Genomic DNA, 111,259 nt, shown 5'->3' on the forward strand with positions numbered 1-111,259 from the left:
AAGTCAGCGTGTAATCGCGTTGACTGCGTTTTGCGCCCGAATCCATTGCACCCTCCTGATAAGAAGCCAGAAGGTGTAAACCTTATTCAGGACGAGACAACGCCCACAAAAAAGCCCCGCTTTTGAGGGCGGGGCCTTTTTCTAAAGAAGCTACAAGTTAGATAACTTGTACTTCTTCAGCTTGCATGCCTTTCTGACCGCGGGTAGCGATGAAAGAAACCTGTTGGCCTTCTTTCAGGCTTTTGAAGCCGTCGGATTGGATAGCTTTGAAGTGAACGAACAGGTCGTCACCGGATTGTGGGGTGATGAAGCCGAAGCCTTTTTCATCGTTGAACCACTTAACGGTACCGGTTTGGCGATTAGACATGGTGTAACTCCTTGAACAAAGATAACTGCGACTCAGGAAGAACCCTGGCCGAGACTGAGTGCAAAGAGCAGGAAAAATTCTTGTAGATGGTTGGATCGAAATTCAACATATCGTGTAGAGATTCTCAGTGACACAAGCAGCACAGTGGCGCCACCTTAACCCTTTTTCCGGAACGTGCCAATGCTTCTTGCGAAGGTTTCTCTGTTTTAGGGATCGACGGTGTGACGGTTCGTCGCCAGGCCGCGTAATTCCTGCACGTTCGCCGAGATTTGCAGCGCGGACTTTGAACCCGGCGGCGCGCCCGGTAAGATGCCGGACAGATTTTTTCCACCTCGCTATTCAGGACACCCGCCATGAGCATCAAATCGGACAAGTGGATTCGCCGCATGGCGCAGGAACACGGCATGATCGAGCCGTTCGTCGAGCGCCAGGTACGTGGCAGCGACGACAGCCGTGTGATCTCCTACGGTGTGTCGAGCTACGGCTACGATGTGCGTTGCACCAATCATTTCAAGGTGTTCACCAACATCAATTCGGCCATCGTCGATCCGAAAAACTTCGACGCCGGCAGTTTTGTCGACGTCCACAGCGATGTCTGCATCATTCCGCCGAACTCCTTCGCCCTGGCCACGACCGTTGAATACTTCCGTATTCCACGCAACGTCCTGACCATCTGCCTGGGCAAGAGCACTTACGCCCGTTGCGGCATCATCGTCAACGTCACCCCGCTCGAGCCCGAGTGGGAAGGCCAGGTGACCCTGGAGTTCTCCAACACTACCAACCTGCCGGCGAAGATCTACGCCAACGAAGGCGTGGCGCAGATGCTGTTCCTCGAATCCGACGAGGAATGCGAAGTCTCCTACAAGGATCGCGCCGGCAAGTACCAGGGCCAGCGTGGCGTGACCCTGCCGCGTACCTGATCCGTCCATCCGGCAGTTACCGGGAATTCTTCGGCGGGTAGACACTCTATGAGGTGTACTGCCCGTTTCGCGAACAGCGGGACGGGCCTTCGCCGAGGAGTGCTCCATGAAGATCGATCCGCAAATCACTGCCGAACTGGCAAGGCTCGAGCCCAATCAGGTTGGCGTAATGGCCTGGTCGTTGCTGGCACACCCACCCATCACCACGGCCGGCGGAATCCCTCACCAGCCCGATCCCGATACCCCCAACGAAGAACCGACCGAGCCCGGCGAACCGACGTTGCCGGACAAACCGCCACCCGCGCCCGTCGCTTGATTGAATGCATGGCCCGTCGGCTGAATCCTGAACAGGACTTCAGCCGACGGGCCATATTTCGTTGTCGCCAATGACAAAGATCCGACAGCTGTCTTCCTTCTCCACCGGGTAACCTCCGGTAAAGGCGCCGAAGGCCGGCAGCAGGCTGATGCGTTCTCCTAGCCTGAAACACGCCAGCCGCAAACGCTGACGCCCCTTGCCGATCAATCGATAAACCGGGTGTACGTGCCCTGCGAGGACGTGCCGCTCAGGGTGCGGATCCGGCTCGTGTTGCAACGCGAAGGGCCCTAGCAGCAACGGCTCTGGCACCACCCGGATGTTCAGCGCTAGCGGCGGATCGCCCGCCCGCTTGTCGTGATTGCCGCGAATCAGCGTCATCGGCAGGTCGGCATGACGCGCCCGCCACTGCGCCAAAGCCTGCAACGTGTCGGGGGCGTGGGAGCCAGGTCCGTGCAGAAAGTCCCCCAGAAAGATCAGTTGCCGACACGGCAGCTTCGCCAGCAATTGCTCGATCACTGCGATATTGCTCGTCGTAGTGCCCTGCGGCACCGGTTGGCCAAGTCGACGATAAGCGGCCGCCTTGCCGAAATGCACGTCGGCAATCAGCAGCGCCTGTTGCGCCGGCCAGTACAGCGCCTTTTCCGGCAGCAACCAGAGTTCTTCGCCTGCCAGACGCACGGGGTAGGGCGCGTTCATCAGGATCGGCCTGTGTCGGCGGTTTTCTCCAGATCGCCGACCATGCGCCGGATCCGGTCGGCAAGTTTTTCCGAACTCATGCTTTCGCGCATGCGCTCCACCAGCAATGGAAAGCCGAGCGGTGTCGGACGTTTGATCAGGTGCATGTCCAGTTTCATCCGGTTGATTCGCTCCAGTGTCTGTTCCAGTCGTCGTATATCCAGTTCTTCCCGCAGGACTTCTTCCCCGGCCTGGGCCAGTAGCAGGTTGTCGGCGTCGTATTGTTTGAACACTTCAAAAAACAGCCCACTGGAGGCCTGCACCTGACGGGTGCTTTTCGGCGCACCGGGGTAGCCGGCGAACACCAGGCCGGCAATCCGCGCAATTTCCCGAAACCTGCGCAGCGCCAGTTCGCCCGCGTTGAGGCTGGCGAGTACATCGCGCAATAAATCCTCGGGACTGAGCAGGGCATCATCCAGCTGTACAGACCAGTCAACGGGCGTGGCGCTGAGCAGTTCCAGTCCGTAATCGTTGACCGCAATCGAGAAGGTCACAGGCAAGCGCTGACTGACCCGCCACGCCAGCAGGCTGGCCAGCCCCAGATGCACCTGGCGTCCGGCAAACGGGTAGAGGAAAAGGTGCCAGCCTTCGCGGGATTTCAGCACTTCGGCCAGTAGGTTGTTGTCTGTCGGCAGGCCCGACCAGCGCATCTGTGTTTCCAGCAGCGGGCGCAAGGCGTGCATTTCCGGGCCGGCAAACTCACCGTGTGCCGCCGCGCTGAAGCGGCTGACCACGGCTTCGGCCAATTCATTGGAGAGCGGCATGCGCCCGCCATTCCAGCGCGGTACGGCGGCTTTTTTTGCGGTGCTGCGTTTGACGTAGGCGGTCATGTTTTCCACCCGCACCAGTTCCAGCAAGCGCCCGGCGAACAGAAAACCATCACCGGGTTTCAGGCGTGCGATGAAGCTTTCTTCCACGCTGCCCAGTTGTTTGCCGCCACCGCCCTTGCTCCAGAATTTCAGGTGAATGCTGGCATCGCTGACGATGGTGCCGATGCTCATCCGATGGCGGCGCGCCAGTCGCGCATCGGGAACGCGCCAGATCCCGTGCTCATCCGGCTCGACCCGGCGGTAATCCGGGTACGCCGTCAGCGACATCCCGCCGTGGCGTACGAACGCCAGCGCCCAGGCCCAGTCTGCTGGTGTCAGGTCGCGATAGGCCCAGGCACCACGGACTTCTTCGTACAGCTCATCGGGAACAAAGCCACCGCCCAGGGCCATGCTGACCAGATGCTGCACCAGCACATCCAGCGGTTTGTGCGGGGACAGTCGCGGTTCGATCCGCCGCTGTGCCACGGCATCGCCAGCGGCCGCAGCTTCGATCAGCTCCAGGCTGTGGGTCGGCACCAGGGTGACCCGCGACGTTCTACCGGGCGCATGGCCCGAACGCCCGGCACGCTGCATCAGTCGTGCCACGCCTTTGGCCGAGCCGATCTGCAGTACACGCTCCACCGGGAGGAAATCCACCCCCAGATCCAGGCTTGAGGTGCAGACCACAGCTTTGAGTTGACCGTTCTTCAGCGCCTGCTCGACCCAGTCGCGGGTGTCGCGGGACAGAGAGCTGTGGTGCAGGGCAATCAAACCGGCCCAGTCCGGCCGCGCTTCCAGCAAGGCCTGATACCAGATTTCCGATTGCGCCCGGGTGTTGGTGAACACCAGGCTGCTGGCGCAGACGTCCAGTTCGGCGACCACCTGCGGCAACATCTTCAAGCCGATATGCCCGGCCCAGGGAAATCGTTCGATGGCCGGTGGGAGCAGGGTATCGACCTTGAGCGACTTTTCGCTTTGCCCCTGAATACTCACGCCGCCGCCCTGTGGGATCAGCACCTGTTCGGCGTGGGACTGATTGCCGAGCGTCGCGGAAACGCCCCAGACGATCAGCCCCGGCTGCCAGCGCCGTAGCCGGGCGAGGGCCAGTTGCAATTGCACGCCGCGCTTGTTGCCGAGCAATTCGTGCCACTCATCCACCACGACCATACGCAGCGTCGACAGCGCCGTTTGCGCGTCGGCCCGGGCGAGCATCAGGGTCAGGCTTTCCGGGGTGGTGATCAGCGTGGTGGGCAGGCGCCGGTTCTGCCGGGCGCGTTCGCTGCTGCCGGTGTCGCCAGTGCGCAGGCCGACGCTCCAGGGAATCTGCAGATCGTCCAGCGGCGCTTGCAGGGCGCGCGCGGTGTCGGCAGCCAGCGCGCGCATGGGGGTGATCCACAAGACTGTCAGCGGTTCGGCGGGCGGTTTGCGTTTACGGGTGGTTTCAGCAACAGACCTGGAGCGGGCAAACCGATTGAGCGCGGCAAACCACACCGCGTAGGTTTTACCGGCGCCGGTGCTGGCGTGCAGCAGGCCGGATTCGCCACGCTTTACCGCGGCCCACACCTGTTTTTGAAAGGCGAAAGGCTTCCAGTCGCGGGCGCTGAACCAGTATTTGGCGAAGTCGGTGGAAGTGCCCATGCCGGCGACGTGTGCTCTGAAGGTGTTCCTTCAATGACCGCGCCGGCCGGGCAATAGTTTTACTTGAGATTGCCGCTGAGGAATTGCTTCAGGCGTTCGCTTTTCGGATTGCCCAGCACTTCTTCGGGTACGCCTTCTTCTTCCACCAGCCCCTGATGCAGGAACAGCACCTGGCTCGAGACCTTTCGCGCAAAGCTCATTTCATGGGTGACCATGATCATGGTCCGGCCTTCTTCGGCCAGGCCCTGAATCACCTTGAGCACTTCGCCGACCAGCTCCGGGTCGAGTGCCGACGTCGGTTCGTCGAACAGCATGACTTCCGGCTCCATCGCCAACGCGCGGGCAATCGCCACCCGCTGTTGCTGGCCGCCGGAGAGAAACGCCGGGTACTGATCGGCCACCCGTGCCGGCAGGCCGACCTTTTCCAGATAACGCCGGGCGCGGTCGTCGGCTTCCTGTTTGCTGCAGCCCAGCACCCGGCGCGGGGCCATGGTGATGTTTTCCAGCACGGTCATGTGGCTCCACAGGTTGAAATGCTGGAACACCATCGCCAGCCGGGTGCGCAGGCGTTGCAGTTCATTGGGGTCGGCGACGTGCATGCCGTGGCGGTCGGTGACCATGCGGATCGCCTGGCCGTCGAGGCTCATTGCGCCGTCGTTGGGTTGTTCGAGAAAGTTGATGCAGCGCAAAAAGGTGCTTTTGCCCGAGCCGCTGGCGCCGATCAGGCTGATCACGTCACCGGTCCTGGCCTTGAGCGAGACGCCTTTGAGCACCTGATGGTCGCCATAGCTTTTGTGCAGGCCTTCAACGGTCAATTTGTACATGGGACAGGCATCCTCAAGGCGAAAGTAAATAGCCGCTGCGATAGGCTTCGGCGCCCGCGACGTGGGCGATCACCATCCCGGCGGTGGCCATGCGCCGCAACGAGCGGGCATAGAGCAGACCGGAAGCGGTGCAATGGACTGGTGTGACCCGGTCGCTGATCGGGTCGATGATTTCGGCGATTTTCTGCCCGGCTTCCAGAAGCTGGCCGGGTGTGGCGGTGTAGACGAGCAGGCCGCCGACGGGAGTGGCCACCGGTTCTACGCCGGCCAAAGGTGTGGCGGGATGTGGCAGGGCCGGCAAGGCTTTGGGCTCGCCGACGATGGCGCCGAAATGAATCAGGTAATCGATCAGCGCCTGGCAATCGCGACTGGCCAGCGGATGGGTGACATCCCCCTGGCCACGCAACTCGACGGTGACCGAGAAACTGCCGAGCGGAATCTCGAAGTGTTCGCCGAAGCGCTCCTTCAATTGCCACCACAGCAGGGTGAAGCACTCATCGAACGACTGGCCGCCGGAGTCGGTGGCCAACAGGCTCGCCTGGGATTCGATGTAGCGCGCCAGCGGCTCGACCTGCGGCCAGGCCTCGGGCGTTGTGTAGAGGTGAACCACGGATTCGAAATCGCAATGCAGGTCGAGCACCATGTCCGCATCGCAGGCCAGCCGTTGCAGGGTCAGGCGCTGGGATTGCAGTTGGGTGCTGGCGGTCTGGCGGGCGAGGGCATTGCGCAGGCTGGCGCGGATCAGCTCAAGGTTGCGCTGCGGGTCGTCGCACAGCTGTGTTTCGATCTCGTTGCCGATTTCCTCGCTGAGGTCGACAAACCAGCGGTTGAAGTTCTGCCCGCTCTCCAATTCGTAGCGGCCCAGCGGCACATCCATCAGCACCTGTTCGAGGCCGACCGGGTTGGCCACCGGCACCAGCACGATTTCGCTGCGCAGGCGGCCGGCGGCTTCCAGCTCCGCCAGGCGCTGCTTGAGGTGCCAGGCCACGAGCATGCCGGGCAGTTCGTCGGCGTGCAGCGAAGACTGGATGTAGATCTTGCCTCGGGCCTTGTCCGGGCCAAAGTGAAAACTGTGGATCTGTCGTGCGGTCCCCGGCAGCGGGGCCAGCAGGTCGTGTATCTGATGACGCATCTCTAATGGGTCCTAGTGGGTCGGGCCGAGGAAGGCCAGCCATCGGCGTTCGGCAAGGCGGAACAGGCCGACCAGCGCAAAGGTGATGGTCAGGTAGATCAGCGCGGCGATGCCGAACGACTGAAAGGTCAGGAAGGTCGCCGAGTTGGCGTCCCGCGCGACTTTCAGGATGTCGGGGATGGTCGCGGTGAAGGCCACGGTGGTCGAGTGCAGCATCAGGATCACTTCGTTGCTGTAGTACGGCAACGAACGGCGCAGCGCCGACGGCATGATCACGTAGGCATACAGCTTCCAGCCGGTCAGCCCGTAGGCCTTGGCCGCTTCGACTTCACCGTGGTTCATGCTGCGGATCGCCCCGGCGAAAATCTCCGTGGTGTAGGCGCAAGTGTTGAGGGCGAAGGCCAGGATCGTGCAGTTCATCGCATCGCGAAAGAAACTGTCGAGCAGCGGCTGCGCGCGCACGGCGGCCAGGCTGTAGATCCCGGTGTAGCAGATCAGCAGCTGGATATAGAGCGGCGTGCCACGGAACAGGTAGGTGTAGAACTGCACCGGCCAGCGAATGTAGAAGTGCGGCGAGACCCGGGCGATCGACAGCGGAATCGACACGATGAAGCCGAAGAAGATCGAGGCGCTGAGCAGCCACATCGTCATCGCAAGACCAGTGATGTTCTGACCGTCGGTATAAAGGAAGGCTTTCCAGTATTCCTGCAGGAGTTCGATCATCGTACGGCCTCCCTTGCACCGGCGGCGTAGCGGCGTTCGAGCCAGCGCAGGATGAAGTTCGAGGCACTGGTGATGAGCAGGTAAATCAACGCGGCGAGCACCAGGAAGTAAAACAGCTGATAGGTGCTCTTGCCGGCGTCCTGTGCGGCCTTGACCAGATCGGCCAGGCCGATGATCGAAACCAGCGCGGTGGCCTTGAGCATCACCATCCAGTTGTTGCCGATGCCCGGCAGGGCGAAGCGCATCATTTGCGGGAACACCACGAAGCGAAAGCGCTGGCCGCGCTTGAGACCATAGGCGGTGGCGGCTTCGACCTGGCCGCGCGGCACGGCAAGAATCGCCCCGCGAAAGGTTTCAGTGAAGTACGCGCCGTAAATGAAGCCCAGGGTCAGGACCCCGGCGCTGAACGGGTCGATCTCGATGTATTCCCATTCCAGGTAATCGGTGAGCGTCGTCAGCCAGGTTTGCAGGCTGTAGAAGATCAGCAGCATCAGCACCAGGTCCGGCACCCCGCGAATCAGCGTGGTGTAGAGCTGGGCGGGCAGGCGCAGCAGTTTGACTTTTGACAGCTTGGCACTGGCGCCGAGCAGGCCGAGCAACACGGCCACCAGCAGCGACAACGCCGACAATTTGATGGTCATCCAGGTGCCTTCCAACAGCAACAGGCCAAAGCCCTTGAGGCTGAAGGCGGAGAGCCCCAGATGTTGTAAGAGGGTTTCGAACATAAATCAGCAACCTGACTGAATGAAAAAGGCGCCCATCGAGGATGGGCGCCGGGGCATTATTTGCCGCTGTACAGATTCAGATCGCCAAAGTGTTTCTTTTGAATCTCGGCGTATTTGCCGTCATCGTGTAACGCTTTGATACCTTTATCCAAAAGCGCTTTCAGCTCGGTGTTACCTTTCTTAATACCGACAGCGGTCTTGGCTGGCAGCAAGTGGTTGTCGACCGGCTTGCTGACTTCATAATCAGCGCCTTGCGGCGACTTCAGAAAGCCCAGTTCGGCCTGCAACATGTCCTGAATGCCCGCATCGAGACGGCCCGAGGTCAGGTCGGAATACACCTGGTCCTGATTTTGATAGGCCTGGGTTTTCACGCCGGCCTTGTCCAGCACGGCTTTGGCATAGGCTTCCTGGATGGTGCCTTGCTCGTAGCCGACGGTTTTGCCTTTCAGGGAAGCGACGTCGTCGGTGATGCCCGAACCTTTTTTCGACACGTAGGCCGTCGGGCCGGAGAACAGCTCGCTGGAGAAGTCGATGACTTTTTCGCGGGCTTCGGTAACGGTCATCGACGAGATCACACCGTCGAATTTATTGGCCTTGAGGCCCGGAATCATGCCGTCGAAGTCACTTTCAACCCATTTGCACTTGACCTTCAGCTCGGCGCAGATCGCGTTGCCCAGATCGATGTCGAAGCCAACCAGGCTGCCGTCTGCCGCTTTCGACTCGAACGGTGCGTAGGAAGGGTCAACGCCAAACCGCAGTTCTTTGTATTCCTTGGCCAGCGCGGAGCCGGCGGCCATGCACAACGCCAGTGCAGAAAGGGTCAGCAATGCTTTTTTCATTATTCAATCCCTAAGAACCAATATGAGCGCTTGTGGCGCGGAATGATTGTTACTGGAGCGCTTACGACTTATAGAAAGTAGCAATTTCCGAACCAGAGTCCCGAACAAGTGTTTTAAAAGGTGCAGCAAGTGCATGCCGGGGCCGGTCAGTGCACGAAAACGGGCGCACCGCAAAAGCTGCACCAGGATGGTTCAGGGGATCGTTCCCACGCTCTGCGTGGGAATGCAGCCCGGGACGCTCCGCGTCCCAAAGCGGACGCGGAGCGTCCATTGAGGCGTTCCCACGCGGAGCGTGGGAACGATCGGGGTGAGGGGGAGTATCGGGGGAAGGAGTCAGACCAACAGGTTTTGCAGGGTCGCCAGGCTGTCGGCCTCGTCAACGGTTTTGTCCTGACGCCAGCGCAACATGCGCGGGAAGCGCACGGCGATGCCGCTCTTGTGCCGACGGGAGAGGGCGATGCCTTCGAAGCCCAGTTCGAACACCAGGCTCGGTTTCACACTGCTGACCGGGCCGAATTTTTCCACGGTGGTCTTGCGCACGATGCTGTCGACTTCGCGCATTTCCGCGTCGGTCAGCCCGGAATAGGCCTTGGCGAAGGGCACCAGCGCCCGCGCACTGGCACCGGGCGGGCCGTCCCACACCGCAAAGGTGTAATCGCTGTAAAGGCTGGCGCGGCGACCGTGACCGCGCTGGGCGTAAATCAACACCGCGTCGACGCTGAACGGATCGACCTTCCATTTCCACCACACGCCCATGTCCTTGGTGCGGCCGACGCCGTACATCGCGTCCCGTGCCTTGAGCATCATGCCTTCGACTCCCAGGCGCCTGGAGGCCTCGCGCTGACGGGCGAGGTCAAACCAGTCATCTCCCGTCAGGATCGGCGAGGGTAGCAGCACCGGGTTGTTGCAGCGGGCGATGACCTGCTCCAGTTGCTCACGACGCTTGGCCTGAGGCTGATTGCGCCAGTCTTCGCCTTCCCATTCGAGCAAGTCGTAGGCGAGTACCACCACCGGCGCGTCTTCGAGGATTTTGCGGTCCAACGACTTGCGGCCGATCCGCTGCTGCAACAGCGCGAAGGGTTGCACCGCCGGGGCCTCTGTCGACTGCGGATCGAAAGCGTCTTCGGTGACCGGGCGCTGGTTTTTCCAGACCACGATTTCGCCGTCGATCACCGTGCCATCGGGCAATCCGTGCAGCAGCGTGTCGAATTCGGGAAAACGCTCGGTGACCAACTCCTCGCCGCGCGACCAGACCCACAATTTTCCGTCACGCTTGACCACCTGCGCCCGAATGCCGTCCCACTTCCATTCCACCTGCCAGTTGCTCGGCGGCCCGAGCAGGGCCTCGAAGGTTTCCACCGGTTGCGCCAGCGCGTGGGCGAGGAAGAACGGGTAGGGCTGGCCGCCGCGTTGGGCGTGCTCTTCGCTGGATTCGGGGGCGATCAGTTTCAGGTAAGCGGCAGCGTTCGGCCGGTTGGACAGGTCGGTATAACCCACCAGTCTTTGTGCCACGCGTTTGCTGTCCAGCCCGGCCATGGAGGCAAGGGCGCGGGTCACCAGCAGTTTGGATACGCCGACCCGGAAACTGCCGGTGATAAATTTGATGCACAGCATCAGGCTCGGCCGATCCAGTTGCGCCCACAGAGCGGGCAATTGGTGGGCGAGGTATTCCGGGGTTTCACCGCGCAGGGGCAGCAGTTTGTCTTCGATCCATTCGGCGAGGCCGGCCTCGGAGGTGTATGGATGTTCCGGCAACACCAGCGAGATGGTTTCCGCCAGATCGCCGACCGCTTGATAGCTCTCCTCGAACAGCCATGGCGCCAACCCGGACATTTCGACCGCGAGATCGCGCAGGATCCGCACCGGCACCAGTTGCCGCGGCCGCCCGCCGGACAAGAAGTACACCGCCCAAGCGGCATCCTGCGGTTGCGCCTGGGCGAAGTAGGTCTGCATGGCCGCCAGTTTGGCGTTGCTGGAGGTGGTGGCGTCGAGTTCGGCGTACAACCCGGCGAAGTCTTTCATGGTTGTACCTCGGCAACGGCGGGCGTGGCGGCAGGAAGCTCTTCCTCATCGTCACCGTATTCGGTGTTGAACCCTTGTGCGTCCAGCCCTTTTTCGCGCAGATGGCGCACCAGGACGCCAATCGAGCCGTGGGTGACCATCACCCGCTCGGCGCCGGTCTGTTCGATGGCCCACAGCAGGCCGGGCCAGTCGGCGTGATCCGAGAGCACGAAACCGCGATCGACCCCGCGCCGCCGACGGGGGCCGCGCAAGCGCATCCAGCCGCTGGCGAAGCTGTCGCTGTAATCGCCGAAGCGGCGCATCCAGCTGCTGCCGCCGGCCGAAGGCGGGGCGATGACCAGCGCCTGGCGCATCATCGGGTCGTTCTTTTTCACCTCGCCGGCGTAGATCGTTGGTGGCAGGTAGACGCCGGCCTCGCGGTACACGCGGTTCAGCGGCTCGACCGCTCCGTGGCTGAGGATCGGCCCGAGGGTCTCATCGATGCCGTGGAGAATCCGCTGGGCCTTGCCGAACGAATAGCAGAACAGCACGCTGGCCTTGCCGGCCTCGATGTTGGCCTGCCACCACTGATTGATCTCGGCGAATACCTGCGCCTGCGGCTGCCAGCGGTAGATCGGCAGGCCGAAGGTCGATTCGGTGATGAAGGTGTGGCAGCGCACCGGTTCGAACGGCGCGCAGGTGCCGTCGGGTTCGATCTTGTAGTCGCCGGACGCGACCCAGACTTCGCCGCCGTACTCCAGCCGCACCTGAGCCGAGCCGAGCACATGACCGGCGGGATGAAAACTCAAGGTGACGCCGTGGTGGGTCAGGCGCTGGCCGTAGTCGAGGGTTTGCAGGTTGATGTCCTGGCCCAGACGCGCGCGCAGAATCCCTTCGCCGGCGCTGGTGGCCAGGTAATGCTGGTTGCCACCACGGGCATGATCGCCATGGGCATGAGTGATGACCGAGCGCTCGACGGGTCGCCACGGGTCAATATAGAAATCCCCGGCGGGGCAGTACAAACCTTCGGGGCGGGCGATAACAAGGTCCATGGCGTTACCGGAACGGAAGACTTGTTAGCTATGAGGTTGGCGCGAAGTCAGAAGTTCTATTGTTTTTCTGAACTGTCGCATGATCGTTCCCACGCTCTGCGTGGGAATGCCTCAAGGGACGCTCTGCGTCCAGTGACGCGGAGCGTCACGGGCTGCATTCCCACGCGGACGGTTCGACGCCTCGACGTGGGAACGATCAGGTGGGGATTTACTTGCCGGGGGTAAGCGTCAACCGCGTCTTGCCATACACCCGGTCAAAGTTCTGCGGCTGCATCGGCAAGCCGATGTACTGCCCCTTGAGCCACGGATCGATGCCGTTCAGGTAGTTCGGGCTTACCGGATTTCCGGATTGCCCCGTCCCGTTCTGCCCCATCAGCGGTTCGCTCTGACCGAAGTCGACGATAAAGCGCATCGACGGCGCACGGGTGGTGTTGAAGTCCTGGCCCCAGGCAAATGCCGCCGTGTTCAGGGTGGTATGGTCACCGCCCGCTGCGATTGGCCCGCGAACGGTCTGGCCGTTGGCATTCTTCCACTCGTAACGGTGCAGTTTGCCCCACTGCCAGGCTCTGCGATCACCGCCCAACTGACTGTCGCCGGCGCTGATCGCTGCCGCCAGACTGCGGGCGAGGATCGCCGGTTTGTCTTCTTTTTGCGGGGTGCGGGCGTCGTCCCAGAACGGACTGTCTTCGCGGCCCAGCAAGTGATCGGCCTGGGCGGCGTAGGACAGGTCGCCATTGGCGATAAACGCTTTCCACGCCGGGCTGCCTTGCGGGCCTAGCTCGTCGAGGAAGATCTGCTTCATGCTTTCCTGCAGGAACAACTCGTAGATCGCCGCGTCGGCGGAGGTCGGGCTGAGCTTGCCATCGAACGCCATCAAGCGGGTATAGGCTTCGCGGGCCTTGCTGCGCTCGGCTTCCGGCAGGGCGTCGATCGCCTGTTTCAGCGGCTGCGCCATGCCCGGTGCCTCGAACATTTTCTTCAGTTTGGCGGCGAAGGTGGTGGTCTGGTCGTACTGCATGGCGATCACACTGCGACCGTCATGCTTGCCGCTGCCGGCCAGTTCGGCCAGGCGCTCGCCACGTTCCGGCGCCGCCCAGGAATTGGACAGTTGCATGCCGTAGCCATGGGGAATGACCCGCTGGTTGGCGGTGCCGAGCCAGCCCTGGGCCGGATCCTGATCGTACGGGTGCAGCATCGGGTCGGCGTAACCGTCCCAGTCGTAGCGACCTTCCCAGCCCGGCGACGGCAGCAGGCCTTCACCTTCCCGACGGTTCGGGAACCGCCCGGTGACTTGCCAGCCAATGTTGCTGGCGTCGGCGAACACCAGATTCAGCGCGATGGCGCGGATTTCCCGGCTGGCGTCCGAGGCGCGCTCAACGTTCTGGGCGCGGCTCAGATCAAAAAACGCATCGAGCGATTTGTCGTCGGTGAAGCTCGGCGTCTGCAAGGCCAGGCCAAAGCCTGCGCCCTGAGCGGCAGCCTGGGTGCTGTTGAGCAGCGCGCCATGGCGGGTTTCGTACACCGCTTCGCGAATCGGCCGCTGGCCTTTGACGAAGTAGGTTTCGTTGCGCACCGCAACCGGTTGCCACTTGCCGTTGACCTCGTAGGACAACGTGCTGCCCTGACGACGGATTTTTTCCAGGAACAGGTCCTGGTTATCGCCGAGCACGCTGGTCAGGCTCCACGCCACTTTGCCGTTGAAACCGCCGAGTACCATCGGCAGACCGGCCACGGTCACGCCGGCGGCCTGGTATTTCGGCGCGCGAATCTGCACGAAACTCCACAGCGACGGCGCGGCCAGCGGGCCATGGCTGTCGCTGGCCAGCAGGCTCTTGCCGCTGCGGCTGCGCTGCGGGGCGATGGCCCAGTTGTTCGACGACTGAGTGCCCAGCAGGTTGAGGGCGGCCAATTGTTCGCTGGCGTTGCTCAGCTCTGTGAGCCCCGGAATCTGCCCGTTGAGCTTGATGCCTTGCAGCTTGTCGGCCTCGGCCAGCGGCAGGTTTTCGTCGGGAGCGGACGGGGTCAGCCACGCCAGTTTGTCGTTGGTCACGGTCTGCGCCAACACCAGCGAAGCGATTTCTTCCGGCAGGTTGGCCGACTGGCTGAAGTTCAGCAGGCAGAAAATCAGCGCCGAATCTTCCGGTTTCCAGTATTCAGGCTTGTAGCCGCTGGAAGCCAGATCCCCCGGCAGTTTGTCGGCGTAGCGGAACAGGTAGGCGTTGACGCCCCGGGCATAGACTTCGAAGAAACGCTTGAGCCGTGGCGACGAAGCCTTGTACAGCTCGCCGGCGCTTTTCTTCAGGTTGACGGCGCGCATGTAGCGGTCGGCGTCGAGCATCGACGAACCGGACATTTCCGCGAGACGGCCCTGAGCCAACAGGCGCAGGGTGACCATCTGATTGATCCGGTCGCTGGCGTGCACGTAACCGAGGGCGAACAGTGCGTCGTGGAAGCTGTTGCTTTCGATCAGCGGCATGCCCATGGCATTGCGGCGCACCGAAACGTTCTGCGCCAGGCCCTTGAGCGGCTGCACACCGGAAGTCGGCGGGAGGGTGTCCTGGGCGTTCCAGGTCTGACAACCGGTCAGGCTCAGAACACCGGCCACTGCTGCGGCAACGCCGAACCGGGGAAGAAAATGTGAAAGGGCTGGCGAGGCCATGGCAAAGCTCCTGCGGGGTGTAGAGGCTGGGGGCGCAATAAAGCCGCTACGTTAGTGAGCAGGAGGGGGCCGCGCAAGCGGGGCGAGCGGTTATTTCTTACCGCTCACGCAGATCGTTCCCACGCTATGCGTGGGAATGCAGCCCGGGTCGCTCTGCGGCCCAATTCCACGCGGACGGTTCGACGCCTCTACATGGGAACGATCAAGGCAGGTCAGGACTTCGGCGGATTGATCTTCTGCACCAGCGCGTAGGCCTTCACGGTCGCCGGGCGATCCTTGATGTGGTTGAACCAGCGCTGCACGTTCGGGAAGTCTTCGAGGTTCTGGCTCTGCCATTTGTGCGAGACGATCCACGGGTAGATCGCCATGTCGGCGATGCTGTATTCGCTGCCAGCGACGAACTCATTGTTGGCCAGTTGCTTGTCCAGCACCCCGTACAAACGGGCGGTTTCATCGACGTAGCGCTTGATCGCGTAGGGGATTTTTTCCGGCGCGAACTGGCTGAAATGATGGTTCTGCCCGGCCATCGGCCCCAGCCCGCCCATTTGCCAGAACAGCCATTGCAGCGACACCTGGCGGCCACGCAGATCCTTGGGCAGGAACTTGCCGGTCTTTTCCGCGAGGTACAGCAGGATCGCCCCGGACTCAAACAGCGACAACGGCTCGCCGCCATCGGCCGGCTCATGATCGACGATGGCCGGGATGCGGTTGTTCGGGGCGATTTTCAGAAAGTGCGGCTGGAACTGCTCGCCTTGGCTGATATTGATCGGGTGCACGTCGTAACGCAGGCCCGCTTCTTCGAGGAACAGGGAAATCTTGTGGCCGTTGGGCGTGGTCCAGTAATACAGGTCGATCATGGAAAGCTCCAAATCAGGAAAATGGCTTACGTGCGGACAGCAAACGCCGGCTTCAGGTTGTCCTGTGTGCGTTCGATAGCTTGCTTAGTCACAGGAGGTGATGCTCAAGTACGGGAAATTCAATGACCCCGCGTGAGAAAAATCGCCATGGAGCTTCAGGCCAACGCTGCACTGATCATCATCGACAAGCAAAAAGGCATCCTGCAGCCGCGTCTGGGTCGACGGAATAATCCGTTGGCCGAAGAACGAATCCTCGACTTGCTGAACTTCTGGCGGCGCAGCGGTCGGCCGGTGATCCACGTGCAGCACTTGTCGCGCTCACCGGATTCGGTGTTCTGGCCCGAGCAGTCAGGCGTGGATTTTCAGGAAAGGTTTCTGCCGCAGGACGACGAGTGGCTGATTCAGAAACAGGTGCCGGATGCGTTTTGTGCGACGGGGCTTGAGGCGAAGTTGCGTGAGGCGGGGATCGGGCAGTTGATCATTGTCGGCGTGGCGACGAACAACTCGGTGGAATCCACGGCGCGCACGGCGGGCAATCTGGGGTTTGACGCGTGGGTGGCGGAGGATGCGTGCTTTACCTTCGACAAGGCCGACTATTTCGGCACGTTGCGTTCGGCTGAGGAGGTACATGCGATGTCGCTGGGGAATTTGCACGGGGAGTATGCGACGGTGATCAGCAGTGCCGGGATTCTTGAGGCAGTCTGATACTGATCGGGGAGTGCGCCGGCCTCATCGCTGGCAAGCCAGCTCCCACATTCGACCGAGTTGCTCCTGATGGAGCGCGATCCTTGTGGGAGCGGGCTTGCTCGCGAAGGCGGTGTCTCAGGCGAAGATGCTCTTCGCCCAAGGCATCAAGCGCCGTGGCACTTCTTGAATTTCTTGCCGTTGCCGCATGGGCAAGGGTCGTTGCGGCCAACGTCTTTCAGGGCGTTGCGCACCGGTTCCTGGTGGGCGTGGCCGCAGTTCGGGCCGTGGACATGGCCATGGTCGTGATCATGGTGATGGTCATGATCGTGGTTGCAGTCTGGGCCATGGACATGAGGTTGCTGGGTCATCGGGGTCACTCCGTAATCAAATCGGCGGGGATTATCACGCCATTGCGCGCCAGGTGCACGTAGTGCGCGATGAATAAACCGGTTTCCATCTCGCCCTCCAGTCGATAGGGAATCTGCTGGTTCGGGTTTTTCAGCATTTTCACCACCTCTTTGACCTTCGGCCACAGGTTGGTACGGATCGGCACCTTGTAAAACGCGCTGCTTTTGGGGTTCACCGTGATCCAGTGTTCGTGCTCGCCTTCGGCCAGCAGCATGTCGGCCAGGTGTATGCGGTATTCCAGACCGCGCACGGTCAGGTCGCTGTCGTTGGGGTTGTCGATGCGAAAGTGCAGAATGAATTTCTGTTCCAGCAACTTGGCGCGCACCACTTCGACTTTCACCAGGTGCACGGCGGGGGCGCGGGTGTCGTCGGTAAACCATGACGCACAGCCGCCGAGCCCCGAGAAGCTGATCCCCAAGAGCATGAGCAGTGAGAAAGCCTGAAATGTGCGCCAATGACCGAGCATGGTTTAACTCCCTTTGCTGCCCAGTCTAGCTTCAGCTGCCGAAATACCCCGCGCAGCATTTCTTGAACTTCTGACCGCTGGCGCACGGGCAGGCGTCGTTGCGGCCCAGCTTCAGTTGCACGGTCGGGTCGATGAAGTACCAGCGCCCGCTGTTCTGCACGAACGACGAGCGTTCGCGGTGGCTGTGTTCGCCCTGACCGTCATGCCAGCGTGCGGTGAAGGTGACGAACGCGTGTTCCGGCTGGCCGCCGAGCACTTCCGAGCTTTCCACGTCCAGACCGAGCCAGGTGCTCCGGGCGCTCCAGTCGCTGATCGACTGGCGATCCAGCCCCGCTTGCTGGGCGGGCAGGGTGGTCGCCACCAGATAATCGATCAGGCCCAGCACGTAGGCGCTGTAGCGCGAACGCATCAGGGCTTCGGCGCACGGGGCCGGGTGGCCGGCGTGATAGTGACCGCAGCAGGCATCCAGCAGGTTGCCGCTGCCGCAGGGGCAAATGGCTGTACTCATTGCATTACCACCAGTATTTCCCGAAGTTTTCCGGATTGGCCCAGAACCGTGAGTTGAGCCAGTCGGGGACTTGTTTGTAGTCAAGCAGATCGTAGGTGAAGAGTGTCAGTACCTGCTCGTCGCGGGCGAAGCGTTCGCTGGCCTGCAGGGCCAGTGAGTAAAAATCGGTCTCCTGCCAGCCGCTGGCCGGCAGATCCGCCAGCACGGCGATGCGGCTGGCGTTGAGGTTGCGGATCCCGCCCAACAGATTCAGGCCGTCACGCTTGGGCAAATGTTCCAGGCAATCGACCACCAGCGCCAGGTCGAAACGCCGGGCCGCCAGTTCCGCCGGCAACGCACCGGGCGCGGCGTGCGCGACGCAGGTGTCCGGGTGCGCTTCCTTGAAGGCAGCCAGCGCCGGGAACTCGCTGGCGCCGATCAGCAGCAGACGTGCCGGGGCGTAGCGGTCGAGCAGGGCGGCCAATGCCTGCTGTGGCGTGCGGGAAGAAATGGCGACGTTCATCGAAGCTCCTCAATCAGAGCGCCAAGACTAGCCTGCCCGGACGCCAAGGCCTAGATCTCTGTCCTGCGGGTTTGCGGCAAATTCGTCGAAGTCCCGTGAACAGGCGCACAAACAGCAATGGCCTATTGCTGGCGGAGATTAAAACTCCGGTCTTTACTCCCTGAATCGGTTCTAAGCCGATCCCTCAGGAGAAAACTAGATGAGCATAGTTCGGACAGCATTACCCTTGGTTCTGCTAACCAGTGTGTTGACTGGTTGCGCAGGTTTGCAGAAAACCGACTGGCCGACCTGTGCGGCAGTCGGTGGTGTCGTCGGTGCGGGTCTCGGCGCGACCGAAAGCTCCGCATGGGCGGGGTATGGCGCGTTACTCGTCGGCGGTACGGCAGCAGCCTATTGCTGGGTTCACGGTGATGGCGACGAAGACGGCGATGGTGTGCCGGACAGTCGCGACAAGTGCCCGGGCACGCCTAAAGGCGTACAGGTCGATGCTGACGGCTGCCCTCCACCAGCCCCTGCGCCAGTGGTCGAAGAAGCTGTAGTGGTCAAGGAAGAAACCATTGTCATCCGCGATGTTCACTTCCAGTTCGACAAGGCCACGCTGACCCCGGCTGACAAGCTGGTCCTGGATAAAGTCGCTTCGCGCCTGAAACAGGAATCCAGCACGGCGCAACTGACCGTGACCGGCCACACCGACAGCGTCGGCAGCGATGCCTACAACCAGAAACTGTCGGATCGCCGCGCGCACTCGGTGGTCAAGTACCTGGTCGAAAGCGGCGTACCGCAAAGCAGCTTCGTGTCGGTGACCGGTGCCGGTGAAAGCCAGCCGGTGGCAGACAACAAAACTGCCGACGGTCGCGCGCTGAACCGTCGTACCGAAATCAAAATCAACCGCTAGCCCCCTCGCATCCGCGGCTTGTGCAGTCGCGGATGCGGGTCTTTACTCCTGTGTAACCGGTATGGGCCGGTGACACAGGAGCTTTAACGATGAGTGTTCTTACAAGGTCCGTCTTGCCGGTTCTGCTGCTGGGCAGCCTGTTGACCGGTTGCGCCACCCACAGCGATGGCACCGCTCCCCTCAATCAACGTACCTGGCCGATCTGCAGCCTTATTGGCGGACTGGTCGGCGGCGGTCTCGGCGCGCTCGAAAGCAGCGGTTGGGCCGGCGGTGGCGCTGCGCTGGGGATCCTCACCGGCGGATTGATCTGCTATGCCCAGGATGGCGATGAAGACGACGACGGCGTGTTCGATCGCCGCGACCGTTGCCCCGATACCCCGGCCAACACCCCGGTCGACCACCGTGGCTGTCCGCTGCCGCAATACCCGGTCACCGAGAAACCCGCCGAACCGGCCCCGCAAACCGAAGTCATCACCCTCAACGATGCCGGCAACGTGCTGTTCGACTTCGACAAGTCCGATCTGAAACCGGCCGCTAAAAGCCAGCTGGACACGCTGATGGACAAACTGCGCAATGCCGACGTGGTGAGCATCAAAGTCATCGGTCACACCGACAGCAAGGGTTCGGATGCTTATAACCAGGCACTTTCGGAGCGCCGCGCCAGCAGTGTGGCGGAGTATTTGCTGAGCCAGGGCCTGGCGCCGGACAAACTCACCAGTGAAGGGCGTGGCGAGAGCGAACCGGTCGCCGATAACAACACGGACGAGGGGCGTGCGCAAAACCGTCGGGTGGAACTGCACATCAATCGTTAGGATGCGTCTGTAGTCCGCAGGCTAGAGCTGTCGGTCGATGAACATCGTCGAACCGGCAGCCATCCGGCGGTGGATCGGTTTTTTTCATTTTTCCCTCTGGCTTATCCCCTGCAGAAGCCGTTACTGTGCGCCCAAAGAATAATTCGCAACACGGGGGAGCGTATGAAGGTGTTCTTTGGGCTGGGGCGATTGTTGACCCTGCTGTTCTGCTGCGTGGTGCTGGCCAATCAGCTGGTGCCGTTTGTTCATCCGCTGCACCTGCTGGTCAATCTGGCCGGCGGTCTGCTGCTGGCGATCCATGTGCTCGAAGTGCTGCTGTGCAATCGCAGCCTCAAGGGCCGTCCGCACCCTTGGCGTGATCGCGGCCGCATCCTGTTGTTCGGCGTTTTCCACCTGCAAACCATCCCGGCCCCGGCCGCTCCGGAGGCTTCCCATGCGTAAACTCTGCCTGCTCGCTGCATTCATCAGTCCATTGGCCTGCGCCCAGGTGGTCAGCGTCGAAACCAATTCCCTGATGCGTCTGCCCAACACCGCCAGCACCTTGCAACTGGAGAAACTGGTGGTCGCCGATTACGGCACCTTGCTGATTCCCTCGAACGTGACCGAGCTGAGTGTCGGCGAATTGCGACTGGGCCATGAGGCGCGCATTGCCATTGTGCCAAGCGAACAGGCGCTGGATATGAAAGTCATCCGCGCTGAGCTCGCCGAGGGCAGCCAGATCACCGCCCGTGGTGCCCCGGGCACCTACGAAAAAGCCGCCCGCGCCGGGCGCAATCTGAATCTGCAATTCAAGGCGTTGAATGCGCCGAAACTGGTGGTCGATGCCCGTGGCGGCACCGGTGCGCCGGGGTTTGTCGGTCTTGATGGCGCTAACGGTCAAGAGCCGGGATGCACCTGGGGTCAGGCGGGGCACGGTTTTGATGGCAGCAACGGCAGCGACGGTCAGCCGGGTGCACCGGGCGCACTGGTGCGTCTTGAAGTACCGCGCGAGTTTCCGGCCGAGTTGATCAAGGTCGAAGTTGCCGGCGGTGCCGGTGGCCCGGCCGGTCCTGGCGGCAAACCGGGGGCGGGTGGCAAGTCCAAGGGCTGCCTGGTCTATCGCGCCGATGGCGGCAAGAGCGGCAAACCGGGGGCCGACGGGCAGCCGGGGCCTGCGGGTGCGGCGGGGTCTGTCACCGTACAGCGCTTGTAATCGATTGCACCTACCCTCTACGTTGATCGTTCCCACGCTCCGCGTGGGAATGCCTCAAGGGACGCTCCGCGTCCAGTGACGCGGAGCGTCACGGGCTGCATTCCCACGCAGAGCGTGGGAACGATCAGGTAAAACGCGCTTGTCAGAACGAGGGCCGCGCAGCCGCCACCGCCACCAGCACGACCCCGACCAGCAGATTGAACCCCACCACCTTGCGAATCCGCCCCAGCACTGCCGCACCGGCCGGCCAGTCCTTCGCCTGCACCGCCGTGCGCAGTTCCGGCAGCATCAAGGCCTGAATCCGGATGAACAGCGCGGTCATCACCACATACAACCCCATCATCACCTGTACATAGCGCGGCGCGTTATCGAAGGCGATGTGTTGCAGGTGCAGCATGCCCACTCCGGTCACCGGCAGCAGAATCACCGCCCCCCACACCCAACGAAAAAAACCTTGAAACACTTCCACCCAGAGCGTCAGGCGCCCGGGGCCGTCCAGGGCCTTCATCGCTGCAGGGCGCAGCACCATCCAGGCGAAAAACATGCCGCCGACCCACACCAGCGCGGCCAGTACATGGATGGGGTAAACGAGGCTAAAAGGTGTCATTGGGGTACTCCGATCTGCGCAGGATTGATTCGCGGGGTATGATAGCCCCCCATCCGAACCACTGAAAATTTATCCAGCGTTTTTTGCGCCCGACACTCAATGATCAGCACTGAACTCAAAACCACGATCCAGGGCGCCTACTCGCGTTTTCTAGAGGCCAAGAGCCTCAAACCGCGTTATGGCCAGCGCCTGATGATCGCTGAAGTTGCCAAGGTCCTCGGGGATATCGACACCGACGACGAAGGCCGGCGCAGTGGCGACCCCGCGATTGTCGCGGTGGAAGCCGGCACCGGTACCGGCAAAACCGTGGCCTATAGCCTGGCGGCGATCCCGACGGCGAAACTGGCCGGCAAACGCCTGGTGATCGCCACCGCCACCGTCGCCCTGCAAGAGCAGATCGTCTACAAGGACTTGCCCGACCTGATGCGCAACAGCGGGCTGAATTTCAGCTTCGCCCTGGCCAAGGGCCGTGGCCGCTACATGTGCCTGTCCAAGCTCGACATGCTGTTGCAGGAAGGCCATGCGCAGACCGCCACAGCCCAGCTTTTCGAAGAAGAAGGCTTCAAGATCGAGGTCGATGAGGCCAGCCAGAAGCTGTTCACCAGCATGATCGAGAAGCTTGCCGGCAATAAATGGGACGGCGACCGCGACAGTTGGCCCAACGCGCTGGAAGACGCAGACTGGGCGCGCCTGACCACCGATCACAGCCAGTGCACCAACCGTCATTGCCCGAACTTCGGTCAGTGCGCCTTCTACAAGGCCCGCGAAGGCATGGGCAAGGTCGACGTGATCGTCACCAACCACGACATGGTGCTGGCCGATCTGGCGCTGGGCGGCGGGGCAGTCTTGCCCGATCCGCGCGACACCATCTATGTGTTCGACGAAGGCCATCACCTGCCGGACAAGGCCATCGGTCACTTCGCCCACTACACGCGCCTGCGTTCCACCGCCGACTGGCTGGAAACCACCGCCAAGAACCTCACCAAGCTGCTGGCCCAGCACCCGCTGCCGGGCGACCTCGGCAAGCTGATCGAGCAGGTGCCGGAGCTGGCGCGGGAGATCAAGACCCAGCAGCAGTTCATGTTCACTGCCTGCGAACAGATCGCCGATTTCAAGCCCGGTGAAGACGTCGAAGGCCGCGAACGTCCGCGTCATCGCTTCATCGGCGGGGTGATTCCGGAACACATGCGCGAGATGGGCATCGAGCTGAAAAAAGGCTTTGCCCGCCTCAACGACCTGTTCACCCGCCTGACCGATCTGCTCAAGGAAGGCATGGACGGCGAGGTCAACATCGGCATCGCCAGCAATCAGGCCGAAGAATGGTACCCACTGTTCGGCAGCCTGTTGTCCCGTGCCTCCGGCAACTGGGAGCTGTGGACCGCGTTCACCGCCGAAGACCCGGAAGACAACCCACCGATGGCCCGCTGGCTGACCCTGGCCGAAAGCGGTTCGCTGTTCGACATCGAGGTCAACGCCAGCCCGATCCTCGCCGCGGAAACTCTGCGCCGCAGCCTGTGGAACGTGGCCTACGGCTGTCTGGTGACTTCGGCGACCTTGACCGCACTCGGCACGTTCGACCGTTTCCGCATGCGCGCCGGTCTGCCGAAAAAAGCTGTCACCGCCGTGGTGCCGAGCCCGTTCCATCACGCCGACGCCGGCGTGTTGCGGGTGCCGGACCTGAAGGCCGACCCGCGCGATGCCGCCGCCCACACCGCCGCGATCATCCGCGACCTGCCGGAACTGGTCGAAGGCTCGTGCGGCAGTCTGGTGCTGTTCTCGTCGCGCAAACAGATGCAGGACGTGTTCGACGGCCTCGACCGCGACTGGCGCAAGCAAGTGTTCATTCAAGGCAACCTGTCGAAACAGGAAACCCTGAACAAGCACAAGGCGCGGGTTGATGGCGGCGATTCCAGCGTACTGTTCGGCCTCGCCAGTTTTGCCGAGGGCGTGGACTTGCCGGGCGCCTACTGCGAACACGTGGTGATCGCCAAGATCCCGTTCTCGGTGCCGGACGATCCGGTCGAAGCCGCACTGTCGGAATGGATCGAAGCCCGGGGCGGCAATCCGTTCATGGAAATCTCCGTGCCCGACGCCTCGCTGAAGCTGGTTCAGGCCTGCGGTCGTCTGCTGCGCACCGAAGAAGACCGCGGCACCATCACCTTGCTGGATCGGCGGCTGGTCACCCAGCGCTACGGCAAGGCGATCCTCAATGCGTTGCCTCCTTTCCGTCGTGAAATATCCTGAGACATCGGTGGGCAGTTTTGCCCGCCGCGCTGTCTATCTCTCTGTCACTGCTTTTCCATTGGCCCTTGCGGGTCGTTAGGGAGAATTCCGTTCTCATGATTCGTCGTTCGTTGCCTGCCGTTTTTGCCCTGGTTTTCGCTGGCCCCTTGCTGGCGGCACCTGCTGGCCAGCAGACCCTGTTCAACTTTGTCCGCCCCGCCGATGTGGTGAAAGTGGCGACCGAAAACGCCGACCTGCCGCAAGCCAACGCCGAGCAGACCCCCGAAGGCGAAGTGCTGCGGCGGGTGACGTTCAATCCGACGGCCCGCCCGACCTTGCGTCTGTCCCCGCAGACCGGTGCCTGGGACTGGTCGCAGTCCGGGATGATGAGCCTGCGCATCCAGAGCGCGATGAACTGGGCGGTGACCGTCTACGTACAAATCCAGAGCAATGACGGCAAGACCCTGGTCAGCCGCGTTGACCTGCCGGCCGGCTCGGCGCAGACCTTGCTCGTGCCGTTGACCGCGACCTCGCCACTGAGTCAGGGCATGAAAGCCGGGCCGGTGATGCCGATGATGATCGACGGGCAGCGCATCCTGCTGGCGAGCAGCAGCGGTGAGCTGGATCGCAGCCAGGTGGTGTCGGTCAGCCTGTCGATGGATCAGCCGAAAGCCGCGCAAAGTCTGCTGCTCGAGCGCTTTGGCGTGCAGGACGAAGGCGAGGTGATCAAATCCGCCTACGGCAATCTGGTGGACGCCTATGGCCAATCGACTCGCGGCAAGTGGCCGGAGAAAGTCGCCAATGACGAACAACTGAAATCCGCCGCCGCCAAAGAACAGCAACAACTGAGCACCTGGCTGGCCGAGCGCGAAAAGTCCTCGCTGGACAAGTTCGGTGGCTGGAGCAAAGGCCCGGCGTTCAAGGCCAGCGGTTTCTTCCGCACTGAGAAACGTGACGGCCGCTGGTATCTGGTGACGCCCGAGGGCCATCCGTTCTATTCCCTGGGCGTGAACACCGTCAGCCCCGAGGTCAACCAGACCTACGTGGCCGGCCGCGAGTACATGTTCGAATCCCTGCCAAAACCGGAAGAGCCGCTGGCCAGCCACTTCGGCGAGGGTGATAACCGTGGCGGCAACGGCGCCGATCAGGGCCGTGGCTACAACTTCGGGCGTTGGTACGACTTCTACGGCGCCAACCTTCAGCGCCTTTATGGCGAGCCATGCATCCCGGATAGCGGCAACAAGGCCGGTGTCGCCGAAGCCGCCAAGGCTGGCGCCGCCGAAGAGGCGGCAACCAACGCCAGTGCACCGGTAGCCGCCTCCGAACAGCCGAAAGCCGGGGTCGCCGAGTCGGCAGCCACCAGCGGGCAAAGTGTCGCGACGCCGTGCAAAAACACCGTCGACGAGCAAAAGTGGGCCAGCCACACCCTTGATCGCCTGCAAGCCTGGGGCTTCAACACCGTCGGTAACTGGAGCGCCCCCGTCCTCGGTAACGCGGAGCGCATGCCGTACACCTTGCCGCTGTCGATCGTCGGCGATTACACCAGCATCAGCACCGGTACCGACTGGTGGGGCGGCATGCCTGATCCGTTCGATCCGCGTTTTGCCATGGCCACCGAGCGTGCCGTGGCCATTGCCGCCCGCGATCATCGTGATGATCCGTGGCTGATCGGCTACTTCGCCGACAACGAACTGGCCTGGGCCGGCCCCGGCGATGATCCGAAATCCCGTTACGCGCTGGCCTACGGCACCTTGAAAATGACCACCGACGTTCCGGCCAAACGCGCATTCCTCAAGCAGTTGCGCGACAAGTACCGCAATCAGGCGGGGCTGTCGAAGGCCTGGGGCATTGATCTGCCGGCATGGGAATTGATGGAAGACCCGGGTTTCGAGGCGCCGCTGCCGAATCCTGAGCATCCGGAAATCGAAGCCGACTTCAAATACTTCCAGAAGGTCTTCGCCGACACTTACTTCAAGACCATTTCCGACTCGCTGAAATGGCACGCGCCGAACCAGTTGCTGCTCGGCGGCCGTTTCGCCACCAGCACCCCGGAAGCCGTGGCGTCCTGCGCCCAGTATTGCGACGTGCTGAGCTTCAACATGTACACCCTGCAACCGCAGGACGGTTATGACTTCGCCGCGCTGCGCAACCTCGACAAACCGGTGCTGATCACCGAATTCAACTTCGGCTCCACCGACCGTGGCCCGTTCTGGGGCGGCGTGACCCCGTTAAGCAAGGAAGAAGATCGCGGCCCGGCCTACGCCAACTTCCTCAAACAGGCGCTGAGCGAACCGTCGATTGTTGGCGTGCACTGGTTCCAGTATCTGGACCAACCGGTGACCGGGCGCCTGCTCGATGGCGAGAACGGTCACTTTGGTCTGGTCGGAGTCACTGATCTGCCGTTTCAGGGCTTTGTCGAAGCGGTGCGCAAAAGCAACCTGGCGACCGTCGATCAGTTGAGCAAAGAGGCGCAGAAAGCGGCTGCCGCAGCGGACAAGGCCGGCCACGAAACCGAAGGCGGCCGCAAGGCTGACGCCGGCAAAGGCCCGGGGCAGGGCGCAGGCCATGCAGGCGGGCATTCCGGCAACGGTCACTGATCATTCAAAACCTGAAGACCGCCCGGCCCGCAGCGGTTCCCAAAAGCCTCTTGGGCTGGAACAATGCGGGCCACTTTGTAGAGCGTTTTCGCGGGGGAGTTGCGGGTGCAGATTCAGGGACATTACGAGCTTCAATTCGAAGCGGTGCGCGAAGCCTTCGCCGCACTATTCGACGATCCCCAGGAACGCGGCGCCGCGTTGTGCATCCGGGTCGGCGGTGAAACCGTCCTCGACCTCTGGTCCGGTACCGCCGACAAGGACGGCGCCGAGGCCTGGCACAGCGACACCATCGCCAACCTGTTCTCCTGCACCAAGACCTTCACCGCCGTCACCGCGCTGCAACTGGTTGCCGAAGGCAAGTTGCAGCTCGATGCGCCGGTCGCCCGTTACTGGCCGGAATTCGCCGCCGCCGGCAAGGAGTCCGTCACCCTGCGCCAACTGCTTTGCCATCAGGCCGGTCTGCCGGCCCTGCGCGAGCTGTTGGCGCCTGAAGCGCTGTACGACTGGCAAACCATGGTCGACGCCCTCGCCGCCGAAGCACCGTGGTGGACGCCGGGCACCGGTCACGGTTATGCCGCGATCACCTACGGTTGGCTGATCGGCGAATTGCTGCGGCGTGCCGACGGTCGCGGGCCGGGGGAGTCCATTGTGGCGCGGGTCGCCAAACCGCTGGGGCTGGATTTCCATGTCGGTCTGGCCGACGAAGAATTCCATCGTGTGGCGCACATCGCTCGCGGCAAGGGCAACACTGGCGACGCTGCCGCCCAACGCTTGCTGCAAGTGACCATGCGCGAGCCAACGGCCATGACCACCCGGGCCTTCACCAATCCGCCGTCGGTGCTCACCAGCACCAACAAACCGGAATGGCGACGCATGCAGCAACCGGCGGCCAACGGCCACGGCAATGCCCGCAGCCTCGCCGGGTTCTACGCCGGTCTGCTCGACGGCAGCCTGCTGGAAAGCGAAATGCTCGACGAACTGACCCGCGAACACAGCCTCGGCGAGGACAAGACCTTGCTGACCCGCACCCGTTTCGGTCTCGGTTGCATGCTCGATCAACCCGACGTGCCGAACGCCACCTACGGCCTCGGCCCGCGTGCATTCGGCCATCCGGGGGCGGGCGGTTCCATCGGTTTTGCTGATCCGGAGCACGATGTGGCCTTCGGATTTGTGACAAATACCCTGGGGCCGTACGTCTTGATGGATCCGCGCGCGCAGAAGCTGGCGCGGGTACTTGCCACTTGTCTGTAAAGCATCGTCCGAGGTTCCAGGGCCGGAACCTCATGGCGATTTTCGTTTCAAAGCGTCTGTTTATCCGGGCGAAAGTCCTCTGATTGTTCACTAATTCTTTTTGTGGGTTTCCAATGTCGTCCAAACAAACTCTCGCCCTGGCCCTGTGTTTCGCAATCACCGGTTGTGCACAGACTCCGAAGAACGACGCCGATGGCGGCAGCTGGTGGCCGTTCGGTTCTTCCGACAAAGTTGCAGCCAAGGAGCCGGCTCCGGCGCCTGCCCCATTGAAACCGGCCGCCACCGCGCCTGTGGCCAAGGCCGAGAGCAGCAATCCGTGGTACTGGCCGTTTGGCTCGGACGACTCGGCGGCAGCCAAGCCAGAAGTGAAAGCTGAAGCCAAGCCCGAAGCAAAACCGGTCGAAGTCGCCAAGGCAGAGGCCGACAAGGGTGGCAAATGGTGGTGGCCGTTTGGTGGCAAGGAGCAGGACACTGCCAAAGTCGTGCCGATGCCCGATCCGAAAGTGACCCAAGCGTGGCTGGATGACTACGAACCGCGCCTGCGCACCGCGATCAAGGACAGCAACCTGCAACTCGAACGCCGTGAAAACGTGCTGGTCGTGACCGCGCCGGTGGAAGGCTCGTTCAACCCGGATCGTCCGGCGATGCTGCTGCCAGTGACCCTCGGCCCGTTCACCCGCGTGGCGAAAATCCTTGAAGCCGACCCGAAAACCGCCGTACTGGTGCTCGGTCACAGTGACACCACCGGTGCCGCTCCGGCCAACATCAAGTTGAGCCAGGAACGCGCCCAGGCCGTGGCGGCAATTTTCCGTCTCAGTGGTCTGCAGCGTGACCGCCTGATGCTGCGCGGCATGGGCTCCGAAGCACCGCGTGCTGCCAACGACAGCGTTGAAGGCCGTGCCCTGAACCGCCGCGTCGAACTGCTGGTGACGCCGCAAAACACCATGGTCGCGCTACTGAGCAAATACAACATGCCAGCACCTAAGCCAGTGACGATGGTCGCCGCCCAGGACGTCAAGCCTGCCGCCAAACCGGTGACTCCGGCGCCGGCTGCGAAGAAGGCTGCCGTACCGGCCACCAAAAAGGCTCCGGCCAAGAAAGCTGCTGCCAAGGCTCCAGCGAAAAAGGCCCCGGCCAAGGCTCCGGCGAAAAAGACCGCGCCCGCCAAAGCCGCCGCAACCGACAAGAAAGTCGCTGCGACCGATACCACTAAAAAGTGATCCGCTAACGAAAAGGAATGCGCCGTGACCCAGTCTCTGGCAGATATGCGTCGTGATTACACCCGGGATGGCCTGACCGAGGCGCAAGCCCCGGCGGAGCCCTTTGCGTTGTTTCACCAGTGGTTTGCCGAAGCGGTGAAAACCGAACAGGCGCCAGTGGAAGCCAACGCCATGACCCTGGCCACGGTGGATGCGAATGGCCGTCCGCATTGCCGCATTCTGCTGCTCAAGGGGCTGGACGAGCAGGGCTTCACCTTCTTCACCAACTACGAAAGTGCCAAGGGCCAGCATCTGGCGGCGAACCCGTTTGCTGCCATGACATTCTTCTGGCCGACTTTGGAGCGCCAGGTGCGGATCGAAGGGCGGGTGGTGAAGGTCACGCCTGAAGAGTCGGATGCGTACTATCAGGTGCGACCGCTGGGGAGCCGACTCGGCGCCTGGGCTTCACCGCAGAGCCGGGTGATCAACGGCCGGGGTGAGCTGGAAGATTTGCTCAAGGCGACCGAGCAACGCTTCACCGACACTCAGCCTCACTGCCCGGAACACTGGGGTGGCTACCGCTTGCTCCCCGAGCGCATGGAGTTCTGGCAGGGCCGCGCGAGCCGCCTGCACGATCGCCTCAACTACCGTGTGCAGGGCGCCGACTGGATTCTTGAACGTCTGGCACCCTGAGCAGTCTACCGAGCGGGATAGTCTGCCGCAGCGGCTTGGAGCCACTTCGGCAGGTCCCGGCGCTTGATCTTCTGCGCCTGAGCCTGCTCCAGCCGTTCGAGCATGAACGCGCGTTTGCCTTCATCCTTGCCGGCCAGTGACAATGCCAGATCGCGATACATCCAGCGTTTGATCCGCACATACAGCCACCAATGGAAGTACAGGCCGGCGGCTGTGGTGACGACAATGATGAAGTAATCCATGGAAATCCTTGGGTCGGCGGCGCAGGAAATGGAATTTGGCGCTACTGTTGGGGAGTTCGCGGGTGCCTGTACCGGGCCTGAATGAAAGCAACTTTATCCGGGCGACGCCGTGACAGGCGTCAAGCTGCGGAGTTTAATGAATACCTGTCCTTTGGAGTTGATGCTATGCGTAAGTCTGTTCTGCTGGTTGCTTCCTTTTCCACGATGGCGATGTTGCTGACCGGCTGCCAGTCGAGCCTGACCGGTGACTCCTACTCCCGTGACGAAGCGCGTCGCGTGCAGACGATTCGCATGGGCACCATCGAATCCCTGCGTCCGGTGAAAATCGAAGGCACCAAAACCCCGATCGGTGGTGCTGCCGGTGCAGTGGTTGGCGGTGTTGGCGGCAGTGCCATCGGCGGCGGCAAAGGCAGCATCGTTGCAGCCGTTATCGGTGCCGTGGCCGGCGGCCTGATCGGTTCGGCCACTGAAGAAGGCCTGACCCGCACTCAAGGTGTTGAAATCACCGTACGTGAAGACGACGGCAGCATGCGCGCCTACGTGCAGCAAGTGCAGGAGAATGAAGTGTTCCGCGTGGGTGAGCGGGTACGGATTTCCACCGTTGGCGGGACCAGCCGCGTTTCGCACTAATCGCGAACGAGCGGTAAAAGAAAACCCCGATCAGGTGACTGGTCGGGGTTTTTTTATTGGTTGTTTACGAGCCCGCCCGAGTGCCAATGAAATATTCCAGGCCTTTCGGAAAGTCGACTTTCAAAAGCTCTGACGCCTGCCTGACCTGACTTTCAGTCATCTCCAGCTCTCCTGGTTCAACTTCCTCAAGAGTTTTGGATTCAGTGATTTGCGCTAATGCTTGGCTCAGTTCGTAATCTTTTACCTTGAGCTCGAATTGCAATGAGTCATCCTGCTTCTCATCCGGGAAAAATCCGGTGATCGATAAATAGCGCATCTTTCTCTCTTCAGTGAGTTATCTGGGAGTCGTTCTGCCTGGCTTTGCTTTTTTTGTTCGCTCTCCCGTCAAATGATTGAATTCTCCCAAATGAATTCCCAGCTTGTCGTACAGCTCTATAGCGCCGGTTTTGGAGTCCCATTCATATATCCGGCCTTTTCCATCAAGCCAGCGGGCTCTCTTTTTTCCACCACCTCGCACTGAGGCCTTTGACTTCACCCTTTGAGTGTCGGGGAACGCAGGAAGCGTTTCGGGATCATCGTAGTACTTATGGTCTCCAGGTTTGCTGACAACAATGTACAGCGGCCGAACCCCGGACTCCGCCGGAAACACCAATATGAAATCCCGATACTCCGGTGGATAAACCGGATTCACCAGAATCCCGTCCGCCGCTTTCGTCGGCGGATACACCCAGATATGCGGCGCCTGCGGAGCAGCCTCCAGTGCAGGAATACCGAGGATGTCGGAACCGTCCACAGCAGGCGTCCAGACCAGCTCAACACCTTCACCAAGGTCTGCAACAAACCGGCTATCGCGTGCCGCGAACTGCACGACATCAACCATCTCCCAGTCGCGATTCTTGCCGGTATAGAAGCCGTAACCCTTAAGGCTGCCATCGGCCTGCTGTTCAACACGCAAGCGCACGCGGGTTCGGGCCTGTTTGAGGGCGAGTAACTGGTCTTCGGTATAGAGCGCGCTATCGCCCAGGTTCGAGGGCATGAACATCGCCACCAGCCCGAGCAACGGGCTGATGACGGCTGCAGAGGCCATCGCGGGCAATCCCTTGACCGCCTCACTGGCAAGGGCAAAAGTGCCCAGCCCCGCAGGAATGGCAGTGCCGCTGATTTTCTTGAGTTCAACCCCACCGCTGTCATTGGCCTCACGGCCACCGAGCAAAATCAGCTCGCCGTAATCCTTCAGGCTGTCAGTCGGCACCATCCCCGCAGGATTCGAGTAATCGATGATCGCGTCCGGCAGCTTGCAAGACTTGGCGAATACGCAGCCCGCGCGCACCGGCTCAGGCTTGTTCACCGCGACCTCACGGCTGCGCTCGAAGGCGTCCTGTCTCGCCAGCATGGCGTCGTACTTGTCTTGTCGGTCTTGCTGATCGGCCAGTTCGGTAGCCGTCATATAGCGGTAGGAGACGTGATGCCCGTCGCCCGCCGGTGGGTTGGGAACCCGGGGAATGACCTTTTGAACAGCCACTGATTGTCCTTTCGTTCATGCATCGGCAGCCCCTCGAAAGGGGCTGCACGAAGTTAACGAAGCAGGAAAATCGTGGCTGTAGGACGTATCTCTAAAGACGTGGGGATTGTTCGCTACGGCTATCGCAACGCGGTGTTCGTTCTGCTCGCCGCCAACGTCACCGCATAACCGATCAATGCCGCAAACACCGACCCGGTGAGAATGCCCATCCGGTCCATCCCGGCGTATTCACTGGAGCCCGGCACGAAGGCGAGTGAGCCGACAAACAGGCTCATGGTGAAGCCGATCCCGCAGAGGATCGCCACGCCCAGCACCTGGCCCCAATTGGCGCCCTGAGGCAGGGCGGCGATGCCGATTTTTACGGCGAGCCAGGTCAGGCCGAACACGCCGAGGGTCTTGCCCAGCAGCAGGCCGACGGCGATGCCCATCGGCACGTGGTGGGTGAAGCTCTCGACAGTCACGCCGCTCAGCGACAGACCCGCGTTGGCGAAGGCGAACAGCGGCAGAATGCCGTAGGCCACCCACGGGTGCAGCGCGTGTTCGAGGGTCAGCAGCGGCGAAGGCTCGGCATTCCTGGTGCGCAGCGGGATGCAGAACGCCAGGGTTACGCCGGCCAGCGTCGCGTGGACACCGCTCTTCAGTACGCAGACCCAGAGGATCAAACCAATGATCATGTACGGCCCGAGTTTGACCACGCCGAGCCGGTTCATCGCTACCAGCGCCGCGATGCACGCGGCCGCGAGGCCCAGCGACAGGGTCGAGAGCTCGCCGGAATAGAAAATCGCGATGATCACGATCGCGCCAAGGTCATCGATGATCGCCAGGGTCATCAGGAACAGCTTCAGCGACACCGGCACCCGCTTGCCGAGCAAGGCCAGCACGCCAAGGGCGAAGGCGATGTCGGTGGCGGTCGGAATCGCCCAGCCGTCGAGGGCTGCCGGGTTGTCACGGTTGAGGAACCAGTAGATCAGCGCCGGCACCAGCATGCCGCCAATTGCGGCCGCACCGGGCAGGACGATCTGCGACGGTTTAGACAACTGACCGTCGAGCACTTCGCGCTTCACTTCCAGGCCGATCAGCAGGAAGAACAGCGCCATCAGGCCGTCGTTGATCCACAGCAGCAGGGGTTTGGCGATTTTCAACGCGCCGATCTGCGCCACCACCGGCGTGTCGAGCAGGCCGTTGTACAACCACGACAGCGGCGAGTTGTTGATGATTAGAGCCAGGATGGCTGCGGCGATCAGTAACAGACCGCTGGCAGCTTCCAACTGAAAGAAACGCGTGAAAGTGCTACGCAGAGGCAAGGTCGCTCTCCATCGATAAAGTCAAAAGGTGGCACACCCTAACCCGTACCGTTAGTTGTTAAAACAAAAGTTATATTCTTTTTTGTTATATATGGTTACAGGGCGCCGGCCAACGTGCAGGAGAGCCTAGCAGTTGCCCAAGGTATTGAAGTTCAGCTGTATCTGTCGGTGCTGTAGGTTTTTTCCTAAGCTTGGGGCTGAGCCTGTGAAGGCATTTTTGCCCGATTCAACGAGAACAACAGCCATGAGCGACAACCGACAGTGGGCCCGCGAAGCCATCCGGATCATCGAAGCGGACTTCCAGCGCAGCGCCGACACCCACCTGATCCCCTTGCCGTTGCCGGGCTTTCCGGGCATCGAGTTGTACTTCAAGGACGAGTCCAGCCACCCGACCGGCAGCCTCAAGCATCGGCTCGCCCGCTCGCTGTTTCTCTACGCCTTGTGTAATGGCTGGCTCAAACCCGGCGCGCCGGTGATCGAGGCGTCCAGCGGTTCGACGGCTATTTCCGAAGCGTACTTCGCACGCATGCTCGGCCTGCCGTTCATTGCGGTGATGCCGGCGAACACCTCCAGAGAGAAGATTGCGCAGATTGCGTTCTACGGTGGCCAGAGTCATCTGGTGGACGATCCGACCCAGATCTACGCCGAATCCGAACGCCTGGCCCGCGAGCACGACGGTCACTTCATCGACCAGTTCACCTACGCCGAGCGCGCCACCGACTGGCGGGCGAACAACAACATCGCCGAATCGATCTTCCAGCAAATGCGCTACGAACAGCATCCATGCCCGGCCTGGCTGATCTCCAGCCCCGGCACCGGCGGCACCACCGCGACCCTCGGGCGTTACGTGCGTTACCGCCAGCACTGTACCCGCGTACTGTGCGCCGATGCCGAGCGTTCGGTGTTCTTCGACTTTTACCAGACCGGCGATGCCAGCCTGCGTCTGGACCACGGTTCGCGGATCGAAGGGATCGGTCGGCCGCGGGTAGAAGCGTCGTTCCTGCCGAAGGTAATCGATGCGATGGTCAAGGTGCCGGACGCCTTGTCGCTGGCGGCCATGCATTACCTCGCGCAGCGTCTGGGCCGGCATGTGGGTGGGTCAAGTGGCACCAACCTGATCGGCGCGCTGATGGCGGCGCAGCAGATGAAAGCAGCGGGGGAGTCAGGCTCGATCGTGGCGATCCTGTGCGATGGCGGCGAGCGCTATGCGGACACGTATTACGATCAGGCGTGGCTCAAGGCGCAGGGCTATGAGCTGGAGGGATTGATGGCGGCCGTAGCGGCGAGTGCCGAGCAGGGTGAGGCGCTGCCGGCTTCAGTGTTGCGCGCAAATATTTGAGTCACCGGTAACCAATGTGGGAGCTGGCTTGCCAGCGATAGCGGAGTGTCAGTCAACATTAAATGTGAATCTGAGTCCGTCATCGCTGGCAAGCCAGCTCCCACAGTTTTTGCAGTGTTTCAGGCGGTGCAGGTCAGTCTTTCAGACCGAGAATGTCACGCGCCACGGCTTCAGCAATCCGAATCCCGTCAACACCCGCCGACAGAATCCCGCCCGCATAACCCGCGCCTTCACCGGCCGGGAACAGACCCTTCACGTTCATGCTCTGCAGCGATTCATTTCGGGTGATGCGCAGCGGCGACGAGGTGCGGGTCTCGATCCCGGTCAGCACCGCATCGTGCAGCGAATAACCGCGAATCTGCTTCTCGAACGCCGGCAGTGCTTCGCGGATCGCTTCGATGGCGAAGTCCGGCAGGGCCAGGGCCAGATCGCCCAGCGAGACGCCCGGTTTGTACGACGGCTCGACTTCGCCCAGCGCGGTGGATGGTGTGCCGGCGATGAAGTCGCCGACCAGTTGCGCCGGCGCCTTGTAATCGCTGCCGCCGAGGATGAAGGCGTGGGATTCCAGACGTTCCTGCAACTCGATCCCGGCCAGCGGGCCGCCCGGATAATCGACTTCCGGGGTGATGCCGACGACGATGCCGGAGTTGGCATTGCGCTCGTTACGCGAGTACTGGCTCATGCCGTTGGTGACCACGCGGTTCGGCTCGGAAGTCGCCGCCACCACGGTACCGCCCGGGCACATGCAGAAGCTGTAGACCGAACGGCCGTTCTTGGCGTGGTGCACCAGTTTGTAGTCGGCGGCGCCCAATTTAGGGTGGCCGGCATACTTGCCAAGACGTGCGCGGTCGATCAGCGATTGCGGGTGCTCGATACGGAAACCCACCGAGAACGGCTTGGCTTCCATGAACACGCCACGGCTGTGGAGCATGCGGAAGGTATCGCGGGCACTGTGGCCCAGCGCCAGGATCACGTGTCTGGAGTGCAGGGTTTCGCCGCTGGCCAGCTCGACGCCGACCAGTTGACCGTCCTCGATCAGCACGTCGGTGACGCGTTCCTGGAAGCGCACTTCACCGCCCAGAGCGCGGATCTCTTCGCGCATGGTCTCGACCATGCCGGTCAGGCGGAACGTACCGATGTGCGGTTTGCTGACGTAGAGGATTTCTTCCGGCGCGCCGGCCTTGACGAATTCGTGCAGCACCTTGCGGCCGAGGAATTTCGGATCCTTGATCTGGCTGTACAGCTTGCCGTCGGAGAACGTGCCCGCGCCGCCTTCGCCAAACTGCACGTTGGACTCGGGGTTGAGCACGCTTTTGCGCCACAGGCCCCAGGTGTCCTTGGTGCGCTGGCGCACTTCGGTGCCGCGTTCGAGGATGATCGGCTTGAAGCCCATCTGCGCCAGCAGCAGGCCGGCGAAGATCCCGCACGGGCCGAAACCGACCACGATCGGGCGCTGGCTCAGGTCGCTTGGCGCCTGGCCGACGAATTTGTAGCTGACATCCGGCGCCACGTTGACGTTACGGTCGTCGGCGAACTTGCCCAACACTTTGGCCTCGTCGCGCACTTCGAGGTCGATGGTGTAGATGAAGCACAGTTCGGAAGACTTTTTGCGCGCATCGTAGCTGCGCTTGAACAAGGTGAAATCGAGCAGGTCATCGCTGGCAATGCCCAGGCGTTGCACGATGGCAGCGCGCAGGTCTTCGTCGGGATGGTCGATCGGCAGCTTGAGTTCGGTGATTCGTAACATGACAGGATCCGGTTCGCGGGGCGCACAACTGCGCCAGGGCGTTTGAAGGCGGCGATTATAAGCCGCATCCGCCGGATCCCGTGAGGGTAAAACGATCAGTCGTTACGCGAACCGCCGAAATACCCGCAACCGCGCTGTACCTGGCCGTCGATACGCAACTCGGCGCTCATGTGCTGCACGCTGCCGGTGCTGGTGTCGACGCAACGCTGCGGCGCGACCCACAACTCGATGCGCTGGTTGTTGGCTTCGCTGCTGAGATTGAAACGGCCATCGCCCAATTGCTCTTCGACGTAAGGCACGGCGAGCGGTGGCTGGCCTTCGCGGTCGATGACCAGGCCCTTGCCGCTGACCTTGACGTTCCATTCCGGGCCATGGCCGGCGGCGCGCAGGATCAGCTGTTTGAAGTTGGGATCGTCGCAGGCAGTGCCGGAGCGTTCGACGCGATAGAGCTGGGTCAGGTCGAGGCGGTCGCCGGCGATCTTCCCGCGCACGTCGGCGAACAGCTTGCCCTGCTGATCGGCCAGGGTGGCGGCCTCTTGCAGGACGCTGGTGCCGCCGATGTCATTGACCACGTACTGACGCTGCTCGCCGCAGGCCTGAAACACCAGTTTGCCGTCGGCAGCGGTCAGTTGCCCCTGCATCCGCGTCTGGCCGACGTGGGAGGCGCTTTCCCGCGCACCATCGAACAACTGGCACGCGGCAAACAACGGGAGCAGGGCAACAACGATCAGGGAACGGGCAACACGCATCTTTGGCTCTCCAGACAAGTGCCGCCACGTTACGCAGGCTGGCCGCTGATCACAACCATGAGTTGGACCTGCCATGTACCGGAAACATTTGGCTTAACTTTGGAAGTCGGGGCGAAAGGTATTTGGCAGTACCTTGTCCGCCTTTTGGATGCGCGAGGTTTTGTATGAAAGGATCAGGCAGGGTGCTATTGGCAGTACTGGCATTGATGGCTTCATTTCCGTCGGTGGCGGCAGAAATTGCTTTTTCATCAGCGGCGGATTTCTCCGAAATGAGCCTCGAGCTCAAACGAATCGATGATCCGAATCCGCAAACGGTCGAGCTCAATGTCACCTTGAGCCCGGATGCACAGCGTCGCCTGGAGCGGGCGACGACTGAGGGAATGCACAAGCTCCTGCAGGTATCCATCAATGGCATTCAAGTGTCGAGCGCGATGGTTGGATCGGTGGTCCGCGGGCCGGGCCTGAGGATAGGCGTGCCGCGTGAGGTCGCCAGAAATCTGGTGCCGACGCTGCTGGAGCCTTTGACACCTTGATGCGACGCTGACCCAGCGTCGCAAGCCGAAGTTTTTCAACCCACGTGAAACGTCTGACCTGTCTGCAAGCCTTCGACACTTTTGGCGTAGGCCAACGCCACATCCGCCGCAGGAACCGGCTTGTAGCCACGGAAGTACGGGGCGTAGCTGCCCATGGCTTCGACCAGCACGGTCGGGCTGATCGAGTTCACGCGCAGACCGCGCGGCAGCTCGATGGCGGCGGCGCGGACGAAGCTGTCCAGCGCGCCGTTGACCAGTGCAGCAGAGGCGCCGCTGCGGATCGGGTCGTGGCTGAGCACGCCGGTGGTGAAGGTGAACGATGCGCCGTCGTTGGCGAATTCGCGGCCGATCAGCAGCAGATTGACCTGGCCCATCAACTTGTCTTTCAGGCCGAGGGCGAAGCTGTCTTCGGTCATTTCACCCAGCGGGGCGAAGGTCACGTTGCCGGCGGCGCAGACCAGCGCGTCAAACTTGCCGGTCTGTTCGAACAGCTTGCGGATCGATGCGCTGTCGCTGATATCCACCTGGAAATCGCCGCTGCTGCGACCGATACGAATGACTTCATGACGCTGCGACAGTTCTTTGTCCACGGCCGAACCGATGGTGCCGCCCGCGCCGATCAACAGAATTTTCATCGTGATTGCCTCAATTGATTGAACGAGGTTTCAGTCTAGAGTGGTTTTTTCTGCGGATAAGCGCACTAATGGGCAACCTTTGGTTTTCAAATGGAAACAATCCATGAGCGAAATGGATGATCTGGCGGCGTTCGCGGTGTTGATCGAGGCGGGGAGTTTTACCCTGGCGGCGCAGCAATTGGGGTGCAGCAAGGGGCAATTGTCCAAGCGCATCAGTCAGTTGGAGGCGCGGTTTTCCGTGGTGTTGCTGCAACGCACCACGCGTCGGCTGAGCCTGACGGCGGCCGGTGCGGCGTTGTTGCCGCAGGCTCAGGCGCTGGTAGTCCAGGTGGAGCGAGCGCGTCAGGCATTGGCGCGATTGAAGGACGACATGGCTGGCCCGGTGCGTATGACCGTTCCGGTGTCGCTGGGGGAAACCTTCTTCGACGGTTTGCTGCTGGATTTCTCGCAGAAATACCCCGAGGTACAGATCGAACTGGAGCTGAACAACAGCTACCGCGAGCTGTCCCGCGACGGTTTCGATCTGGCGATCCGCACCGAGGTGGCCAATGACGAGCGACTGGTGGCCAAGCCGCTGCTGGCCTGGCAGGAAATGACCTGCGCCAGCCCTGAATATCTGGAGCGCTTTGGCGAACCGCTGACGCCGCAGGCGCTGGCTGAACACCGTTGCCTGCTCAACAGTCACTACAGCGGTCGCGAGGAATGGCTCTATCACCAGCAGCACGAACTGCTGCGGGTGCGGGTGTCGGGGCCGTTCGCCAGCAATCACTACAACCTGTTGAAGAAAGCCGCACTGGCCGGCGCCGGCATTGCTCGCCTGCCGTCCTACCTGTTGCAGGCAGAATTGGCTGACGGCCGATTGCGCTGGCTCCTGCGTGATTTTCAGACCCGACGCATGCCGATGTATCTGGTGCACCCGTATCAGGGCGGTCTACCGAAACGCACCCAGGTACTGGCGGATTACCTGATCGGCTGGTTCAAGCTCAGCGGCGAGGCGCTGGACCGGTTGTAGTGCCTGGCGATCAGGTGATCGATCGACAGTTTGCCCGGCCCGGTTGCCATCAAGTACAGCAACACCGCCATCCAGGTGCCGTGGGTCGGGTACGCATCCGGGTACACGAACAGCTGAATGGTCAGGGTCATGCCCAGCAAGGCCAGCGCCGAAAAACGCGTGGCGAAGCCAATCAGGATCAGGATCGGGAAGAAGTGTTCGGCAAACGCCGCCAGATGCGCGGCGATTTCCGGCGCCAGCAGCGGCACGTGGTATTCGCTCTTGAACAGTGGAATCGTCGAGTCCGCCAGACGCGGCCAGCCGAACTCGAAGGTGCCATCGATCAGGTCGACGGCCAGCCCTTCGACCTTGGTCTGCCCGGATTTCCAGAACACGGCTGCGATGGAAAAACGCGCGATGAAGGCGATCAGGCTGTGAGGGATTTTTTCCAGCAGCGCGATGGCGCGGGCAATGAGGCTGTTCATGACGACACCTTTGGGTGGAAATGAGTGATGAGCTGGCGGCTGATGAGCAGGGCGAGGGTCTGGCTGAGGTCGAAGGCCTCGGCGGATTCCAGCGCCTGCGTAAGTGACAGGCCGGCCTTGAGCTGGTGAATGAACTGGCTGGCGCCGCGATCCACAGCGAACACCTCGACTTCCAGTCCATTGCGCAGGATCAACGCGTGTTGGGCGTGATGCAGATTGATCCCGGCCAGCGTCGCGTCGTGCTGATGCGCCGCCCAGATGTCCACCACGGCGAAGCTTGAATCGAGCAGATGCAGCGAAGGGTGCAGGCCGATGCGCAGTTCATTCAGCGCATCGGCATCTGCAAACACAGCAGCGATCCGCTCCTGACTCAGAGGCAAAGCATCGGCCGCGTGGTAGGCCTGCGTGCGCAAGCGCTCCAGCCGCGCGACATCGGCCAGATAGGGAACACTCGCAGCAGGTTCGAAGCCGCTGATGAAGTCCGCCAGCTCACCGCCGTAGTCACTCATCAACGGACTGTGTGGTGGATGGCTTTGTACGAAAACTCCGGCCATGGCCCGGAAGAATTCGTCCCCCACCAACTGCACCACCACGGGATAACTGTCGGCCAGTGCGTTGATCAACGAGCTCTGAACATTGTTGCGGTACACCGCGAAACGGCTGGCGGGGTCGGCACCGTTGGCGCTGCACAAACCGTCGGGGCAGGGCAGGTCCATATCGAGCAACGCTGCGCTGAATGCGGCTTGAGTGCTCATGGCCGACCTCCCGCGCACAGCAACAGCTCATCGGCCTGATGCGCTTCGGCCAACAGCACGTTGAAGGCCGGCACCTGATTGTCCCGTTCGATCAGCGTCGCCACCGGGCCGACACGTTCCAGCGCTTTCCGGTACAGCGACCAGACGGCTTGATCGATAGGCGCGCCGTGATCGTCAATCAGCAAGCGATCACCGAGGCTGTCGGAATCTTCAGCAAAACCTGCCAGATGAATTTCGCCCACCGCGTGCAGTGGCAGTGCATCGAGGTAAGCCAGGGGATCGCGTTGATGGTTGATGCACGAGACGTAGACATTGTTCACGTCCAGCAACAGCCCGCAGCCAGTGCGCCGGATGACTTCACGGATGAAATCCGCTTCGTCGATGGTCGAGCGCTGGAACGCCAGATAGGTCGCCGGGTTCTCCAGCAGCATCTGGCGCTTGAGGGTGTGCTGTACCTGATCGATGTGGTCGCAGACGCGGTTCAGCGTCGGCCTGTCGTAGGCCAGGGGCAACAAGTCATTGAGGAACACCGGGCCGTGGCTCGACCAGGCCAGGTGTTCGGAAAAGGAGTGGGGTTGATAGCGCTCGATCAGCGCCGCCAGGCGTTTGAGGTGCTGAACATCCAGCGGGCCTTCGGCCCCGATGGACAGCCCGACGCCATGCAGCGACAGCGGATACGCCTCGCGAATCAAGCCCAGAAAATGATGAAACGGTCCGCCGGCCACCATGTAGTTTTCGGCGTGGACTTCGAAGAAACCGATGTCCGGACGTGAAGCGAGCACTTCGCTGAAGTGCTCGCTCTTGAGCCCCAGCCCGGCACGGGACGGGAGCCCGGTGAGGGCTGCCCGAGTGCGGCGCAAGGCATGGTCGCAGGATGTGCTCATGATCGACACTCGGGCGGCTCCCGGATCAGGACTTGGCTTTGAACGCTTCGAGCTGACCGAAACCGGTCGGCGAGGTTTTGCTTTCGGTGGTGGTGCAGGTGCCTTTCGGAACCAGTTTCCAGGCGTTGGCCTGATGATCCATTTTCGCGGTGCCGGCACAGGTGGTGCCCGCGCCTGCGGCGCAATCGTTCTTGCCTTTCATGGCCACGCCGAAGCATTTTTCCATGTTGTCGTCAGCGGCGTGGGCGGTGGAGACGGCAGCGATGCTCAGAGCGGAACCGAGGGCCAGAACCAGGGCGGTGGCGGACAGGGTGCGGGTGGTAGCAGTCATGATGTTTCTCCGGTTTGAACTTGGGTTTGAACAAGCGATTGCGCTTGCTTGCCCTACTAGAGAAACGACTTGGGGATGCGTTACAGCGATCAATAAAAGATTTTTTGCCGGGCACAAAAAAACGGCCCGAAGGCCGTTTTCTGTTTGAAGCGATCCATCAACCGCCGAGGTACGCCTCGCGTACTTTCGGGTCGGTCAGCAGCGCTTCACCGGTGCCTTGCATCACCACCCGGCCGTTCTCCAGAACGTACGCACGGTCAGCGATTTTCAGCGCCTGGTTGGCGTTCTGTTCGACCAGGAACACCGTCACACCGTCCTTGCGCAGTTGTTCGATGATGTCGAAGATCTGCTGGATGATGATCGGTGCCAGGCCCAGCGACGGCTCGTCGAGCAACAGCAGTTTGGGCTTGCTCATCAGCGCACGGCCGATGGCGAGCATTTGCTGTTCGCCGCCGGACATGGTGCCGCCGCGCTGGTTGAAGCGTTCTTTCAGGCGTGGGAAAAGTCCGAGAACCTTGTCCATCTGTTCCTGATAGTCGCCCTTGTCGGTGAAGAATCCGCCCATGGACAGATTTTCTTCGACGGTCAGACGGGCAAACACCCGACGCCCTTCCGGCACCACGGCGATGCTCTTGCGCATGATCTGCGACGAGTCCTGGCCGACCAGTTCCTCACCCATGTAGCGGATGCTGCCGCTGTGGGCCTGCGGCGAACCGCACAGCGTCATCAGCAGGGTGGACTTGCCGGCACCGTTGGCGCCGATCAGGGTCACGATCTCGCCCTGGCGGACTTCGACGTTGACGCTGTGCAGGGCCTGGATCTTGCCGTAGAAGGTGGAAACGTTTTCGAACTGCAGCATTTACGCTTCCCCCAGGTAGGCTTTGATCACTTCAGGATTGTCGCGGATCTGTTCCGGCGTACCGTCGGCCAGGGGCGTGCCCTGGTTGATCACGACGATGTGGTCGGAAATGCTCATGACCAGTTTCATGTCGTGTTCGATCAGCAGCACGGTCACGTTGTGCTCTTCACGCAGCACGCTGATCAGCGCCTTGAGGTCTTCGGTTTCTTTCGGGTTCAGGCCGGCGGCCGGTTCGTCGAGCATGAGGATCCGCGGACGGGTCATCATGCAGCGGGCGATTTCCAGGCGACGCTGCTGACCGTAGGCCAGGGTGCCGGCGGGGCGGTTGGCGAACTCTTTCAGGTTGACCTTTTCCAGCCAGTATTCGGCGAACTCCATGGCCTCGCGCTCGCTCTTGCGAAACGCCGGGGTCTTGAACAGGCCGGACAGGAAGTTGGTGTTCAGGTGACGGTGCTGGGCGATCAACAGGTTCTCGACCGCCGTCATGTCCTTGAACAACCGCACGTTCTGGAAGGTGCGCACTACGCCCTTGAGGGCGATCTTGTGGCCCGGCAGGCCGTGGATCGGCTCGCCGTCCAGCAGGATGCTGCCGCCCGACGGCTGGTAGAAACCGGTCAGGCAGTTGAACACGGTGGTCTTGCCGGCGCCGTTCGGCCCGATCAGTGCCACCACCTGTTTTTCCTTCACGGTCAGGGCCACGCCGTTGACCGCCAGCAGGCCGCCGAAGCGCATGCTCAGATTTTCGACTTTCAGGATCTCGCGGCTCATTTGCGCAGCTCCATGTGAGGACGTTGCATGGGCAGCAGACCTTGAGGTCGCCAGATCATCATCAGCACCATCAGGGCGCCGAACATCAACATGCGGTACTCACTGAACTCACGCATCATTTCCGGCAGCAGGATCATCACTACGGCCGCGAGAATCACGCCCAGCTGCGAGCCCATGCCACCCAGCACCACGATGGCGAGGATGATGGCGGACTCGATGAAGGTGAACGACTCCGGCGTCACCAGACCCTGACGGGCGGCGAAGAAGCTGCCGGCGAAACCGGCGAAGCTCGCGCCCAAGGTGAACGCCGACAGCTTGATCACGGTCGGGTTGAGACCCAGCGCGCGGCAGGCGATCTCATCTTCACGCAGCGCTTCCCACGCACGGCCGATCGGCATGCGCAGCAGGCGGTTGATGATGAACAGCGCAGCCAGCGCCAGCAGCAGGGCAACCAGGTACAGGAAGATCACCTTGTTGATCGAGTTGTATTCCAGGCCGAAATACTCGTGGAAGGTTTGCAGGCCTTCCGCAGCCTTGCGTTCGAAGGTCAGGCCGAAGAACGTCGGTTTCTCGATGTTGCTGATGCCGTTCGGGCCGCCGGTGATGTCGGTCAGGTTACGCAGGAACAGGCGGATGATTTCCCCGAAGCCGAGGGTCACGATCGCCAGGTAGTCACCGCGCAGACGCAACACCGGGAAGCCGAGCAGGAAGCCGAACGTCGCCGCCATCAGGCCGGCAATCGGCAGGCAGATCCAGAAGCTCAGGCCGTAGTAGTGCGACAGCAGCGCGTAGCTGTAGGCGCCGACGGCATAGAAGCCGACGTAACCCAGGTCGAGCAGACCGGCCAGACCGACCACGATGTTCAGGCCCAGGCCGAGCATCACGTAGATCAGGATCAGCGTCGCGATATCCACTGCGCCGCGGGAGCCGAAGAACGGCCACACCAGCGCACCGATGATCAGCGCGATGATGAAGTAACGCTGGGTGGTCGGCAGGGTCAGGAAGTTGCTGGCCTTGGCCGGGATCAGCGGCATGCCCGGCGACGAACGCCACGCCTTGCTGATCTGCTGGTTGAACAGCACCCGCAGGAACATCAGCACCGAGCAGATCGCGATGGTCGCCAGAATGGCCGGGCTGGTGTTGTGCACTTCCAGGTTGATACCGACGATGGTCAGTTTCAGACCCAGTACCGGATAGGCCACGGCCCAGACCAGCAAGGCGCTGAACAGCGCCTGTTTAAGATTCCTAGTCATACTTTCTCAACCTCCGGACGGCCCAGAATGCCGGTCGGACGGAACAACAGCACCAGAACCAACAAGCCGAACGCCACGACGTCCTTGTACTGGTCGCCGAAGATATCGGCGCCAAAGGCTTCCGCCACCCCGAGCACCAGCCCGCCGAGCATGGCGCCGGGGATGCTGCCGATTCCGCCCAGTACCGCGGCGGTGAAGGCCTTGAGGCCGACCAGGAAACCGGCGTTCGGGTTGATCACGCCGTATTGCATGCTCAGCAGCACGGCCGCGACGGCCGCCAGCGCAGCACCGATGACGAAGGTCAGGGCGATGATGTTGTTGGTGTTGATGCCCAGCAGGTTGGCCATCTTGATGTCTTCGGCGCAGGCGCGGCAGGCGCGGCCCAGGCGAGAGCGGGAGATGAACAGCGTGAGGCCGAGCATGGCGATCAGGGTCACCACGAACACCACGATTTGCATGTAGGAAATCAGCACTTCATGTGCGCCACCCGGGCCGAAGGCGAAGTTGCCCGGAATCAGGTTGGGGATTGCTTTGTCCTTGGAGTCTTGCGCCAGCAGAACCGTGTTCTGCAGGAAGATCGACATACCGATCGCGGAAATCAGCGGGATCAGACGGTTGCTGCCGCGCAACGGGCGGTAGGCAATGCGTTCGATGCTGTAACCGTAGGAACTGGTGACAACGATGCTGGCGATGAACGCCACGGTCATCAACAGCGGGACGCTTTCGAGTCCCATCATGGTCAGCCCGGCGATGGCGATGAACGCCACGTAGGAACCGATCATGTACACCTCGCCGTGGGCGAAGTTGATCATTCCAATGATGCCGTAGACCATCGTGTAGCCGATGGCGATCAGGGCATACATGCTGCCAACGTTCAAGCCGTTAACCAGCTGTTGGAAGAAGTGATAGATGTCAGGCATTACAGCGCTCCTAAAAACCTGATACGCATTTCACTGGTGGAGTCATTTTCCCGCCCGGTCCCGTGGATCTTTATCCACTTCGAATCCGGGTTTTGCCAGCGAACCGCTGATGACGGTTTTGAGATTTTCAGGTGGGGAGACTGGCGGATCACGCCAGCGCGGCCCAATACATTCGTAAAACAAAGCCCACGGCACGCCGTGGGCTTTATTGGCAGTCAGTCAGGCAGCGCCTTACTGAGGCGACACTTCGGTTTTAGGTTTGCCGTTGTGCCACTCGTAGACCACGAATTTGAAGTCCTTCAGGTCGCCCTTGGCGTCGAAGCTCAGGTCGCCGGTCGGGGTCTTGAAGGTGCCGGCGTGGATGGCTTCAGCCACTTTGGCAGGGTCTTCGGACTTGGCCGCAGCGATACCGCCGACAATCACTTCAACTGCCGAGTAGGACGGGAACACGAACGGACCGCTCGGGTCTTCTTTCTTGGCCTTGAATGCATCGGCCAGGGCCACGTTGGCCGGATCCTGGTCGAAGGACTTCGGCAGGGTCACCAGCAGGCCTTCGGACGCGTCCTTGGCGATCTGGGTGATCGAGTCGTTACCCACGCCTTCCGGACCCATGAACTTGGCCTTCAGGCCTTTTTCCTGGGCTTGACGCAGGATCAGGCCCAGCTCCGGGTGGTAGCCGCCGTAGTAGACGAAATCGACGTTGGCTTGCTTGAGCTTGGCGATGATCGCGGAGAAGTCCTTGTCGCCGGCGTTGACGCCTTCGAACACGGCAACCTTGGTGCCTTTCTTCTCAAGGGTGGATTTGACGGCGGTGGCGATGCCTTCACCGTACTGCTGCTTGTCGTGCAGCACGCCGACGATTTTCGGCTTCACGTGATCGGCGATGTAGTTACCGGCGGCAGGGCCTTGGGCGCTGTCCAGACCGATGGTGCGGAACACCATTTTGTAACCACGGTTGGTGATGTCCGGGCTGGTGGCAGCCGGGGTGATCATGATCACGCCTTCGTCTTCGTAGATGTCCGAAGCAGGCTGGGTAGAGCTGGAGCACAGGTGACCGACCACGAACTTGACGCCGTCGTTGACGACCTTGTTCGCAACCGCTACCGCTTGTTTCGGATCGCAGGCGTCATCGTATTCAACGGCTTCGAGCTTCTTGCCGTCGACGCCGCCCTTGGCGTTGATCTGTTCGATGGCCATTTTCGCGCCACTGAACTGCATGTCGCCGTACTGGGCTACTGGACCGGTTTTAGGGCCGGCGATACCGATCTTGATGGTGTCAGCTGCGAACGAATGGCTGGCAACCCCGGCCAGAACCATAGCGGCAAACAGTTTGGAAATCTGCTTAGTAGCCTTAGTCATAGTGCTCCACTCTTACTGTTGTATTTTTTTAGAGTCCTGACGCCGTAGCAGCAGAACCGGGACAGATATCTAGGCGATACCCTCCGGAAAAGCCCCCGGCAACTGTACCGGTACAGTGTAGAGCGCCGGTTGTTGGCCTGGGAAGCTGGCGCCAGGGGGCAAAACCTGAGGGTGTCGCTTTAATGAAAGAAAAAGACAGAATTGCGGCGGGACGTTCAGAGGGCTTATGCCCAATCATCAGCATTCCTTGGCGTTCCTGCTCTTTTCGTTCGGTACGACCTTTTGCAACCGGGTTTTTCTGCCGAACCACCGACGTTATCATTCGCGCCGATTTCTTTTCCGGACAGCCCCATGAATCAAGAACCTAGCACCCTCTATGCCAAGCTGCTTGGTGAAACCGCATCTATTACCTGGAAAGAGCTGGAGCGCTTCTACGCCCAGGGTGCCCTATTGTGGGTCGACCCCGGTCTGGATTTGATCGCGGTCGCCGAGGCCGTGGCGTCGGATCAGGGCGAGAAAGTCGCCGCCTGGCTGGCCGAAGACAAGGTCGCCAAGCTGTCTGAAACGCGGGCGCTGGATATTTTCGAGCGTGATCCCGAGATGTGGGCGGTGGTGGTCCGGCCATGGATCCTGGTCCAGGAAAGGGCAGCGGCCTGACGGGTTGCACCTTGTTGGTGCGAGTGCATGTCGGCAAAAAGTGTGTAGCGGAGTAGCGTGATGGCACGTTGCCGTAGAGAAATGCCACAAGCATGGGTGGCATAACGGTGACGTAAACGTAACGGGCACAGTTTAGTAAGCAGCCTAACGGCTGCTTAATTGTTTCGGGATGTTGGAAAGGCTGAAATCTTCAGTGAATTTCGGGGCCTCATCGCTGGCAAGTCGAATCGTCGCACCGCAGCTCCCACAGGGTTCAAGTGAACACGAATATTGTGGACACCACGAAAACTGTGGGAGCTCTCTTGCCAGCGATGGGGGCGACCCGGTCTTCGATCAGACCGAGTAAGACTTGCCAGTATGGTTATTGAGGGAAATAACCTTGGTCTTGCCTATCCGGTGACGGTAGATCTCGCGCAGGTACTTGATCGACTTCTTCACGCAATCGCGCGACAGGCGAATGTCATTGATCGAGACAAACTTCTCTTTGTCGTTGATCAGTTCGCGGTACTTCTTCTCGTACATCGGCTTGATCGCGTACCAGTTGGTATCGAGGATCTTCGCCGGGTTCTCGAATTCGTTGAGCAGGTCGTCGATGCGGTCTTCGTCGAACTCTTCCTGGATGATGAAATCGAGGATCGAGTTGTCCAGGGTCTCGTCAAAACGGTATGGGGTTTTGGCGAAGCAACGCTTGATGAACGCCACGATCAGCGTCAGGAAGTCGTCCGACAGGCACGGGCTCTTGGCGATCAGGGTGGTCAGCGACAAGTTGGCGGACGCACCGATCACCAGCGCGTAGCGCTTGAGCGTGGTGTTGGGGAACAGGCTGTTGAGGTGGGTCTTCAACCGGTTCAGGTCCATGTATGACAGCTTGTAGTCTTTCGGCAGCGAAACGATCGAGACCACCGACGAGCAGTTCTTGAAGAAGTGCAGGTCATGCAGCGCGGCCGCGTCGTAACCGGAATTCTTGTACTGCTCGAGCGACGCGCGATAGCGCTTGGACTCGATCGGCAGCAGGCTGATGCCTTCGATGGCCTGGGTCACTTTGTTGAAGTGCGGCAGGTCGATCGAGCGGAAGAACAGGTCGTCGATGTTCAGACGCTGCGGCTCTTTGTCGAACACCTTGAACTTGTCGCTGCTTGGCGGCGGGGTTTCCGGCACTACCGATTCTGCATAGGCAATCGCCACCGGGCCGGCCAGGCTCATGAACAGGTCGTTGGCGTCCAGGCGAATGGTCTCGCCGATGTCGATCCCGGCGCGACGGAAATAGTTCTGGTCGTAGTCGGTCGTAACCGCCTGGGCCGTCAGAATGTTGAAGATCTGCTGCGAGATGTACTGGTTGGCGTGCTTCTCCATCGCGTTGACATCAATGTTCTGGATGTTGCCGTCATCGCTCTCTTCGGCGTAACGCATGATGTCGTTGGAGATCAGCATCATCGCGTTCCATGGGCGAATACGGCCCATGACGCTGGCTTCGCTGCTGTCTTCATTGGCGAAGTTGTACGAGAAATCCCATTCTTCCGAGAGGTATTTGCACAGCAGGCGACCGGCGTTGATGTGCAGCGCCTCGGACATTTCGCTGCGGTGGTCGGAAATGTTCGGCAGCACGCAGATGCCGCTGGTGAAGATCGGCTCGAACACGAACGAATGACCGCTCTTGCCGTCGTGCTCGTCCATCGGCTTGGTGTCGAACGTCTTGTTCATGTACGAGTGCTGCTGGGCCAGGCCGAATTCCGAGGCCATGCCCGAACCGGTACCGCCGCCGGCACTGAAGATCGAGAAATACAGGCGCGACTGGTTGGCCTTGATGCCGCAGCTGTCGATCAGGTACGAGTGGATCATTTTCCAGTCAGGGCTGGAGAAGCGCTGGGTGTCCTTGTTCAGGATGATCTTCGCCAGATACTGGCCGAGAATAGGTGCGTTACCGGCACCACCGGCGTGGACTTCCGACAAGTCCATGATCTTCATCTTGCTGTAGTCGCGCAGGAAACCGCTCTTTTCGCCCTTGCGCGAGAAGCGGATACGCCCGGCAATGTCCTTGTCCAGGTCGCCGAGCATCACCAGCGGTTCTACCAGGAACACCGGTTTGGTCGACTTGTTCGGGCCGATCCGCAGATTCTGCTTGATCCACTGGGCCGGGCTGTAGCCTTTGTCGGAGGCCAGGCGACGGTCAGCCGCGCGATCCTCGTTGTTGAATTCGTTGAGGTAGAACTTGCGCGCGTTGTACACCAGCTCCGCCACGTCGAGGGCGATGTTGGAGCCGCAGCGACCGAGGCCGATCAGGCACACCGACGGGAATTCCTGATCGTTGTGCTGTTCGTTGTCGCCTTCCAGGTGCGGCGGGCGCGGGAACACCAGGTCACGCAAGCCATCGAGGTTGTCGAGGATGCGGTCGGTGTTGGTTTCGGTGAAGTACAGGTATTGCTGGGTGCCCAGCGGGCGCGAGGGGGGCAATGGCTTCATCGGGGCAGGGCTGTTCGCCGCAGGGCTCAGAGTCAGATCGGATACCGCAGTGGCCGGATTGTTTTTAGAAGTCATTGAGCGCCATCTACCTGGACTGGTTGGTTCAACGACCGCTGTCGTCGAACCTCACGGAATGGGAATCTCGCGTCTTTTTTCTGCGCGTATTTGGCCCGTGCGTCAGGGGTATGGCCTGAGTGCCGCGCGGGGGAATCCTTTCCTGATTGATGATGGATCGGCCATTATTCGGCGATCTTTAATCAAAAGGAGGCTAAATGATGTCAACGCGACCTTCGTTGGGTTTTGCCGGAATCGGCCTGATGGGCCTGCCGATGTGCCGCCGTCTGCTGGCCGCCGGTTACCCGCTGACCGTGTGGAACCGCAACCCGGCCAAGTGCGCGCCGCTGGTCGAGGCCGGCGCCCGGCAGGTGGCGACCCCCGCTGAACTCTGTGCACAGGCTGACGTGGTGATGCTGTGCCTGGCGGACACGGCGGTGGTGCGCGAGGTGGTGTTCGGTCCGGCCGGCGTGGCCGAAGGGGCGAAACCCGGTCAGTTGCTGGTGGATTTTTCCAGCCTCGAACCTACGGCGACCCGTGAGATGGCGGCTGAACTGGCCGACAAGACAGGCATGGCCTGGCTCGATTCGCCGGTGTCCGGCGGAGTGGTCGGGGCCGAGGCCGGCAGTCTGGCGATCATGGTGGGCGGTGATGCAGCGGATCTTGATCGCGTGCGACCGGTATTGCTCGAACTCGGGCAGCGCGTCACGCACATGGGCGGCGTCGGCGCCGGTCAGGTGACCAAGGCCTGCAATCAGATGATCGTCGCCTGCAACGCCCTGGTGATCGCCGAAGTGGTGGCGCTGGCCGAGCAGGCCGGGGTTGATGCCAGCCTGATCGCCGAGGCGCTGGCCGGTGGCTTTGCCGATTCCAGACCGCTGCAGATCCTCGCCCCACAAATGGCCGAAAGCCGTTTCGAGCCGGTGAAGTGGCACGTGCGCACGCTGCTGAAAGATCTGGATACCGCAGTGAAGTTTTCCCGGGAAACCGGCTCGGCCACGCCAATCAGCGGATTGGCCGCACAACTGATGCGCCTGCATGGGGCACAAGGTTTTTTGCAGAAGGATCCAGCGACACTGGTGCAAATGTACCGCGAGCCAGACTCAGCGGATTGACCGTGTGCGCGTGTTTGCGCTGGTTGATTTCCTCCAGCACCGGGCGCAGTTCGGCCAGTGGCACCGGGCGGCTGAGCAGGTAACCCTGAATGAAGTCGCAGCCCGAGCGCTCGAGGAATTCGTATTGCTCCAGGCTTTCGACGCCTTCGGTGACCACCTGCAAGTGCAGGGTGTGCGCCATGACGATGATCGCCTGGACGATCTCCATGTCGGCGGTGGCCTTGGGAATGTCGAGGATGAACGAGCGGTCGACCTTGAGTGTGTTGAGCGGCAGGCGCTTGAGGTAGGCCAGCGACGAATAGCCGGTGCCGAAGTCGTCGATCGACAGTGACACGCCGAGGGCGCGGATCTGTCGCAACAACACCAGGGTGTTGGCGATGTTGCCCATCAAGGCGTTTTCGGTGACTTCCAGTTCCAGCCGTTCAGGCGCGACCCCGGCGCTGCGCAAGGCATGCTCGATTTCATTGGCCAGTTCTTCCCGGGCCAGATTCAGCGGTGAGCAGTTCCAGGCAATCTTCAGCTCTTCACAGCCATGGCGCGACAGCTCGCCAAGGTCCTCACAGGCCTTGCGCAGGACCCAGTTGTCGAGCTCGGCAATCAGCCCGTTGTTTTCGGCGATGGCGATGAATCGATCCGGGGTGAGCAGGCCGTGCACCGGGTGCTGCCAGCGGATCAGCGCTTCGAGCTTGGTGACCTTGCCGGTCTTGAGTTCGAAGATCGGCTGGTAATACAGCAACAGACCGTTCTCCTGACGCAGAGCGTGGCGCAGTTCTTCTTCCAGTTGCAGTTCGAGGCTGGCGCGGTTCTTCAGGTTGGAATCGAAAAAATGCACGCCGTTGCGCCCGGCGCCCTTGGACTGATACAGCGCCAGATCCGCGTGCTTGAGCAGTTCATCGCAGGTGGAGCCGTCCTCGGGAAACAGGCTGATGCCGATGCTGGTGGTCATCACCATGCGTCGTCCGGCGAGTTCGATCGGCTCTTTCATCTTGAGCATGATGCGCTGGGCCAGGTTGCGCGCCTCTTCACGGTCGCGCAGACCGATCAGGATACAGAACTCGTCGCCGCCGAACCGCGCCACCACATCTTCATGGCTGCGCACCGAGCCCTTGATGTGCTGGGCAATGACTTTGAGCAGTTCGTCGCCGGCGTCATGGCCGAGGCTGTCGTTGATGCGTTTGAAGTGGTCGATGTCGAGAAACATCACTGCCAGCATCCCGCCTTCGCTGGTTTTCTGGCTGAGTTTTTCAGCGAAGATCTGATTGAAGCCACGCCGGTTGATCAGGTTGGTCAGAGCATCGTAGTTGGCCACGTGCTGCAGCGACATGCGTGCCTGATCGAGCTGACTGAGCAGGGCGTTGACCCGGCGCAGATCGTGCTCCTTGTTCTGCAGCTTCTTGTCGGCCAATGCGGCGCTGATGGCGCTGCCAAGAATCAGCAAGGTGATCAGCGCGACGGTCAGGCCCAACTGCAAATGGCTGGTTTGCGACGCCAGCGTCGGCAGTTGCCCTTCGGGCAGCACCAGTTGCAGCGCCGCCATGCCGGTGAAATGCATGCTGAGGATGCCCGCACCGAGAATCAGCGCCGCCACGTATTTGAGCATCTGGATGTGCAGGCCACTGCCTTCGCGCAGATAACCGGCCACCCACAGTGCGGCGAAGCTGGCGCCGATCGCGATCACGATCGAGGCCAGAAACAGAGTGGGGTCGTAGTAAGCCGAGGCGGCGGATTCGATGGCGGCCATGCCGACGTAGTGCATGCCGGCGATGCCCAGACCAATGACGATGGCGGTCTTGAGGTACTGCAGCAGGCTCGGCTGGGGCGTGCTCAGGGTATGCATCGCCAGCCAGGACGCCAGTAGCGCGATCACCAGGGAAAACAGGGTCACGGGCAGGTCGTACTGAATGCCGATCGGCGCCTGGAACGCCAGCATGCTGATGAAGTGCATGGCCCAGATGCCGCCGGCCAGACAGGTGGCACCGATCCAGCGCCATATCCGCTGCGAGCCGGGCTCTTCAGCGTGGGCGACCCGTTCGGCCATGTCGAGGGTGGCGAAACTCGCGGCGCAGGCGACCAGGTAGGCCACCAGCACCAGCAGGGGATTGTGTGTGCAATTGAGGATGACCTGCCCGCTCTCCGGCTGCTCGGCAACAAACTGCAAACCAAGCCACTCCATAGCATGCCCCGTTTCTGAGTGCGTCCTTACTGCGTCATCAACGCAGGCGAATGTTTGCAGTATAGAGGCGGTTTTTAGCGTGCAAGCGGTAGTGGCACATTGGTGCTAATGATTTTGGCATTAGTGTCATAGCGTTTGGCGCTAAGCGTTGAAACATCTGAACTCAGGCGACTTCGTTCCAGTGCGGTTGCAGCGGCGGCAGGCCGAAACGGGCACGGGCCTTGTCGCAGTCGGTGTTCTGTTCGCCGTTTTCCCACGAGGCTTCAAATTCGCGGCAGGGGCTGGAACGCTTGTCGTAGATCGTGCAGCTCACGGCTTTTCCGACTTCGCCCTCCAGCGCGGTACAGCGCGGCGCCTTGCGGTCGGTACCGATCATCGCGACCCGGCTGGGCGTGATCTGAGTGACCAGTTCATCGGGCACGGTCCCGCCGGAGGATGCGCATTCACCCCAGAAAAAAGAAACACGAAAATGGGAACAGCAGGCACCGCAATTCAGACACGGACTGACTTCGGACATGGGCGGGGGTATCAAAGGGATTGATCGGCAGGATCCGGACGGATCCGGCGGCCATTCTAGGCTTTGCCACGGCGTTGGGAAGGGGGGCGAGAAAGTATTTTTTCATTGCCGGATTTTTCCGCAAAACCCCCGGTTTTCGGGGGATTCGAAGCATTTCAAGGGCTTACGTTTCGTTACACGGCCATGGCCCGTCATCAGGCTTGCGAATGATCACAGACAGCCCCGACGAGCGTGACTAGATTGCAGGTTCCGGGCTCGGATGCGTTGGCAGTGAAGCCCCAATAACAATAAAGAGACGGACCCATGCAGAACTCGACCCAAGCGGCGAATGCCTGGCGCATTCTGTTCCTGCTGTTCCTTGCCAACCTGTTCAACTTCTTCGATCGCACCATCCCGGCGATCATCATCGAGCCGATCCGCATGGAATGGCACCTCAGCGACTTTCAGCTGGGGATCGTCGGCACTGCGTTCACTCTGGTCTACGCAATTGCCGGGCTACCACTGGGGCGCATGGCTGACACCGGTTCGCGCAGCAAACTGATGGGCTGGGGCCTGGCGACCTGGAGCGCGCTGACGGCGGTCAACGGTCTGGTCGGCAGTTTCTGGAGTTTTCTGCTGGTGCGCATGGGCATCGGCATCGGTGAAGCCAGTTACGCGCCCGCCGCCAACTCGCTGATCGGCGACCTGTTCCCGGCCCATCGCCGGGCCCGGGCCATGGGCATTTTCATGCTCGGCCTGCCGCTGGGGCTGCTGCTGGCCTTCTTCACCATCGGCTGGATGGTCAAGGCGTTCGACAGCTGGCGCGCGCCGTTCTTCATCGCCGCCGTGCCGGGGCTGGTGCTGGCGGTGTTCATGTTCTTCATCAAGGAACCCAAGCGCGGCGCGGCGGAAACCGTGCAGGTGTCCCAGGAGAAAGTCGACAGGCCGATTCGCCGCGTCCTCGCCATTCCGACCTTCCTGTGGCTGGTGATGGCCGGATTGTGCTTCAACTTTGCGACCTACGCCTGCAACTCGTTCCTGGTGCCGATGCTGCAGCGTTATTTCCTGATGCCGTTGCAGGAAGCGGCGGTGGCGACCGGGGTAATCGTCGGTGTGACCGGGCTGATCGGCCTGACCCTCGGCGGCTGGATAGCCGACAAGATTCACCAACGGGTGGCCAACGGGCGACTGCTGTTTGCCGCGTTCAGCCTGATCATCTCGACCCTGTGCACGGCGTGGGCGCTGCATGCCGGGCGCATCGAGATCGGGGTGTTTGTCGCAGTGTTCAGCGTTGGCTGGCTGTTCGCCTACAACTTCTACACCTGCGTGTATACGGCGATTCAGGACGTGGTCGAGCCACGCCTGCGGGCCACGGCGATGGCGCTGTTCTTTGCCGGGTTGTATTTGCTCGGCGGTGGTCTGGGGCCGGTGGTGGTCGGCGGTTTGTCGGATCACTTCGCCAAGTCGGCGATGGCCTCGGCGGGCGCCGAGCAGATGACCGAGGCGTTCAAGGCCGTCGGTCTGCATGATGCGATGTACCTGATCCCGGTGGCGCTGTTCCTGACCATGGTGTTCCTGTTCCTCGCCTCGCGCTGTTTTGTGCGGGATGCGAAGCGGATGAAGGACGGGCTGGTGGCGGTGGTTGAGCCGCAGAGTCAGGCCGTTACCGCTTGATGACCTGCATCGCCTGATCGTTCCCACGCTCTGCGTGGGAATGCAGCCCGGGACGCTCTGCGTCCCATTCGAGAGCTGGAACGCGGAGCGTCCCTTGAGGCATTCCCACGCGGAGCGTGGGAACGATCGGCGGGGGGACAGGCAAACAAAAAGGCCCGCATCACTGCGGGCCTTTTCGTTTTTGGCGATGGAGCAGGACGGTCTAACCCGCCACCAGCACCCGGATCGCTTCCAGTCGCAGCGCTGCCTTGTTGAGCATTGCCAGACCTTGTTCGCGCTGCTTGCGCAGGGCATCCAGTTCGCTGTCGCGTACGGTCGGGTTGATCGCCTGCAACGCGGTCAGGCGTGCCAGTTCTTCGTCGGTGTCGGCTGCCAGACGGCGGCGGGCCTCGGCCACACGCTCGGCGTGACGCGGAGTGACCTTGTCTTCACCGGCGTTGATCCGTGGCGTCAGCTGATCGCGCTGGGCCTGGATGAACTTGTTGGCGCTGGCGCGCGGCACGCTTTCCAGTTGATCGTTGAGGGTTTCGAACGCCACGCGCGACGACAGGTCGTTGCCGTTGGCGTCGAGCAGGCAGCGCAGTGCGGCCGGCGGCAGGTAGCGGCCCAATTGCAGCGAACGCGGGGCAACCACTTCGCTGACGTAGAGCAATTCCAGCAAAACAGTGCCTGGCTTGAGCGCCTTGTTCTTGATCAGCGCAACGGCGGTGTTGCCCATCGAACCGGACAGCACCAGGTCCATGCCGCCCTGCACCATCGGGTGTTCCCAGGTGATGAACTGCATGTCTTCGCGCGACAGCGCCTGGTTACGGTCGTAGGTGATGGTCACACCTTCGTCGTCGCCCAGCGGGAAGCTGGCGTCGAGCATCTTCTCGCTCGGCTTGAGGATCAGGGCGTTTTCCGAATGGTCTTCGCTGTCGATGCCGAAGGCGTCGAACAGGGTTTCCATGTAGATCGGCAGGGCGAACTGGTCGTCCTGCTCGAGGATGGCCTCGACCAGCGCCTCACCTTCGCCGGCGCCGCCGGAGTTGAGCTCCAGCAGACGGTCGCGACCGGTGTGCAGCTCGGCTTCCAGACGTTCGCGCTCGGTGCGCGCCTCGTCGATCAGCGCTTGCCACTCGCCATCGTCGGCTTCTTCAAGCAGCGGCAGCAGGCGCGGGCCGAACTGATGCTGCAAGGCGTTGCCGGTCGGGCAGGTGTTGAGGAACGCGTTCAGCGCTTCGTGGTACCACTGGAACAGGCGCTCTTGCGGGCTGGTTTCCAGGTACGGCACGTGCAGTTCGATGATGTGCTTCTGGCCGATCCGGTCGAGACGACCGATCCGCTGTTCCAGCAGGTCCGGGTGCGACGGCAGATCGAACAGCACCAGGTGGTGGGCGAACTGGAAGTTGCGACCTTCACTGCCGATTTCCGAGCAGATCAGCACCTGCGCGCCGAACTCTTCGTCGGCGAAGTAGGCGGCGGCGCGGTCACGCTCGAGGATGTTCATGCCTTCGTGGAACACCGTGGCCGGGATGCCGGAGCGCACGCGCAGGGCGTCTTCCAGGTCCATCGCGGTTTCGGCGTGGGCGCAGATCACCAGCACTTTGGTGCGCTTGAGCATTTTCAGCTGGTCGATCAGCCACTCGACGCGCGGGTCGAATTTCCACCAGCGTTCTTCTTCGCTGGCGTCCGGCTGGGCCTGGAAGCTGACTTCCGGGTACAGCTCGGCGTGTTCGCCCAGCGGCAGTTCGAGGTATTCGTCCGGGCACGGCAGCGGGTACGGGTGCAGCTTGCGCTCCGGGAAGCCCTGCACGGCGGCGCGGGTATTACGGAACAGCACGCGGCCGGTGCCGTGGCGGTCGAGCAGTTCACGCACGAGGCGGGCGCTGGCTTCGGTGTCGCCATCGTTGACGGCGGTGAGCAGGGCTTCACCTTCGTTGCCGAGGAAACCGTGGATGGTCTTGTGCGCGGCCGGCGACAGGCGCCCCTTGTCCAGCAGCTCCTGAACGGCTTCGGCCACCGGGCGATAGTTTTCGCTCTCGGCGCGGAAGGCGGCCAGGTCATGGAAACGGTTCGGGTCGAGCAGGCGCAGACGGGCGAAGTGGCTGTCCTGACCGAGTTGTTCCGGGGTGGCGGTGAGCAGCAGCACGCCGGGAATGACCTCGGCCAGCTGTTCAACCAGCGAATATTCCGGGCTGACTTTGTCTTCGTGCCACACCAAGTGGTGGGCTTCGTCGACCACCATCAGGTCCCAACCGGCAGCGAACAGGGCGTCCTGCGCCTTTTCATCGTCGACCAGCCACTCCAGTGCCACCAGGGCCAGTTGGGTGTCTTCGAACGGGTTGGTGGCATCGCTTTCGATGAAGCGTTCTTCGTCGAACAGCGCGACCTGCAGGTTGAAGCGGCGGCGCATTTCCACCAGCCATTGGTGCTGGAGGTTTTCCGGCACCAGGATCAGCACGCGGTTGGCGCGGCCCGACAGCAGCTGGCGATGGATCACCAGACCGGCTTCGATGGTCTTGCCCAGACCCACTTCGTCTGCCAGCAATACGCGCGGCGCGATGCGGTCGGCGACTTCACGGGCAATGTGCAACTGGTGGGCGATCGGTTGTGCGCGCACGCCGCCCAGGCCCCAGAGCGAAGACTGCAACTGGCGGCTGGTGTGTTCCAGGGTGTGATAACGCAGGGAGAACCACGCCAGCGGGTCGATCTGGCCGGCGAACAGACGGTCGCTGGCCAGACGGAACTGAATGAAGTTCGACAGTTGGGTTTCCGGCAGGGTGACCGCTTCGTTCTGCGCGTTGAGGCCGTGGTAGACCATCAGGCCGTCGACGTCGTCGACCTGCTGGACAGTCATCTTCCAGCCTTCGAAGTGAGTGATCGAATCGCCCGGCGAGAACCGCACGCGGGTGAGGGGCGCATTCCGTAGCGCGTACTGGCGAGTTTCGCCAGTGGCCGGGTAAAGCACGGTCAACAAGCGGCCGTCCTGTGCCAGAACGGTGCCTAAACCAAGCTCTGCTTCGCTGTCACTGATCCAGCGTTGCCCCGGTTGATACTGCTGCGCCATGCTGCCTGACTCCCACCTTGAAAAAGCGGGCTATCTTAACGGAATGAGGGCTCGAGGCCAAAGGATAAGGAGCCTCGGCCCGGCTTTTAACCGCAATCGGCCAATTGCAGGGAAGATTAGGTCATGCATCGGTTTTACGGGATGTTGCGGCACCCCTGAGTGCCAAACCGGTCACAAGTTTGCGACCGATGGCTCAAGGCCCCCCTGGCGCCGCCGATAACCTGCTGACAGGAGACCCTTCATATGCTGCCACCGATGCTCCCCCTGAGCGCCGTGCCGATCACCTCCCAGCAGGATCCGATCCGCCAGCGACCGGATATTCCCCCTGTGGTGCCGGTGCAGGAAAGCTCCAACGAAAGCACCATCGACCTGCAAAAGCGCGACCCGGAAGAGGACGGCTATCTGCTGCGCGAAGAGCAGCGCCGCCAGCAGGAACGCGATCGCCGGCGCCGCGAAGCCGACGACGACCCGGAAGCGCACCTTGCCGTGCCCGGCACCGAATTGAATGCCGACAACACCGTTCCGGTGGCGCCGCTGATGGAAGATCAGCCACGTCAGGGGCTTTGGGTCGACATCGAAATCTGAGGCCGGGTTGCCAGCTCCATCAAATTTTCCAGCAGCACGTCGATCTCTTCTTGTGTGTTCAAGTAACTCACCGAGACCCGCGCGATATTCGTCAGCCCGCGCGCCTGCATGTCCAGCGGAGTGTAGGCCACGCCATTGGCGCCGATGTTGATTCGTCGTTCGGCCAATGTCTGTTTGAGCGCAACACTGTCCCAGCCTTCCAGCGTGAAGGCGATCAGCCCGGATTGTTGATTGGCCGCGCCAAGATTCCGCAGCGTCAGGCCGGGAATCGCCTTCAGGCGTTGGCGCAGTCCATTGCTCAGGTGTGCGATGCGTTGGCGGATCGCGAACGCGCCGAGGCGATTGTGCTCCTCCAGCGCATTGGCCAGCCCGGCCAGTAGCGCCAGCGACACCTCGCTAGTTTCAAAGCGGCGGGCGTCGTCACGCAGGGTAAAGCGCTTGCCATCCCAGGGCGCCGACAATACATCGCGGTGCACGGGGAGCAGTCGTTGCAGAAATTGCGCCCGGATGTACATCAACGCCGTGCCGCGCGGCCCGCGCAGGAACTTGCGTCCGGCACCCTTGAGCACGTCGCACTGCAAGTCTTGAACATCGCAAGGCAACTGCCCCAGCGCCTGACCGGCATCGATGAAATAAGGGATGCCGTGACGCCGCGCCACGCTGCCGATCTGCGCGGCGGGGTTGATCAGGCCACCGTTGGCCGGCAGCCAGGTCAGGGCGATCAGGCGGACCTGGCCGTCGATCATCTGCGCCAGGGCTTGCGGGTCGACTGCCCCGTGGGCGTCACAAGGAATCACTTCGAGCCGCGCGCCGGCCTTCACCGCTTCGGCCATGCACGCCAGATTGCCGGCCCATTCATGGCGGCCCACCAGAATCCGCTCGCCGGGCTGCCACGGCCCCAGCGCGTTGAACGCCTGGCTCCAGGCCGCCGAGCCGCTGCTGGCGAAGGCGACATCCTCGGGTTCAGCGTTGAGCAGGGCGGCGGCCGCGTTGCGCGCGCGTTCCTGTACCCGGTTGTCCGCCGCTTCCATTGGCCCGCCGAGCGCTTCGCGTTGCAGCTGTTCGATCACTGCATTGAGGGTGGCCTGGCTTGGCAGCGAGGCGCCGGCGTGGTTGAAGTGGAACACCTGAGCGCAACCGGGGGTGACGGCGCGCAGGCGCGAGAGGTCATCGTTGTTCACGGCTTGAGCTCGAAGATCGCGTCGATTTCCACCGCAACGCCGGCCGGCAGGCTCGCCACGCCGACCGCGGTGCGCACGTGTCGGCCCTTGTCGCCGAGGGCGTTGACCAGCAGGTTCGAGGCGCCGTTGGCGACGGCGCCCTGAGCCTTGAAGTCCGGCGTGGCGGCCACGAACACCCCGAGGCGCAGGATGCGCACCAGTTTCGACAGGTCATCGCCCAGCGCATGGCTCAACTGGGCGAGCAGGCCCAGGGCAGCCAGTTCAGCGGCTTTAACTCCTTCCTCGTCGGAAATCGCTTCGCCCAGACGCCCGATGAACGCAGGTTTGCCGTCGAGCAATGGAATCTGCCCGGAGATGAACAACTGATTCTGGCTGAGCACATGGTTGACGTAATTGGCGATCGGCTGGCTCGGTTCGGGCAGGCGCAGGCCGAGTTGTTGCACACTTTGGCTGAGGGAATCGGTCATGGGAAGTCCTCCTGAGTGAGGGCTTCAGCATGTTGGCGCGAGCGGAGGGCGACAAACGGATAGATTTAATCCGACGCATCCAAAAAACTCATGCGTTGGCCGTTTCCTCCAGCCACTCGCAGAAACTTTGCACTGCCGGCGTGGGCGGGCGTTGCGGGGTGACCAGCCAATAACCGATCTCGCCGAGCATCGGCGGCGTGTCGAAGGCTGGCACCAACGCGCCGTCCTTGATCCGCCGTTCGATCATTCGTTGACGGCCCATGGCAATGCCCTGACCAGCGACGGCCGCTTCGACGACGATGTTGTAGTCGTGCAGCATGACGCTGGGCACATGAGCCAGATCGATGCCGCTGTTTTGCTGCCAGTCGATCCATTCAAATGGCTGGCGCGATTTGGCCATCAGCAACGGTCCGTTGCTCACGCCCTTGGCCTTGAAGGCCGGGCTGCATACCGGCATCAGGGTTTCGCCCATGAACCGGCGGGCCTCGACTTTCGGCCAGCCGCCCTTGCCGTAGCGGATCGCCAGATCCACCTCGCCTGCGTCGACGTCGGCCAGTTGCACGGCGGGCAGCAGTTCGACATGGATGTTCGGGTATTTCGCGTTGAAATCCGCCAGACGCGGTGCCAGCCACAGGGTCGCGAAAGAGGCGAGCAGACCGATGCGCAGGTTGGTGGGGCGTTCGCCGCGCAGGTGGAGGGTGGCGGCGGCAATCGCAGCGAGGGCCGGTTCGATCTGCCGGTAGTAATGTTCGCCGGCGGGTGTCAGATCAATCGCCCGGGTGCGGCGCACGAACAGTCGCTGATCGAGGAATTCTTCGAGTTTGTGCACCTGATGGCTGATCGCGCTTTGGGTCACCGACAGCTCATCGGCAGCCTTGATGAAACTCAAATGGCGGGCCACGGCCTCGAAGGCGCGCAAGGCCATCAGCGGTGGCAGATCCTGATGCAGGGGCACGGCGCAGATCCTTCGGGTTCAGGGCGAGGTGCCGATTGTGCGGGCAAATCCGGTGGGCGGTACATGAATTGTTGTAGAGCGTTCAGGTCAGTGGCTGGTCAGCGCTTGCGTCAGGCCGCATTATTGGCGCAGTCCTGTCGGAGATCCGGCAGTTGTGATTCAGTCCAAGCGATGCACCGAACGCCATGAGCCAAGACGACAAGCTGATTGACCTCAACACCGAACGCGCCAAGCGGGTGCATGACCTCAACGAGAAGCGCCTGAATGAAGTTCGCCAGGCTTTCGAGCAGGCCATGCCTTTGGGTAAACCGAAGAAAAAGCCGAAAAACAAACCGAAAAAGCGTTGATCTCCTCTGCATCCGTTGATGCAGGTCAGTTATTTTCCCTCCTTTCTTCTGCGTATTGACCGGCATTGATCCCGGTCAATTCCTGCGCCTGCCTGATTGGTTAACTTAGCTCCATCGCAGCAGAGCAGGGGCCAGGAGGCCAGTCATGTTTTTCGATAACGTGGTGTTTGCCGGGGTCCTGACTGTGGGGCTGATGGTTCTGTTTTTTGCAGGGTTTGGATTTTTTATCTGGAAGGATGCGAACAAGCGCAAGAAGCCTTGATTCTTCCGGGTTTGATGAGCACGCAAGGCATTTTGGGCAACTTCGGTTGCCCTTTTTTTTGTCTTCTTGGCGGCCTTTGGGCCGACCATGCTCTTGGAGTTTTGGGTGAATATCCGTTTCTGCGGGTGTTGCCGCTGGCGGTTCCGCTCTTACAGCGGCTCACTTTTCCAAACGCCGAAAAGTAAGCAAAAGGCTGGGCCCCTGCGTTCGGCGCCTCGCTGAGGCTCGGCGTTCCTTCGTTCCGGGATTCATCCGGGGGCATCGCCTACGGTTTGCTTCGCTGCACCTCCTCTCGATGCATGCGGCTTCGCCGCACGGTCGCTGCGCTCCCACCCCCGGATAAATCCCTCCACTCAGCCTTCCGAAGGGGCCGGCACGTCAAAAGCTTTACTCGAGCTAACGCTCATCGTGTTGAGTGGTGGAAGCAAAGGCAAAGGCAAGCGTGGGATGTTGATTTGATCGTTCCCACGCTCTGCGTGGGAATGCAGCCCGGGACGCTCTGCGTCCCATTTCTGAAGGCAACAAAAAAGGCGTGATCCTTTCGAATCACGCCTTCTTCATTACAGCGGTCTATCAGCTCCCCAGCGCCTTCGACGCCAGCCAGAACAGGCCGGCCGACAGGGCCACGGTGGCCGGCAGGGTCAGGACCCAGGCCAGCAGGATGGTTTTCACCGTGCCGCCTTGCAGGCCGCTTTTGTTGGCGACCATGGTGCCGGCCACGCCCGAGGAGAGGACGTGGGTGGTGGACACCGGCAGGCTGAAGATGTTGGCCATGCCGATCAGGCTGGCGGTGGTGATCTGGGCCGACATGCCTTGGGAATAGGTCATGCCTTGCTTGCCGATCTTCTCACCGATGGTCAGTACCACGCGTTTCCAACCGACCATGGTGCCCAGGCCCAGGGCCAGCGCTACCGCCAGAATCACCCAGAACGGGGCGTATTCGGTGGTGGTGGTCAGGTCTTTGCGCAGTTTGTCCAGGTCGGCTTTTTCACGAGCGGCGAGGCCTGGCAGTTTGCTGACTTTCTTCGCGGTGTCGTCCAGGCAGAGTAGGTAGCGACGCACTTCGATGCGGCTTTCAGCGGACAGCGAGTGGTAGTCAGCTACACCTTTGAGCGTGTCGAGCAGGGCGGCGATGGTCGGTTCGGTCTGTTGCGGGTTGCAACGGAATTTCTCCGGCAGGTCGCCTTCCACGCTTTTGCCCAGGGCCAGGAATTCGCCCAGGGTATCGGCGTTGCGCTTGTAGAACTGGCTCAGGTGCAGGGTCGCGTCGCGAGTGCGTTCGATCTGGTAGGTGGTGCTGTTCAGGTCGAGTACGAACTGCGCAGGCACGATACCGATCAGTACCAGCATGATCAGGCCGATACCTTTCTGGCCGTCGTTGGAGCCGTGCACGAAGCTCACGGCCATGGCCGAGATCACCAGGACCAGACGGTTCCAGAACGGTGGGTGCTTCTTGTCGTCGATCTTGCGGCGCTGTTCCGGCGTCTTGTGCATCTTCGACAGCGGGCGCCACCATTTCAGGCCGATCAGCACCAGTGCGGCGATCAGGAAGCCGGCCATCGGCGAGAACACCAGCGAGGCGCCAATGTCGATCGCTTTCTGCCAGTTGACCCCGTCGGCCAATGGGATTTCGTTGATCAGGGCGTTGGCCAGGCCGACACCGAGGATCGAGCCGATCAGTGTGTGCGAACTGGAGGCCGGGATACCGAAGTACCAGGTGCCCAGGTTCCAGGCGATCGCGGCGGCGAGCAGCGAGAACACCATTGCCAGACCATGGCCGGTGTTCACGTTGATCAACAGTTCTACCGGCAGCAGGTGCACGATGGCATACGCCACGCCAACGCCGCCCAGCAATACGCCGAGGAAGTTGAACACGCCCGAGAAGAACACCGCCAGGTGAGGCGGCATCGCTTTGGTGTAGATAACAGTGGCTACCGCGTTAGCGGTGTCATGAAATCCATTGATGAACTCGAAGGCGAGGACAAATGTCAGGGCGAGCAGGAGGCTCACAAGCACCCAGGCATCCAGTCCGCTGAATAAATCGATCATGAAGGTTTTCTGACCCGGTCATAAGGGGGCGCGATTATGCCAGAAAAGACTGGAAATCGATCCCCTACCTGCTCATCGGTAACATTCTTCAACGAATTAATTTGTATCAGAGGGCATTACCCCAGCTTTTTACGCGGTTTTGCAAGTCATTGATTCAGTTAAGAAAAACGTGAAGAGCCGGCGGGTTGGCCGGTTGTCGGGAGGGGCCAGAAGCTTGTATGAAATATCTTGGAAACACGTCTGACATGCTCCAAACCTGTGCAATACAGGGGAGTTGGCCGCTGCCCGCGGGTAGCGGGCGCGCAAGGCATCGTCAGTCCACCGTGCTTGTAACCCGGTGAGTACGCTTACCCTCGAAAGATGGAAGGGACGGCTTCAAGGCTCTTCGGCTTTGAGTTCCTCTTCCATTTTTTTCAGTTCTTGCTGGAAGACCTGATCCTGAACGGTAGGGCGTTTACGCCAGGCTTTGCGTTCTGGTTCGGGCTGGGCGGCGTAGGTGGTGACTTCCCCGCCGTAAACTTCCTTGTAACGTTGTTCCTGGCGCTCAAGTTCCGCGCGCAGTTCGTCTTTCGTCACAGTGCTACCTGTATGAGTTGAGATAAATGTCTGGTGAACGCACTGCAACGGATGATTTAACCGGTTCGCCAACAAGCGCTTGCCTGTGCAGGCAGCGCTATTGTCGGGAAGCGGTCAGGACTTCCATGTTGCAGGCGGCTACGGCACCAGATTAAAACTGACGCAGCATCAGTTTCCTGTTTCAGCGAGCGCGCTGGCGGTGCATCAGTAATGAGCATCAGGCGCTGGCCGGGGCTGGCGGCGATGGACATCGCGCCAGCGAGCGACACCGTCTGCAAAAAAAGCGCGGTGTCGCTGAGGTGCATTATAGCGGCCGAATCGGGATTGACTATCTTTGCCAAATTAAAAACGGTTCCGGATGTGTGATTGTTTTGTGACGTGCAACTTTCATCGATAGTTGCATCCTTGTTGCGCAGTGTTTGGTTTCTGGCGCCATTTAGTCGAACAACTAAGGCGCTTAAATTCCGCAGGCTTCCCTAGTTCAAATCCGCTCTGCACAGCCCAGCCAAAGAGGAGAGGATGATTGCGATTATCGGTCGACGGTTCGATAATCGCCCGGTGTTGGCGGTCTGTCGCTTGTGTAACCGCCGGCGAGCCGTTTGTATAGCCGTTGATCCGAACAAGAAAAAAGGACCTGACATGAACGATCAAATGCGCAATTCCTTCACCTCGGTAGCGCCGCCGATCGTCGCTTCGCCGGCCAAGCGTATCCAGGCCCTGACTGGTGATCCGGATTTCATGACCTCCCTGGCCCGTGGCCTGGCGGTGGTGCAGGCGTTTCAGGAGCGCAAGCGCCACCTGACCATCGCCCAGATCAGCCACCGCACGGAAATTCCCCGCGCCGCCGTGCGCCGTTGCCTGCACACACTGATCAAACTCGGCTACGCCACCACCGACGGGCGCACTTATTCGCTTCTGCCCAAAGTGCTGACCCTCGGTCACGCCTATCTGTCGTCGACGCCGCTGGCGGTCTCGGCCCAGCCGTACCTCGACCGCATGAGCGAGCAACTGCACGAGGCCTGCAACATGGCCACGCTGGAAGGCGACGACATTCTCTACATCGCCCGTTCGGCGACCACTCAGCGTCTGATTTCGGTGGACCTCTCGGTGGGCGGGCGTTTGCCGGCGTACTGCACGTCCATGGGGCGGATTCTGCTGGCGGCGCTGGACGACACCTCGCTGCGCGAATACCTCGACCACGCCGAACTGGTGGCCAAGACCAGCCGCACCATTCACACCGCAGACGCCTTGCTCGAATGTCTGCAGGAAGTCCGGCAGCAGGGCTGGTGCATCGTCGATCAGGAACTGGAACAGGGTCTGCGCTCGATTGCCGTGCCGGTGTACGACGCGTCCGGCCAGGTGGTGGCCGCGCTCAACGTCAGCACCCACGCCGGTCGCGTCAGCCGCACCGAGCTGGAGCAGCGCTTTTTGCCCGGTCTGTTGAGCGCCAGCCGCGACCTCAGTGCGCAGTTGTTCGCCTGATGAAGCTGTTCGATAAACGCACAGAGTTGCGTTTATCGAATTGACGCTAAAACCCCCGGATCATTAATGTCGCGGCAGCGTCATCCGGCGCGAATCTGAATGAGCCCGCCGGATTGTCGACTCCCATAATAATGACAAGAGGCAACTTCCCATGCGCACGTTCCCCGACTGTCGCCGCTCCCGTTCCTGTTGCCGGTATTAGCGCAACGCCTGATTTCTTCCTTATATAGTTGTGACCGTGCCGCTCTCTGGCCGGCCGCCGTTCGACTGCGTTTTCTTGCGTGGAATAAAAATAATGAACCAGCCTCAGTCCGCTGTAGGTCACTGCCTCGACGTGCAGTCCTTCATCAATGCCCAACCGATCTCGCGCTATCAGTGGCGCGTGGTGATCCTGTGTTTCCTGATTGTGTTCCTCGATGGCCTCGACACCGCGGCCATGGGTTTTATCGCGCCGGCCCTGTCCCAGGACTGGGGCATCGACCGCGCCAGCCTCGGCCCGGTGATGAGTGCCGCGCTGATCGGCATGGTCTTCGGTGCGCTGGGTTCCGGGCCGCTGGCTGACCGCTTCGGGCGAAAAGTCGTACTGGTCGGCGCGGTATTTCTGTTCGGCGCCTTCAGCCTGGCTTCGGCCTACGCCACCAACGTCGATCAGTTGCTGGTGCTGCGTTTCCTCACTGGTCTGGGACTGGGCGCCGGCATGCCGAACGCCACCACGCTATTGTCGGAATACACCCCGGAGCGCAAGAAGTCCCTGTTGGTGACCAGCATGTTCTGCGGCTTCAACCTGGGCATGGCCGGTGGCGGGTTTATTTCGGCCAAGTTGATCCCGGCATTCGGCTGGCACAGCCTGTTGCTTATCGGCGGGATCCTGCCGCTGATCCTCACCGTGGTGCTGCTGCTCTGGCTGCCGGAATCGGCGCGTTATCTGGTGGTGCGCAATCGTGGCACCGACAAGGTGCGCAGGACCCTCGCCCCCATTGACCCGGCCATAGTCGCTCAGGCTGCGAGTTTCAGTGTGCCGGAACAGAAAACCGTCAAAGCGCGCAATGTGTTCGCGGTGATTTTCTCCGGTACCTACAGCGTCGGCACGTTGCTGCTGTGGCTGACCTACTTCATGGGCCTGGTGATTGTTTACCTGCTGACCAGCTGGCTGCCGACCCTGATGCGCGACAGCGGCGCGAGCATGGAGCAGGCGGCGTTTATCGGCGCGCTGTTCCAGTTCGGCGGGGTGTTGAGTGCGGTCGGCGTGGGCTGGGCGATGGACCGCTTCAATCCGCACAAGGTCATCGGCATTTTCTACCTGCTGGCCGGGGTGTTCGCCTACGCGGTGGGGCAGAGTCTGGGCAACATCACGCTGCTGGCGACGTTGGTGCTGGTGGCGGGCATGTGTGTCAACGGCGCGCAATCGGCGATGCCGTCATTGGCGGCGCGGTTTTATCCGACGCAGGGCCGGGCGACCGGTGTGTCATGGATGCTCGGGATCGGCCGGTTCGGCGCGATTCTCGGGGCGTGGATGGGTGCGACTCTGTTGGGCCTGGGCTGGAATTTCGAACAGGTGCTGACAGCGTTGGTGATTCCGGCGGGCCTGGCCACGGCAGCGGTGGTGATCAAGGGGCTGGTCAGTCACGCGGACGCGACCTGAGTTTCATTGCAGGATCGTTCCCACGTCGAACTGGCCGCAGAGGTTGCTCCGCGTTCCGCTTCGGAAGGGACGCGGAGCGTCCCGGGCTGCATTCCCACGCAGAGCGTGGGAACGATCAGCGGCTCTCCCGCACGCGGTGCGGGAGTGATCATTAGGCAGATAACAATCTGTTCGATAAACGAACACTCAGTCGATTATCGGATTGTTTGGCGAAAATCAGCGGCTTAATCTTCAGTGACTCCGGCGCAGAACCTCGCGCCTTTTTATTCACTGGCGATTCATTACAAAAACGGGAGCCCGCTCCATGGCTGAGATCCTTTCGCTGCACGACGCGGTGAAGCAATTCGTCAACGACGGCGATACCGTCGCGCTCGAAGGCTTCACTCACCTGATCCCTACGGCGGCGGGTCATGAAATCATTCGTCAGGGCAAGAAAGATCTGACCCTGGTGCGGATGACGCCTGACCTGATCTACGACCAACTGATCGGCGCCGGCTGTGCACGCAAGCTGATCTTCTCCTGGGGCGGCAACCCTGGCGTGGGTTCGCTGCACCGTCTGCGCGACGCGGTCGAGAAGCAATGGCCGCATGCGCTGGAAATCGAAGAACACAGCCATGCCGACCTGGCCAATGCCTACGTCGCCGGCGCCTCCGGCTTACCGTTCGCGGTGCTGCGGGCCTACGCCGGTTCCGACCTGCCGAAGGTCAACCCGCTGATCAAATCCGTGACTTGCCCGTTCACCGGTGAAGTGCTGGCGGCGGTGCCGTCGGTGCGCCCGGACGTGACCGTGATCCACGCCCAGAAAGCCGACCGTCAGGGCAACGTGCTGCTGTGGGGCATTCTCGGTGTGCAAAAAGAAGCCGCACTGGCCGCCAAACGCTGCATCGTCACCGTCGAAGAAATCGTCGACAACCTCAACGCGCCGATGAACGCCTGCGTGCTGCCGACCTGGGCCTTGAGCGCGGTCTGCCATGTACCCGGTGGCGCGCATCCGTCGTACGCCCACGGTTACACCGAGCGTGACAACCGCTTCTATCAGGCGTGGGATCCGATCGCCCGCGACCGTGAGACGTTTACCGCGTGGATCAACGAATACATCCATGGCTGCGCTGACTTCAGCGAGTTCCAGGCCAAGTTGGCCGCTGCTTCGGAGGCCAAGTAATGACTTACACCACCAACGAAATGATGACCGTTGCCGCGGCCCGTCGCCTGCAGAACGGCTCGGTGTGCTTCGTCGGCATCGGCCTGCCGTCGAAAGCCGCCAACCTGGCGCGCCTGACCTCGTCGCCGGACGTAGTGCTGATCTACGAATCCGGCCCGATCGGCGCCAAACCCAGCGTATTGCCACTGTCGATCGGTGACGGCGAACTGGCAGAAACCGCGGACACTGTTGTGCCGACCGGTGAGATTTTTCGCTACTGGCTGCAGGGCGGGCGCATCGACGTCGGTTTCCTCGGTGCAGCCCAGGTCGACCGTTTTGGCAACATCAACACCACTGTGGTCGGCGACTATCACCAGCCGAAAGTACGCCTGCCGGGTGCCGGTGGCGCGCCGGAAATTGCTGGTTCTGCCAAGAGCGTGCTGATCATCCTTAAACAGTCGGCGCGTTCGTTTGTCGACAAGCTCGATTTCATTACCTCGGTCGGCCATGGCGAGGGCGGCGATTCGCGCAAACGTCTGGGCCTGCCGGGTGCCGGCCCGGTCGGGATCATCACCGACCTGTGCATCATGGAGCCGGAAGAGGGCACCCACGAGTTCGTGGTCACCGCACTGCACCCGGGCGTGACTCGCGAGCAAGTGGTCGCCGCCACCGGTTGGCCGATCCGTTTTGCCGACAGCGTTGCAACCACCGCTGAACCGACCGAAGTCGAACTGACTGCGCTGCGCGATCTCGAAGCGCGCACCGCAGCGGCCCACGGCCAGGCACCGGGAGAAGCATGATGCGTGACGTTTATATCTGCGATGCGATTCGTACCCCCATTGGTCGTTTCGGTGGCGGTCTGGCGGCGGTTCGCGCCGACGACCTGGCCGCCGTGCCGATCAAGGCCCTGATGGAGCGCAATCCGTCGGTGGACTGGAGCGCCATCGACGAGGTATTCCTCGGCTGCGCCAACCAGGCCGGTGAAGACAACCGCAACGTGGCGCGCATGGCGCTGCTGCTGGCCGGTCTGCCGGAGACCGTGCCGGGCGTCACCCTCAATCGCCTCTGCGCGTCGGGCATGGATGCCATCGGCACCGCGTTCCGCGCCATCGCCAGCGGTGAAATGGAGCTGGCGATTGCCGGTGGCGTCGAGTCGATGTCCCGCGCACCGTTCGTGATGGGCAAGGCTGATGCGGCGTTCTCGCGCAACATGAAGCTGGAAGACACCACCATCGGCTGGCGTTTCATCAACCCGTTGATGAAGGCGCAGTACGGCGTCGATGCGATGCCGCAGACCGCCGACAACGTCGCCGACGACTATAAAGTGTCGCGCGAAGATCAGGACGCTTTCGCCCTGCGCAGTCAGCAACGTACGGCCGCTGCCCAGGCTGCCGGCTACTTCGCCGAGGAAATCGTCGAAGTGCGGATCGCCCACAAGAAGGGCGAAACCGTGGTCAGCCAGGACGAACACCCTCGCGCCGACACCACGCTTGAAGCCCTGACCAAATTGAAACCGGTCAACGGCCCGGACAAGACAGTCACCGCCGGCAACGCTTCAGGCGTCAACGACGGTGCCGCCGCGCTGATTCTGGCCTCGGCGGAAGCGGTGAAAAAACACGGCCTGACCGCTCGCGCCAAAGTGCTCGGTATGGCCAGCGCTGGGGTCGCGCCACGGGTGATGGGCATCGGCCCGGTGCCGGCGGTGCGCAAACTCACCGAACGCCTCGGCGTGGCGGTCAGCGATTTCGATGTGATCGAACTCAACGAAGCGTTTGCCAGCCAGGGTCTGGCGGTATTACGCGAGTTGGGGCTGGCGGACGACGCGGCCCAGGTCAACCCGAACGGTGGCGCGATTGCCTTGGGCCACCCGTTGGGCATGAGCGGTGCGCGACTGGTGCTGACCGCGCTGCATCAGCTGGAAAAATCCGGTGGCAAGAAAGGTCTGGCGACCATGTGCGTCGGTGTCGGCCAGGGTCTGGCCCTGGCCATCGAACGCGTCTGACGCAAGCCGTGACGAAAAAGAACAGAGGAAAGCGAAATGACTGACAAGCCTGGTTACCGCCGCCCGCAGGAAGGCACCCAGCCGCCGTACCTGCATCCGACCTATCAATCCACCAATCTGCGCTCGCCGTCCAAGCCGTTGGTGTTCCTGCCGCATTCGCTGTCGGAAATCACCGGCCCGACCATCGGCGCCGAGCGTGTGGCCGATACCGACAACGATTTGACCGCCCAGCATCAGGGTGAACCCCTCGGCGAGCGGATCATCATTCACGGGCGCGTGCTCGACGAAGACGGTCTACCGGTGCCGGGGATTCTGGTGGAGATCTGGCAGGCCAACGCCGCCGGTCGCTACAACCACGCCCGTGACCTGCACGATGCACCGCTGGATCCGAATTTCACCGGCACCGGTCGCACCGTGACCGACGCCGACGGCTGGTATCAGTTCCAGACCATCAAGCCCGGCGCTTATCCGTGGGGCAACCACCACAACGCCTGGCGCCCGGCGCATGTGCATTTCTCGCTGTTCGGGCCGAGCATCCTGACCCGTCTGGTCACGCAAATGTATTTCCCGGGCGATCCGCTGCTGGCCTACGACCCGATCTACAACTGTGTGCCGGACACCTCGGCCAAGGAACGCCTGATCGCCGCTTTCGATCTGGAAAAAACCATTCCGTCCTACGCCCTCGCTTATCGCTGGGACATCGTGCTGCGCGGCCGCGAAGCCACGCCGATGGAGAAATGAGATGACCCTGACTGCGACCACGTCCCACACCGTCGGGCCGTATTACCACATCGGCCTGACCTGGCTGAACCGTGAAAACCTGGCCAACGAACTGACCCTCGGTCAGCGCGTGGCGATCACCGGCCAAGTGGTGGACGGCAACGGCGACGTCGTCAACGACGCCATGCTCGAAGTCTGGCAGGCCAACGCCGCCGGCAAATACGATCACCCGGAAGACGAGCAGGCCAAACCGCTCGACCCGAATTTCGAAGGCTTCGGCCGGGTGCCAGTAGATGCCGATGGGCGCTTCCGTTTCACCACCATCAAGCCGGGCACGGTCGAAGGCCTGAAAGGCACGACCCAGGCGCCGCATCTGGTGGTGCTGGTGTTTGCGCGCGGGCTGGTGAAGCACTTGCTGACGCGGATTTATTTCGAGGGCGATCCGGCGAACGTCAATGATCCGCTGCTCGAATGCGTACCGGCCGAACGCCGCGATACGTTGCTGGCGAAGCCGGATGCGGCGGGTGTCTATCAGTGGAATGTGATTCTGCAGGGCACTGATGCCGAGACGGTGTTCTTCGATTATTGAACCGGATACTGATCGTTCCCACGCTCTGCGTGGGAACGATCAGAGATCGGGTCTGGTTGGTGATCCAATGCGGAACGGGACTGTTGCGAAGTGTGTCTAGACTCTCACTGTCCCTATCGAGTGAAAAAACAATGACAACCACCACCTCCCATTACACCGGTGAAGAGCGCAGCAAGCGCATCTTTGCCATTGTCGGTGCCTCGTCCGGCAACCTCGTCGAATGGTTCGACTTCTACGTCTACGCTTTCTGCGCGATCTACTTCGCCCCGGCGTTTTTCCCCTCCGACAACCCCACGGTGCAACTGGTCAACACGGCAGGCGTGTTCGCCGCCGGGTTCCTGATGCGACCGATCGGCGGCTGGATTTTCGGCCGGGTCGCGGACAAGCACGGGCGCAAGAACTCGATGCTGATCTCGATCCTGATGATGTGCTTCGGCTCGTTGTTGATCGCCTGTCTGCCGACCTACAAGGACATCGGCGTCTGGGCGCCGCTGCTGCTGTTGTTCGCGCGTCTGCTGCAAGGCCTGTCGGTGGGCGGTGAGTACGGCACCACCGCGACCTACATGAGCGAAGTCGCGCTCAAGGGCCAGCGCGGGTTCTTCGCCTCGTTCCAGTACGTGACCCTGATCGGCGGGCAACTGCTGGCGGTGCTGCTGGTGGTGATCCTGCAACAGTTCCTTTCTGAAGAAGAATTGCGTGCCTACGGCTGGCGGATCCCGTTCGTGGTCGGGGCGGTAGCGGCGCTTATTTCGCTGTTCCTGCGTCGCTCGCTGAAAGAAACCACCAACAAGGAAACGCGTGAGCACAAGGACGCCGGCAGCATCAGTGCGCTGTTCCGCGACCACAAGGCTGCGTTCATCACCGTGCTCGGCTACACCGCCGGTGGCTCGCTGATTTTCTACACCTTCACCACGTACATGCAGAAGTACCTGGTGAACACCGCCGGCATGCATGCCAAGACCGCCAGCTACATCATGACCGGCGCGCTGTTCCTGTACATGTGCATGCAGCCGCTGTTCGGCATGCTCGCCGACAAGATCGGCCGGCGTAACTCGATGCTCTGGTTCGGCGGCCTCGGCACGTTGTTCACGGTGCCGATCCTGCTCAGCCTGAAAAGTGTCGGCAGCCCGTTCCTGGCTTTCGTGCTGATCACCCTGGCGCTGGCGATCGTCAGTTTCTACACCTCGATCAGCGGTCTGGTGAAAGCCGAGATGTTCCCGCCGGAAGTCCGCGCCCTCGGCGTCGGCCTGGCCTACGCGGTAGCGAATGCGATCTTCGGCGGTTCGGCAGAATACGTGGCCCTGAGCCTCAAGGCTGGTGGAATGGAAAACGCGTTCTACTGGTATGTCACGATCATGATGGCCGTGGCGTTCCTGTTCAGCCTGCGCCTGCCCAAAGAAGCGAAGTATTTGCACCACGACCTTTAAACCGATGCGCGCGGGCCACAACGGCCCGCGCCGGCAAGGACTGTTTATGACTCAGCGACCGGGCAATCAATTGTTCGATGCCTACTTTACTGCCCGCGATATGCGCGACGTGTTCTGCGATCAGGGCCGAGTGCAGGCGATGCTCGACTTCGAAGCGGCGCTGGCCCGGGCCGAAGCGCGGGTCGGGTTGATTCCGGCGAGTGCTGTCGCGTCGATTGAAAATGCCTGCCGCGCTGGGCTGTTTGATTTCGCGGCATTGGGCGAGGCGATTGCCACGGCCGGCAATTCGGCGATTCCGCTGGTCAAGGCCTTGGGCAAACAGATCGCCGCGACCGATGCCGAAGCCGAGCGTTACGTGCATCTGGGCGCCACCAGCCAGGACGTGATGGATTCCGGGTTGGTGCTGCAATTGCGTCAGGCGCTGGAATTGATTGAAAGGGAGTTGGTGCAACTGGCTGACTCCCTCGCCACTCAGGCGCAGCGCCACGCCGCGACGCCGCTGGCCGGACGTACCTGGCTGCAACATGCGACGCCGGTGACGCTCGGCATGAAGATCGCCGGTTGGCTCGGCGCGATCACGCGCAGCCGTCAGCGTCTGCGCGAGCTCAAACCGCGACTGCTGGTGCTGCAATTCGGCGGCGCGTCCGGCACCCTCGCGGCGCTCGGCGAACAGGCGTTGCCGATCGCCCAGGCGCTGGCCGAAGAACTGAATCTGACCCTGCCGGAACAACCCTGGCACACCCAGCGTGATCGCATCGTCGAGTTCGGCGCGGTACTTGGTCTGATCGCCGGCAGCCTTGGCAAATTCGGCCGCGACATCAGCCTGTTGATGCAGACCGAAGCGGCGGAAGTGTTCGAGCCGTCGGCGCCGGGCAAGGGCGGTTCTTCGACCATGCCGCATAAGCGCAACCCGGTGGGCGCGGCGGTGTTGATCGGTGCGGCGACCCGGGTGCCGGGGCTGGTGTCGACGCTGTTCAGCGCCATGCCCCAGGAGCACGAACGCAGTCTCGGTTTGTGGCACGCCGAATGGGAAACCCTGCCGGAGATCTGCTGCCTGGTGTCCGGCGCGCTGCAACAGGCGCGGCTGCTGGCCGATGGTCTGGAGATCGATGCCGCGCGCATGGCCCGCAACCTGGAACTGACTCAAGGTCTGGTGCTGGCCGAAGCAGTGAGCATCGTGCTTGCGCAACGGGTCGGCCGCGACACCGCGCATCATCTGCTCGAGCAATGCTGCAAACGGGCGGTGGCCGAACAGCGTCATCTGCGAGCGGTCCTCGGTGACGAGCCGCAGGTGACCGCCGAACTGAGCGCAACCGAACTGGATCATCTGCTCGATCCCGCCCATTACCTCGGTCAGGCACAGGTCTGGGTCGAGCGGGCAGTGGCCGAACACAACGCATTGTCTGACTGAAAGGAGAGGGCTGTGGCTTTCGTTCAACTCGCCGATGGCGAACTGCATTACACATTGGAAGGCCCGGTCGATACGCCGGTGCTGGTGCTGTCCAACTCGCTGGGCACCGACCTGCACATGTGGGACGTGCAGATGCCGGCCTTCACCGGACATTTTCGCGTGCTGCGTTTCGATACTCGCGGGCATGGCCAGTCGCTGGTGACGCCGGGCCCTTACAGCATCGAGCAACTGGGCCGCGACGTGCTGGCGCTGCTGGATGCGCTGCACATCGAACGCGCGCATTTCTGCGGGCTGTCGATGGGCGGCCTGATCGGCCAGTGGCTGGGGATCAATGCCGGCCAGCGTCTGAACAAACTGATCGTCTGCAACACGGCGGCGAAAATCGGCGATCCGTCGGTGTGGAATCCGCGCATCGAAACCGTGCTGCGCGACGGTCCGGCGGCGATGGTCGCGTTGCGCGATGCATCGATTGCCCGCTGGTTTACCCCGGACTTTTCGGCAGCCAATCCGGCAGCCGCGAAGCAGATCACCGACATGCTGGCCGCGACCCATCCTGAAGGTTACGCCGCCAACTGCGCAGCGGTACGCGATGCGGATTTCCGTGAGCAGTTGGCGTCGATCAAGGCGCCGCTGCTGGTGATCGCCGGTACCGAAGATGCGGTGACGCCACCGTCCGGCGGGCATTTCATTCAGGAACACGTGCGCGGCGCCGAGTACGCCGAGTTCTATGCGGCGCACCTTTCCAACGTTCAGGCCGGTGACGCGTTCAGCGACCGCGTGCTGACCTTTTTGCTGGCCGATTGAGGGGATTTCCGTGGACGAGAAACAACGTTACGACGACGGCATGCAAGTGCGCCGCGCGGTGCTCGGCGATGCTCACGTCGACCGCAGCCTGACCACGCTGACCGAGTTCAACTCGGAGTTCCAGGAGATGATCACCCGTCACGCCTGGGGCGACATCTGGACCCGCCCGGGCCTGCCACGCCACACCCGCAGCCTGATCACCATCGCCATGCTGATCGGCATGAACCGCGAAGGTGAACTGAAGTTGCACCTGCGGGCGGCGGCCAACAATGGCGTGAGCCGTGGCGAGATCAAGGAAGTGATCATGCAGAGCGCGATCTACTGCGGGATTCCGGCGGCGAATGCGACCTTTCATCTGGCCGAGTCGGTGTGGGATGAGCTGGGTACCGAATCCCGCGAGTGATCGTTGAACTCAAGGGATCGCAGTCTTCAACTGGCTGCGATCCTTTGAAAATCACACCTTGGCAACAATGAAAATCCGCTTGAACGCAAACAACGTATGGCCATTTTCCTCCTGCGGATAATGCGCATGCACCCGCATCAGGTAGTGATAAATGAAGCGCGCCTGTTCCTCTGACGTCAGCCCCTGCATCACCGGCCGCAGCGCCGACACCTTCACCCAGTCATAAACCGGCGATTTACCGTCGACCACCTGCAACTGCTCGGTTTCCCAGATATCCAGTGACTGGGTCAGCGGGGCCAGCAACCGGTAGTAATCCTCCAGCGACAACAACGGCCGCGCGGCCATGCGCTGGCGCAATTGTGCAGTGCCGATGGGGCGACCGCAGGGTCCGGCATCGTTGAGGGTGTCGAGCATCAGCTGATACCACAGCGCATCGCGCCAGTCCGGCATGTGCGCGGCGAGGCATCCACCGGGGTTTATGTGGCTGAGCAGACGGGGCAGCAGTTGCTCATGGTCGTCGATAAAGTGCAGCACGGCTGCGGCCAGCAGCAGGTCGGCCGATTGTTCGGGTTGCCAGTCGAGCAGGTTGCAATGCTGCCACGACGCCTTGATCGGCAGGCTGCGTGCCTGATCGAGCATCTGTGCCGAACTGTCGATGCCCCGCAACTGCGCCCCCGGCCAGCGTTCGGCCAACAGTTGCGTGGCAATCCCGGTGCCGCAACCGAGGTCATAAATGCGCTGAGGATTGTCCAGGTCTACGCGGCCGAGCAATTCAACGACCGGTTGTTGCCTGAGGCGGGAAAACTGCTGGTACGCCTTGGCGTCCCAGTCGGAGCAGGGCTTGCCCGGCGTTTCGAGTTTTACGCTCATGAGGTGATCCTCTCTGGCGAGTTAAAGTTGTCTTCCGATGACGTTGAGCGCTTTCAAGACAACGGCTACTCCTTTGCGTGTATCGCTGTCGTTCAACAGTTTGAGCAGTGCAACGACGCTTGGTGGCTGGTGTTGCGCGGCCACTTCAGCCTTCGCCAGACGCAGAGCATTGGCCATCTCCCAACTGCCGGCTGCCGCCTGTTCGACCAGCAAGGACAGCTTCTCCACCATGGCTTCATCCAACAGGTCGACCAGATCCGACAGCAGGGACAGCAGGTCGACAATGTTTTCCAGCCGTCCAGCGTCGATCAACGGTTGCAGTCTGGCCATCAGGGCGGTGTAGCCGGGTGTGGCCGACGGGGCTTCAGACTCTTTCATCAGCAATCACTCCTCCCTGTGCAGGGTCAAAGCATTCCTCGGGCCACCGCCCAGTACAGACCGCGATTGAAGCTGTTGCGCAGCAGGCCGCCAAGCTTGGTCGGTGGCGTCGGCAGTACATCGCTCCGATAGTTGTACCAAAGCGGCATTCCGGCATTCAGGCCCATTTGCGCAACGGCCTGAACGCGACCGTCATAGGCACTGATGGGGTGCCCCAGACGGATTTCGGCGGCGATGTTGTTGGCGATCACCGGTGCCTGGTTATGGCAGGCTCCACCGGCCTTGCTCACCGGCAGGTCAACGGTGTCGCCGATCACATAGACCCCGTCCAGGCCATAGACCTGCAGGGTTTCGTGGTTGGTCGGCAACCAGCCTTCGTTGTTGGGCGCCTGGGAAATTCCGGATTCCAGCACCGCATCCACGGCGCGGATCGGCGGGGTTGCCATCAGGATGTCGAACTGTTCGTCCGCGCCTTCATGGGAGTAGGCGATTTTTGCGTCGGGATCGACCTGGCTCAGGGTGAAACCGCGCCGATACTGGATGCCCGCTTTGTCGAAAATGCCCGGCAGGATCTCTCCGGTCGGGCGTTGCAGGAACAGACAGTTGCGCAACAGCTGGGCGGTAGTCGGGTAGGTGTAGATGATCTCCACGTTCTTGCGAACACCCCGACGACACAGAAAATCATGCAGCATGAGTGTCGTTTCTACCGGAGCAATACCGCATTGGTGCGGCACATTGGGAGTCTGCGGAAAAGACACGGTAATGAAAATCCGACCTTTTTCAATCGTGCTCAGACGTTGCGCCAGTTGGCGCGCCGGTTCGTATTGATAGAAATGGTCGCCGACCTCTTTCAACCCCTCGATGCGTTCCGGAGCGGGCACACAACCGGTGGCGATGACCAGAAAGTCGTAGACAAAAAACTTGCCGCTATGGGTTTTGAGGCGCTGGTTGTTGAAGTCGAACCGTATGACCTTTTCAACCTGAAAGTCGATTTCAGGTCGCAACAATGAGCGTTCCGGGCGTTTGAGTTCTTCCTTGAAAAACAGGTTGAACGCCACGTACATGAACGCAGGTTTGTAGTAATGATCGGGGGATTCCGACAGCAGGATGATCGAGACTTCGCCACGCAGGATTTCGGGATACAGCTTGCCGACCAATTGATTGGCCAGCATGGTTCCGCCTACGCCGCCACCGACGATCACTATTCGCTTTTTCATACCTGACCTCCATGGTCAAGGTGTGCTTCGCGTACAGCATCCGGAGATAACGGAAGGTAAATGGCTCCTACTGCAGGCTGGAGAATAAAAAGTACCGCTTAAATGTAACCGGGTCCTGGTGGCTTGCCAGACTCAAATGACCAGCGGTCAAAGACGGCGCTCGCCGGGAGCGCCGTTGTCACAGTCACAGCAAACTGATCGGATAGCTGACGATCAGGCGGTTCTCGTCGAACTCGTTGTTGCTGAAGTCGCGGCGCATGGTCGAGTTACGCCATCTGACGTTCAGGTTCTTCAGCGCGCCGCTCTGCACGGTGTAGCCCAGTTCCGATTCGCGCCCCCATTCCTTGCCGTCGGTGATGGTGCCGGTGTGGACGTTGTCGCCACTGATGTAGCGGTTCATCAGGGTCAGGCCGGGAACGCCGAGGGCGACGAAGTTGTAGTCGTGGCGGACCTGCCAGGAGCGTTCCTGCGCGTTGTCGTAACTGGCGTTGTAGCTGTCGTTGGCCAGGGTGCCGCCGCTGGTGCCGTTGACCCGCATCCAGGCGCTGTCGCCGGTGAGTTTCTGCAGGCCGACGTAGAAGGTGTGGCCACCGTATTTTGCCGAGAACATCCCCGACCAGGTCTTGTTGTCGAGCTCGCCGGCGCGGGCGCTGCCGTCGTCCTTGCCATAGAAGAAACCGAGGTTGGCCCCCAGGGTCCAGTCGCCGATTGGCTGGCTGTGGATCAGGTTGATGTATTGCTGGCTGTAGATGTCCTTGAGTTCGGCGTTCCACAGGCCGATCTGGGTGCGCTTGTCATTGAATACGTATTCGCCGCCCTGAAAGTTGAAGCGATCCGAGGTGAACGCGGCTTTGCCGGTCATCGACATGTCGCTCATGCTGCTGTCGTCGCGCGGGCTGTTGGCGCGGAACTGGCCGCCGTAAAGGGTCAGGCCATCGATTTCCTTCGAGGTGATCTGGCCGCCGCGAAAGGTCTGCGGCAGCGAGCGGCCGTCGTCCGAGCGCAGGATCGGCAACACCGGCATCCACTCGCCGACCTTCACTTCGGTTTGCGACAGCTTCGCCTTGAACGCGACGTTGGTGCGGCCGAAGTTGTCCGCCGGGCGTCCGTCATGATCCAGCGGCAACAACTGCGTGCCACCGGTGCCTTTGCCGCCATCGAGCTTCACCGAGTACAACCCCAGCACATCCATGCCGAACCCGACGGTGCCCTGGGTGAAACCGGATTTGGCGTCGAGGATGAAGTTCTGCGTCCACTCTTCAGCCTTGCCCTGAGCCTTGGTCGGGTTGGTGAAGTTGCGGTTGATGTAGAAGTTGCGCAGGTTCAGGTTGACCTTGGCCCCGTCGATAAAACCGGCTTCTTCAGCCGCAGCGGGCAGCGCGATGCCGGCGAGGGCGAGGGCGATCAGACCGGGAAGTGCGTAGGGCGCAGGGGAGGTTGTCATGGGCTCGGGTCTCTCTTGTTTTTTTGGGCGAACGGGAGCGCTGCGGCCGTTTTCTGAGGCGCAGGAATTCAATGGAATCAGGGGGCGAAGCGGCGGCGATCAGCCGGGAGGAGCAGGGCGCGGGAGCATGGTGTCGAACCTGTTGTTATTGGTTTTGTGGCTCGAATGGTGCGGGGCGCGGGCGAGGCGATTCAATCGGCGAAAGTGGAATTTGGGCGATTATCGAACGCAAGATTTGCGGGCAACAAAAAGCCCACCAAACGGTGGGCGTCTTGTATTCAGCAGATGATCAGAACAGCTTCATCTTCGGCGCTTCTTCTTTGAGCGGCTCGTTCTGCGCGGTCTGCGCATTCCAGCCACCGCCCAGGGCCTTGTACAGGTTGACCGCACTGGTCAGCTGCGCGAGGCGGTCGGTGATCAGCGATTGTTGTGCGCTGAACAGCTGACGCTGGGCATCAAGGAAGGTCAGGTTGCTGTCGACGCCAATGCGATAGCGACGCTCGGCCAGGCGGTAGTAATCCTGGTTGGCCTGAACGAAATCACGCTGTGCCTGCAACTGCTCGGTGTAGGTCTGGCGTGCGGCCAGGCCGTCGGCGACTTCCTGGAAGGCCGTTTGAATGGACTTCTCGTAGTTCGCCACGCCAATGTCCTTCTGGATCTTGGCGTAGTCGAGGCTGGCGCGCAGGCTGCCGGCGTTGAAGATCGGCAGGTTGATCTGCGGCTGGAACAGCCACGTGCCCGAACCGCCCTTGAACAGGCCGGACAGGTCCGGGCTCAGGCTGCCCGCGTTGGCGGTCAGGCTGATGCTCGGGAAGAACGCTGCACGGGCTGCGCCGATGTTGGCGTTGGCGGCCTTCAGGTTGTACTCGGCCTGCAGGATGTCCGGACGACGTTGCAGCAGATCCGACGGCAGACCGGCCGGCACATCGGCCAGCAGGTCATCCGACAGCGGCTTGGCCGCTTGCAGGTTGGCCGGGATGCCAGTGCCGAGCAGCAGGGTCAGGCTGTTTTCGTCCTGGGCCACCTGGCGGGTGTAACGCGCCAGTTGTGCCCGGGCGTTCTCGACCGAGGTGCGCGACTGCGCCAGGTCCAGCGCCGAGGCCACACCGACTTCATTGCTGCGACTGGTCAGCTTGTAGCTTTCCTCGAAGGCACCGAGGGTGTCCTGAGTCAGCTTGAGCAGTTCCTTGTCGGCCTGCCAGGTCAGGTAGGCGTTGGCCACGCTTGCCACCAGGCTGATCTGGGTGCTGCGGCGCGCTTCTTCGGTGGCGAAGTATTGTTGCAGCGCTTGTTCGCTCAGGCTGCGAACCCGACCGAACAGGTCGAGTTCGTAGGCGCTGATGCCGACGGTGGCGGAGTAGGAGCTGGTGATGCTCGACTCGCCGGTCTGCGACGCACGGGCCGGAACCCGCTGACGGCTGCCGCTGGCATTGGCCGACACGGCCGGGAACAGATCAGCACGCTGGATGCGGTATTGAGCCGCATAGGCGTCGATGTTCAGCGCCGCGACACGCAGGTCGCGGTTGTTTTCCAGGGCCACCTGGATCAGCTGCTGCAGGGCAGGGTCGTGGAAAAACTGCTTCCAGCCCTGCTCGGCAGCGGCCTGTGCCGGTGCCTGGGCCGGCGAGTACGCCGGGCCCTGCGGGAATTGCGCGGCCACCGGTGCTTCCGGCTGCTGATAATCCGGTATCAGCGAGCAACCGCTCAGCACGAAGGCGGCGACTGCGATGGAGAGTAGCGACTTGCTCATTGGCCAGCCTCTTTAGGAGTTTCTATGGCGTCATCCTTGCCGGCGTTTTTGCGCTGACCCATGGACGACACAGTGACGAAGAACAGTGGAACCCAGAAAATCGCCAGGATCGTTGCGGTGAGCATACCGCCAATCACGCCGGTACCGATCGCGTGTTGACTGCCCGAGCCTGCGCCGGTGGAGATAGCCAACGGTACAACACCGAGGACGAAGGCCAGCGACGTCATGATGATCGGTCGCAGACGCATGCGGCAGGCTTCGATGGCCGCATCGCGCAGACTTCGTCCCTGCTCGTGCAATTCCTTGGCGAACTCGACGATCAGAATGGCGTTTTTAGCCGCAAGACCAATGGTCGTCAACAGACCCACCTGGAAGTACACGTCGTTCGACAGACCGCGCAGGCTGGTGGCCATCAGCGCACCGATGATCCCCAGCGGTACCACGAGCATGACCGCGATCGGAATCGACCAGCTTTCATACAGCGCCGCCAGACACAGGAACACCATCAGCAGCGACAGGGCGTACAGCGCCGGAGCCTGCGAGCCGGAGAGTCGTTCTTCATACGACAGACCGGTCCACGAGATACCCACACCGGCCGGCAGCTTCTTGGCGATCGCCTCGACTTCGGCCATCGCTTCACCGGTGGAATAACCCGGCGCCGGGGCACCAAGGATCTCGACCGCTTCAACGCCGTTGTAACGCGCCAGCTTTGGCGAACCGTAGATCCACTCGCCCTTGGCGAACGCGGAGAAAGGAACCATGGTGCCGGAGGCGTTACGCACGTACCACTTCTTCAGGTCTTCCGGGCTCATGCGCGAATCTGGCCGGCCCTGCACGTACACCTTCTTCACCCGACCGCGGTCGATGAAGTCGTTGACGTAGCTACTGCCCAATGCAATCGACAGGGTGTTGTTGATGTCGGAGATGGTGATGCCCAGGGCACTGGCCTTCTCGTCATCGATTTCCAGCTGGAATTGCGGCTCGTCGTTCAGACCGTTCGGACGGACCTGCGTGAGCACCTTGCTCTGCGCGGCCATGCCGAGGAACTGGTTGCGTGCAGCCATCAACTTCTCGTGACCGATACCGGCGCGGTCCTGCAGGAACACGTCGAAACCGGTGGCGTTACCCAGCTCCAGTACGGCCGGCGGGGCGAAGGCGAACACCATCGCATCGCGGAAGCTGAAGAAGTGCTGCTGGGCGCGGGCGGCGAGTTTGAACACGCTGTTGTCGGCGTTACGTTCGTCCCACGGCTTGAGCATGATGAACGCCATACCCGAGCTCTGGCCACGGCCGGCGAAGTTGAAGCCGGTCACGGTGAACACCGAGGCGACTGCGTCGCCTTCACCGCCATCCTTGGTCGGACGCAGCAGGAATTCACGCATTTCATCCACCACCACCTGAGTGCGCTGGGCACTGGAACCGGCTGGCGTCTGCACCTGGGCGAACAGAACGCCCTGGTCTTCTTCCGGCAGGAACGCGGTCGGAATGCGGGTGAACAGCCAGATCATGCCGATCACGATCAGCAGGTAGGCCAGCAGATACGGCGCCTTGCGCGACAACATGTTGCCGACACCGCGCTCGTAGCTGTTGACGCCACGGTCGAAATTGCGGTTGAACCAGCCGAAGAAACCTTTTTTCGGCGTGCCGTGCTCACCGTGCGGAATCGCCTTGAGCATGGTGGCGCACAGCGCCGGGGTGAAGATCAGCGCGACCAGTACCGACAAGGCCATGGCCGACACGATGGTGATCGAGAACTGCTTGTAGATCACACCGGTGGAGCCGCTGAAGAACGCCATCGGCAGCAATACCGCCGACAGCACCAGGGCGATACCGACCAGGGCGCCTTGGATCTGGCCCATGGATTTTTTGGTCGCTTCCTTCGGTGACAAGCCTTCTTCGCTCATCACCCGCTCGACGTTTTCCACCACAACGATGGCGTCGTCCACCAGCAAACCGATGGCCAGCACCATGCCGAACATGGTCAGGGTGTTGATGCTGAAGCCGGCCGCCGCGAGGATGCCGAATGTACCGAGCAGTACCACCGGCACGGTCATCGTGGTGATGACGGTGGCGCGGAAGTTCTGCAGGAACAGGAACATCACCAGGAACACCAGCGCAATCGCTTCGACCAGGGTGTGAACCACACCTTTGATCGACTCGGTCACCACCGGGGTGGTGTCGTACGGGAACACCACTTCCATGCCTTGCGGGAAGAACGGCTTGAGGTCGTCAATCGTCTTGCGCAGTGCCTTGGCGGTGTCGAGAGCGTTGGCGCCGTTTGCCAGTTTCACCGCCAGACCGGAAGCCGGGCTGCCGTTGAACTGGGCGCTGATCGCATAGTTCTCGCCACCCAGGCCGACGTCGGCGACGTCTTTCAAGCGAACCTGCGAGCCGTCCTTGTTGACCTTGAGCAGAATCTCTTTGAACTGCTCGGCAGTCTGCAGACGGGTCTTGCCGATGATCGTGGCGTTCAGCTGCTGGCCCTGCACGGCAGGCAAGCCACCGAGCTGACCGGACGACACCTGGACGTTCTGCGCCGCAATCGCGGTTTTCACGTCGACCGGGGTCAGGTTGAAGTTGTTCAACTTGGCCGGGTCGAGCCAGATGCGCATTGCGTACTGGGCACCGAAGACCTGGAAGTCACCGACACCGGCGGTCCGCGAGATCGGGTCCTGCATGTTCGACACGATGTAGTTGGACAGGTCGTCCTTGGTCATGCTGCCGTCACGCGACACCACGCCGATCACCAGCAGGAAGTTCTTCACTGCCTTGGTCACGCGGATACCCTGTTGCTGCACTTCCTGCGGCAGCAGCGGGGTGGCCAGGTTCAGCTTGTTCTGGACCTGAACCTGCGCGGTGTCGGAGTTGGTGCCTTGCTCGAAGGTCGCGGTGATGGTCATGCTGCCGTCGGAGTTACTTTCCGAGGACACATAACGCAGGTTGTCGATACCGTTGAGCTGCTGCTCGATCACTTGCACCACGGTGTCCTGAACCGTCTGTGCCGAAGCACCCGGGTAGGTCACGGAGATTGCAATGGCCGGTGGCGCAATGCTCGGGTACTGGTTGATCGGCAGTTTCAGGATCGAAAGTGCCCCGACCAGCATGATCACCAGGGCAATTACCCAGGCGAAAATCGGACGGTCGATGAAAAATTTTGACATGGATTACTCCCCTTTGCCGCCGGCGGCTTTGTCAGCTGCCTGAGCGGGGGCCGGGTTCTTGTTGCCGACGTTGGTCGCTTCGGTCGGTTTGACCTCAACACCCGGTTTGACGAATTGCAGCCCTTCGGTGATCAGGCGATCGCCGGCCTTCAGGCCGTCTTCGATCAGCCACTGGCTGTCGACAGTACGGCTGGCCTTGAGCTGACGCAGTTCGACCTTGTTGTCCGGGCCGACGACCAGTGCGGTCGGGGTGCCTTTGAGGTCGCGGGTCACGCCTTGCTGCGGTGCGAGGATCGCGGCGCTGTTCACACCGGCCTGCAACTGTGCGTGGACGAACATGCCTGGCAGCAGGGTGTGATCCGGGTTCGGGAACACGGCGCGCAGGGTCACGGAACCGGTGGTCTGATCGACCGACACTTCGGAGAATTCCAGCTTACCGTCGAGCTTGTACTGGCTGCCGTCTTCCAGGGTCAGCTTGACCGCAGCGGCGTTGTCGCCAGCCTTTTGCAGGCGGCCACTTTCCAGTTCGCGGCGCAGTTCCAGCAATTCGACCGAGGACTGGGTGACGTCGACGTAGATCGGGTCCAGTTGCTGGATCACGGCCATCGCGTCGGCCTGTCCGTTGCTGACCAGCGCGCCTTCGGTCACCGAAGAGCGGCCAATACGACCGGAGATCGGTGCGTAGACCTTGGTGTAACGCACGTTGATCTGTGCGGTCTGCAACGACGCTTCCGATTGCAGGCGGTTGGCCACGGCGGTGTCGTATTCCTGACGGCTGACGGCCTGCTCGTCGACCAGTTGCTTGTAGCGGTCGGAGATCGACTTGGTCGAACGCAGGTTGGCTTCGGCGCTTTTCAGGGTCGCTTCATAGACCGACGGATCGATCTGATACAGCTGCTGGCCGGCTTTGACATCGGCGCCTTCCTTGAACAGACGCTTGAGAATGATGCCGTTGACCTGCGGACGAACTTCGGCGATGCGGAACGCGCTGGTGCGGCCCGGCAATTCGGAAGTCAGGGTAAAGGCTTGTGGTTGCAGGGTGACGACGCCGACCTGAGGAGGTGGTGCGGCGGGAGCCGCCTCTTCCTTTTTACATCCGCTGAGCAGCGATGCCAGGGCGACGGCAGTGACCAGAGCGGTAACAGCTGGCTTGAATTGCATGAAGATCCTCGGGTCAGGCGCGCGAAAAGCGCACAAGAAGTGTGGAAGGGTAAAAAAGGGTTACCGGGTGGATAAGTAGCTTGCTAATGAATATACTTACGTTCATGGTTGTTTGTAAACACCTTGGCGTCGTATCCACCCTGTTACAAAAGTCGTCGCAAGGTCTGAAATTGTAGGCCGGGGAGCCGATCCGCGAGAGATCGACCCTTTTTTATTCAGCGGATATTCAGCCATCCCTGAAACATCCTGTTTGAGGTTTTACTGCCATGGTTCGTCGTACCAAAGAGGAAGCTCAGGAAACGCGCAGCCAGATTCTCGAAGCGGCCGAAAAAGCCTTCTATGAGCGGGGCGTGGCTCGCACGACCCTGTCGGATATCGCGACTCTGGCCGGGGTGACGCGCGGTGCGATCTATTGGCACTTCAGCAACAAGGCCGATCTGTTGCAAGCCATGCTCGATACCCTGCATGAGCCGCTGGACGAACTGGCCAAGGCCAGCGAAAGCGAGGACGAACCCGATCCGCTGGGCTGCATGCGCCAATTGCTGATTCATTTGTTTCATCAAGTTGCGCTGGACCCGAAGACCCGACGTATCAAAGAAATTCTGTTTCATAAGTGCGAGTTCACCGATGAAATGTGCGACCTGCGCCAGCAGCGCCGGACCGCCAGCCTGGATTGCAATGTGCGGATCGCGCTGACATTGAGTAATGCAGTCAATCGTGGGCAGTTGCCGGCAGACCTCGACACCGCCCGGGCAGCCATCAGCATTCACGCCTATATCGACGGCCTCCTTTATGGATGGCTCCTGGCGCCGGACAGCTTCGAGCTGTACGCCGAGGCCGAGCGCTGGGTCGATACCGGGCTGGACATGCTGCGCTGGAGCCCCAGCCTGCGCAAATGAAACAAAATTCGTTGTTGGATCAGTTTGTGTCAATGACGGAGGAGGGTGAAGATCCCTGTTCACTCGCCTCGCTGCAATGGGATGCTTTTATATACCTCTGCGGTGCGGGTTGATATGTAGCGAGCTACGTATTTTGTAGGGATTTTGTGTCGAGCCTGTGAACGAATGTGAGCGAGTCACCCGTCCGGCGACCAATAAAAAGCCCCCGATTCTCACGAGTCGGGGGCTTTTGTGGTTCTGCGGTGTGGCTTACAGGGTCGGGTAGTCGAGGTAGCCGACCGCGCCTTTACCGTAGAAGGTTTCCGGGTGCGGTTCGTTCAGCGGCGCATCGGCCTTCAAACGGGCCGGCAGGTCCGGGTTGGCAATGAACGGGATACCGAATGCCACGGCGTCAGCCTTGCCCTCGGCCAGCCACGCGTTGGCGCTGTCCTTGGTGAAGCGTTCGTTGGCGATGTACGCGCCGCCGAAGGCTTCTTTCAGTTGTGGGCCGAGGCTGTCGGCGCCTTCTTTCTCGCGGGAGCAGATGAAGGCGATGCCACGCTTGCCCAGTTCGCGGGCGACGTAGGTGAAGGTTTCGGCCAGGTTGTCGTCACCCATGTCGTGGGAGTCGGCGCGTGGTGCCAGGTGTACGCCGACACGGCCGGCGCCCCAGACTTCGATCGCAGCGTCAGTCACTTCCAGCAGCAGGCGGGCACGGTTTTCCAGGGAGCCGCCGTAGATGTCGGTGCGCTGATTGGTGCTGCTTTGCAGGAACTGGTCGAGCAGGTAGCCGTTGGCGCCGTGGATTTCCACGCCGTCGAAACCGGCTGCCTTGGCGTTTTCCGCGCCGACGCGGTAAGCGTCGACGATGTCGGCGATTTCAGCGGTTTCCAGCGCACGCGGGGTTGGATAGTCGGCCAGCGGGCGAACCAGGCTGACATGGCCTTTTGGCTGGATGGCGCTCGGTGCAACCGGCGTTTCGCCATTCAGGTACGTCGGGTGGGAGATCCGGCCGACGTGCCACAGTTGCAGGACGATCTTGCCGCCGGCGGCGTGAACGGCTTTGGTCACGTTGGTCCAGCCGCGCACCTGGTCGTTGGACCAGATGCCCGGGGTGTCCGGGTAGCCGACGCCCATCGGGGTCACCGAGGTGGCTTCGCTAAGGATCAGGCCGGCCGAGGCGCGTTGTACGTAGTACTCGGCCATCAGCGCGTTCGGTACGCGGCCTTCGTCGGCGCGGCAGCGGGTCAGCGGCGCCATGATGATGCGGTTGGACAGCTCGAGGTCGCCCAGTTTGATCGGATCGAAAATTGTTGCCATGAGATACAACCCTCGTGAGGTAAGTGAGTGAATCAGTTAGCGGTGGCCAGCTCGGGATTGCCGTTCTGGCGGAATGTGATCAGGGTCACCAGCAGGGCCAGGACCGCGAGTGCTGCGGCGGCGAGAGGCACGCTGGTCAGGCCGTAGCCGTGGGCGATGACGCTGCCGCCGACCCAGGCGCCGAGGGCGTTGCCGACGTTGAAGGCGCCGATGTTCAGGGTCGACACCAGGTTCGGTGCGGCCTGGCCGTAGGTCACGACGTTCACTTGCAGGGCCGGCACGGCGGCGAAGCACGCGGTGGCCCAGAGGAACAGGGTGATCTCGGTCGGGATCAGCGCGATGCTGGTCCAGGTCAGGACGGTGGAGGTCACGGCCATGGCGATGAACACGCCGATCAGCGTCGCGGCCAGGCCCTTGTCAGCCAGTTTGCCGCCGATGATGTTGCCGACAGTCAGGCCCAGGCCGATGAGCATCAGGGTCCAGGTCACGCCACGGGGCGAAACACCGGTGACATCGCCCAGCAGCGGTGCGACGTAGGTGAACAACGTGAACACCGAGGCGGCGAATAGCGCGGTCATGCTCAGCGACAGCCAGATGCCGGCGCCCTTGAGCGCGGCCAGTTCGGCGCGCATGTCGAGTTTTTCTTCGTCACGCTTGGCCGGCAGGAAGCGGATCAGGCCGATCAGCGCGATCACACCGATTACGGTCACTGCCCAGAAGGTCGAGCGCCAGCCGGCTTCCTGACCGAGGGCGGTGCCCAGCGGTACGCCCAGCACGTTGGCCAGGGTCAGGCCGGTGAACATCAGGGCTACGGCCGAAGCGCGTTTGTTCGGTGCCACCAGATTGGCCGCGACCACCGAACCGATGCCGAAGAACGCACCGTGGCACAGAGCGGTGACGACTCGGGCGAACATCAGCACGTTGTAGTCAGTGGCGATGGCGCAGAGCAGGTTGCCGATAATGAAAATGCCCATCAGCGTAACCAGTGCAGCCTTGCGCGGCAGTTTTGCAGTGGCCATTGCCATGAACGGTGCACCAATCGCCACGCCCAGGGCGTAGCCGGTCACCAGCCAGCCGGCACCGGGAATCGACACACCGAGGTCAGCCGCCACATTGGGCAGCAGGCCCATGATGACGAACTCGGTGGTGCCGATGGCGAAGGCGCTCAAGGCGAGTATGAGAAGCGAGAGGGGCATCGTTGGATCCTTTTGGCTGGCTGACGTTAAGGGTCAGAGCTCTTTGCTGAGGGTGCTGAGGAACGCCTGGATCACGTCCTCGTTGCGTTTGAAAAAGTGCCACTGGCCGGCTTTCTGACTGCTGATCAGCCCGGCCCGTTGCAGGGTGGCCAGGTGGGCGGAGACGGTCGATTGCGACAGGCCGCAGCGTTGATCGATCTGCCCGGCGCAGATGCCGTACTCGTGGTTGTGGATCTGTTCCGGAAACTGGGCTTTCGGGTCTTTCAGCCAGTTGAGGATGTCTCGCCGTACTGGGTGTGCCAGGGCTTTTATTATTTCGTCGAGGTCAATGTTCATGGCTGGGTGCTCGTGATGTGTGTAGCGCTATATCGCGATGAGGCGAACTTTAAATCGGTACTTCGCGATATACCAATATGAATTTGATCTGATGACCGCATAAATCGGTATATCGGGTTATAACGATATGTGAGGTGTAAACAAACGCGGGCGCGGTGCTAAGCTGCGCCCATGAACTATCTCGCACATTTACACCTCGGTGGCCAGCGCCCCGGTCAACTGCTCGGCAGTCTGTATGGCGACTTCGTCAAAGGGCGGCTGCAAGGGCAGTTCGACCCGGAGATCGAAGCGGCGATTGCCCTGCACCGGCAGATCGACGTGTTCACCGATCGCCACCCGCTGGTGGATGCCTCACTGGCGCGGTTTTCCACGACCCGCCGCCGTTACGCGGGCATTGTCCTCGATGTGTTTTTCGACCATTGCCTGGCGCGGGACTGGACGCAGTACGCCGACCGGCCGCTGGGCCAATTCACCACCGACGTTTACCGCGTGCTGTCCAGCGAGCGGCAATTGCCCGAGCGCCTGGCGAGGATCGCCCCGCACATGGTGGCCAATGACTGGTTGGGCTCGTATCAGGAGTTCGAAGTGCTGGAGCAGGTATTACGCGGGATCTCCCGGCGCCTGACCCGGCCTGAAGAACTGGCGGGGGCGATGGAGGAATTGCGCCGGTTGTATGAACCGTTGAGCGAGGACTTTCGTTTGTTCTACCCACAGCTGCAGGACTTTGCCGGCCGGCAGCTGTAGATAGATGTCGCCGATCAGGCGGCGATCAGATCGCGGGCGTGTTGCGCTTCGACCGGTTTGAGCACATCACCGAACAAGGCTTTCTGCACCGCTTGCTGGGCCTCGTACGCCAATGCCGCGCGCTCCCGGCCCTGGCAGGCAATCGGTTTGAGCAGATGAATCTCGACATCGCCGCAATCGTTGCTGAACAGGCGCATCAGGTGCGACAGCAGATCATCGTCACCAATGAACGGTGCCAGCGAATCGATCTTGCCGTCGCGCAGATAACGGATCGCCACCGGTTGCAGCTTCACCTCGGAATCGATTGCCGCCGACAGCAGGCGACCATGAAAGGTGCGCAGCGAACGGCCGTCGGTGGTGGTGCCTTCCGGGAACATCAGCAGCGGATGATCGGTTTGCAGGTGACGGGTCATCTGCTTGCGGATCAACTGGCTGTCGCCCGAACCGCGACGGATGAACAGGCTGCCGGCCTTCGCCGCCAGCCAACCGGCCACCGGCCAGGTGCGCACTTCAGCCTTGGACAGAAACGACAGCGGCGTGAGCATGCCGAGCAGCGGAATGTCGGTCCACGACACATGGTTGCTGACCCACAGCATCGGCTGTTTCGGCAGCTCGCCATGCACGGTCACGCGAAAGGGCAGGGCATTGCTCAACCGCGCCATGAAAAAACGCGACCAGCGCTGCCGACGCTCCATCGAATGGGCCAGCCCCAGACGTTCGAAAACCCCGAAGACACTGGCCATGCTCAAGCCCAGCGTCACCACCAGCAGCACTCGCGCGATCCGCGCATACACCCGCAGCCGGCCCATCACACGGCCGCCTTGAAGTGCTTGGCGTAGCGCGGGCAGAGTTCGTCGCGCTTGAGCAGGATGAACACGTCGGCGACCTGGAAATCTTCGTCCCAGCACGGCTCGCCGCAGATCTTCGCGCCCAGGCGCATGTAGGCCTTGAGCAGCGGCGGCATTTCGGCGATCACGTTCGACGGAATGTCGAGGCTCGGCAGCGGATTCTTCGGCTCGGCGCGCAGGTGTTCGGTGCACAGATAACGTTCGCGCAGACGCTGCATGATCGCGTGGGCCTGTACACCGCCGTCCTGCATCGGGATGCTCGCGCAACCCATCAGGTAGCTGTAGCCGCCCTGATTCAGGACTTCGGCCAGTTCGCCCCACAGCACGGCGATGGTGCCGCCGTTGCGGTAGGCCGGGTCGACGCAGGTGCGGCCGATTTCCAGGATTGGGCCTTGCAGACCGGCGAGGCCGTGCAGGCTGAATTCTTCTTCGCTGTAGAACTTGCCCAGGCTGCTGGCGGCGGTGTGATCGAGCAAACGGGTGGTCGCCACCAGGCGGCCGGTGTTCAGGTCACGCACGCCGATGTGGCTGCAGTGAACATCATAGTCATCCATGTCCAGACCCAGCTCCGCGCCGTTCAGCTTGGCGTTGAACTCGCCGCTGAACACGTTGAAGCGCAAGGCCTGGGCTTGCTGCAAGGCCTCGGCGCCGATCAGGCGTTCGGCTTGCAGGCGGCGTTCATTGCCGGTGTCGCTGATGCGGGCGATCTGAGTCATGTGAATCTCCGTACGGGCCTTGAACCCGTCATGGGTTGCAGCCGATCGACTTTCTTTATGCAGCCGTGTTGTGCAAAGTCAGGCTATGTAGCCCCGGTGTCATCGCCATGAATGTTTGGTGATGCTTATATGACAGCCCACGAGGAGCCTCTGATGACCTGGTCGACCCTGCTGGAATGCCGCGAACGCCTGCCCGCCGTTGCCGATCTGGCGGAGGGCTTCGCCACGTTGCTGCAGCAACTGGGCAGCGTGACGCCGTTCGAACTGGCGGTGGCGGGAGGGCGGCGGATGGCGACGCCGGGGCTGGCGTTTCTGGTGGGTTATCAGGCGGCGCTGCGCATGCTCTGGCCGAGCGCGCCGCCGAGCCTCGGGGCGTTGTGTGCGACCGAGCAGCGCAGCCTGCGCCCGGCGAACATGCAGACCCGGCTCACGGATCTGCGCCTCACCGGGCAAAAGGATTTCGTCACTGCCGGCGATGCGGCGGACTGGCTGCTGATTGCTGCCCGCAGTGAGCAACCCGGCGAATCACCGCGCCTGAGCCTGGCGGTGGTGTATCCCGGCGAACCCGGCGTGCGGGTGGAAAAACTCCCGGCGCTGCCGTTGATGCCGGACATCAGCCATGGTCGGCTGCATCTCGACGATGCGTTGTGTGAGTTACTTGCCGGGGACGGTTGGGATGCTTACGTCAAACCGTTCCGCACCCTTGAAGACGTATACGTTTTGAGCGCAATGACCGCGTGGTTGTACGGCGTCGGTCAGGACAGCGGCTGGCCGCAGCCGCTGCAATTGCGCCTGCTGGCGCTGTTGGCCGGTTGCGCGGAAGTCAGTCGCCAGCCGCCGAACAATCCCGCCGGGCATGTGTTGCTCGGTGGTTTGTTTGCGCAGTTCGACGGGCTTAAAACGGAAGTCGATCAGGCCCTGCGCAACGGCGATCCTGAGTGGGCGGCGATGTGGCAGCGCGATCAGTCGGTCATGCAACTGGCGGCGGGCGCGCGGGCCAAACGCCTGGCCAAGGCGTTGGCGGTGGACTGACCGACCTCATCGCTGGCAAGCCAGCTCCCACACAATCGCTGGTGTACAGGCTATCAATGGCAATCCTCTACCCCTGTGGGAGCTGGCTTGCCAGCGTTGGCGATCTCATGGGCAGCCGAAATCTCAAATCTGTCATCAACCCTGACTACCCTCAGCAGGTTCTCCCCAAGAGCCCTCACCATGTTCAAAGGCCTGTCCCTGTTTCTGCTGCTGATCAGCTTCACGGTTCAGGCCGAACAATGGCCGGGCGAGCAGTGGCCGACCGGCCCGAAACTCACCAGCCCGGCCGTCGATGCATTGGAGGCCTACACCTTCCCGACCCGCGATGACAGCACCCGAAAAGGCATCCGCACCGACGCCTTGCTGGTGATCCGTGACGGCCAGCTCATCTACGAACGCTACGCCGCCGCGACCGCCGCCGACACCCCGCACCTGACCTGGTCGATCAGCAAAAGCCTGATGGCCACGGTGCTCGGCGTGGCGTACGGCGAAGGCCTGTTCAAGCTCGATGACGCGGCGGCAACGTTCTACCCGGCGCTGGAAAAGCACCCGGCCATCACCCTCAAAGATCTGCTGCACTGGGCCTCGGGCATCGACTGGCAGGAAGACTACGAATACGCCCCATTGAAATCCTCGGTGGTGGCGATGCTCTACACCCGTGGCCACCGCGACATGGCCGCCTTCACCGCCGATCACGACAGCTACGCACCGGCGGGTCAGGCGTTCCGCTATTCCAGCGGCGACAGCAATCTGTTGGCCGCCGCACTGAAAACCATCGTCGGCCCACAGCGTTATCCGGACTATCCGTGGACTGCGCTTTTCGATCCCTTGGGCATCCGCCATGCCGCCTGGGAAACCGACGAGACGGGCACCTTCGTCGCCTCTTCTTACGCTTATATGAGCGCCCGGGATCTGGCGCGAATCGGCCTGCTGATGGAACGTGACGGACGCTGGAACGACCGGCAGTTGTTGCCCAAAGACTGGGTCGCCTTCAACCGCCAACCCTTTGCCGGCTACAAGGCCCATCAGGACGAAGCCGTGCCCGGCGGCCAGTGGTGGCTCAATCGCCCGGCAGACGGCGCGCCCTCTCCATGGCCCGACGCACCGCCCGACACCTTCGCCGCCCTCGGCCACTGGGGCCAGGCGCTGTACGTGATCCCGAGCGAAAAACTGGTGATCGTGCGCTACGCCGATGACCGCGACGGCAGCTATCGCCACAACGAATTACTCAAGCGCGTGCTCGGGGCGGTGCGGCCATGAAACTGTTCAGACGCATCCTGCTGGTGCTGTTGGTCGTGCTGCTGGGCTGGGGCTGGCACGAGCGCGAAAACCTGTGGGCCTTCCCGGACATCATCAGCGCTTACACCGCCAAGGAATATTGTTCGTGCCGCTACGTCATGAACAACGACGCTGAATATTGCCGGGGCTACGTGAAGCAGTGGCTGCCCAGTGAACTGACCGATGACCGCACACAAAAAATCGTCACCGCCAGCGGCCTGGGACGCAGCAACAGCGCCCAATGGCAGGGCGAACGCCAGGGCTGTCGCCTCAATCCATGATTCAGACCCGATTGGCAAACCACTGAAAAACTCTGTGGGAGCGGGCTTGCCCGCGATTGCGGTGTGTCAGGCGCCGAAAATGTCACTTGTGCCGGCGCTATCGCTGGCAAGCCAGCTCCCACAGGATGGGTAAAGCTTGTGGTTCCACCCTGTGGAACCACAATCGATTGTCCTCTCGCGTGTCTCGCGGTTATCTGGCGGTGAGCACGACCTGCCGTTCACGTGTCGTGAAACAACACCGAACAAAAAGACCGGGAACACCCGCGCGAGGAGAACCGTCATGCCCCGACATCAGCACATTCTGGCTTGGCTCAACGATGTGGCCAGCGACCTGCACGCCACCCGCCAGGACATTCACGCCCACCCTGAACTCGGTTTCGAAGAAAGCCGCACCTCGGCGCTGGTCGCCCGGTCGCTCGAAGACTGGGGTTATGAAGTCCACACCGGCGTCGGCAAGACCGGCGTGGTCGGTGTGCTGCGCAACGGCAGCAGCTCACGCAAACTCGGGCTGCGGGCCGACATGGATGCGCTGCCGATCATCGAGAACACCGGCGTTGCCTACAGCAGCCGGCATCAAGGCTGTATGCACGCCTGCGGGCATGACGGGCACACCGCGATGCTGCTCGGTGCGGCGCGTTATCTGGCCGCGACCCGTCAGTTCGACGGCACCCTGACGCTGATTTTCCAGCCCGCCGAAGAGGGCCAGGGCGGGGCGGAAGCGATGCTCGCCGATGGCCTGCTCGAACGTTTTCCGTGCGATGCGCTGTTCGGCATGCACAACATGCCGGGCCTGCCAGCGGGGCATCTGGGCTTTCGCGAAGGGCCGATGATGGCTTCGCAGGACTTGCTCACAGTGACGATTGAAGGCGTCGGCGGCCACGGCTCGATGCCGCATCTGGCGGTGGATCCGCTGGTCGCCGCAGCCAGTGTGGTGATGGCTTTGCAAACCGTGGTCGCGCGCAACATCGATGCGCAGCAGGCGGCGGTGGTAACGGTCGGCGCATTGCAGGCCGGCGAAGCGGCGAACGTGATTCCGCAACAGGCGATCCTGCGCCTGAGCCTGCGTGCGTTGAATGCCGAAGTCCGTGTTCAGACACTGGACCGCGTACGCTCGATCATCGAAGCGCAGGCCGAGAGCTTCGGCTGCACCTCGACCATCGAACACCGTCCGGCCTATCCGGTGCTGGTCAACCACGCCGCCGAAACCGAGTTCGCCCGTCAGGTCGGTGTCGAACTGGTCGGCACCGATGCCGTCGATGGCAACACACCCAAACTGATGGGCAGCGAAGACTTTGCCTGGATGCTCCAGCGCTGCCCCGGCGCGTACCTGTTCATCGGCAACGGCGTGGCGCGGCCGATGGTGCATAACCCTGCCTACGATTTTAACGACGACATCCTGCTGACCGGCGCGGCGTATTGGGGCGCGCTCACCGAGAGCTGGCTCAAGCCGGCCTGATTTCTTCACTTTTTGCTGCCGCTGGAACGCAGGTGCGCACGCGCCTGCGTGGTCAACCCACAGCTTCTGGAGAATCCCCATGCAGACTTCGAACGCAGGCGTTTCGCGCACCCGGCAAGTGGTCGCCGCCGTCATCGGCAACGCCCTGGAATGGTACGACTTCATCGTTTACGGCTTTCTGGCGAGCATCATCGCCCGGCAGTTTTTCCCGTCCGACGACGACTACGCTTCGCTGCTGATGGCGCTGGCGACTTTCGGCGTCGGCTTTTTCATGCGCCCGGTGGGCGGCATCCTGCTCGGCATCTACTCCGACCGCAAAGGTCGCAAAGCCGCGATGCAGATGATCATCCGCCTGATGACCGTGTCCATCGCCCTGATCGCGTTCGCGCCGAACCACGCCGCCATCGGCATGGGCGCGCCGTTGCTGATCGTGGTGGCGCGGATGCTTCAGGGTTTTGCCACGGGCGGTGAATACGCCAGCGCCACGGCGTTTCTGGTGGAGAGCGCGCCGGCCCATCGCAAGGGCCTGTACGGTTCCTGGCAACTGGTCGGGCAATGCCTGGCGGTGTTCAGCGGCGCGGCGATGGTGGCGCTGGTCACGCACCTGTTTTCCCCCGAGGCGCTGGACAGTTGGGGCTGGCGGATTCCGTTTGTGCTCGGCCTGTTGATCGGTCCGGTGGGCTTGTGGATTCGCAAGCACATGGAGGAACCGGAAGAGTTTCTCGAAGCGCGCAAGAAAGCCAAAGGCGCCGCGCCGGGTCTGTGGCAGGTACTGCGCGAACATCGCCGCAGCCTGCTGGTATCGATGGGCCTGGCGTGCGGGGCGACGGTGTCGTTTTACGTGGTGCTGGTGAACATGCCGACCTTCGCCCACAAGAACCTCGGTCTGCCGCTGGACCAGGTGTTGCTGGTGCAGATGCTTGCGGTGGGGTTGATGACCGTGGTGATTCCGTTCTCCGGCGCCCTGTCGGATCGCCTCGGTCGGCGGCCGGTGCTGATGGCCTTCACCCTGGCGTTTTTCGTCATGGTCTATCCGCTTTACGTGTGGGTGGCGGCGGCGCCTTCGATCGAGCGTTTGCTGGTGATGCAACTGCTGCTGTGCGCGGCGATTGGCGGATTCTTCGGCCCGGCCCCGACGGCATTGGCCGAGCAGTTCCCGATCGAAGTGCGCTCCACCGGCGTGTCCGTGGCCTACAACGTGGCGGTGATGGTGTTCGGTGGTTTTGCGCCGCTGATCGTCACCTGGCTGAGTAAAGTTCTGAACACCCCGGTGGCGCCGTCGTTCTATGTCTTGTTCGCTTGCCTGCTGACCCTGCTCGGTACTTACTGTTTGCAGGAGGCACCACGCGCGAAGAAATCCGTTGCGCTCAACCTGGGAGTGAAACCGTGAGTCCGTTAGCCATTGATCCGATTGTCACCCTCGACGCCGATGCGTTGTCCCGGGCGATCCATGCCCGCAAGATGTCGTGCCGTGAGGTGATGCAGGCCTACCTGACGCACATTGATCGCTTCAATCCGGCGGTCAATGCGCTGGTTTCGCTGCGCCCGCAAGACGTGCTGCTGCGCGAGGCCGATGAATGCGATCGGCAACTGGATCGCGGCGAGTCCCGAGGCTGGATGCACGGCATGCCCCAGGCGATCAAGGACCTGGCGGCCACCGCCGGGTTGCGCACGACCCTCGGCTCGCCACTGTTCGCCAATCAAGTGCCGCAGCACGACGCGATCAGCGTGGCGCGGGTTCGCGACTGCGGCGCGATCATCATCGGCAAGAGCAACGTCCCGGAATTCGGCCTCGGTTCGCAGACCTACAACAGCGTGTTCGGCACCACCAGCAACGCCTATGATCCGAGCCTGATCGCCGGCGGCAGCAGCGGCGGGGCCGCGGTGGCACTGGCCCTGCGCCTGCTGCCGGTGGCCGACGGCAGTGACATGATGGGCTCGCTGCGCAACCCGGCGGCGTTCAACAACGTGTTCGGTTTCCGCCCGTCCCAGGGCCGCGTGCCCCACGGGCCGATGCCGGAAGTGTTCGTCCAGCAACTGGCCACCGAAGGACCGATGGGGCGCACGGTCACCGACGTCGCGCGATTGCTCTCGACCCAGGCCGGCTACGATCCGCGCGTGCCGCTGTCGCTGGCTGATGAACCACGGGATTTCGGGCTGGATCTGCAACAGGACTGCAGCGGCCTGCGCCTCGGCTGGCTCGGCGATTACAACGGCTATCTGCCGATGGAAGACGGCGTGTTGAGCCTGTGCGAATCGGCGCTGGCGGATTTCAGTGCGCTGGGTTGCCACGTCGAGGCCTGTCAGCCGGACTTTTCCATGGAACGCCTGTGGCAGAGCTGGCTCATCCACCGGCATTTTCTGGTGCAGGGCAGCCTCGGCGCGGCGTATGCCGATCCGCAAAAGCGGGCGTTGCTCAAACCCGAAGCGCAATGGGAAATCGAAGGCGGTTTGCGTCTGACCGCTGCCGAGGTCTATCAGGCGTCGGTCGCGCGCAGTGAGTGGTATCGCGCGTTGAGCGAGTTATTCGAGCGTTACGATTTCCTGCTGTTGCCCACCGCCCAAGTGTTCCCTTTTGATGCACAGCAAGCATGGCCGCGAGTCGTCGGCGGGCGGACCATGGACACCTATCACCGCTGGATGGAGGTGGTGATCGGCCCGACCCTGGCGGGGCTGCCGAGCATCAGCGTGCCGGTCGGTTTCAACCCGGCCGGGCTGCCGATGGGCCTGCAAATCATCGGTCCGGCCCAGGCGGATCGGGCGGTGCTGCAACTGGCCTACGCCCATGAACAGTTGACCCGCTGGGTCGAACGGCGACCGCCGGCATGCCTGCAATCAGCCTGAGCGGCCCGCATCTTGCTGCACGAAGTGATCTTTCATCCGTATCCATGGAGGTCGAACACATGGGCAGCAAGGCAGACACTGGTAGCGTGCGCTCGGTCGAACGGGCGCTGGCCATCGTCGAGTTGCTCGGCGAGCATCAGGCGCTGGGGCTGGAAGAGTTGCACTATCTGACGGCTCTGCCCAAGGCCACGGTGTCGCGGATGCTCGCGACCTTGCAGGAGCAGGGCTGGATCTATCGCGGCCTCAGCGATCGCCGCTACCGGTTGTGCGCCAAGCGACTGTTCGGTGACCGTCAGCAACGTTTCAAACGCCACCTTGTGGAAAGCGCCGCGCCGATGCTGCTGGAGCTGAGCGAGCGCACCGGGCTGGTGGCGGATCTGTCGTGCTTCGACGGCGAGCGGGTCGAAGTGATGGAAAGCGCGATTCCGCAAGTGCTGCGCAAGCGCTATCCAACTAACTGCCAGATCGTCGGCCATCACGCCAGCCTGTTTCATTCCGCCATGGGCCGGGCGTGCCTCGGCGAACTTGATAGCCGGGACGTGAAACGTCTGGCCGAACGCGAACAGTTGGCGGATGACGGTGTATTGCAGGCCACCGAACAAGCCTTGCATCAGGGCTTCGGCCAGCGCACCGAAGGTTATTGGGAATACCCGGTGCGCCTGCCGTTCCTGATTCGCGCGGTGGCCTTGCCGATTCGTGCGCAAGGGCGGCTGGTCGGCAGCATGGCGCTGCACTGGCCAATGGATCAGGCGCCGGTGGAACGGGTGCTGAGCCTGCACCTCAACAGCCTCGCGTCGACCATCGGCGAGGTGCAGCAGGCATTGGCCTGAGTGTTTGCACAGACTGACAGTTTGCAATAACGCCAAGGCCAGTTAAGGTTCGTGCACGTTTATCGGCCCCACGAGTCTTCAATGTTCAACCGTTCTCTGTGCAACGCCTTCGCCGGCCTGCTGCTGGGCGCCGCTGCGCTGCCGGTCCAGGCCAACTGGTATCTGGACGGCGAATCGTCGCGGCTGTCGTTCGTCAGCACGAAAAACGCCAACGTGTCCGAAGTGCAGCGCTTTCTGGTGCTGCACGGCAAGGTCGATCCCGATGGCCGCGCCGAAGTCGAAGTCGAGCTGGACTCGATCAACAGCGGCATCCCGCTGCGCGACGAGCGCATGCGCAAGGAGCTGTTCCAGATCGAGCAATTCCCCGAAGCGACCATCACCACACAAATCGACCTGCGCCCGATCAACGATCTGGCCCCCGGCGCGCAGCTTGAATTGCGCCTGCCGCTGACCGTCAACCTGCACGGCAAACAGCATGAATACCCCGCCGAACTGCTCGCCACGCGCCTTGATGACCGGCGCTTTCAGGTGGTGACCCTGGAGCCGCTGGTGATCAGCGCAGAGGATTTCGATCTGCTGCCGGGCCTGGAAAGCCTGCGCAACATGGCCGGCCTGTCGGCCATCAGTCTGTCGGTGCCGGTGGGTGCGGTGCTGATCTTCACGGCGCGCTGACATGCGCGGCGCGGTGTTTCCGTGGCGTGATGGCAACCGCTTCGAGCTGTTGATCGACGGCCCGCAATTCTTCCCGCGCATGCTCGACGAGATTGCCCGCGCCCGTGAGCAGATCGAACTGGAGTTGTACCTGGTGGAAGCCGGTGCCTGTGCCGAAACCATCGTGCAGGCACTGGTGCTGGCGGCGGAGCGGGGCGTGCGGGTGCGTTGCCTGTTCGATGATTACGGCAGCCTCGCGTTTACCCTCACGCTGCGCCGGCGGCTGACTGGTGCCGGGGTCGAGCTGCGTTTTTACAACCGGCTGAACTGGCGGCGCTGGGTCGGCAATTTCTATCGCGATCATCGCAAGCTGTTGCTGGTCGACCAGCGTCTGGCGGTGGTCGGCGGCACCGGGGTCACCGATGAGTTCTGGACGCCGGGCCACGACACCAGCGAATGGCACGAGGTCATGGTGCAGATCACCGGCCCGCTGGTGCTCGACTGGCAGTTGTTGTTCGACCGCCAATGGATCGCCAACCGCCATCGCCGGGCCTGGCGGCCCAACGCGCATTTCGGCCTGCCACGGTTGCCCCGCGTGCCGGACATGGGCGAGGGCATGGGCCGTGTGGCCTACGCCGACGCCCGTCAGCATCGGGACATTCTGCAATCGCTGTTCCGCGCCTTGAACAGTGGCCAAAAGCGTATCTGGCTGGCCACGCCGTACTTTCTGCCGACCTGGAAAATCCGCCGCTCCCTGCGCAAGGCCGCCGCCCGTGGCCTCGACGTGCGCCTGCTGCTGACCGGGCCGCGCACCGATCATCCGTCGGTGCGCTACGCGGGGCATCGCTACTACCCGCGCCTGCTCAAGGCCGGGGTGAAAATCTACGAATACCAGCCGTGTTTCCTGCACCTGAAAATGGTGCTGGTGGACGACTGGGTGAGCATCGGCTCGTGCAATTTCGATCACTGGAATCTGCGCTTCAATCTTGAAGCGAATCTGGAAGCGCTGGATCCATCATTGACGGCAGCGGTGGCGGCGAGTTTCGAGAAGGACTTCGGCCTGAGTCAGCAGGTGAGTCTGGAGGAATGGCGAAAACGGCCACTGTGGCGGCGGGTGAAGCAGCGGATCTGGGGCTGGGTGGATCGGGTGGTGGTCAACTTGCTCGACAGACGCGGCTAGTCGCAGTTGATCGTTCCCACGCAGAGCGTTGATCGTTCCCACGCTCCGCGTGGGAATGCAGCCCGGGACGCTCCGCGTCCCAAAGCGGACGCAGAGCGTCCATTGAGGCATTCCCACGCGGAGCGTGGGAACGATCGGTTAGCTTTAACAGTTACAGCAGTTCAAAGCTCTGCTGCGTCACGTCCTGGGAGTCCAGGCCGATCTGCACGTTGAACTTGCCAGGCTCGGCCGCGTACTTGAGCTGGGCGTTGTAGAACTTCAGGTCATCCTCGGTGATGGTGAAGTGCACGACTTTCTGCTCGCCGGCCTTGAGCATGATTTTCTGGAAGTTCTTCAGCTCCTTGACCGGACGGATCATCGACCCGGTGACGTCCTGAATGTACAGCTGCACCACGGTTTCGCCGTCACGCTTGCCGGTGTTCTTGACTGTGACACTGGCGTCGAGCTTGCCGGTGGCGTTCAGGGTGGTCGAGGACAGCGCCATGTCGCTCAGGCTGAAATCGGTGTAGCTCAGACCGAAACCGAACGGGAACAGGGGACCGGTGGTGTCATCGAAATACTGCGAGGTGTAGTTGCCCGGTTTGCCCGGCGTGAACGGCCGGCCAATGCTCAAGTGGTTGTAGTAGGTCGGGATCTGGCCCACGGAACGCGGGAAGGTCACCGGCAGCTTGCCCGACGGGTTGTAGTCGCCGAACAGCACGTCGGCGATGGCGTTGCCGCCTTCGGTGCCGCTGAACCAGGTTTCCAGAATCGCGTCAGCCTGTTCTTTCTCTTCGAGGAGCGTCAGCGGACGGCCGTTCATCAGCACCAGCACCAACGGCTTGCCGGTGGCTTTCAGGGCACGGATCAGCTCACGCTGGTTTTCCGGGATGTTCAGGTCGGTGCGGCTCGACGATTCGTGGGACATGCCACGGGACTCGCCCACCGCTGCAACCACAATGTCGGCGTCCTTCGCGGCTTTCACCGCTTCGTCGATCAGCACGTTGGCCGGGCGCGGGTCATCGACCACTTCCGGGGCGTCGAAGTTGAGGAAATTCAGGTAGTCGAGGACCTTCTTGTCGCTGGTGATGTTGGCGCCACGGGCGTAGATCAGGTTCGCCTTGTCGCCGATCACATTGCTCATGCCGTCGAACAGGGTCACCGATTGCGCCGGACGACCGGCGGCGGCCCAACTGCCCATCATGTCGATCGGGGCCTTGGCCAGCGGACCGACCAGCGCAACCTTCGCGGTTTTCTTCAGCGGCAGGGTTTCGTTCTGGTTCTTCAGCAGCACCAGGCTGCGACGCGCCACTTCGCGGGCATCGGCGCGGTGCAGGCGACTGTCGGCGTAGGTGTCGGCCGGATCGTCTTCAGCCTTGCCGATGCGCAGGTACGGATCCTTGAACAGGCCCATGTCGTACTTGGCGGCGAGGACTTCACGCACCGCGTTGTCGATGTCTTTCTGTTCGATCTCGCCGGACTTGAGCAGCCCCGGCAGCTCTTTGCCGTACAGGGTGTCGTTCATGCTCATGTCGATGCCGGCCTTGATCGCCAGCTTCGCCGCTTCACGACCGTCGCGGGCCACGCCGTGCTTGATCAGTTCGAAAATCGCGCCGTGATCGCTGACCGCCAGCCCCTTGAAGCCCCACTCCTTGCGCAGCAGGTCGTTCATCAGCCAGGTGTTGGCGGTGGCCGGGATACCGTTGATCGAGTTCAGCGCCACCATCACGCCACCGGCGCCGGCATCAATCGCGGCGCGGTACGGTGGCAGGTAGTCCTGGTACATCTTCACCGGGCTCATGTCGACGGTGTTGTAGTCGCGACCGCCCTCGACCGCGCCGTACAGGGCGAAGTGCTTGACGCTGGCCATGATGCTGTCGGCCGCGCTCGGGGTCTCGCCCTGATAGGCCTTGACCATGACTTTGGCGATGCGTGAGGTCAGGTAGGTGTCTTCACCGAAACCTTCGGAGCTGCGGCCCCAGCGCGGGTCGCGGGAGATATCGACCATCGGCGCGAAGGTGATGTCGAGGCTGTCGGCGGCGGCTTCCTTGGCTGCAACGCGCCCGGACCGGCCAATGGCGTCCATGTCCCAGCTCGATGCCAGGGCCAGCGGAATCGGGAAAATCGTACGGTGACCGTGGATCACGTCGTACGCGAAAAACATCGGAATCTTCAGCCGGCTGCGCATGGCCGCGTCCTGCATCGGACGGTTTTCCGGGCGGGTGATCGAGTTGAAGGTGCCACCGATGTTGCCGGCGGCGATCTCCTTGCGGATCAGCTCGCGGGGCATTTCCGGGCCGATGCTGATCAGGCGCAACTGGCCGATCTTCTCGTCGAGGGTCATTTGCTTCATCAGATGACTGATGAACGCGTCCTTGTTTTCCAGGGGGACCGGGGTCGTGGCGGCCAGTACTTGATGACTGGCCAGGCTGACGAACAGGCCCAGCAAACACAGCTTCTTCATGAATAGTTTTCTCAAGGGCCTAAACGGCGTTACAACACCGGCCAGCCAAAATGTAGGGAGCGACTATTGTTGTTCGGGTGCTGATTCAGAAAACGACAGCCGAATGTACGTCGAACGTCTCGGCGACATGATCGCGCAGGGCCTCTTTTTAGCCCATCGGCCCGCCGCAATCCAGTGGCGGGGCGATTATGCCGCAACCGCCGGCCAAGAATGTTTCGCGATTCATTATTCATGAAATGTGCAAGGGAGCACCCGTCCGATGAATGTCAGTCCTGTCTACCGCTCGCGTTTGCAGGTCGCCACCCTGCTGGTGCTGGCCACGTTGTTGACCGCTTGCGGCATCAACAATATTCCGACCCTCGACGAACAGGCCAAGGCTGCCTGGGGCCAGGTGCAGAACCAGTACCAGCGGCGCGCCGACCTGATCCCCAATCTGGTGGAAACCGTGAAGGGCTATGCCAAACACGAGGAAGCAACCCTGACTGCGGTGATCGAGGCCCGGGCCAAGGCGACGTCGATCCAGGTCGATGCCAGCACTCTCGACAACCCGGAAAAACTCAAGCAGTTCCAGCAGGCGCAGGATCAGCTAACCGGAGCCTTGAGCCGCTTGATGGTGGTGTCCGAACGCTATCCGGACCTGAAAGCCAACCAGAACTTTCTCGCCCTGCAATCGCAACTCGAGGGCACGGAAAACCGCATCGCCGTGGCCCGTCGTGATTTCATTCTGGCGGTGCAGAAATACAACACCGAGATCCGCACCTTTCCCGGTCGCCTGTGGCACAGCGTGATGTACAGCGATCTGCCGATCCGTGAGACCTTCGAAGCCACCAGCCCCGGTGCGGACAAGGCCCCGGAAGTGAAGTTCTGAGCCGGGGATGTCCATGCGTGTGTTGAAGATGGGCCTGGTGCTGATGCTGTGGCTGTTCACCGTCAGCGCCCGGGCCGAAATGACCTTTCCGGCGCTGACCGGGCGGGTGGTGGACGACGCGCAGATGATCGAGCCGTCGGTGCGCGCGCAACTGAGCCAGCAGTTGCAGGCCCACGAACAGGCGACCGGCGAGCAGTTGGTGGTCGTGACGCTGCCGAACCTGCAAGGCGCCACCATCGAGGACTATGGCGTCGAACTCGGCCGGCACTGGGGCATCGGCCAGAAGGACAAAAACAACGGCGCGCTGTTGATCGTCGCCCGTGACGAGCGCAAATTGCGCATCGAAGTCGGCTACGGGCTGGAAGATCGCCTGACCGATGCCCAGAGTTCGGTGATCATCCATCAGGTGATCACGCCATCGTTCAAGGCCGGCAACTTCAGCAAGGGCATCAGCGACGGTGTGGCGGCGATGCTGGTGGTGCTGGGCGGCAATCCGCTGGACGAACCGTCCACGGTGTATGAGTCGGCTGGCGACCCCGCGAATGATTTCGTCTCGCGCCACCCGGCATTGTTCGTATTTCTGGTGATGTTGTTCATCCTGACTGTTTTTGTCTGCCAGATGCTCGGTATCCTTCCCGCCGGCCGGGGCGGCTCCGGAGGAGGGGGCGGCTTTGGTGGCGGAGGTTTTGGCGGCGGCGGTGGAGGCGGGGGCTTCAGCGGCGGCGGTGGCAGTTTCGGCGGGGGCGGGTCCTCCGGCGGCTGGTGATAACAATAATGAGCAGGCACTTCACGACATGGCATTACTGACTGAACACGAACAACGCAAGGTCGCCGAGGCCATCGCCCGGGTCGAGCGCGAGACCGACGCCGAACTGGTGACGGTGCTCGCGGCCCGCGCCGACGACTACGCGTACATCCCGCTGCTGTGGGCCAGCCTGCTGGCGCTGGTGGTGCCGGGGATCGTGCATTACCTGACGGGCTGGCTGACGATGCACAGCCTGTTGCTGGTGCAGTGGGTCAGTTTTGTCGTGCTGTGCCTGGTATTTCGTCTGCCAAAGGTCACCACTCATCTGATCCCGCGCCACGTCCGCCACTGGCGCGCCTCGAACCTGGCCCGCCGGCAGTTTCTCGAACAGAACCTGCATCACACGGTGGGCAGCACTGGCATGCTGATTTTTGTCTGCGAGGCGGAGCGATATGTGGAGATTCTGGTGGACGAAGGGATTTCCAGAAAGCTGGATAACAAGAGCTGGGATTCGATTGTCGCGGTGTTTACCGAGCAGGTGCGACAGGGGCAGACGTTGCAGGGCTTTGTCACCTGCATTGAAGCGTGCGGCGAGTTGCTCAAGGTGCATGTGCCGGTGACGCAGGTGAGGAATGAGTTGCCGAATCGGTTGGTGGTGTTGGGATAAGCCGTTCGGGAAATTAGCCGTGCCCTCGAACGCCATCCCCCCTAAACTAGCGGCCATTCCCGATTTGCCCGTCCGAGGCCGCTTTTTCCCATGTCCGTTACCGCTCCTTCCGCATCTGCCAAACCGGCGCCCGATCACCACGCCCGGTTCATCGAGCTGCTGCAAACCAGCCTCGAACAGAACGGCTTCATCAAACTGGTGCTGGCCAAGTACGTCGGCGAAGAAGCGGACCTGCAGCGGATCATCATCAAACCGGTGACGGTCAAGGCGCAGCCGTGCCTGTCGTTCGTTTATCGCTACAAGACCCGCGACATCACCAAGAACCTGCCGTTGGACGAAGCGCTGGCGACGATTGCCGGGCTGCTGCCGGCGGCGTTCAAAAATGCGCATTTGCTGGCCCTGACTGACGAAGCCCAGCTCGAATACAGCAAAAAGGGCAAGAGCTCGCTGTTTATGAGCAAACCCCAGCAATTGCGCGAAGTGCCGTCCGCCGAGCATAACCGCGAGAAAAACCGCTTCCTCGATCTGAACCGACCGTTCCTCAAGGACCTGGGCGTGACCAACGCGCAACACGAGCTGATCCCGGCGATGTCGCGCAAGTGGAAGCAGATCAACAAGTTCATCGAGGTCTTCAGCCACGCGCTGACCTCGTCGCCGCTGGCCCTCGACAAACCGGTGCGGGTGGCGGATTTCGGCTCAGGCAAGGGTTATCTGACGTTCGCCATCCATGACTATTTGCGCAACACGTTGAAGGCCGAGGGCGAAGTCACCGGCGTCGAACTGCGCGAAGAAATGGTCAACCTGTGCAACACCGCCGCCGCGAAGCTGGAACACCCGGGGCTGGTGTTCAAATGCGGTGATGTGCGCAGCGTGGCGCCGAGCGAGCTGGACGTGATGATCGCCCTGCATGCCTGCGACATCGCCACCGACTACGCGATCCACACCGGCATCCGCTCCGGCGCCTCAATCATCATGTGCTCGCCGTGCTGCCACAAACAGATCCGCTTGCAGATCCAGAGCCCGGCGCTGCTCAAGCCGATGCTGCAATACGGCCTGCACCTGGGTCAGCAGGCGGAAATGGTCACCGACAGCTTGCGTGCGCTGTTCCTCGAAGCCTGCGGTTACGAGACCAAGGTGTTCGAGTTCATCTCGCTGGACCACACCAACAAGAACAAGATGATCCTCGCCGTAAAGCGCGCCGAGCCGGTGGACCCGACTCAGTTGCTGGTGAAGATTCAGGAGTTGAAGGCGTTCTACCAGATCAGCGAGCACTGCCTCGAAACCCTGCTGCTCGCTGACGGCCTGCTGAAGCTCAAGGCTTGAGCTGAACCCCGGCGGGTAACGTGCCCGGTTGAGCCGGGCGCACCGCGGTCTTGCGCCCGAGCATCACCGTCGCGATCACCCCGCAGGCGAACAGCCAGGTGATCGGCTCCACATGTTCCCCAAAGAACAGCGCGGAAAACGCGATGGTGAAGAAGATCTGCAACAGCTGGATCTGACTGACCCGGGCAATGCCCCCCATGGCCAGCCCGGCGTACCAGGCGAAGAAACCCAGGAACTGCGAAAACAGCGCGACGTAACCGAAGGCCCACCAGGTTTTCGCCGACACCGCGCCCTGATGCTGCAACGCCAGGTACAACACCGGACCGATCAGCAGCGGCGTCGACAGCACCAGCGCCCAGCAGATTACCTGCCAGCCGCCCATCTCCCGGGCCAGCCGCCCGCCCTCGGCATAACCCAGACCGCCCACTGCAATCGCACCCAACATCAATAAATCCCCGGCCTGAATGCTGCCGGCGCCGGTGTACAACGCATAACCCAGCACCAGCGCACTGCCCAGCGCCGCACAGGCCCAGAAGGCTTTCGACGGACGTTCATGGGACAGCCACGCGGCATACAGCGCCACGCACAGCGGCTGCAAACCGTTGACCAGCGCACCGTGGGACGCCGGCAGGGTCTGCATAGCCCACGCCGACAGCACCGGGAAACCGAGAATCACCCCGGCAATCACCAGGCTCAGGCCTTTGACCTGCTTCCAGGTCGGCCACTTTTCCCGTCGCCACAATAACAGCGCCGCTGCCGGAATCGCCGCGAACAAGGCGCGGCCGAGGCCGTTGAGCAGCGGGTGCAGTTCCTGCACCACGATGCGGGTGAAGGGCAGGGTAAGGCTGAAAATCACCACGCCGAGCAGGCCGAGGGCCATGCCGGTGTTTTCGCGCGAAGACATGAGGGCAAACCGATTCAAAGGTGGCAGGGAGGTGCCTTCATCTAGCCACAAACCACGGCAATCGGGCTGTTACAGCTGAGCGCAGAGTTATCCATACAGTTTGCGACGCCATCACGATCCTTGGACTACTGTGAATATTCCTGCGCATTCACCAGAGGAGTCCTGCCCATGGCCGCGAAAAAGATACTGATGCTGGTCGGCGATTACGTCGAAGACTACGAAGTGATGGTGCCGTTCCAGGCCCTCCAAATGGTCGGGCACACCGTGCATGCCGTGTGCCCGGACAAGGCCGCCGGCAAGACCGTGCGCACCGCGATCCATGACTTTGAAGGCGATCAAACCTACAGCGAGAAACCCGGTCACCAGTTCGCCCTGAACTTCGATTTCGCCAAGGTCGATGCCAAGGATTACGACGCACTGCTGGTGCCCGGCGGGCGTGCGCCGGAATACCTGCGGCTGAATGAAAAAGTCCTGGTACTGGTGCGCGCCTTCGACAAGGCCGGCAAGCCGATTGCCGCCGTCTGTCACGGCGCGCAACTGCTGGCGGCGGCGGGGATTCTTGAAGGTCGCGAGTGCAGTGCCTATCCGGCCTGTGCCCCGGAAGTGCGGCTGGCCGGCGGCACCTACATCGACATCCCGGTCACGGACGGCCATGTCCAGGGCAACCTGGCCACCGCGCCCGCCTGGCCGGCGCACCCGAAATGGCTGGCCGGTTTCCTCGGTTTGCTTGGAACCAAAATCACCCTGTGACACATCGATAAGGAGAAACACCATGTCCGGATGGTATGAGTTGAGCAAAAGCAGCAACGGCCAGTACAAGTTCGTGCTGAAAGCGGCGAATGCCGAAACCATTCTGACCAGCGAGCTGTACACCAGCCGCACGGCCGCCGAAAGCGGCATTGCCTCGGTGCAGACCAACAGCCCGCTGGACGAACGCTACGAGAAAAAATCGACGAAGGACGGCCATCCCTATTTCAACCTCAAGGCGGCCAATCACCAGATCATCGGCAGCAGCGAATCCTATTCCTCGGACGCGGCCTGCGCCAAAGGCATCGCCAGCGTCAAGGCCAACGGGCCGTCCAAGGTGATCAAGGACAAAACCCTGCCGGTGCTTTGAACCACCCATGACCTTCAGTCGCCAAATCCTTGGCGACTGAATTCTGGCTATGTGCCATCATTTCGCTTATCCTCCGCCGCCAATCCAAGGAAGGGGGCGTTGAGATGACTCTTTCGCGGAAATTTTGAACCACTGCCGCCAGAGTTTTCCCACTGATGATCCGCTTTTTCGTTGTCCTGACCCTGCTGCTTGGCTTGAGCGGCTGCTATAGCCTTTCCCCGACCCGAATCGATGATGAACTCGCACCGAGTGCCGATTCCGGCACAGCGTACCTGGTGGGTGTGGTCGGCATCTGGCCGAAAGCGGCCTATGCGGCCCAGGAACAGATGCTGCTGATCCGCAAGCGTGGCAGTGACGAATTCGCCAGCGCGCGCCTGCACAACGAGTTCTATGCCCGCACGGCACGGGACGTGCGCGAGACCGGCCGTGGTATCGGCACCCTGTTCGTGATGCCGCTCAAACCTGGACGCTACGAGATCTACAACGTGCGATTCGATCGCGGCAGATCGGTGTCCTGGAGCCGTGAAGACTTCACCATCGGCATGCAGCTCGAAGCGGGCAAGGCTTATTACATCGGTGACTTCCGCGCCGGCTGCGTGTCCCCCAGCGACAGCACCTGCCTGTTCCTGCACAGCGATCACCTCGAACGCGACGCCGCGCTGGTCCGCGCCGGGTATCCGCAAGTGCCCGGCCTGCAACGACTGGACATGCCGAACCTGTACACCGCCACACCGTTTATTCGTGAAGAGAACGGCACCAGCGCCTCCGTCTACAAAGCCATGCTCTCGGGGAAATTCTGATGCTCATCAAACGTCTGCTTCTGGGCTTGCTTCTGCTGCTCGGCGGTTGCCAGGCCACCCATTCGCTGAAGGCGCCGGACGTCGATTACAGCAGCCAGCAATTGCCGGCCATCAACGTCAGTGTGATCGGCATGCCAAGCTGGATGCTGCGTGACGA

The 111,259-nt window shown here is 61.8% G+C and carries 110 protein-coding genes (1 of these 110 cut by a window edge); 54 read left to right on the plus strand and 56 right to left on the minus strand.

The genetic code is table 11. The annotated features are described in order from the left end of the window. Nucleotides 1-157 precede the first annotated feature (157 nt). Nucleotides 158-367 carry a cold-shock protein gene (locus CAF77_RS20100; RefSeq protein ID WP_002554837.1) on the minus strand — a complete coding sequence of 70 codons (210 nt, stop codon included), beginning with the start codon at nucleotides 365-367 and terminating at the stop codon, nucleotides 158-160. Nucleotides 368-720: 353 nt separating this feature from the next. On the opposite strand from CAF77_RS20100, the gene dcd reads away from it, so the two are divergent. Both dcd and CAF77_RS20110 read left to right on the plus strand, forming a co-directional pair. After that, the gene (gene dcd, locus CAF77_RS20105) at nucleotides 721-1,287 is read left to right on the plus strand and encodes a dCTP deaminase (protein WP_007954988.1); all 567 of its coding nucleotides are present in this window, start codon (nucleotides 721-723) and stop codon (nucleotides 1,285-1,287) included. Between the two features lie 106 nt (nucleotides 1,288-1,393). Then, nucleotides 1,394-1,603: a hypothetical protein gene (locus CAF77_RS20110; RefSeq protein WP_011332763.1), complete on the plus strand. Its 210-nt coding sequence runs from the start codon at nucleotides 1,394-1,396 to the stop codon at nucleotides 1,601-1,603. 39 nt (nucleotides 1,604-1,642) lie between these two features. Here the strand turns inward: CAF77_RS20110 and pdeM are convergent, their stop codons facing one another. From pdeM to CAF77_RS20165, 11 genes are all read right to left on the minus strand, one after another. Continuing rightward, complete coding sequence (gene pdeM, locus CAF77_RS20115; protein WP_064382914.1) at nucleotides 1,643-2,299, minus strand: ligase-associated DNA damage response endonuclease PdeM; 657 nt, start codon at nucleotides 2,297-2,299, stop codon at nucleotides 1,643-1,645. Then, nucleotides 2,299-4,785 (minus strand): ligase-associated DNA damage response DEXH box helicase, encoded by a 2,487-nt coding sequence (locus CAF77_RS20120; protein ID WP_064382915.1) that lies wholly within the window; start codon nucleotides 4,783-4,785, stop codon nucleotides 2,299-2,301. The genes pdeM and CAF77_RS20120 overlap by 1 nt, the downstream gene beginning before the upstream one ends. A gap of 59 nt (nucleotides 4,786-4,844) precedes the next feature. Further along, nucleotides 4,845-5,609, minus strand: coding sequence for an ABC transporter ATP-binding protein (locus CAF77_RS20125; RefSeq protein WP_085655625.1), 765 nt, complete (start codon nucleotides 5,607-5,609; stop codon nucleotides 4,845-4,847). A gap of 13 nt (nucleotides 5,610-5,622) precedes the next feature. Further along, entirely contained in the window at nucleotides 5,623-6,741 is a 1,119-nt protein-coding gene (locus tag CAF77_RS20130; protein WP_085655626.1) for a succinylglutamate desuccinylase/aspartoacylase family protein, read from the minus strand. Nucleotides 6,742-6,753: 12 nt separating this feature from the next. Next, a complete protein-coding gene (locus CAF77_RS20135) occupies nucleotides 6,754-7,464 on the minus strand; it encodes an ABC transporter permease (protein WP_011332767.1) in 711 nt (236 codons plus the stop codon). Further along, on the minus strand, nucleotides 7,461-8,189 hold the full coding sequence (locus tag CAF77_RS20140; protein ID WP_085655627.1) for an ABC transporter permease: 729 nt from the start codon (nucleotides 8,187-8,189) through the stop codon (nucleotides 7,461-7,463). The genes CAF77_RS20135 and CAF77_RS20140 overlap by 4 nt, the downstream gene beginning before the upstream one ends. Before the next feature lie 56 nt (nucleotides 8,190-8,245). Continuing rightward, nucleotides 8,246-9,028 (minus strand): transporter substrate-binding domain-containing protein, encoded by a 783-nt coding sequence (locus CAF77_RS20145; protein WP_011332769.1) that lies wholly within the window; start codon nucleotides 9,026-9,028, stop codon nucleotides 8,246-8,248. Nucleotides 9,029-9,361: 333 nt separating this feature from the next. Further along, complete coding sequence (locus tag CAF77_RS20150; protein ID WP_085655628.1) at nucleotides 9,362-11,050, minus strand: ATP-dependent DNA ligase; 1,689 nt, start codon at nucleotides 11,048-11,050, stop codon at nucleotides 9,362-9,364. Further along, nucleotides 11,047-12,081, minus strand: a complete 1,035-nt coding sequence (locus CAF77_RS20155) for a ligase-associated DNA damage response exonuclease (RefSeq protein ID WP_085655629.1) — start codon at nucleotides 12,079-12,081, stop codon at nucleotides 11,047-11,049. The genes CAF77_RS20150 and CAF77_RS20155 overlap by 4 nt, the downstream gene beginning before the upstream one ends. 208 nt (nucleotides 12,082-12,289) lie before the next feature. After that, nucleotides 12,290-14,740 carry a penicillin acylase family protein gene (locus tag CAF77_RS20160; RefSeq protein WP_085655630.1) on the minus strand — a complete coding sequence of 817 codons (2,451 nt, stop codon included), beginning with the start codon at nucleotides 14,738-14,740 and terminating at the stop codon, nucleotides 12,290-12,292. Nucleotides 14,741-14,952: 212 nt separating this feature from the next. Further along, on the minus strand, nucleotides 14,953-15,597 hold the full coding sequence (locus CAF77_RS20165; RefSeq protein WP_085655631.1) for a glutathione binding-like protein: 645 nt from the start codon (nucleotides 15,595-15,597) through the stop codon (nucleotides 14,953-14,955). Nucleotides 15,598-15,744: 147 nt separating this feature from the next. Here CAF77_RS20165 and CAF77_RS20170 point away from each other — a divergent pair, with 147 nt between their 5' ends. After that, nucleotides 15,745-16,302, plus strand: a complete 558-nt coding sequence (locus CAF77_RS20170) for a cysteine hydrolase family protein (RefSeq protein WP_085655632.1) — start codon at nucleotides 15,745-15,747, stop codon at nucleotides 16,300-16,302. A 146-nt stretch (nucleotides 16,303-16,448) separates the two neighbouring features. On the opposite strand, the gene CAF77_RS20175 is transcribed toward CAF77_RS20170, so the two are convergent. Genes CAF77_RS20175 through CAF77_RS20190 form a run of 4 tightly spaced genes read right to left on the minus strand, consistent with a single transcriptional unit; the run spans nucleotide 16,449 to nucleotide 18,168 of the window. Beyond that, nucleotides 16,449-16,652, minus strand: coding sequence for an SEC-C metal-binding domain-containing protein (locus tag CAF77_RS20175; RefSeq protein ID WP_003198420.1), 204 nt, complete (start codon nucleotides 16,650-16,652; stop codon nucleotides 16,449-16,451). A 5-nt stretch (nucleotides 16,653-16,657) separates the two neighbouring features. Further along, nucleotides 16,658-17,158: an LEA type 2 family protein gene (locus CAF77_RS20180; protein WP_085655633.1), complete on the minus strand. Its 501-nt coding sequence runs from the start codon at nucleotides 17,156-17,158 to the stop codon at nucleotides 16,658-16,660. A gap of 31 nt (nucleotides 17,159-17,189) precedes the next feature. Next, on the minus strand, nucleotides 17,190-17,666 hold the full coding sequence (locus CAF77_RS20185) for a YchJ family protein (protein WP_085655634.1): 477 nt from the start codon (nucleotides 17,664-17,666) through the stop codon (nucleotides 17,190-17,192). Nucleotides 17,667-17,670: 4 nt separating this feature from the next. Further along, complete coding sequence (locus CAF77_RS20190; protein ID WP_011332778.1) at nucleotides 17,671-18,168, minus strand: DUF6231 family protein; 498 nt, start codon at nucleotides 18,166-18,168, stop codon at nucleotides 17,671-17,673. A 199-nt stretch (nucleotides 18,169-18,367) separates the two neighbouring features. On the opposite strand from CAF77_RS20190, the gene CAF77_RS20195 reads away from it, so the two are divergent. From CAF77_RS20195 to CAF77_RS20210, 4 genes are all read left to right on the plus strand, one after another. Beyond that, a complete protein-coding gene (locus tag CAF77_RS20195) occupies nucleotides 18,368-19,063 on the plus strand; it encodes an OmpA family protein (RefSeq protein ID WP_011332779.1) in 696 nt (231 codons plus the stop codon). Between the two features lie 89 nt (nucleotides 19,064-19,152). Continuing rightward, nucleotides 19,153-19,875 (plus strand): OmpA family protein, encoded by a 723-nt coding sequence (locus CAF77_RS20200; RefSeq protein ID WP_064382926.1) that lies wholly within the window; start codon nucleotides 19,153-19,155, stop codon nucleotides 19,873-19,875. Nucleotides 19,876-20,037: 162 nt separating this feature from the next. Continuing rightward, nucleotides 20,038-20,316 carry a DUF1145 domain-containing protein gene (locus CAF77_RS20205; RefSeq protein WP_064382927.1) on the plus strand — a complete coding sequence of 93 codons (279 nt, stop codon included), beginning with the start codon at nucleotides 20,038-20,040 and terminating at the stop codon, nucleotides 20,314-20,316. Next, nucleotides 20,309-21,067, plus strand: a complete 759-nt coding sequence (locus CAF77_RS20210) for a hypothetical protein (RefSeq protein WP_064382928.1) — start codon at nucleotides 20,309-20,311, stop codon at nucleotides 21,065-21,067. Before CAF77_RS20205 ends, CAF77_RS20210 begins: the two co-directional genes overlap by 8 nt. A gap of 142 nt (nucleotides 21,068-21,209) precedes the next feature. On the opposite strand, the gene CAF77_RS20215 is transcribed toward CAF77_RS20210, so the two are convergent. After that, nucleotides 21,210-21,674, minus strand: a complete 465-nt coding sequence (locus tag CAF77_RS20215) for a CopD family protein (protein ID WP_064382929.1) — start codon at nucleotides 21,672-21,674, stop codon at nucleotides 21,210-21,212. 99 nt (nucleotides 21,675-21,773) lie between these two features. Here CAF77_RS20215 and dinG point away from each other — a divergent pair, with 99 nt between their 5' ends. The 5 genes from dinG to pdxH all read left to right on the plus strand — a co-directional run bounded on the left by dinG (nucleotide 21,774) and on the right by pdxH (nucleotide 29,637). Further along, nucleotides 21,774-23,918 (plus strand): ATP-dependent DNA helicase DinG, encoded by a 2,145-nt coding sequence (gene dinG / locus CAF77_RS20220; protein ID WP_064382930.1) that lies wholly within the window; start codon nucleotides 21,774-21,776, stop codon nucleotides 23,916-23,918. 95 nt (nucleotides 23,919-24,013) lie between these two features. Then, nucleotides 24,014-26,494, plus strand: a complete 2,481-nt coding sequence (locus CAF77_RS20225) for a beta-galactosidase (protein ID WP_064382931.1) — start codon at nucleotides 24,014-24,016, stop codon at nucleotides 26,492-26,494. 105 nt (nucleotides 26,495-26,599) lie between these two features. Beyond that, entirely contained in the window at nucleotides 26,600-27,745 is a 1,146-nt protein-coding gene (locus tag CAF77_RS20230) for an EstA family serine hydrolase (protein WP_011332785.1), read from the plus strand. Between the two features lie 113 nt (nucleotides 27,746-27,858). Then, nucleotides 27,859-28,965: an OmpA family protein gene (locus CAF77_RS20235; RefSeq protein ID WP_085655635.1), complete on the plus strand. Its 1,107-nt coding sequence runs from the start codon at nucleotides 27,859-27,861 to the stop codon at nucleotides 28,963-28,965. 24 nt (nucleotides 28,966-28,989) lie between these two features. Beyond that, nucleotides 28,990-29,637: a pyridoxamine 5'-phosphate oxidase gene (pdxH, locus tag CAF77_RS20240; protein ID WP_085655636.1), complete on the plus strand. Its 648-nt coding sequence runs from the start codon at nucleotides 28,990-28,992 to the stop codon at nucleotides 29,635-29,637. Nucleotides 29,638-29,642: 5 nt separating this feature from the next. On the opposite strand, the gene CAF77_RS20245 is transcribed toward pdxH, so the two are convergent. Then, nucleotides 29,643-29,879, minus strand: a complete 237-nt coding sequence (locus CAF77_RS20245) for a hypothetical protein (RefSeq protein ID WP_085655637.1) — start codon at nucleotides 29,877-29,879, stop codon at nucleotides 29,643-29,645. 165 nt (nucleotides 29,880-30,044) lie between these two features. Here CAF77_RS20245 and CAF77_RS20250 point away from each other — a divergent pair, with 165 nt between their 5' ends. After that, entirely contained in the window at nucleotides 30,045-30,509 is a 465-nt protein-coding gene (locus tag CAF77_RS20250; protein ID WP_007969461.1) for a glycine zipper 2TM domain-containing protein, read from the plus strand. A gap of 64 nt (nucleotides 30,510-30,573) precedes the next feature. Here CAF77_RS20250 and CAF77_RS20255 read toward each other — a convergent pair whose 3' ends face one another. The 3 genes from CAF77_RS20255 to nhaA form a co-directional block, all read right to left on the minus strand. Then, nucleotides 30,574-30,825: a pyocin S6 family toxin immunity protein gene (locus CAF77_RS20255; RefSeq protein ID WP_011332788.1), complete on the minus strand. Its 252-nt coding sequence runs from the start codon at nucleotides 30,823-30,825 to the stop codon at nucleotides 30,574-30,576. Nucleotides 30,826-30,843: 18 nt separating this feature from the next. Further along, nucleotides 30,844-32,031 carry an S-type pyocin domain-containing protein gene (locus tag CAF77_RS20260; protein ID WP_064382935.1) on the minus strand — a complete coding sequence of 396 codons (1,188 nt, stop codon included), beginning with the start codon at nucleotides 32,029-32,031 and terminating at the stop codon, nucleotides 30,844-30,846. Nucleotides 32,032-32,150: 119 nt separating this feature from the next. Further along, nucleotides 32,151-33,335 (minus strand): Na+/H+ antiporter NhaA, encoded by a 1,185-nt coding sequence (nhaA, locus tag CAF77_RS20265; protein ID WP_064382936.1) that lies wholly within the window; start codon nucleotides 33,333-33,335, stop codon nucleotides 32,151-32,153. 244 nt (nucleotides 33,336-33,579) lie between these two features. Here nhaA and CAF77_RS20270 point away from each other — a divergent pair, with 244 nt between their 5' ends. Beyond that, the gene (locus tag CAF77_RS20270; protein WP_064382937.1) at nucleotides 33,580-34,674 is read left to right on the plus strand and encodes a PLP-dependent cysteine synthase family protein; all 1,095 of its coding nucleotides are present in this window, start codon (nucleotides 33,580-33,582) and stop codon (nucleotides 34,672-34,674) included. 133 nt (nucleotides 34,675-34,807) lie between these two features. Here the strand turns inward: CAF77_RS20270 and CAF77_RS20275 are convergent, their stop codons facing one another. Then, nucleotides 34,808-36,421: an NAD(P)/FAD-dependent oxidoreductase gene (locus tag CAF77_RS20275; protein ID WP_064382938.1), complete on the minus strand. Its 1,614-nt coding sequence runs from the start codon at nucleotides 36,419-36,421 to the stop codon at nucleotides 34,808-34,810. 95 nt (nucleotides 36,422-36,516) lie between these two features. After that, a complete protein-coding gene (locus CAF77_RS20280) occupies nucleotides 36,517-37,170 on the minus strand; it encodes a COG3650 family protein (protein ID WP_064382939.1) in 654 nt (217 codons plus the stop codon). A gap of 164 nt (nucleotides 37,171-37,334) precedes the next feature. Here CAF77_RS20280 and CAF77_RS20285 point away from each other — a divergent pair, with 164 nt between their 5' ends. Further along, nucleotides 37,335-37,703, plus strand: coding sequence for a hypothetical protein (locus tag CAF77_RS20285; RefSeq protein ID WP_064382940.1), 369 nt, complete (start codon nucleotides 37,335-37,337; stop codon nucleotides 37,701-37,703). A 35-nt stretch (nucleotides 37,704-37,738) separates the two neighbouring features. On the opposite strand, the gene CAF77_RS20290 is transcribed toward CAF77_RS20285, so the two are convergent. Then, nucleotides 37,739-38,338: a short chain dehydrogenase gene (locus CAF77_RS20290; protein ID WP_007959150.1), complete on the minus strand. Its 600-nt coding sequence runs from the start codon at nucleotides 38,336-38,338 to the stop codon at nucleotides 37,739-37,741. A 103-nt stretch (nucleotides 38,339-38,441) separates the two neighbouring features. Between CAF77_RS20290 and CAF77_RS20295 the strand changes: the two genes are divergently transcribed. After that, entirely contained in the window at nucleotides 38,442-39,350 is a 909-nt protein-coding gene (locus CAF77_RS20295) for a LysR family transcriptional regulator (RefSeq protein WP_064382941.1), read from the plus strand. Here CAF77_RS20295 and CAF77_RS20300 read toward each other — a convergent pair. From CAF77_RS20300 to CAF77_RS20345, 9 genes are all read right to left on the minus strand, one after another. Beyond that, nucleotides 39,299-39,814, minus strand: coding sequence for a DoxX family protein (locus CAF77_RS20300; RefSeq protein WP_085655638.1), 516 nt, complete (start codon nucleotides 39,812-39,814; stop codon nucleotides 39,299-39,301). The genes CAF77_RS20295 and CAF77_RS20300 overlap by 52 nt on opposite strands. Then, nucleotides 39,811-40,569 carry a DUF2063 domain-containing protein gene (locus tag CAF77_RS20305; protein ID WP_085655639.1) on the minus strand — a complete coding sequence of 253 codons (759 nt, stop codon included), beginning with the start codon at nucleotides 40,567-40,569 and terminating at the stop codon, nucleotides 39,811-39,813. Before CAF77_RS20305 ends, CAF77_RS20300 begins: the two co-directional genes overlap by 4 nt. Then, nucleotides 40,566-41,453, minus strand: coding sequence for a DUF692 domain-containing protein (locus CAF77_RS20310; protein ID WP_085655644.1), 888 nt, complete (start codon nucleotides 41,451-41,453; stop codon nucleotides 40,566-40,568). The genes CAF77_RS20305 and CAF77_RS20310 overlap by 4 nt, the downstream gene beginning before the upstream one ends. Nucleotides 41,454-41,478: 25 nt before the next feature. Further along, a complete protein-coding gene (locus CAF77_RS20315) occupies nucleotides 41,479-41,784 on the minus strand; it encodes a DUF2282 domain-containing protein (protein ID WP_011332799.1) in 306 nt (101 codons plus the stop codon). 157 nt (nucleotides 41,785-41,941) lie between these two features. Beyond that, nucleotides 41,942-42,643 (minus strand): ABC transporter ATP-binding protein, encoded by a 702-nt coding sequence (locus CAF77_RS20320; protein WP_003222380.1) that lies wholly within the window; start codon nucleotides 42,641-42,643, stop codon nucleotides 41,942-41,944. Further along, nucleotides 42,644-43,411, minus strand: a complete 768-nt coding sequence (gene livG / locus CAF77_RS20325; protein ID WP_007959160.1) for a high-affinity branched-chain amino acid ABC transporter ATP-binding protein LivG — start codon at nucleotides 43,409-43,411, stop codon at nucleotides 42,644-42,646. Further along, nucleotides 43,408-44,664, minus strand: coding sequence for a high-affinity branched-chain amino acid ABC transporter permease LivM (locus CAF77_RS20330; RefSeq protein ID WP_064382945.1), 1,257 nt, complete (start codon nucleotides 44,662-44,664; stop codon nucleotides 43,408-43,410). Before CAF77_RS20330 ends, livG begins: the two co-directional genes overlap by 4 nt. Then, nucleotides 44,661-45,584: a high-affinity branched-chain amino acid ABC transporter permease LivH gene (gene livH, locus CAF77_RS20335; protein WP_007959165.1), complete on the minus strand. Its 924-nt coding sequence runs from the start codon at nucleotides 45,582-45,584 to the stop codon at nucleotides 44,661-44,663. The genes CAF77_RS20330 and livH overlap by 4 nt, the downstream gene beginning before the upstream one ends. 231 nt (nucleotides 45,585-45,815) lie before the next feature. After that, entirely contained in the window at nucleotides 45,816-46,943 is a 1,128-nt protein-coding gene (locus CAF77_RS20345) for a branched-chain amino acid ABC transporter substrate-binding protein (RefSeq protein WP_064382946.1), read from the minus strand. Between the two features lie 351 nt (nucleotides 46,944-47,294). Between CAF77_RS20345 and CAF77_RS20350 the strand changes: the two genes are divergently transcribed. Beyond that, nucleotides 47,295-47,600: a DUF2288 domain-containing protein gene (locus tag CAF77_RS20350; RefSeq protein WP_085655640.1), complete on the plus strand. Its 306-nt coding sequence runs from the start codon at nucleotides 47,295-47,297 to the stop codon at nucleotides 47,598-47,600. 333 nt (nucleotides 47,601-47,933) lie between these two features. On the opposite strand, the gene CAF77_RS20355 is transcribed toward CAF77_RS20350, so the two are convergent. Then, nucleotides 47,934-50,135, minus strand: a complete 2,202-nt coding sequence (locus tag CAF77_RS20355) for a hypothetical protein (protein WP_011332804.1) — start codon at nucleotides 50,133-50,135, stop codon at nucleotides 47,934-47,936. A 197-nt stretch (nucleotides 50,136-50,332) separates the two neighbouring features. Here CAF77_RS20355 and CAF77_RS20360 point away from each other — a divergent pair, with 197 nt between their 5' ends. Beyond that, entirely contained in the window at nucleotides 50,333-51,229 is an 897-nt protein-coding gene (locus CAF77_RS20360; RefSeq protein WP_170929004.1) for an NAD(P)-dependent oxidoreductase, read from the plus strand. On the opposite strand, the gene CAF77_RS20365 is transcribed toward CAF77_RS20360, so the two are convergent. Further along, nucleotides 51,120-53,402, minus strand: coding sequence for a bifunctional diguanylate cyclase/phosphodiesterase (locus CAF77_RS20365; protein WP_085655641.1), 2,283 nt, complete (start codon nucleotides 53,400-53,402; stop codon nucleotides 51,120-51,122). The two genes, CAF77_RS20360 and CAF77_RS20365, sit on opposite strands and share 110 nt — an antisense overlap. 163 nt (nucleotides 53,403-53,565) lie before the next feature. After that, nucleotides 53,566-53,919, minus strand: coding sequence for a YkgJ family cysteine cluster protein (locus CAF77_RS20370; protein ID WP_064382949.1), 354 nt, complete (start codon nucleotides 53,917-53,919; stop codon nucleotides 53,566-53,568). A 303-nt stretch (nucleotides 53,920-54,222) separates the two neighbouring features. On the opposite strand from CAF77_RS20370, the gene CAF77_RS20375 reads away from it, so the two are divergent. Further along, nucleotides 54,223-55,572 (plus strand): MFS transporter, encoded by a 1,350-nt coding sequence (locus CAF77_RS20375; RefSeq protein ID WP_064382950.1) that lies wholly within the window; start codon nucleotides 54,223-54,225, stop codon nucleotides 55,570-55,572. Between the two features lie 202 nt (nucleotides 55,573-55,774). Here CAF77_RS20375 and rapA read toward each other — a convergent pair whose 3' ends face one another. Next, the gene (gene rapA / locus CAF77_RS20380) at nucleotides 55,775-58,621 is read right to left on the minus strand and encodes an RNA polymerase-associated protein RapA (RefSeq protein ID WP_064382951.1); all 2,847 of its coding nucleotides are present in this window, start codon (nucleotides 58,619-58,621) and stop codon (nucleotides 55,775-55,777) included. Nucleotides 58,622-58,864: 243 nt separating this feature from the next. On the opposite strand from rapA, the gene CAF77_RS20385 reads away from it, so the two are divergent. Beyond that, nucleotides 58,865-59,206: a hypothetical protein gene (locus CAF77_RS20385; protein ID WP_007959194.1), complete on the plus strand. Its 342-nt coding sequence runs from the start codon at nucleotides 58,865-58,867 to the stop codon at nucleotides 59,204-59,206. On the opposite strand, the gene CAF77_RS20390 is transcribed toward CAF77_RS20385, so the two are convergent. The 3 genes from CAF77_RS20390 to CAF77_RS20400 form a co-directional block, all read right to left on the minus strand. Next, a complete protein-coding gene (locus CAF77_RS20390; RefSeq protein ID WP_064382952.1) occupies nucleotides 59,176-60,387 on the minus strand; it encodes an aminotransferase class V-fold PLP-dependent enzyme in 1,212 nt (403 codons plus the stop codon). The two genes, CAF77_RS20385 and CAF77_RS20390, sit on opposite strands and share 31 nt — an antisense overlap. Further along, the gene (locus CAF77_RS20395) at nucleotides 60,384-60,854 is read right to left on the minus strand and encodes a RidA family protein (protein WP_064382953.1); all 471 of its coding nucleotides are present in this window, start codon (nucleotides 60,852-60,854) and stop codon (nucleotides 60,384-60,386) included. The genes CAF77_RS20390 and CAF77_RS20395 overlap by 4 nt, the downstream gene beginning before the upstream one ends. 88 nt (nucleotides 60,855-60,942) lie before the next feature. Beyond that, nucleotides 60,943-61,809: a LysR substrate-binding domain-containing protein gene (locus tag CAF77_RS20400; RefSeq protein WP_064382954.1), complete on the minus strand. Its 867-nt coding sequence runs from the start codon at nucleotides 61,807-61,809 to the stop codon at nucleotides 60,943-60,945. A 185-nt stretch (nucleotides 61,810-61,994) separates the two neighbouring features. On the opposite strand from CAF77_RS20400, the gene CAF77_RS29380 reads away from it, so the two are divergent. After that, a complete protein-coding gene (locus CAF77_RS29380) occupies nucleotides 61,995-62,156 on the plus strand; it encodes a hypothetical protein (protein WP_007959203.1) in 162 nt (53 codons plus the stop codon). A gap of 145 nt (nucleotides 62,157-62,301) precedes the next feature. Beyond that, complete coding sequence (gene ccoM / locus CAF77_RS29630; protein ID WP_007959205.1) at nucleotides 62,302-62,418, plus strand: cytochrome c oxidase subunit CcoM; 117 nt, start codon at nucleotides 62,302-62,304, stop codon at nucleotides 62,416-62,418. 573 nt (nucleotides 62,419-62,991) lie between these two features. Here ccoM and CAF77_RS20405 read toward each other — a convergent pair. Together CAF77_RS20405 and CAF77_RS20410 are read right to left on the minus strand one after the other, a co-directional pair. Further along, the gene (locus tag CAF77_RS20405) at nucleotides 62,992-64,467 is read right to left on the minus strand and encodes an inorganic phosphate transporter (protein ID WP_011332813.1); all 1,476 of its coding nucleotides are present in this window, start codon (nucleotides 64,465-64,467) and stop codon (nucleotides 62,992-62,994) included. 375 nt (nucleotides 64,468-64,842) lie between these two features. Beyond that, on the minus strand, nucleotides 64,843-65,043 hold the full coding sequence (locus CAF77_RS20410) for a hypothetical protein (protein ID WP_007957826.1): 201 nt from the start codon (nucleotides 65,041-65,043) through the stop codon (nucleotides 64,843-64,845). Between the two features lie 210 nt (nucleotides 65,044-65,253). Between CAF77_RS20410 and CAF77_RS29385 the strand changes: the two genes are divergently transcribed. From CAF77_RS29385 to pcaC, 12 genes are all read left to right on the plus strand, one after another. Further along, the gene (locus CAF77_RS29385; RefSeq protein ID WP_170929005.1) at nucleotides 65,254-65,409 is read left to right on the plus strand and encodes a hypothetical protein; all 156 of its coding nucleotides are present in this window, start codon (nucleotides 65,254-65,256) and stop codon (nucleotides 65,407-65,409) included. 273 nt (nucleotides 65,410-65,682) lie between these two features. Then, complete coding sequence (pcaR, locus tag CAF77_RS20415) at nucleotides 65,683-66,525, plus strand: pca regulon transcriptional regulator PcaR (RefSeq protein ID WP_011332816.1); 843 nt, start codon at nucleotides 65,683-65,685, stop codon at nucleotides 66,523-66,525. 295 nt (nucleotides 66,526-66,820) lie between these two features. Continuing rightward, complete coding sequence (locus CAF77_RS20420; protein ID WP_064382955.1) at nucleotides 66,821-68,167, plus strand: MFS transporter; 1,347 nt, start codon at nucleotides 66,821-66,823, stop codon at nucleotides 68,165-68,167. A 304-nt stretch (nucleotides 68,168-68,471) separates the two neighbouring features. Next, nucleotides 68,472-69,329: a CoA transferase subunit A gene (locus CAF77_RS20425; protein WP_003222404.1), complete on the plus strand. Its 858-nt coding sequence runs from the start codon at nucleotides 68,472-68,474 to the stop codon at nucleotides 69,327-69,329. After that, nucleotides 69,329-70,108 (plus strand): CoA-transferase subunit beta, encoded by a 780-nt coding sequence (locus tag CAF77_RS20430; protein ID WP_064382956.1) that lies wholly within the window; start codon nucleotides 69,329-69,331, stop codon nucleotides 70,106-70,108. The genes CAF77_RS20425 and CAF77_RS20430 overlap by 1 nt, the downstream gene beginning before the upstream one ends. Beyond that, entirely contained in the window at nucleotides 70,105-71,310 is a 1,206-nt protein-coding gene (pcaF, locus tag CAF77_RS20435) for a 3-oxoadipyl-CoA thiolase (RefSeq protein WP_170929006.1), read from the plus strand. Before CAF77_RS20430 ends, pcaF begins: the two co-directional genes overlap by 4 nt. 36 nt (nucleotides 71,311-71,346) lie before the next feature. After that, on the plus strand, nucleotides 71,347-72,051 hold the full coding sequence (gene pcaH / locus CAF77_RS20440) for a protocatechuate 3,4-dioxygenase subunit beta (RefSeq protein WP_011332820.1): 705 nt from the start codon (nucleotides 71,347-71,349) through the stop codon (nucleotides 72,049-72,051). 1 nt (nucleotide 72,052) lies between these two features. Then, entirely contained in the window at nucleotides 72,053-72,619 is a 567-nt protein-coding gene (pcaG, locus tag CAF77_RS20445; RefSeq protein WP_011332821.1) for a protocatechuate 3,4-dioxygenase subunit alpha, read from the plus strand. 131 nt (nucleotides 72,620-72,750) lie between these two features. Beyond that, nucleotides 72,751-74,046 (plus strand): MFS family transporter, encoded by a 1,296-nt coding sequence (locus tag CAF77_RS20450; protein ID WP_064382958.1) that lies wholly within the window; start codon nucleotides 72,751-72,753, stop codon nucleotides 74,044-74,046. Nucleotides 74,047-74,092: 46 nt separating this feature from the next. Beyond that, nucleotides 74,093-75,457, plus strand: a complete 1,365-nt coding sequence (locus tag CAF77_RS20455; RefSeq protein ID WP_085655642.1) for a 3-carboxy-cis,cis-muconate cycloisomerase — start codon at nucleotides 74,093-74,095, stop codon at nucleotides 75,455-75,457. Nucleotides 75,458-75,469: 12 nt separating this feature from the next. After that, nucleotides 75,470-76,261: a 3-oxoadipate enol-lactonase gene (gene pcaD, locus CAF77_RS20460; RefSeq protein WP_064382960.1), complete on the plus strand. Its 792-nt coding sequence runs from the start codon at nucleotides 75,470-75,472 to the stop codon at nucleotides 76,259-76,261. Between the two features lie 10 nt (nucleotides 76,262-76,271). After that, nucleotides 76,272-76,664, plus strand: a complete 393-nt coding sequence (pcaC, locus tag CAF77_RS20465) for a 4-carboxymuconolactone decarboxylase (RefSeq protein WP_011332825.1) — start codon at nucleotides 76,272-76,274, stop codon at nucleotides 76,662-76,664. Between the two features lie 51 nt (nucleotides 76,665-76,715). Here pcaC and CAF77_RS20470 read toward each other — a convergent pair whose 3' ends face one another. The 7 genes from CAF77_RS20470 to emhA all read right to left on the minus strand — a co-directional run bounded on the left by CAF77_RS20470 (nucleotide 76,716) and on the right by emhA (nucleotide 86,645). Continuing rightward, complete coding sequence (locus CAF77_RS20470; RefSeq protein ID WP_064382961.1) at nucleotides 76,716-77,534, minus strand: methyltransferase domain-containing protein; 819 nt, start codon at nucleotides 77,532-77,534, stop codon at nucleotides 76,716-76,718. 21 nt (nucleotides 77,535-77,555) lie between these two features. Continuing rightward, entirely contained in the window at nucleotides 77,556-77,912 is a 357-nt protein-coding gene (locus CAF77_RS20475) for a DUF1641 domain-containing protein (RefSeq protein ID WP_064382962.1), read from the minus strand. A gap of 26 nt (nucleotides 77,913-77,938) precedes the next feature. Further along, nucleotides 77,939-79,129, minus strand: coding sequence for an FAD/NAD(P)-binding oxidoreductase (locus tag CAF77_RS20480; RefSeq protein WP_064382964.1), 1,191 nt, complete (start codon nucleotides 79,127-79,129; stop codon nucleotides 77,939-77,941). A 184-nt stretch (nucleotides 79,130-79,313) separates the two neighbouring features. After that, nucleotides 79,314-80,573, minus strand: a complete 1,260-nt coding sequence (locus tag CAF77_RS20485; RefSeq protein WP_064382966.1) for an OprD family porin — start codon at nucleotides 80,571-80,573, stop codon at nucleotides 79,314-79,316. Nucleotides 80,574-80,862: 289 nt separating this feature from the next. After that, nucleotides 80,863-82,323, minus strand: a complete 1,461-nt coding sequence (emhC, locus tag CAF77_RS20490) for an efflux RND transporter outer membrane subunit EmhC (protein WP_064382967.1) — start codon at nucleotides 82,321-82,323, stop codon at nucleotides 80,863-80,865. Next, entirely contained in the window at nucleotides 82,320-85,484 is a 3,165-nt protein-coding gene (emhB, locus tag CAF77_RS20495; protein ID WP_064382970.1) for an efflux RND transporter permease subunit EmhB, read from the minus strand. Before emhB ends, emhC begins: the two co-directional genes overlap by 4 nt. Before the next feature lie 3 nt (nucleotides 85,485-85,487). Then, complete coding sequence (gene emhA / locus CAF77_RS20500; protein WP_085655643.1) at nucleotides 85,488-86,645, minus strand: efflux RND transporter periplasmic adaptor subunit EmhA; 1,158 nt, start codon at nucleotides 86,643-86,645, stop codon at nucleotides 85,488-85,490. A gap of 266 nt (nucleotides 86,646-86,911) precedes the next feature. Here emhA and CAF77_RS20505 point away from each other — a divergent pair, with 266 nt between their 5' ends. Next, a complete protein-coding gene (locus CAF77_RS20505; RefSeq protein ID WP_064382974.1) occupies nucleotides 86,912-87,544 on the plus strand; it encodes a TetR family transcriptional regulator in 633 nt (210 codons plus the stop codon). A gap of 249 nt (nucleotides 87,545-87,793) precedes the next feature. Here CAF77_RS20505 and CAF77_RS20510 read toward each other — a convergent pair whose 3' ends face one another. From CAF77_RS20510 to CAF77_RS20520, 3 genes are read right to left on the minus strand one after another with little or no spacing between them, the layout of a single operon-like run. After that, on the minus strand, nucleotides 87,794-88,843 hold the full coding sequence (locus tag CAF77_RS20510; RefSeq protein WP_064382977.1) for an alkene reductase: 1,050 nt from the start codon (nucleotides 88,841-88,843) through the stop codon (nucleotides 87,794-87,796). A gap of 32 nt (nucleotides 88,844-88,875) precedes the next feature. Further along, nucleotides 88,876-90,039, minus strand: coding sequence for an MFS transporter (locus tag CAF77_RS20515; protein WP_011332833.1), 1,164 nt, complete (start codon nucleotides 90,037-90,039; stop codon nucleotides 88,876-88,878). A 33-nt stretch (nucleotides 90,040-90,072) separates the two neighbouring features. Beyond that, on the minus strand, nucleotides 90,073-90,375 hold the full coding sequence (locus CAF77_RS20520) for a helix-turn-helix transcriptional regulator (protein WP_007957866.1): 303 nt from the start codon (nucleotides 90,373-90,375) through the stop codon (nucleotides 90,073-90,075). 171 nt (nucleotides 90,376-90,546) lie between these two features. Between CAF77_RS20520 and CAF77_RS20525 the strand changes: the two genes are divergently transcribed. Then, on the plus strand, nucleotides 90,547-91,119 hold the full coding sequence (locus tag CAF77_RS20525; RefSeq protein ID WP_064382979.1) for an ACP phosphodiesterase: 573 nt from the start codon (nucleotides 90,547-90,549) through the stop codon (nucleotides 91,117-91,119). 14 nt (nucleotides 91,120-91,133) lie between these two features. On the opposite strand, the gene CAF77_RS20530 is transcribed toward CAF77_RS20525, so the two are convergent. Together CAF77_RS20530 and olsB are read right to left on the minus strand one after the other, a co-directional pair. After that, entirely contained in the window at nucleotides 91,134-91,928 is a 795-nt protein-coding gene (locus CAF77_RS20530) for a 1-acyl-sn-glycerol-3-phosphate acyltransferase (RefSeq protein WP_064382980.1), read from the minus strand. Continuing rightward, complete coding sequence (gene olsB, locus CAF77_RS20535) at nucleotides 91,928-92,683, minus strand: L-ornithine N(alpha)-acyltransferase (RefSeq protein WP_007957877.1); 756 nt, start codon at nucleotides 92,681-92,683, stop codon at nucleotides 91,928-91,930. Before olsB ends, CAF77_RS20530 begins: the two co-directional genes overlap by 1 nt. 153 nt (nucleotides 92,684-92,836) lie before the next feature. Here olsB and CAF77_RS20540 point away from each other — a divergent pair, with 153 nt between their 5' ends. The 9 genes from CAF77_RS20540 to CAF77_RS20580 all read left to right on the plus strand — a co-directional run bounded on the left by CAF77_RS20540 (nucleotide 92,837) and on the right by CAF77_RS20580 (nucleotide 102,235). Continuing rightward, the gene (locus CAF77_RS20540; RefSeq protein ID WP_064382982.1) at nucleotides 92,837-93,715 is read left to right on the plus strand and encodes an acyl-CoA dehydrogenase family protein; all 879 of its coding nucleotides are present in this window, start codon (nucleotides 92,837-92,839) and stop codon (nucleotides 93,713-93,715) included. A 180-nt stretch (nucleotides 93,716-93,895) separates the two neighbouring features. Further along, the gene (locus CAF77_RS20545) at nucleotides 93,896-94,975 is read left to right on the plus strand and encodes a serine hydrolase (protein WP_064382983.1); all 1,080 of its coding nucleotides are present in this window, start codon (nucleotides 93,896-93,898) and stop codon (nucleotides 94,973-94,975) included. Continuing rightward, on the plus strand, nucleotides 94,972-95,274 hold the full coding sequence (locus tag CAF77_RS20550) for a hypothetical protein (protein WP_064382984.1): 303 nt from the start codon (nucleotides 94,972-94,974) through the stop codon (nucleotides 95,272-95,274). Before CAF77_RS20545 ends, CAF77_RS20550 begins: the two co-directional genes overlap by 4 nt. Before the next feature lie 280 nt (nucleotides 95,275-95,554). Next, complete coding sequence (locus tag CAF77_RS20555; protein ID WP_064382986.1) at nucleotides 95,555-96,730, plus strand: M20 aminoacylase family protein; 1,176 nt, start codon at nucleotides 95,555-95,557, stop codon at nucleotides 96,728-96,730. Nucleotides 96,731-96,809: 79 nt separating this feature from the next. After that, complete coding sequence (locus tag CAF77_RS20560; RefSeq protein WP_064382988.1) at nucleotides 96,810-98,120, plus strand: citrate-proton symporter; 1,311 nt, start codon at nucleotides 96,810-96,812, stop codon at nucleotides 98,118-98,120. Further along, nucleotides 98,117-99,574 (plus strand): amidase, encoded by a 1,458-nt coding sequence (locus CAF77_RS20565; protein ID WP_064382990.1) that lies wholly within the window; start codon nucleotides 98,117-98,119, stop codon nucleotides 99,572-99,574. The genes CAF77_RS20560 and CAF77_RS20565 overlap by 4 nt, the downstream gene beginning before the upstream one ends. 59 nt (nucleotides 99,575-99,633) lie before the next feature. Continuing rightward, nucleotides 99,634-100,404, plus strand: coding sequence for an IclR family transcriptional regulator (locus tag CAF77_RS20570; RefSeq protein ID WP_064382993.1), 771 nt, complete (start codon nucleotides 99,634-99,636; stop codon nucleotides 100,402-100,404). Nucleotides 100,405-100,485: 81 nt separating this feature from the next. After that, a complete protein-coding gene (locus tag CAF77_RS20575; protein WP_064382995.1) occupies nucleotides 100,486-101,076 on the plus strand; it encodes a YceI family protein in 591 nt (196 codons plus the stop codon). A 1-nt stretch (nucleotide 101,077) separates the two neighbouring features. After that, nucleotides 101,078-102,235, plus strand: coding sequence for a phosphatidylserine/phosphatidylglycerophosphate/cardiolipin synthase family protein (locus CAF77_RS20580; RefSeq protein WP_064382997.1), 1,158 nt, complete (start codon nucleotides 101,078-101,080; stop codon nucleotides 102,233-102,235). Nucleotides 102,236-102,386: 151 nt separating this feature from the next. Here the strand turns inward: CAF77_RS20580 and bglX are convergent, their stop codons facing one another. Then, nucleotides 102,387-104,678: a beta-glucosidase BglX gene (gene bglX, locus CAF77_RS20585; protein WP_064382999.1), complete on the minus strand. Its 2,292-nt coding sequence runs from the start codon at nucleotides 104,676-104,678 to the stop codon at nucleotides 102,387-102,389. Between bglX and CAF77_RS29105 the strand changes: the two genes are divergently transcribed. The 5 genes from CAF77_RS29105 to CAF77_RS20605 all read left to right on the plus strand — a co-directional run bounded on the left by CAF77_RS29105 (nucleotide 104,677) and on the right by CAF77_RS20605 (nucleotide 108,281). After that, a complete protein-coding gene (locus CAF77_RS29105; protein WP_139831639.1) occupies nucleotides 104,677-104,913 on the plus strand; it encodes a hypothetical protein in 237 nt (78 codons plus the stop codon). The genes bglX and CAF77_RS29105 overlap by 2 nt on opposite strands. Nucleotides 104,914-104,937: 24 nt before the next feature. Beyond that, a complete protein-coding gene (locus CAF77_RS20590; protein WP_064383000.1) occupies nucleotides 104,938-105,546 on the plus strand; it encodes a LemA family protein in 609 nt (202 codons plus the stop codon). A gap of 13 nt (nucleotides 105,547-105,559) precedes the next feature. Continuing rightward, nucleotides 105,560-106,312 carry a YgcG family protein gene (locus tag CAF77_RS20595; protein WP_064384150.1) on the plus strand — a complete coding sequence of 251 codons (753 nt, stop codon included), beginning with the start codon at nucleotides 105,560-105,562 and terminating at the stop codon, nucleotides 106,310-106,312. Between the two features lie 28 nt (nucleotides 106,313-106,340). Further along, a complete protein-coding gene (locus CAF77_RS20600) occupies nucleotides 106,341-106,958 on the plus strand; it encodes a TPM domain-containing protein (RefSeq protein WP_064383003.1) in 618 nt (205 codons plus the stop codon). A 90-nt stretch (nucleotides 106,959-107,048) separates the two neighbouring features. After that, complete coding sequence (locus tag CAF77_RS20605; RefSeq protein ID WP_064383005.1) at nucleotides 107,049-108,281, plus strand: SAM-dependent methyltransferase; 1,233 nt, start codon at nucleotides 107,049-107,051, stop codon at nucleotides 108,279-108,281. Here the strand turns inward: CAF77_RS20605 and CAF77_RS20610 are convergent. Beyond that, on the minus strand, nucleotides 108,271-109,185 hold the full coding sequence (locus tag CAF77_RS20610; protein ID WP_064383007.1) for a DMT family transporter: 915 nt from the start codon (nucleotides 109,183-109,185) through the stop codon (nucleotides 108,271-108,273). The genes CAF77_RS20605 and CAF77_RS20610 overlap by 11 nt on opposite strands. Nucleotides 109,186-109,353: 168 nt before the next feature. Here CAF77_RS20610 and CAF77_RS20615 point away from each other — a divergent pair, with 168 nt between their 5' ends. The 4 genes from CAF77_RS20615 to CAF77_RS20630 form a co-directional block, all read left to right on the plus strand. Continuing rightward, nucleotides 109,354-109,935, plus strand: coding sequence for a DJ-1/PfpI family protein (locus CAF77_RS20615; RefSeq protein ID WP_064383009.1), 582 nt, complete (start codon nucleotides 109,354-109,356; stop codon nucleotides 109,933-109,935). Between the two features lie 22 nt (nucleotides 109,936-109,957). Beyond that, nucleotides 109,958-110,302: a YegP family protein gene (locus CAF77_RS20620; protein ID WP_064383011.1), complete on the plus strand. Its 345-nt coding sequence runs from the start codon at nucleotides 109,958-109,960 to the stop codon at nucleotides 110,300-110,302. 155 nt (nucleotides 110,303-110,457) lie between these two features. Continuing rightward, nucleotides 110,458-111,102, plus strand: coding sequence for a hypothetical protein (locus CAF77_RS20625; protein ID WP_064383013.1), 645 nt, complete (start codon nucleotides 110,458-110,460; stop codon nucleotides 111,100-111,102). Next, nucleotides 111,102-111,259, plus strand: partial view of a hypothetical protein gene (locus CAF77_RS20630; protein ID WP_064383015.1) — the start only. 367 nt of this gene lie beyond the right edge of the window; only the first 158 of its 525 coding nucleotides appear in the window; it begins with the start codon at nucleotides 111,102-111,104; its stop codon lies beyond the right edge, outside the window. The genes CAF77_RS20625 and CAF77_RS20630 overlap by 1 nt, the downstream gene beginning before the upstream one ends.

Source organism: Pseudomonas sp. R15(2017), assembly GCF_002112685.1.
Taxonomy (GTDB): Bacteria; Pseudomonadota; Gammaproteobacteria; order Pseudomonadales; family Pseudomonadaceae; genus Aquipseudomonas; species Aquipseudomonas glycinae.

What these genes read in the sequence shown, in the direction of transcription:
- CAF77_RS20100 (WP_002554837.1), bottom strand. Translation starts at nt 367, where the DNA reads ATGTCTAATCGCCAAACCGGTACCGTTAAGTGGTTCAACGATGAAAAA.
- dcd (WP_007954988.1), top strand. Translation starts at nt 721, where the DNA reads ATGAGCATCAAATCGGACAAGTGGATTCGCCGCATGGCGCAGGAACAC.
- CAF77_RS20110 (WP_011332763.1), top strand. Translation starts at nt 1,394, where the DNA reads ATGAAGATCGATCCGCAAATCACTGCCGAACTGGCAAGGCTCGAGCCC.
- pdeM (WP_064382914.1), bottom strand. Translation starts at nt 2,299, where the DNA reads ATGAACGCGCCCTACCCCGTGCGTCTGGCAGGCGAAGAACTCTGGTTG.
- CAF77_RS20120 (WP_064382915.1), bottom strand. Translation starts at nt 4,785, where the DNA reads ATGGGCACTTCCACCGACTTCGCCAAATACTGGTTCAGCGCCCGCGAC.
- CAF77_RS20125 (WP_085655625.1), bottom strand. Translation starts at nt 5,609, where the DNA reads ATGTACAAATTGACCGTTGAAGGCCTGCACAAAAGCTATGGCGACCAT.
- CAF77_RS20130 (WP_085655626.1), bottom strand. Translation starts at nt 6,741, where the DNA reads ATGCGTCATCAGATACACGACCTGCTGGCCCCGCTGCCGGGGACCGCA.
- CAF77_RS20135 (WP_011332767.1), bottom strand. Translation starts at nt 7,464, where the DNA reads ATGATCGAACTCCTGCAGGAATACTGGAAAGCCTTCCTTTATACCGAC.
- CAF77_RS20140 (WP_085655627.1), bottom strand. Translation starts at nt 8,189, where the DNA reads ATGTTCGAAACCCTCTTACAACATCTGGGGCTCTCCGCCTTCAGCCTC.
- CAF77_RS20145 (WP_011332769.1), bottom strand. Translation starts at nt 9,028, where the DNA reads ATGAAAAAAGCATTGCTGACCCTTTCTGCACTGGCGTTGTGCATGGCC.
- CAF77_RS20150 (WP_085655628.1), bottom strand. Translation starts at nt 11,050, where the DNA reads ATGAAAGACTTCGCCGGGTTGTACGCCGAACTCGACGCCACCACCTCC.
- CAF77_RS20155 (WP_085655629.1), bottom strand. Translation starts at nt 12,081, where the DNA reads ATGGACCTTGTTATCGCCCGCCCCGAAGGTTTGTACTGCCCCGCCGGG.
- CAF77_RS20160 (WP_085655630.1), bottom strand. Translation starts at nt 14,740, where the DNA reads ATGGCCTCGCCAGCCCTTTCACATTTTCTTCCCCGGTTCGGCGTTGCC.
- CAF77_RS20165 (WP_085655631.1), bottom strand. Translation starts at nt 15,597, where the DNA reads ATGATCGACCTGTATTACTGGACCACGCCCAACGGCCACAAGATTTCC.
- CAF77_RS20170 (WP_085655632.1), top strand. Translation starts at nt 15,745, where the DNA reads ATGGAGCTTCAGGCCAACGCTGCACTGATCATCATCGACAAGCAAAAA.
- CAF77_RS20175 (WP_003198420.1), bottom strand. Translation starts at nt 16,652, where the DNA reads ATGACCCAGCAACCTCATGTCCATGGCCCAGACTGCAACCACGATCAT.
- CAF77_RS20180 (WP_085655633.1), bottom strand. Translation starts at nt 17,158, where the DNA reads ATGCTCGGTCATTGGCGCACATTTCAGGCTTTCTCACTGCTCATGCTC.
- CAF77_RS20185 (WP_085655634.1), bottom strand. Translation starts at nt 17,666, where the DNA reads ATGAGTACAGCCATTTGCCCCTGCGGCAGCGGCAACCTGCTGGATGCC.
- CAF77_RS20190 (WP_011332778.1), bottom strand. Translation starts at nt 18,168, where the DNA reads ATGAACGTCGCCATTTCTTCCCGCACGCCACAGCAGGCATTGGCCGCC.
- CAF77_RS20195 (WP_011332779.1), top strand. Translation starts at nt 18,368, where the DNA reads ATGAGCATAGTTCGGACAGCATTACCCTTGGTTCTGCTAACCAGTGTG.
- CAF77_RS20200 (WP_064382926.1), top strand. Translation starts at nt 19,153, where the DNA reads ATGAGTGTTCTTACAAGGTCCGTCTTGCCGGTTCTGCTGCTGGGCAGC.
- CAF77_RS20205 (WP_064382927.1), top strand. Translation starts at nt 20,038, where the DNA reads ATGAAGGTGTTCTTTGGGCTGGGGCGATTGTTGACCCTGCTGTTCTGC.
- CAF77_RS20210 (WP_064382928.1), top strand. Translation starts at nt 20,309, where the DNA reads ATGCGTAAACTCTGCCTGCTCGCTGCATTCATCAGTCCATTGGCCTGC.
- CAF77_RS20215 (WP_064382929.1), bottom strand. Translation starts at nt 21,674, where the DNA reads ATGACACCTTTTAGCCTCGTTTACCCCATCCATGTACTGGCCGCGCTG.
- dinG (WP_064382930.1), top strand. Translation starts at nt 21,774, where the DNA reads ATGATCAGCACTGAACTCAAAACCACGATCCAGGGCGCCTACTCGCGT.
- CAF77_RS20225 (WP_064382931.1), top strand. Translation starts at nt 24,014, where the DNA reads ATGATTCGTCGTTCGTTGCCTGCCGTTTTTGCCCTGGTTTTCGCTGGC.
- CAF77_RS20235 (WP_085655635.1), top strand. Translation starts at nt 27,859, where the DNA reads ATGTCGTCCAAACAAACTCTCGCCCTGGCCCTGTGTTTCGCAATCACC.
- CAF77_RS20245 (WP_085655637.1), bottom strand. Translation starts at nt 29,879, where the DNA reads ATGGATTACTTCATCATTGTCGTCACCACAGCCGCCGGCCTGTACTTC.
- CAF77_RS20250 (WP_007969461.1), top strand. Translation starts at nt 30,045, where the DNA reads ATGCGTAAGTCTGTTCTGCTGGTTGCTTCCTTTTCCACGATGGCGATG.
- CAF77_RS20255 (WP_011332788.1), bottom strand. Translation starts at nt 30,825, where the DNA reads ATGCGCTATTTATCGATCACCGGATTTTTCCCGGATGAGAAGCAGGAT.
- CAF77_RS20270 (WP_064382937.1), top strand. Translation starts at nt 33,580, where the DNA reads ATGAGCGACAACCGACAGTGGGCCCGCGAAGCCATCCGGATCATCGAA.
- CAF77_RS20275 (WP_064382938.1), bottom strand. Translation starts at nt 36,421, where the DNA reads ATGTTACGAATCACCGAACTCAAGCTGCCGATCGACCATCCCGACGAA.
- CAF77_RS20280 (WP_064382939.1), bottom strand. Translation starts at nt 37,170, where the DNA reads ATGCGTGTTGCCCGTTCCCTGATCGTTGTTGCCCTGCTCCCGTTGTTT.
- CAF77_RS20285 (WP_064382940.1), top strand. Translation starts at nt 37,335, where the DNA reads ATGAAAGGATCAGGCAGGGTGCTATTGGCAGTACTGGCATTGATGGCT.
- CAF77_RS20290 (WP_007959150.1), bottom strand. Translation starts at nt 38,338, where the DNA reads ATGAAAATTCTGTTGATCGGCGCGGGCGGCACCATCGGTTCGGCCGTG.
- CAF77_RS20295 (WP_064382941.1), top strand. Translation starts at nt 38,442, where the DNA reads ATGAGCGAAATGGATGATCTGGCGGCGTTCGCGGTGTTGATCGAGGCG.
- CAF77_RS20300 (WP_085655638.1), bottom strand. Translation starts at nt 39,814, where the DNA reads ATGAACAGCCTCATTGCCCGCGCCATCGCGCTGCTGGAAAAAATCCCT.
- CAF77_RS20305 (WP_085655639.1), bottom strand. Translation starts at nt 40,569, where the DNA reads ATGAGCACTCAAGCCGCATTCAGCGCAGCGTTGCTCGATATGGACCTG.
- CAF77_RS20310 (WP_085655644.1), bottom strand. Translation starts at nt 41,453, where the DNA reads ATGAGCACATCCTGCGACCATGCCTTGCGCCGCACTCGGGCAGCCCTC.
- CAF77_RS20315 (WP_011332799.1), bottom strand. Translation starts at nt 41,784, where the DNA reads ATGACTGCTACCACCCGCACCCTGTCCGCCACCGCCCTGGTTCTGGCC.
- CAF77_RS20320 (WP_003222380.1), bottom strand. Translation starts at nt 42,643, where the DNA reads ATGCTGCAGTTCGAAAACGTTTCCACCTTCTACGGCAAGATCCAGGCC.
- livG (WP_007959160.1), bottom strand. Translation starts at nt 43,411, where the DNA reads ATGAGCCGCGAGATCCTGAAAGTCGAAAATCTGAGCATGCGCTTCGGC.
- CAF77_RS20330 (WP_064382945.1), bottom strand. Translation starts at nt 44,664, where the DNA reads ATGACTAGGAATCTTAAACAGGCGCTGTTCAGCGCCTTGCTGGTCTGG.
- livH (WP_007959165.1), bottom strand. Translation starts at nt 45,584, where the DNA reads ATGCCTGACATCTATCACTTCTTCCAACAGCTGGTTAACGGCTTGAAC.
- CAF77_RS20345 (WP_064382946.1), bottom strand. Translation starts at nt 46,943, where the DNA reads ATGACTAAGGCTACTAAGCAGATTTCCAAACTGTTTGCCGCTATGGTT.
- CAF77_RS20350 (WP_085655640.1), top strand. Translation starts at nt 47,295, where the DNA reads ATGAATCAAGAACCTAGCACCCTCTATGCCAAGCTGCTTGGTGAAACC.
- CAF77_RS20355 (WP_011332804.1), bottom strand. Translation starts at nt 50,135, where the DNA reads ATGACTTCTAAAAACAATCCGGCCACTGCGGTATCCGATCTGACTCTG.
- CAF77_RS20360 (WP_170929004.1), top strand. Translation starts at nt 50,333, where the DNA reads ATGATGTCAACGCGACCTTCGTTGGGTTTTGCCGGAATCGGCCTGATG.
- CAF77_RS20365 (WP_085655641.1), bottom strand. Translation starts at nt 53,402, where the DNA reads ATGGAGTGGCTTGGTTTGCAGTTTGTTGCCGAGCAGCCGGAGAGCGGG.
- CAF77_RS20370 (WP_064382949.1), bottom strand. Translation starts at nt 53,919, where the DNA reads ATGTCCGAAGTCAGTCCGTGTCTGAATTGCGGTGCCTGCTGTTCCCAT.
- CAF77_RS20375 (WP_064382950.1), top strand. Translation starts at nt 54,223, where the DNA reads ATGCAGAACTCGACCCAAGCGGCGAATGCCTGGCGCATTCTGTTCCTG.
- rapA (WP_064382951.1), bottom strand. Translation starts at nt 58,621, where the DNA reads ATGGCGCAGCAGTATCAACCGGGGCAACGCTGGATCAGTGACAGCGAA.
- CAF77_RS20385 (WP_007959194.1), top strand. Translation starts at nt 58,865, where the DNA reads ATGCTGCCACCGATGCTCCCCCTGAGCGCCGTGCCGATCACCTCCCAG.
- CAF77_RS20395 (WP_064382953.1), bottom strand. Translation starts at nt 60,854, where the DNA reads ATGACCGATTCCCTCAGCCAAAGTGTGCAACAACTCGGCCTGCGCCTG.
- CAF77_RS29380 (WP_007959203.1), top strand. Translation starts at nt 61,995, where the DNA reads ATGAGCCAAGACGACAAGCTGATTGACCTCAACACCGAACGCGCCAAG.
- ccoM (WP_007959205.1), top strand. Translation starts at nt 62,302, where the DNA reads ATGTTTTTCGATAACGTGGTGTTTGCCGGGGTCCTGACTGTGGGGCTG.
- CAF77_RS20405 (WP_011332813.1), bottom strand. Translation starts at nt 64,467, where the DNA reads ATGATCGATTTATTCAGCGGACTGGATGCCTGGGTGCTTGTGAGCCTC.
- CAF77_RS29385 (WP_170929005.1), top strand. Translation starts at nt 65,254, where the DNA reads ATGAGCATCAGGCGCTGGCCGGGGCTGGCGGCGATGGACATCGCGCCA.
- pcaR (WP_011332816.1), top strand. Translation starts at nt 65,683, where the DNA reads ATGAACGATCAAATGCGCAATTCCTTCACCTCGGTAGCGCCGCCGATC.
- CAF77_RS20420 (WP_064382955.1), top strand. Translation starts at nt 66,821, where the DNA reads ATGAACCAGCCTCAGTCCGCTGTAGGTCACTGCCTCGACGTGCAGTCC.
- CAF77_RS20425 (WP_003222404.1), top strand. Translation starts at nt 68,472, where the DNA reads ATGGCTGAGATCCTTTCGCTGCACGACGCGGTGAAGCAATTCGTCAAC.
- CAF77_RS20430 (WP_064382956.1), top strand. Translation starts at nt 69,329, where the DNA reads ATGACTTACACCACCAACGAAATGATGACCGTTGCCGCGGCCCGTCGC.
- pcaF (WP_170929006.1), top strand. Translation starts at nt 70,105, where the DNA reads ATGATGCGTGACGTTTATATCTGCGATGCGATTCGTACCCCCATTGGT.
- pcaH (WP_011332820.1), top strand. Translation starts at nt 71,347, where the DNA reads ATGACTGACAAGCCTGGTTACCGCCGCCCGCAGGAAGGCACCCAGCCG.
- pcaG (WP_011332821.1), top strand. Translation starts at nt 72,053, where the DNA reads ATGACCCTGACTGCGACCACGTCCCACACCGTCGGGCCGTATTACCAC.
- CAF77_RS20450 (WP_064382958.1), top strand. Translation starts at nt 72,751, where the DNA reads ATGACAACCACCACCTCCCATTACACCGGTGAAGAGCGCAGCAAGCGC.
- CAF77_RS20455 (WP_085655642.1), top strand. Translation starts at nt 74,093, where the DNA reads ATGACTCAGCGACCGGGCAATCAATTGTTCGATGCCTACTTTACTGCC.
- CAF77_RS20470 (WP_064382961.1), bottom strand. Translation starts at nt 77,534, where the DNA reads ATGAGCGTAAAACTCGAAACGCCGGGCAAGCCCTGCTCCGACTGGGAC.
- CAF77_RS20475 (WP_064382962.1), bottom strand. Translation starts at nt 77,912, where the DNA reads ATGAAAGAGTCTGAAGCCCCGTCGGCCACACCCGGCTACACCGCCCTG.
- CAF77_RS20480 (WP_064382964.1), bottom strand. Translation starts at nt 79,129, where the DNA reads ATGAAAAAGCGAATAGTGATCGTCGGTGGCGGCGTAGGCGGAACCATG.
- CAF77_RS20485 (WP_064382966.1), bottom strand. Translation starts at nt 80,573, where the DNA reads ATGACAACCTCCCCTGCGCCCTACGCACTTCCCGGTCTGATCGCCCTC.
- emhC (WP_064382967.1), bottom strand. Translation starts at nt 82,323, where the DNA reads ATGAGCAAGTCGCTACTCTCCATCGCAGTCGCCGCCTTCGTGCTGAGC.
- emhB (WP_064382970.1), bottom strand. Translation starts at nt 85,484, where the DNA reads ATGTCAAAATTTTTCATCGACCGTCCGATTTTCGCCTGGGTAATTGCC.
- emhA (WP_085655643.1), bottom strand. Translation starts at nt 86,645, where the DNA reads ATGCAATTCAAGCCAGCTGTTACCGCTCTGGTCACTGCCGTCGCCCTG.
- CAF77_RS20505 (WP_064382974.1), top strand. Translation starts at nt 86,912, where the DNA reads ATGGTTCGTCGTACCAAAGAGGAAGCTCAGGAAACGCGCAGCCAGATT.
- CAF77_RS20510 (WP_064382977.1), bottom strand. Translation starts at nt 88,843, where the DNA reads ATGGCAACAATTTTCGATCCGATCAAACTGGGCGACCTCGAGCTGTCC.
- CAF77_RS20515 (WP_011332833.1), bottom strand. Translation starts at nt 90,039, where the DNA reads ATGCCCCTCTCGCTTCTCATACTCGCCTTGAGCGCCTTCGCCATCGGC.
- CAF77_RS20520 (WP_007957866.1), bottom strand. Translation starts at nt 90,375, where the DNA reads ATGAACATTGACCTCGACGAAATAATAAAAGCCCTGGCACACCCAGTA.
- CAF77_RS20525 (WP_064382979.1), top strand. Translation starts at nt 90,547, where the DNA reads ATGAACTATCTCGCACATTTACACCTCGGTGGCCAGCGCCCCGGTCAA.
- CAF77_RS20530 (WP_064382980.1), bottom strand. Translation starts at nt 91,928, where the DNA reads ATGGGCCGGCTGCGGGTGTATGCGCGGATCGCGCGAGTGCTGCTGGTG.
- olsB (WP_007957877.1), bottom strand. Translation starts at nt 92,683, where the DNA reads ATGACTCAGATCGCCCGCATCAGCGACACCGGCAATGAACGCCGCCTG.
- CAF77_RS20540 (WP_064382982.1), top strand. Translation starts at nt 92,837, where the DNA reads ATGACCTGGTCGACCCTGCTGGAATGCCGCGAACGCCTGCCCGCCGTT.
- CAF77_RS20545 (WP_064382983.1), top strand. Translation starts at nt 93,896, where the DNA reads ATGTTCAAAGGCCTGTCCCTGTTTCTGCTGCTGATCAGCTTCACGGTT.
- CAF77_RS20550 (WP_064382984.1), top strand. Translation starts at nt 94,972, where the DNA reads ATGAAACTGTTCAGACGCATCCTGCTGGTGCTGTTGGTCGTGCTGCTG.
- CAF77_RS20555 (WP_064382986.1), top strand. Translation starts at nt 95,555, where the DNA reads ATGCCCCGACATCAGCACATTCTGGCTTGGCTCAACGATGTGGCCAGC.
- CAF77_RS20560 (WP_064382988.1), top strand. Translation starts at nt 96,810, where the DNA reads ATGCAGACTTCGAACGCAGGCGTTTCGCGCACCCGGCAAGTGGTCGCC.
- CAF77_RS20570 (WP_064382993.1), top strand. Translation starts at nt 99,634, where the DNA reads ATGGGCAGCAAGGCAGACACTGGTAGCGTGCGCTCGGTCGAACGGGCG.
- CAF77_RS20575 (WP_064382995.1), top strand. Translation starts at nt 100,486, where the DNA reads ATGTTCAACCGTTCTCTGTGCAACGCCTTCGCCGGCCTGCTGCTGGGC.
- CAF77_RS20580 (WP_064382997.1), top strand. Translation starts at nt 101,078, where the DNA reads ATGCGCGGCGCGGTGTTTCCGTGGCGTGATGGCAACCGCTTCGAGCTG.
- CAF77_RS29105 (WP_139831639.1), top strand. Translation starts at nt 104,677, where the DNA reads ATGAATAGTTTTCTCAAGGGCCTAAACGGCGTTACAACACCGGCCAGC.
- bglX (WP_064382999.1), bottom strand. Translation starts at nt 104,678, where the DNA reads ATGAAGAAGCTGTGTTTGCTGGGCCTGTTCGTCAGCCTGGCCAGTCAT.
- CAF77_RS20590 (WP_064383000.1), top strand. Translation starts at nt 104,938, where the DNA reads ATGAATGTCAGTCCTGTCTACCGCTCGCGTTTGCAGGTCGCCACCCTG.
- CAF77_RS20595 (WP_064384150.1), top strand. Translation starts at nt 105,560, where the DNA reads ATGCGTGTGTTGAAGATGGGCCTGGTGCTGATGCTGTGGCTGTTCACC.
- CAF77_RS20600 (WP_064383003.1), top strand. Translation starts at nt 106,341, where the DNA reads ATGGCATTACTGACTGAACACGAACAACGCAAGGTCGCCGAGGCCATC.
- CAF77_RS20605 (WP_064383005.1), top strand. Translation starts at nt 107,049, where the DNA reads ATGTCCGTTACCGCTCCTTCCGCATCTGCCAAACCGGCGCCCGATCAC.
- CAF77_RS20610 (WP_064383007.1), bottom strand. Translation starts at nt 109,185, where the DNA reads ATGTCTTCGCGCGAAAACACCGGCATGGCCCTCGGCCTGCTCGGCGTG.
- CAF77_RS20615 (WP_064383009.1), top strand. Translation starts at nt 109,354, where the DNA reads ATGGCCGCGAAAAAGATACTGATGCTGGTCGGCGATTACGTCGAAGAC.
- CAF77_RS20620 (WP_064383011.1), top strand. Translation starts at nt 109,958, where the DNA reads ATGTCCGGATGGTATGAGTTGAGCAAAAGCAGCAACGGCCAGTACAAG.
- CAF77_RS20625 (WP_064383013.1), top strand. Translation starts at nt 110,458, where the DNA reads ATGATCCGCTTTTTCGTTGTCCTGACCCTGCTGCTTGGCTTGAGCGGC.